The 115,343-nt window shown below is 43.0% G+C and carries 101 protein-coding genes and 1 tRNA gene (2 of these 102 cut by a window edge); 57 read left to right on the top strand and 45 right to left on the bottom strand.

Going from position 1 to position 115,343, the window contains the following annotated elements:
- The 3 genes from nrfH to Q8M62_RS10185 all read right to left on the bottom strand — a co-directional run.
- On the bottom strand, positions 1-420 hold the 5' portion of the coding sequence (nrfH, locus tag Q8M62_RS10195; RefSeq protein ID WP_304902094.1) for a cytochrome c nitrite reductase small subunit. 222 nt of this gene lie to the left of the window's left edge; 420 of the gene's 642 nt are visible here — the first part of the coding sequence; the start codon lies at positions 418-420; its stop codon lies beyond the left edge, outside the window.
- Positions 421-736: 316 nt separating this feature from the next.
- Entirely contained in the window at positions 737-2,080 is a 1,344-nt protein-coding gene (locus Q8M62_RS10190; RefSeq protein ID WP_304902093.1) for a PAS domain-containing sensor histidine kinase, read from the bottom strand.
- Positions 2,070-3,452, bottom strand: coding sequence for a sigma-54 dependent transcriptional regulator (locus Q8M62_RS10185; RefSeq protein ID WP_304902092.1), 1,383 nt, complete (start codon positions 3,450-3,452; stop codon positions 2,070-2,072). Before Q8M62_RS10185 ends, Q8M62_RS10190 begins: the two co-directional genes overlap by 11 nt.
- Positions 3,453-3,634: 182 nt before the next feature.
- Between Q8M62_RS10185 and Q8M62_RS10180 the strand changes: the two genes are divergently transcribed.
- A complete protein-coding gene (locus tag Q8M62_RS10180; RefSeq protein WP_304902091.1) occupies positions 3,635-4,060 on the top strand; it encodes a peptidylprolyl isomerase in 426 nt (141 codons plus the stop codon).
- Between the two features lie 162 nt (positions 4,061-4,222).
- Here Q8M62_RS10180 and purB read toward each other — a convergent pair whose 3' ends face one another.
- The gene (gene purB / locus Q8M62_RS10175) at positions 4,223-5,566 is read right to left on the bottom strand and encodes an adenylosuccinate lyase (RefSeq protein WP_304902090.1); all 1,344 of its coding nucleotides are present in this window, start codon (positions 5,564-5,566) and stop codon (positions 4,223-4,225) included.
- 223 nt (positions 5,567-5,789) lie between these two features.
- Between purB and Q8M62_RS10170 the strand changes: the two genes are divergently transcribed.
- Positions 5,790-6,893, top strand: a complete 1,104-nt coding sequence (locus Q8M62_RS10170) for a ferredoxin--NADP reductase (RefSeq protein ID WP_304902089.1) — start codon at positions 5,790-5,792, stop codon at positions 6,891-6,893.
- Positions 6,894-6,906: 13 nt separating this feature from the next.
- Positions 6,907-7,395, top strand: a complete 489-nt coding sequence (locus Q8M62_RS10165) for a hypothetical protein (RefSeq protein WP_304902088.1) — start codon at positions 6,907-6,909, stop codon at positions 7,393-7,395.
- 77 nt (positions 7,396-7,472) lie between these two features.
- On the opposite strand, the gene Q8M62_RS10160 is transcribed toward Q8M62_RS10165, so the two are convergent.
- The 7 genes from Q8M62_RS10160 to polX all read right to left on the bottom strand — a co-directional run bounded on the left by Q8M62_RS10160 (position 7,473) and on the right by polX (position 14,069).
- Positions 7,473-8,399, bottom strand: a complete 927-nt coding sequence (locus Q8M62_RS10160) for a DUF4097 family beta strand repeat-containing protein (protein ID WP_304902087.1) — start codon at positions 8,397-8,399, stop codon at positions 7,473-7,475.
- Between the two features lie 10 nt (positions 8,400-8,409).
- On the bottom strand, positions 8,410-9,237 hold the full coding sequence (locus Q8M62_RS10155; RefSeq protein ID WP_304902086.1) for a hypothetical protein: 828 nt from the start codon (positions 9,235-9,237) through the stop codon (positions 8,410-8,412).
- 56 nt (positions 9,238-9,293) lie between these two features.
- On the bottom strand, positions 9,294-10,337 hold the full coding sequence (locus Q8M62_RS10150; protein ID WP_304902085.1) for an outer membrane beta-barrel protein: 1,044 nt from the start codon (positions 10,335-10,337) through the stop codon (positions 9,294-9,296).
- A 35-nt stretch (positions 10,338-10,372) separates the two neighbouring features.
- Positions 10,373-11,185 carry a hypothetical protein gene (locus tag Q8M62_RS10145; protein WP_304902084.1) on the bottom strand — a complete coding sequence of 271 codons (813 nt, stop codon included), beginning with the start codon at positions 11,183-11,185 and terminating at the stop codon, positions 10,373-10,375.
- Positions 11,178-11,747: an RNA polymerase sigma factor gene (locus Q8M62_RS10140; protein WP_304902083.1), complete on the bottom strand. Its 570-nt coding sequence runs from the start codon at positions 11,745-11,747 to the stop codon at positions 11,178-11,180. The genes Q8M62_RS10145 and Q8M62_RS10140 overlap by 8 nt, the downstream gene beginning before the upstream one ends.
- A 147-nt stretch (positions 11,748-11,894) precedes the next feature.
- On the bottom strand, positions 11,895-12,182 hold the full coding sequence (locus Q8M62_RS10135; RefSeq protein WP_304902082.1) for a hypothetical protein: 288 nt from the start codon (positions 12,180-12,182) through the stop codon (positions 11,895-11,897).
- 183 nt (positions 12,183-12,365) lie between these two features.
- Positions 12,366-14,069 carry a DNA polymerase/3'-5' exonuclease PolX gene (gene polX, locus Q8M62_RS10130; RefSeq protein WP_304902081.1) on the bottom strand — a complete coding sequence of 568 codons (1,704 nt, stop codon included), beginning with the start codon at positions 14,067-14,069 and terminating at the stop codon, positions 12,366-12,368.
- A gap of 206 nt (positions 14,070-14,275) precedes the next feature.
- Here polX and Q8M62_RS10125 point away from each other — a divergent pair, with 206 nt between their 5' ends.
- From Q8M62_RS10125 to Q8M62_RS10110, 4 genes are read left to right on the top strand one after another with little or no spacing between them, the layout of a single operon-like run.
- Entirely contained in the window at positions 14,276-14,674 is a 399-nt protein-coding gene (locus Q8M62_RS10125; RefSeq protein WP_304902080.1) for an EVE domain-containing protein, read from the top strand.
- On the top strand, positions 14,671-16,287 hold the full coding sequence (locus tag Q8M62_RS10120; protein ID WP_304902079.1) for a transcriptional regulator: 1,617 nt from the start codon (positions 14,671-14,673) through the stop codon (positions 16,285-16,287). The genes Q8M62_RS10125 and Q8M62_RS10120 overlap by 4 nt, the downstream gene beginning before the upstream one ends.
- Positions 16,288-16,321: 34 nt before the next feature.
- Positions 16,322-16,870, top strand: a complete 549-nt coding sequence (gene pyrR, locus Q8M62_RS10115; protein WP_304902078.1) for a bifunctional pyr operon transcriptional regulator/uracil phosphoribosyltransferase PyrR — start codon at positions 16,322-16,324, stop codon at positions 16,868-16,870.
- Positions 16,871-16,872: 2 nt separating this feature from the next.
- A complete protein-coding gene (locus Q8M62_RS10110; RefSeq protein ID WP_092728845.1) occupies positions 16,873-17,799 on the top strand; it encodes an aspartate carbamoyltransferase catalytic subunit in 927 nt (308 codons plus the stop codon).
- Positions 17,800-17,892: 93 nt separating this feature from the next.
- Here the strand turns inward: Q8M62_RS10110 and Q8M62_RS10105 are convergent, their stop codons facing one another.
- Positions 17,893-18,498 carry a hypothetical protein gene (locus Q8M62_RS10105; RefSeq protein ID WP_304902077.1) on the bottom strand — a complete coding sequence of 202 codons (606 nt, stop codon included), beginning with the start codon at positions 18,496-18,498 and terminating at the stop codon, positions 17,893-17,895.
- A gap of 173 nt (positions 18,499-18,671) precedes the next feature.
- Between Q8M62_RS10105 and Q8M62_RS10100 the strand changes: the two genes are divergently transcribed.
- The 4 genes from Q8M62_RS10100 (at position 18,672) to Q8M62_RS10085 (ending at position 23,273) form a co-directional block, all read left to right on the top strand.
- Positions 18,672-19,388, top strand: coding sequence for an ABC transporter ATP-binding protein (locus Q8M62_RS10100; RefSeq protein WP_304902076.1), 717 nt, complete (start codon positions 18,672-18,674; stop codon positions 19,386-19,388).
- The gene (locus Q8M62_RS10095) at positions 19,381-21,018 is read left to right on the top strand and encodes a putative ABC exporter domain-containing protein (RefSeq protein ID WP_304902075.1); all 1,638 of its coding nucleotides are present in this window, start codon (positions 19,381-19,383) and stop codon (positions 21,016-21,018) included. Before Q8M62_RS10100 ends, Q8M62_RS10095 begins: the two co-directional genes overlap by 8 nt.
- Before the next feature lie 224 nt (positions 21,019-21,242).
- Complete coding sequence (locus tag Q8M62_RS10090) at positions 21,243-22,610, top strand: pyridoxal-phosphate dependent enzyme (protein ID WP_304902074.1); 1,368 nt, start codon at positions 21,243-21,245, stop codon at positions 22,608-22,610.
- Positions 22,611-22,619: 9 nt separating this feature from the next.
- Positions 22,620-23,273, top strand: a complete 654-nt coding sequence (locus Q8M62_RS10085; protein WP_304902073.1) for a hypothetical protein — start codon at positions 22,620-22,622, stop codon at positions 23,271-23,273.
- Between the two features lie 230 nt (positions 23,274-23,503).
- Here Q8M62_RS10085 and Q8M62_RS10080 read toward each other — a convergent pair whose 3' ends face one another.
- Positions 23,504-23,791, bottom strand: a complete 288-nt coding sequence (locus Q8M62_RS10080; protein ID WP_304902072.1) for a hypothetical protein — start codon at positions 23,789-23,791, stop codon at positions 23,504-23,506.
- A 648-nt stretch (positions 23,792-24,439) separates the two neighbouring features.
- Complete coding sequence (locus tag Q8M62_RS10075) at positions 24,440-25,168, bottom strand: lysophospholipid acyltransferase family protein (RefSeq protein ID WP_370690577.1); 729 nt, start codon at positions 25,166-25,168, stop codon at positions 24,440-24,442.
- A gap of 380 nt (positions 25,169-25,548) precedes the next feature.
- Between Q8M62_RS10075 and rpsA the strand changes: the two genes are divergently transcribed.
- Positions 25,549-27,321, top strand: a complete 1,773-nt coding sequence (gene rpsA, locus Q8M62_RS10070; RefSeq protein WP_304902071.1) for a 30S ribosomal protein S1 — start codon at positions 25,549-25,551, stop codon at positions 27,319-27,321.
- Positions 27,322-27,613: 292 nt separating this feature from the next.
- On the opposite strand, the gene Q8M62_RS10065 is transcribed toward rpsA, so the two are convergent.
- Positions 27,614-27,684 (bottom strand) — tRNA-Cys (locus tag Q8M62_RS10065).
- Positions 27,685-28,049: 365 nt separating this feature from the next.
- Here Q8M62_RS10065 and Q8M62_RS10060 point away from each other — a divergent pair.
- The 21 genes from Q8M62_RS10060 (at position 28,050) to Q8M62_RS09960 (ending at position 55,160) form a co-directional block, all read left to right on the top strand.
- The gene (locus Q8M62_RS10060) at positions 28,050-29,315 is read left to right on the top strand and encodes a c-type cytochrome (protein WP_304902070.1); all 1,266 of its coding nucleotides are present in this window, start codon (positions 28,050-28,052) and stop codon (positions 29,313-29,315) included.
- Between the two features lie 39 nt (positions 29,316-29,354).
- The gene (locus Q8M62_RS10055; RefSeq protein WP_304902069.1) at positions 29,355-32,435 is read left to right on the top strand and encodes a TAT-variant-translocated molybdopterin oxidoreductase; all 3,081 of its coding nucleotides are present in this window, start codon (positions 29,355-29,357) and stop codon (positions 32,433-32,435) included.
- 17 nt (positions 32,436-32,452) lie between these two features.
- Entirely contained in the window at positions 32,453-33,817 is a 1,365-nt protein-coding gene (gene nrfD / locus Q8M62_RS10050; protein ID WP_304902068.1) for an NrfD/PsrC family molybdoenzyme membrane anchor subunit, read from the top strand.
- Positions 33,818-33,819: 2 nt separating this feature from the next.
- The gene (locus Q8M62_RS10045) at positions 33,820-34,350 is read left to right on the top strand and encodes a DUF3341 domain-containing protein (RefSeq protein WP_304902067.1); all 531 of its coding nucleotides are present in this window, start codon (positions 33,820-33,822) and stop codon (positions 34,348-34,350) included.
- Positions 34,351-34,363: 13 nt separating this feature from the next.
- A complete protein-coding gene (locus tag Q8M62_RS10040; protein ID WP_304902066.1) occupies positions 34,364-35,056 on the top strand; it encodes a cytochrome c in 693 nt (230 codons plus the stop codon).
- Positions 35,057-35,058: 2 nt separating this feature from the next.
- Positions 35,059-36,354 carry a quinol:cytochrome C oxidoreductase gene (locus Q8M62_RS10035; protein ID WP_304902065.1) on the top strand — a complete coding sequence of 432 codons (1,296 nt, stop codon included), beginning with the start codon at positions 35,059-35,061 and terminating at the stop codon, positions 36,352-36,354.
- A 24-nt stretch (positions 36,355-36,378) separates the two neighbouring features.
- Entirely contained in the window at positions 36,379-37,416 is a 1,038-nt protein-coding gene (locus Q8M62_RS10030; RefSeq protein WP_304902064.1) for a cytochrome c oxidase subunit II, read from the top strand.
- A gap of 11 nt (positions 37,417-37,427) precedes the next feature.
- Positions 37,428-39,308 (top strand): cbb3-type cytochrome c oxidase subunit I, encoded by a 1,881-nt coding sequence (locus Q8M62_RS10025; protein ID WP_304902063.1) that lies wholly within the window; start codon positions 37,428-37,430, stop codon positions 39,306-39,308.
- Positions 39,292-40,368 carry a heme A synthase gene (locus Q8M62_RS10020; RefSeq protein WP_304902062.1) on the top strand — a complete coding sequence of 359 codons (1,077 nt, stop codon included), beginning with the start codon at positions 39,292-39,294 and terminating at the stop codon, positions 40,366-40,368. Before Q8M62_RS10025 ends, Q8M62_RS10020 begins: the two co-directional genes overlap by 17 nt.
- Before the next feature lies 1 nt (position 40,369).
- Entirely contained in the window at positions 40,370-41,275 is a 906-nt protein-coding gene (gene cyoE / locus Q8M62_RS10015) for a heme o synthase (RefSeq protein ID WP_304902061.1), read from the top strand.
- A gap of 3 nt (positions 41,276-41,278) precedes the next feature.
- Positions 41,279-41,860: a cytochrome c oxidase subunit 3 gene (locus Q8M62_RS10010; RefSeq protein ID WP_304902060.1), complete on the top strand. Its 582-nt coding sequence runs from the start codon at positions 41,279-41,281 to the stop codon at positions 41,858-41,860.
- 28 nt (positions 41,861-41,888) lie between these two features.
- On the top strand, positions 41,889-42,665 hold the full coding sequence (locus tag Q8M62_RS10005) for a cytochrome c oxidase subunit 3 (protein ID WP_304902059.1): 777 nt from the start codon (positions 41,889-41,891) through the stop codon (positions 42,663-42,665).
- A gap of 21 nt (positions 42,666-42,686) precedes the next feature.
- Complete coding sequence (locus Q8M62_RS10000; protein WP_304902058.1) at positions 42,687-43,016, top strand: cytochrome C oxidase subunit IV family protein; 330 nt, start codon at positions 42,687-42,689, stop codon at positions 43,014-43,016.
- A 379-nt stretch (positions 43,017-43,395) separates the two neighbouring features.
- The gene (locus Q8M62_RS09995; protein ID WP_304902057.1) at positions 43,396-44,064 is read left to right on the top strand and encodes an SCO family protein; all 669 of its coding nucleotides are present in this window, start codon (positions 43,396-43,398) and stop codon (positions 44,062-44,064) included.
- Positions 44,051-44,605 carry a DUF420 domain-containing protein gene (locus tag Q8M62_RS09990; protein WP_304902056.1) on the top strand — a complete coding sequence of 185 codons (555 nt, stop codon included), beginning with the start codon at positions 44,051-44,053 and terminating at the stop codon, positions 44,603-44,605. Before Q8M62_RS09995 ends, Q8M62_RS09990 begins: the two co-directional genes overlap by 14 nt.
- A gap of 37 nt (positions 44,606-44,642) precedes the next feature.
- Entirely contained in the window at positions 44,643-44,888 is a 246-nt protein-coding gene (locus Q8M62_RS09985) for a hypothetical protein (RefSeq protein ID WP_304902055.1), read from the top strand.
- Positions 44,889-44,942: 54 nt separating this feature from the next.
- Complete coding sequence (locus Q8M62_RS09980) at positions 44,943-48,647, top strand: ATP-binding protein (protein WP_304902054.1); 3,705 nt, start codon at positions 44,943-44,945, stop codon at positions 48,645-48,647.
- 45 nt (positions 48,648-48,692) lie between these two features.
- On the top strand, positions 48,693-52,157 hold the full coding sequence (locus Q8M62_RS09975) for a hypothetical protein (protein WP_304902053.1): 3,465 nt from the start codon (positions 48,693-48,695) through the stop codon (positions 52,155-52,157).
- Between the two features lie 63 nt (positions 52,158-52,220).
- The gene (locus Q8M62_RS09970) at positions 52,221-52,925 is read left to right on the top strand and encodes an SDR family oxidoreductase (protein ID WP_304902052.1); all 705 of its coding nucleotides are present in this window, start codon (positions 52,221-52,223) and stop codon (positions 52,923-52,925) included.
- 3 nt (positions 52,926-52,928) lie between these two features.
- Entirely contained in the window at positions 52,929-54,911 is a 1,983-nt protein-coding gene (gene ispG / locus Q8M62_RS09965; protein ID WP_304902051.1) for a (E)-4-hydroxy-3-methylbut-2-enyl-diphosphate synthase, read from the top strand.
- 54 nt (positions 54,912-54,965) lie between these two features.
- The gene (locus tag Q8M62_RS09960) at positions 54,966-55,160 is read left to right on the top strand and encodes a DUF6728 family protein (RefSeq protein WP_304902050.1); all 195 of its coding nucleotides are present in this window, start codon (positions 54,966-54,968) and stop codon (positions 55,158-55,160) included.
- Positions 55,161-55,207: 47 nt separating this feature from the next.
- Here Q8M62_RS09960 and Q8M62_RS09955 read toward each other — a convergent pair whose 3' ends face one another.
- Positions 55,208-56,098 (bottom strand): sterol desaturase family protein, encoded by an 891-nt coding sequence (locus Q8M62_RS09955; RefSeq protein WP_304902049.1) that lies wholly within the window; start codon positions 56,096-56,098, stop codon positions 55,208-55,210.
- A 113-nt stretch (positions 56,099-56,211) separates the two neighbouring features.
- Between Q8M62_RS09955 and Q8M62_RS09950 the strand changes: the two genes are divergently transcribed.
- The 3 genes from Q8M62_RS09950 (at position 56,212) to Q8M62_RS09940 (ending at position 60,632) form a co-directional block, all read left to right on the top strand.
- Positions 56,212-57,288: an amidohydrolase family protein gene (locus Q8M62_RS09950; protein WP_304902048.1), complete on the top strand. Its 1,077-nt coding sequence runs from the start codon at positions 56,212-56,214 to the stop codon at positions 57,286-57,288.
- A gap of 99 nt (positions 57,289-57,387) precedes the next feature.
- The gene (gene ppsA, locus Q8M62_RS09945) at positions 57,388-59,763 is read left to right on the top strand and encodes a phosphoenolpyruvate synthase (protein WP_304902047.1); all 2,376 of its coding nucleotides are present in this window, start codon (positions 57,388-57,390) and stop codon (positions 59,761-59,763) included.
- Positions 59,764-59,873: 110 nt separating this feature from the next.
- A complete protein-coding gene (locus Q8M62_RS09940; RefSeq protein WP_304902046.1) occupies positions 59,874-60,632 on the top strand; it encodes a glucose 1-dehydrogenase in 759 nt (252 codons plus the stop codon).
- A 215-nt stretch (positions 60,633-60,847) separates the two neighbouring features.
- On the opposite strand, the gene Q8M62_RS09935 is transcribed toward Q8M62_RS09940, so the two are convergent.
- Both Q8M62_RS09935 and Q8M62_RS09930 read right to left on the bottom strand, forming a co-directional pair.
- The gene (locus Q8M62_RS09935) at positions 60,848-61,474 is read right to left on the bottom strand and encodes a hypothetical protein (RefSeq protein ID WP_304902045.1); all 627 of its coding nucleotides are present in this window, start codon (positions 61,472-61,474) and stop codon (positions 60,848-60,850) included.
- Positions 61,475-61,521: 47 nt separating this feature from the next.
- Entirely contained in the window at positions 61,522-62,781 is a 1,260-nt protein-coding gene (locus Q8M62_RS09930) for an LVIVD repeat-containing protein (RefSeq protein WP_304902044.1), read from the bottom strand.
- A 197-nt stretch (positions 62,782-62,978) separates the two neighbouring features.
- Here Q8M62_RS09930 and Q8M62_RS09925 point away from each other — a divergent pair, with 197 nt between their 5' ends.
- From Q8M62_RS09925 to Q8M62_RS09900, 6 genes are all read left to right on the top strand, one after another.
- Positions 62,979-63,326: an MmcQ/YjbR family DNA-binding protein gene (locus Q8M62_RS09925; protein ID WP_304902043.1), complete on the top strand. Its 348-nt coding sequence runs from the start codon at positions 62,979-62,981 to the stop codon at positions 63,324-63,326.
- 416 nt (positions 63,327-63,742) lie between these two features.
- Entirely contained in the window at positions 63,743-64,702 is a 960-nt protein-coding gene (locus Q8M62_RS09920) for an ABC transporter ATP-binding protein (protein ID WP_304902042.1), read from the top strand.
- Positions 64,703-65,608: 906 nt separating this feature from the next.
- Positions 65,609-66,034 (top strand): lipocalin family protein, encoded by a 426-nt coding sequence (locus Q8M62_RS09915; RefSeq protein WP_304902041.1) that lies wholly within the window; start codon positions 65,609-65,611, stop codon positions 66,032-66,034.
- A gap of 63 nt (positions 66,035-66,097) precedes the next feature.
- Entirely contained in the window at positions 66,098-66,727 is a 630-nt protein-coding gene (locus Q8M62_RS09910; RefSeq protein WP_305668081.1) for a solute carrier family 23 protein, read from the top strand.
- 4 nt (positions 66,728-66,731) lie between these two features.
- The gene (locus Q8M62_RS09905) at positions 66,732-67,259 is read left to right on the top strand and encodes a TlpA disulfide reductase family protein (RefSeq protein WP_305668080.1); all 528 of its coding nucleotides are present in this window, start codon (positions 66,732-66,734) and stop codon (positions 67,257-67,259) included.
- Complete coding sequence (locus Q8M62_RS09900) at positions 67,243-69,411, top strand: peptidase domain-containing ABC transporter (RefSeq protein WP_304902039.1); 2,169 nt, start codon at positions 67,243-67,245, stop codon at positions 69,409-69,411. The genes Q8M62_RS09905 and Q8M62_RS09900 overlap by 17 nt, the downstream gene beginning before the upstream one ends.
- A gap of 178 nt (positions 69,412-69,589) precedes the next feature.
- Here Q8M62_RS09900 and Q8M62_RS09895 read toward each other — a convergent pair whose 3' ends face one another.
- From Q8M62_RS09895 to Q8M62_RS09880, 4 genes are all read right to left on the bottom strand, one after another.
- Positions 69,590-70,117: a peptidylprolyl isomerase gene (locus Q8M62_RS09895; protein ID WP_304902038.1), complete on the bottom strand. Its 528-nt coding sequence runs from the start codon at positions 70,115-70,117 to the stop codon at positions 69,590-69,592.
- Positions 70,118-70,127: 10 nt separating this feature from the next.
- Positions 70,128-70,859, bottom strand: coding sequence for a bifunctional 2-polyprenyl-6-hydroxyphenol methylase/3-demethylubiquinol 3-O-methyltransferase UbiG (locus Q8M62_RS09890; RefSeq protein WP_304902037.1), 732 nt, complete (start codon positions 70,857-70,859; stop codon positions 70,128-70,130).
- Positions 70,846-73,260, bottom strand: coding sequence for a YfhO family protein (locus tag Q8M62_RS09885; RefSeq protein ID WP_304902036.1), 2,415 nt, complete (start codon positions 73,258-73,260; stop codon positions 70,846-70,848). The genes Q8M62_RS09890 and Q8M62_RS09885 overlap by 14 nt, the downstream gene beginning before the upstream one ends.
- Before the next feature lie 178 nt (positions 73,261-73,438).
- Positions 73,439-73,741, bottom strand: coding sequence for a hypothetical protein (locus Q8M62_RS09880; protein WP_304902035.1), 303 nt, complete (start codon positions 73,739-73,741; stop codon positions 73,439-73,441).
- Between the two features lie 221 nt (positions 73,742-73,962).
- Between Q8M62_RS09880 and ffh the strand changes: the two genes are divergently transcribed.
- Complete coding sequence (gene ffh / locus Q8M62_RS09875) at positions 73,963-75,303, top strand: signal recognition particle protein (protein WP_304902034.1); 1,341 nt, start codon at positions 73,963-73,965, stop codon at positions 75,301-75,303.
- A 436-nt stretch (positions 75,304-75,739) separates the two neighbouring features.
- Here the strand turns inward: ffh and Q8M62_RS09870 are convergent, their stop codons facing one another.
- The 3 genes from Q8M62_RS09870 to Q8M62_RS09860 all read right to left on the bottom strand — a co-directional run bounded on the left by Q8M62_RS09870 (position 75,740) and on the right by Q8M62_RS09860 (position 78,190).
- Entirely contained in the window at positions 75,740-76,216 is a 477-nt protein-coding gene (locus Q8M62_RS09870) for a nucleoside deaminase (protein ID WP_304902033.1), read from the bottom strand.
- Between the two features lie 148 nt (positions 76,217-76,364).
- Positions 76,365-77,108, bottom strand: a complete 744-nt coding sequence (locus tag Q8M62_RS09865) for a LytTR family DNA-binding domain-containing protein (RefSeq protein ID WP_304902032.1) — start codon at positions 77,106-77,108, stop codon at positions 76,365-76,367.
- On the bottom strand, positions 77,105-78,190 hold the full coding sequence (locus Q8M62_RS09860; RefSeq protein WP_304902031.1) for a sensor histidine kinase: 1,086 nt from the start codon (positions 78,188-78,190) through the stop codon (positions 77,105-77,107). Before Q8M62_RS09860 ends, Q8M62_RS09865 begins: the two co-directional genes overlap by 4 nt.
- Positions 78,191-78,448: 258 nt before the next feature.
- Between Q8M62_RS09860 and Q8M62_RS09855 the strand changes: the two genes are divergently transcribed.
- Positions 78,449-80,968, top strand: a complete 2,520-nt coding sequence (locus Q8M62_RS09855) for an outer membrane beta-barrel family protein (RefSeq protein ID WP_304902030.1) — start codon at positions 78,449-78,451, stop codon at positions 80,966-80,968.
- Between the two features lie 253 nt (positions 80,969-81,221).
- On the opposite strand, the gene Q8M62_RS09850 is transcribed toward Q8M62_RS09855, so the two are convergent.
- From Q8M62_RS09850 to Q8M62_RS09840, 3 genes are all read right to left on the bottom strand, one after another.
- The gene (locus Q8M62_RS09850) at positions 81,222-82,202 is read right to left on the bottom strand and encodes a pyruvate dehydrogenase complex E1 component subunit beta (RefSeq protein WP_092733631.1); all 981 of its coding nucleotides are present in this window, start codon (positions 82,200-82,202) and stop codon (positions 81,222-81,224) included.
- An 85-nt stretch (positions 82,203-82,287) separates the two neighbouring features.
- The gene (locus Q8M62_RS09845; RefSeq protein ID WP_304902029.1) at positions 82,288-83,658 is read right to left on the bottom strand and encodes an NAD-dependent succinate-semialdehyde dehydrogenase; all 1,371 of its coding nucleotides are present in this window, start codon (positions 83,656-83,658) and stop codon (positions 82,288-82,290) included.
- Complete coding sequence (locus tag Q8M62_RS09840) at positions 83,655-84,050, bottom strand: rhodanese-like domain-containing protein (RefSeq protein WP_304902028.1); 396 nt, start codon at positions 84,048-84,050, stop codon at positions 83,655-83,657. The genes Q8M62_RS09845 and Q8M62_RS09840 overlap by 4 nt, the downstream gene beginning before the upstream one ends.
- A gap of 69 nt (positions 84,051-84,119) precedes the next feature.
- Here Q8M62_RS09840 and Q8M62_RS09835 point away from each other — a divergent pair, with 69 nt between their 5' ends.
- The 3 genes from Q8M62_RS09835 to Q8M62_RS09825 all read left to right on the top strand — a co-directional run bounded on the left by Q8M62_RS09835 (position 84,120) and on the right by Q8M62_RS09825 (position 87,708).
- Positions 84,120-84,626, top strand: a complete 507-nt coding sequence (locus Q8M62_RS09835; RefSeq protein WP_304902027.1) for a metallophosphoesterase — start codon at positions 84,120-84,122, stop codon at positions 84,624-84,626.
- A 237-nt stretch (positions 84,627-84,863) separates the two neighbouring features.
- Positions 84,864-85,964, top strand: coding sequence for a Gfo/Idh/MocA family protein (locus tag Q8M62_RS09830; RefSeq protein ID WP_304902026.1), 1,101 nt, complete (start codon positions 84,864-84,866; stop codon positions 85,962-85,964).
- Positions 85,965-85,971: 7 nt separating this feature from the next.
- Complete coding sequence (locus Q8M62_RS09825) at positions 85,972-87,708, top strand: family 43 glycosylhydrolase (protein ID WP_304902025.1); 1,737 nt, start codon at positions 85,972-85,974, stop codon at positions 87,706-87,708.
- A 14-nt stretch (positions 87,709-87,722) separates the two neighbouring features.
- Here the strand turns inward: Q8M62_RS09825 and Q8M62_RS09820 are convergent, their stop codons facing one another.
- Entirely contained in the window at positions 87,723-87,947 is a 225-nt protein-coding gene (locus Q8M62_RS09820) for a DUF3820 family protein (protein WP_304902024.1), read from the bottom strand.
- A 225-nt stretch (positions 87,948-88,172) separates the two neighbouring features.
- Here Q8M62_RS09820 and Q8M62_RS09815 point away from each other — a divergent pair, with 225 nt between their 5' ends.
- The gene (locus tag Q8M62_RS09815; protein WP_304902118.1) at positions 88,173-89,201 is read left to right on the top strand and encodes an LLM class flavin-dependent oxidoreductase; all 1,029 of its coding nucleotides are present in this window, start codon (positions 88,173-88,175) and stop codon (positions 89,199-89,201) included.
- Between the two features lie 54 nt (positions 89,202-89,255).
- On the opposite strand, the gene Q8M62_RS09810 is transcribed toward Q8M62_RS09815, so the two are convergent.
- From Q8M62_RS09810 to Q8M62_RS09795, 4 genes are all read right to left on the bottom strand, one after another.
- Positions 89,256-89,678, bottom strand: a complete 423-nt coding sequence (locus Q8M62_RS09810) for a rhodanese-like domain-containing protein (protein ID WP_304902023.1) — start codon at positions 89,676-89,678, stop codon at positions 89,256-89,258.
- A gap of 157 nt (positions 89,679-89,835) precedes the next feature.
- Entirely contained in the window at positions 89,836-91,074 is a 1,239-nt protein-coding gene (locus Q8M62_RS09805; RefSeq protein WP_304902022.1) for a glutamate-5-semialdehyde dehydrogenase, read from the bottom strand.
- On the bottom strand, positions 91,067-92,167 hold the full coding sequence (gene proB, locus Q8M62_RS09800) for a glutamate 5-kinase (protein ID WP_304902021.1): 1,101 nt from the start codon (positions 92,165-92,167) through the stop codon (positions 91,067-91,069). The genes Q8M62_RS09805 and proB overlap by 8 nt, the downstream gene beginning before the upstream one ends.
- 180 nt (positions 92,168-92,347) lie before the next feature.
- On the bottom strand, positions 92,348-93,220 hold the full coding sequence (locus tag Q8M62_RS09795) for a geranylgeranylglycerol-phosphate geranylgeranyltransferase (RefSeq protein WP_304902020.1): 873 nt from the start codon (positions 93,218-93,220) through the stop codon (positions 92,348-92,350).
- A gap of 143 nt (positions 93,221-93,363) precedes the next feature.
- Here Q8M62_RS09795 and Q8M62_RS09790 point away from each other — a divergent pair, with 143 nt between their 5' ends.
- Entirely contained in the window at positions 93,364-94,734 is a 1,371-nt protein-coding gene (locus Q8M62_RS09790; protein WP_304902019.1) for a Gfo/Idh/MocA family protein, read from the top strand.
- A 353-nt stretch (positions 94,735-95,087) separates the two neighbouring features.
- On the opposite strand, the gene Q8M62_RS09785 is transcribed toward Q8M62_RS09790, so the two are convergent.
- The 8 genes from Q8M62_RS09785 to sucD all read right to left on the bottom strand — a co-directional run bounded on the left by Q8M62_RS09785 (position 95,088) and on the right by sucD (position 103,576).
- Entirely contained in the window at positions 95,088-95,702 is a 615-nt protein-coding gene (locus tag Q8M62_RS09785; protein WP_304902018.1) for a DUF4230 domain-containing protein, read from the bottom strand.
- A 234-nt stretch (positions 95,703-95,936) separates the two neighbouring features.
- Positions 95,937-96,188: a type II toxin-antitoxin system VapC family toxin gene (locus Q8M62_RS09780; RefSeq protein WP_304902017.1), complete on the bottom strand. Its 252-nt coding sequence runs from the start codon at positions 96,186-96,188 to the stop codon at positions 95,937-95,939.
- On the bottom strand, positions 96,188-96,403 hold the full coding sequence (locus Q8M62_RS09775) for a DUF2281 domain-containing protein (RefSeq protein WP_304902016.1): 216 nt from the start codon (positions 96,401-96,403) through the stop codon (positions 96,188-96,190). The genes Q8M62_RS09780 and Q8M62_RS09775 overlap by 1 nt, the downstream gene beginning before the upstream one ends.
- A 52-nt stretch (positions 96,404-96,455) precedes the next feature.
- Complete coding sequence (locus Q8M62_RS09770) at positions 96,456-97,406, bottom strand: carbon-nitrogen hydrolase family protein (protein ID WP_304902015.1); 951 nt, start codon at positions 97,404-97,406, stop codon at positions 96,456-96,458.
- Positions 97,407-97,581: 175 nt separating this feature from the next.
- Positions 97,582-98,442 carry an ROK family protein gene (locus Q8M62_RS09765; RefSeq protein WP_304902014.1) on the bottom strand — a complete coding sequence of 287 codons (861 nt, stop codon included), beginning with the start codon at positions 98,440-98,442 and terminating at the stop codon, positions 97,582-97,584.
- A gap of 101 nt (positions 98,443-98,543) precedes the next feature.
- Positions 98,544-100,871, bottom strand: coding sequence for a glucosamine-6-phosphate isomerase (locus Q8M62_RS09760; RefSeq protein WP_304902013.1), 2,328 nt, complete (start codon positions 100,869-100,871; stop codon positions 98,544-98,546).
- Between the two features lie 244 nt (positions 100,872-101,115).
- The gene (locus Q8M62_RS09755; RefSeq protein WP_370690576.1) at positions 101,116-102,564 is read right to left on the bottom strand and encodes a DUF294 nucleotidyltransferase-like domain-containing protein; all 1,449 of its coding nucleotides are present in this window, start codon (positions 102,562-102,564) and stop codon (positions 101,116-101,118) included.
- 130 nt (positions 102,565-102,694) lie between these two features.
- Positions 102,695-103,576, bottom strand: coding sequence for a succinate--CoA ligase subunit alpha (gene sucD / locus Q8M62_RS09750; RefSeq protein ID WP_304902012.1), 882 nt, complete (start codon positions 103,574-103,576; stop codon positions 102,695-102,697).
- A gap of 334 nt (positions 103,577-103,910) precedes the next feature.
- Between sucD and Q8M62_RS09745 the strand changes: the two genes are divergently transcribed.
- Genes Q8M62_RS09745 through Q8M62_RS09725 form a run of 5 tightly spaced genes read left to right on the top strand, consistent with a single transcriptional unit; the run spans position 103,911 to position 111,029 of the window.
- The gene (locus Q8M62_RS09745; RefSeq protein ID WP_304902011.1) at positions 103,911-107,369 is read left to right on the top strand and encodes an ATP-binding protein; all 3,459 of its coding nucleotides are present in this window, start codon (positions 103,911-103,913) and stop codon (positions 107,367-107,369) included.
- Positions 107,370-107,418: 49 nt separating this feature from the next.
- Complete coding sequence (locus Q8M62_RS09740) at positions 107,419-108,594, top strand: ATP-binding protein (RefSeq protein ID WP_304902010.1); 1,176 nt, start codon at positions 107,419-107,421, stop codon at positions 108,592-108,594.
- Positions 108,595-108,597: 3 nt separating this feature from the next.
- Positions 108,598-109,230, top strand: a complete 633-nt coding sequence (locus Q8M62_RS09735) for an ATP-binding cassette domain-containing protein (protein ID WP_304902009.1) — start codon at positions 108,598-108,600, stop codon at positions 109,228-109,230.
- On the top strand, positions 109,227-110,564 hold the full coding sequence (locus tag Q8M62_RS09730) for an FtsX-like permease family protein (protein WP_304902008.1): 1,338 nt from the start codon (positions 109,227-109,229) through the stop codon (positions 110,562-110,564). The genes Q8M62_RS09735 and Q8M62_RS09730 overlap by 4 nt, the downstream gene beginning before the upstream one ends.
- 27 nt (positions 110,565-110,591) lie before the next feature.
- Positions 110,592-111,029 (top strand): hypothetical protein, encoded by a 438-nt coding sequence (locus Q8M62_RS09725; protein WP_304902007.1) that lies wholly within the window; start codon positions 110,592-110,594, stop codon positions 111,027-111,029.
- A 36-nt stretch (positions 111,030-111,065) separates the two neighbouring features.
- Here Q8M62_RS09725 and Q8M62_RS09720 read toward each other — a convergent pair whose 3' ends face one another.
- The gene (locus tag Q8M62_RS09720) at positions 111,066-111,887 is read right to left on the bottom strand and encodes an aminotransferase class IV (protein WP_304902006.1); all 822 of its coding nucleotides are present in this window, start codon (positions 111,885-111,887) and stop codon (positions 111,066-111,068) included.
- A gap of 125 nt (positions 111,888-112,012) precedes the next feature.
- On the opposite strand from Q8M62_RS09720, the gene Q8M62_RS09715 reads away from it, so the two are divergent.
- Entirely contained in the window at positions 112,013-112,438 is a 426-nt protein-coding gene (locus Q8M62_RS09715) for a hypothetical protein (protein ID WP_304902005.1), read from the top strand.
- Here the strand turns inward: Q8M62_RS09715 and Q8M62_RS09710 are convergent.
- Genes Q8M62_RS09710 through Q8M62_RS09700 form a run of 3 tightly spaced genes read right to left on the bottom strand, consistent with a single transcriptional unit; the run spans position 112,432 to position 114,046 of the window.
- Complete coding sequence (locus tag Q8M62_RS09710; RefSeq protein WP_092733698.1) at positions 112,432-112,881, bottom strand: cytochrome c; 450 nt, start codon at positions 112,879-112,881, stop codon at positions 112,432-112,434. The two genes, Q8M62_RS09715 and Q8M62_RS09710, sit on opposite strands and share 7 nt — an antisense overlap.
- Entirely contained in the window at positions 112,878-113,507 is a 630-nt protein-coding gene (locus Q8M62_RS09705) for an SCO family protein (protein ID WP_304902004.1), read from the bottom strand. The genes Q8M62_RS09710 and Q8M62_RS09705 overlap by 4 nt, the downstream gene beginning before the upstream one ends.
- Positions 113,504-114,046, bottom strand: a complete 543-nt coding sequence (locus Q8M62_RS09700) for a CopD family protein (protein ID WP_304902003.1) — start codon at positions 114,044-114,046, stop codon at positions 113,504-113,506. The genes Q8M62_RS09705 and Q8M62_RS09700 overlap by 4 nt, the downstream gene beginning before the upstream one ends.
- 54 nt (positions 114,047-114,100) lie before the next feature.
- Here Q8M62_RS09700 and Q8M62_RS09695 point away from each other — a divergent pair, with 54 nt between their 5' ends.
- Together Q8M62_RS09695 and meaB are read left to right on the top strand one after the other, a co-directional pair.
- Positions 114,101-114,505 carry a hypothetical protein gene (locus Q8M62_RS09695; RefSeq protein ID WP_304902002.1) on the top strand — a complete coding sequence of 135 codons (405 nt, stop codon included), beginning with the start codon at positions 114,101-114,103 and terminating at the stop codon, positions 114,503-114,505.
- On the top strand, positions 114,502-115,343 hold the 5' portion of the coding sequence (meaB, locus tag Q8M62_RS09690) for a methylmalonyl Co-A mutase-associated GTPase MeaB (RefSeq protein ID WP_304902001.1). The gene runs 148 nt beyond the window's last position; only the first 842 of its 990 coding nucleotides appear in the window; the start codon lies at positions 114,502-114,504; the stop codon falls past the right edge of the window. The genes Q8M62_RS09695 and meaB overlap by 4 nt, the downstream gene beginning before the upstream one ends.

Here is a 115,343-nt window from a genome sequence, read left to right as displayed (position 1 = left end):
AACTTGATCTTGATGACATCGGATGCAGTTGTTTTGAATGACTTCGATAGAGGGAGTTCTGGCCTGTATGACTTCAGGTTCACCACGCATGGTGAAGACTGAGGCGTGGTAAAGTCCGTCTTTAGCTTTGAAAAAATACTTATTGGCAATGTTGTTATGTGGGACATGGCAATCATTGCAATGGGCTACTTCCCGATGGGAGCTGTGAGTCCAAGTGATGTATTGAGGAGCCATGATATGACAGTTTACGCAGGCTTGGGGATCGTCAGAGAGATAGGAGGTAGCATTACTGAGCCTTAGCAGAAAAAAGCCCAAACCGAAAATTGATGCAACCAAGAAGATGGCAGCAGGTCTCCATTTCCTCGGTGGGATCAGACTTTTTTCGAATAAGAAGCGCTTAAGTTTAGCCGGTAAAGACACAGTAGAAAAATTTTTGTTGACCAAAACTACGAATTGAAGATCTTTCAATTCATGATCAAAATCAGGTTTTAAAAAAAAGATTTTTTTATCCCTTTTTATTCGGAATTGGAATTATGCGATTATCCATAATCCAGCCATTATGCTAAAAGTGAACTTGAAAAGTAGCGGATACTCTTCGGCAGACAACTAATCACACTCGTCCTCAGTGGCGGAGTCCTCAGCTCTTATTATCAGACTCCAATCTCATTCAGGTCTTTTTTATTCCACCTAACCGGACATTTACTGTAAAATACTTCCTGTGACCTACCCTCTGATTTTACCCATTAAAAATCAATTTAAAAGTCGTCCCTTCTCCCAAGGTAGAGCGAACTTGGATATTACCTTTATGACGGCGCATGATCTGCTTGGAGAGACTGAGGCCGATTCCCGAACCTTTCTTTTTGGTGGTGAAAAAAGGGATGAAGATTTTACCCAAAGCTTCTTCCTCGATGCCTTTTCCCGTGTCGCTGACCTCCAAAATGATCTTTCCTGCTTCATCAATGAAGGCACTTAGTTTGATCACTTTTTCCTCGGAATCTTCCACCGCCTGAATGGCATTTTGCAGCAGGTTGATCATCACCTGCTCAATCTGCATCTGATCGCCAAAAAGGATCAACTCCTTCGGATTCAGCTCCTTTATGAATTTTATTTCCTTCGAATCCAGCTGATTTTGCAGCAATACTTCCAGCTGATCAAACAATCTGGAGATTCCGATACTGCCGAATTTTGGTGGGGGGATATGTGCCAAACTACGGAAATCCGACACAAAGCTGATCAGTCCTTCGCTTCGCTTTTCGATCGTGGTGATGCCCAGGAGGCAGTCTTCCATATCGGTTGGATTAAGGGGTTCATTGTGATCCATTTTGTGTTCGATTTCCCCTTTCAGCGTACCTGCCAAGGAAGAAATCGGCGCAATGGAATTCATAATCTCATGCGTGAGTACCTTTACGAGGTTTTGCCAAGCTTCCATTTCTTTCTCTTCGAGTTCGGATTGGATGTTTTGAAGGGAAACCAATTTGAAGCGCTCGCCACGCATCAGGAGCTCGATTACATAAACCGAGAGCTGCATAATCCCGTCAGGATGGGCGATTTTGATCAGCTCGGAACCTCCGGTGCGGAGGTTTTGGATAGCGAGATGAAGTTCCTTGTTGATGCTTTCGATCTCACCGATGTTTTTGAGGTCGTCCACATTCAAGATTCGCTTGGCTGCGACGTTGAGGATCTGGATTTCTCCATTTTCCCCGAACGTGATCAAGCCAATACTCAGGTGCTTGAATACCGATCGAAAGTACTGGTAATTCGCTTCTTTTTCCGCCTGATCTTCTTTCAGCTTCGCCAAAATGGCATTGAACTCGATGTGCAGATCATCTGTCTCCGTCCCGTCAAATTTCACAGGATAGAGTTGGGAATACTTATCCTGCTTGATGTTATCGAGGAAAAGACGAACTTTTTTGAAGGAACTTTCGGAATAGCGAACGAGGAAAATAATCTGAAAAACCACCAAAATCAGAAATAGAGAAATCATAAAGACTCCCCAACCGTCAATCATGGCGTACGCAAGCAAAAACAACGAAGCTGCGACCAGAGCGATCCGGCCCAGCAACCCAACTCTATAATCCATATTTTTCTAATCTTCTGTAAAGCGAAGCTCGGGTGAGTCCGAGTTCTTTTGCCGCTTTGGAGATGTTTCCGCCGTTTTTGTCAATTGCCCGTTGGATGGTGCTGCGCTCCATGTCGTCCAGATTGAGTGTCACTGCGGTTGGGGCTTTTTCGGAGGCGGGCTTAGCCGAAAGGAAAAAGAAATCCCGTGAATCCAGCTCATCTCCTTCGGCCATGATGATCGCCCGCTCGATGGCATGCTGAAGTTCACGGATATTGCCCGGCCACTGATACCGTTGCAAAAGTTCCATGGCGGCAGGTCGGAATCCGGTGAAATTCTTTCGGTATTTCTGGGAGTAGCTTTTGAGGAAGTGATTGGCCAAAGTCGGGATGTCGTCCTGTCGTTCGCGAAGCGGTGGAAGGAATATCTCCACCGTGTTGATCCGATAGAGCAAATCCTGACGAAACGTGTTTTCCATCACCATTTCATGCACATGCATATTGGTGGCGCAAATCAGGCGAATGTCAACTGGAATGGCTTTATTGGTACCGATGCGGGTCACTTCTCTTCGCTGAAGCACAGTGAGGAGTTTGGACTGAAGTGGCATGGAAAGGTTTCCGATTTCATCGAGGAAAAGGGTGCCCTTGTCAGCGATCTCAAATCTGCCGGCCCGGTCGTCTTTGGCATCGGTAAAGGCACCTCTTTTGTGACCGAATAGTTCGGATTCAAAAAGTGTCTCGGTGATCGCTCCCATATCTACGCCGACGAAAATCTCGTCTTTGCGCAGTGATCGGTCATGAATCGCTCTGGCAATGAGTTCTTTTCCGGTTCCGTTTTCTCCCAAAATCAAGACATTAGCATCCGTCTGAGCGACTTTGTCAATGATTGAAAAAATATTCTTCATCGAGGCACTTGCGCCGATGATATCTGCGTAAGGTTTTTTGAGATCCGTTTGAAGTTGCTTTTGCTTTTTTTGAAGCTTATCTACCTCATCATAGCTTTCCTTGAGTTTGATGGCTGAGGAAAGTGTAGCGATTAGTTTTTCATTTTGCCAAGGCTTCAGGATAAAGTCGGTCGCTCCTTCTTTGAGCGCCTGCACAGCCATCTCCACGTCTCCGAAGGCAGTGATCAAAATCACGACCGCCTTGGGATCAATCTCTTTGATCTGTTTTAGCCAGTAGAAACCCTCCTTGCCCGAAGTGGTGTCTTCCCGGAAGTTCATATCCAAAAGGATGACATCGTAGCTGTTGTTGTTGATCAAAAAGGGAATCCTTCGGGGATCTTTTTCGATCATGACTTCTTTGGCGTGCTTTTTCAGGAGCATTTTTGCTGCAAAAAGCAAGTCTTCGTTGTCGTCAATGATTAGAATCTTTCCTAAGTTTTGGGCTTCCATGATTGATTGTTTGGTTCTGTTAGGGGGAAAATGGTGCCAAGTACAAATTAGGCGAATAGAGGGCTTTTTTCCTTAAAAAATGTCCGAAAATGTACAGAAATATACTGTTTTCGGACACAAGTGTTCGATTGGGCGGACAATTTGATTTTCATTATCTTTGTCAATCACAAAAACAAAAGAATATGCAAGCTAAAAAAGGGGATGCCGTGACCGTCCACTACACCGGAAGACTGGAGGATGGAAGTGTTTTTGATTCATCGGTTTCCCGTCAACCGCTTGGCTTCACGCTGGGCGATGGAAACATGATTAAGGGTTTTGACGCTGCCGTGTATGGCATGGTCATAGGCGATAAGAAAACTGTAACGATCCCTGCTGCTGAGGCCTATGGTGAGCGTCGTGCAGATATGATGATAGATGTGCCGCTAAGCCAAGTTCCGCCAAATATTCAGCCTGAAATCGGTCTTCAGTTGACACTACAAGGTGGTGGTGGACAGCCGATGCAGGTGACTGTAGTGGATATGACAGATGAAAAAATCGTCCTCGATGCCAATCACGACCTGGCTGGTAAGGACCTGATTTTTGACATTGAGTTGGTGACGATTAACTGATTAATAAAATCCGCGGAGATCTGCGACTTTTTCCGCGTCAATCTGCGGGAAATTTATAAAAACTATCTAAAAAAAACCGATAGAGAACCTTCTATCGGTTTTTTTGTAAAAGTATCTGGATTATTTCCCGCTGATTATCGCAGATTTTTTTCCTGTTAAATCTCAGATTCCGGTATAATTAAAAGGCGTAATCGCCTTCAATTCTTCTTTGATTTCATCCGAAATCGACAAACCATCCACAAATTCTGAGATCGATGCCTGGGTGATTTTGGAATTGGTGCGGGTCAGGTCGCGAAGTGCTTCATAAGGTTTTGGGAAACCTTCTCTGCGCAGAATGGTCTGAATCGCCTCGGCTACCACAGCCCAGTTTTCCTCCAGGTCTGCGTTAATTGCTGCACGGTTCAATTCGAGTTTACCCAATCCTTTCTGCAGGGACTCAAAGGAAATCAGCATGTGGGCCAAAGGGACTCCAATCACACGAAGCACAGTGCTGTCAGTTAAGTCGCGCTGTAATCTGGAGATAGGGAGTTTGGCTGCTAAATGCTCCAATAGGGCATTGGCAATACCCAAGTTTCCTTCTGCATTTTCGAAGTCGATTGGATTTACCTTGTGTGGCATGGCGGAAGAGCCCACCTCTCCGGCCTTGATTTTTTGCTTGAAATAATTCATCGCCACATACTGCCAAATGTCTTTGGAAAGGTCAAGCAGAATGGTGTTGATCCGCTTCAAACCGTCAAAAGTGGCCGCAATATTATCGTAATGCTCGATCTGTGTCGTTGGATAGCTGCGTTCCAGCCCGAGGTAATTTTCCACGAAGTGAAAAGCGAATTCATTCCAATCCATATCAGGATAGGCCACCTGATGCGCGTTCATATTCCCTGTTGCACCGCCGAATTTGGCAGAATAAGGAACTTGCTCGAGTAGTTCGATCTGTTTTTTCAAGCGGACGACAAAGACGTTGATTTCTTTGCCCAATCGGGTAGGAGAGGCTGGTTGGCCGTGAGTTTTGGCCAGCATGGGGATCACGCTCCATTCTTCGGCGAGATCTGTCAGTCTTTCGATAATCTCTCCCAAAAATGGCATAATCACCTCTTGAAGGCCATTTTTTAGCATTAGGGGAGTAGCTGTATTGTTAATGTCCTGAGAAGTCAAGCCAAAGTGAATGAACTCCTTGAATTCTTCAAGACCCAGCTGATCGAACTTTTCCTTTAAAAAGTATTCAACCGCCTTCACGTCATGATTGGTCGTGCGTTCGGTAATCTTAATCCATTCGGCATCTTCGAGGCTGAACTGTTTGACGATTGCGCGAAGTTTAGGAAATAAGCCGTGATCAAAATCTGCAAGTTGAGGCAAAGGCAACTGACAGAGGGCAATGTAATATTCGACTTCGACATGTACCCGATACTTAATCAGGGCAAATTCAGAGAAAAAAGCTCGAAGTGGTTCGGTTTTGCCAGCGTAGCGACCATCTACCGAGGATACGGCTGTCAGGGCAGATAATTCCATTTTTTTAGAGTTTGCTTCGAATAGATGATTCAGGTCCGATTTTCGGAGGTCGCAATTTAGGTTTTTAGTGCCAAAATCAGGTCGGAGAAAAGATTATTATCACTCAGAGCCAAACTTACTTTTCCGATTTGGGGTTTTGATGGGGAATTTCTCAGGGAAGTGCGCAATAAAACCGACTTGGGGCTTAATTTTGCAGCCAAATTAACGATCAGATCAATTCCAGATGTTCAATTTATTTAAGAAAAAGAAAGAAGAGCCAAAGGCAAATGCCTATTTGCCATTGAAAGTGCGGGAGGTAGTAAGGGAAACAGAAGATACGGTTACCCTATATTTTGAGCAACCAGAGCCTATATTGGATTATAAGCCGGGTCAGTTTCTGACTTTGGTGATGGAGTTCAACGGGAAAGAGGAGCGCAGATCGTATAGTCTCTGCACCTCACCATTTGTCGACCCTTTTCCAGGAATCTCCGTGAAACGGGTAGCCGGCGGACTTTTTTCCAATTTCCTCAATGAAAAGATCTTCCCTGGCAAGACGATTAATGTCCTTAAGCCACTTGGGCATTTCACTACGGATTTTCACTCCAAAAACAGAAGACATTTCTTCCTGATCGCCGGAGGCAGTGGGATTACCCCGATCATGGGAATTCTAAAAACAGCCTTGGTCAATGAGCCGAATTCCATCATCACACTGATCTACTGCAGCCGGAATGAGGAGCAGATTATTTTCAAAAATCAGCTGAGCTTACTCGAAAAGGCCAATCCGGACCGACTGAAAGTAATTCACAATCTCAGTCAGCCCTCCGAAAGCTGGACAGGACTGAGCGGAAGACTTTCTTCCGAATTGCTACGGGAGCTTTTTCTGAGAGCTGAATACGAGCAACGTTATGAGGAGGTATATTTCATGTGCGGTCCTGACGGGATCATGGACATCGCTCAGGATGTGCTGAATGAGTTGGAAATAGACAAAGAGAGAATTCACCGGGAAAGTTTCTTTTCTGCTGCAGCTCATCAGGCACATGAGGAAGCACTCAAAGGCATCAATGTCGGGGTTCTTTCAAGAGACGTGACGATTGTGCTGGAAGGGGATGAGCATCTGGTTACTGTCAAGCCGGGTAAAACGGTGTTGGAATCCGGACTGAGTTCAGGTCTGAATATGCCTTACAGCTGTCAAAGTGGGCTTTGTACAGCTTGCCGAGGAAAGCTGTTGAGCGGGCAAGTGAAGATGGATGAGGATGCGGGCTTGAGCGAAAAGGAAATCGCTGCAGGTTATGTGCTATGCTGTGTGTCAAGACCTTTGACAGATGACATCAAAATCACCATCGAATAAATAAAACGCAATTTTGGATAACCAGGAAATAGGAATCATCTACAGAAAAGCAGAGCAGCTTACCTTATTTATTTTATTGGCGTCACTGCCGCTTTTTGCTTTTGTCTACCTGTATTATAATTCAGGAAATCTTTCCTGGAACTTGCCTCAGTTGCCGGGTTTTGTAAACGGACTGTGGATTGGTTTGAGCATTGGACTATTGATCATTCAATATGTGAATTTCCATAAAAAATTAAAGCTTGGGATTTTGCAGGATGAATTAATTGAAAAAGTAAAAATCTACTGCAAGGCTACTAAACAGCGCTATTTGTTTCTCTTCGTGGTTTCCATAGTGGCCTCTTTAGGATTGCTTTTTTATAAAAACCCGGTGTATGTCGTAATATTTGCCGTTACACTGGTATTCTTTTCCCTTGGCAAACCCAGTCCTGACCGGATGGCCCGCCTGATGAAACTGAAAAAAGAAGACCGGGAACTTGTCAGAGAAGCTTCCCGGCCTCGATGAATTTGAAATTCAAGATTTGAAATTCAAGATTTGAAATTGGAATCAATCTCAAATCTCAAATTTCAAATCTCAAATTTTCAATTTACAATGGTGATGTTTCCGGAGGTGATATTTCCCCTAACCCATGATCCTGAACCGTTGTCAAGTTCAAGCGTTTTGCCGGTGTTGACTCCGCCGACTTTCAGATTTCCCGAGGAGGCTTTGAGTGAGAAGTTAAAGTCCTTGAGGTTGGAAGGAGTCTGAATGTTGAAATTTCCTGAGCTACCACTTAAGCGTGTATTTTCACCCAATCCAGCATTGGTTGCCTTGATATTTCCTGAAGTAAATTTGATAGCCCCAAGTTTGCCTATATTGTTGAGCTTGGCATTACCGGAGGTTAAACCTATGTTGATTTCACCACCTACTTGATTTGCTTCCAGCGAACCGCTGGTGGATTCATAAGCCAAGTCTCCCTTGATTCCATTGAAATTGGCATTTCCAGAGGTGATTCCGGCAGTAACATTTCCATCTACATTACTCACATTTAAATTACCTGAGGTTGCTCTGATGGAAAGATTTCCCTGAAGGTTTTTGGCAGTGAGGTTTCCCGAAGAAACTCTCAGTGAAGTGTTTTCATTTTTGACATTCTCCACGCTGATGTTACCAGAGCTACCCTTTAAGTCAAGTGCAATTGCCTGTGGTCCGGAGATTTTGATATATCCCTTATTTTTGGAGTTCCAGTTGTAGTTGCTTTGTTTTTTGGTATGCGTGATTTTTAATACATCGCCCACAGTTACAAAGATGATGTCTTGGTTACTGTCATTCGATTCCAAATAAGCTTCTACATTGACTTGAGATCCGGAACCGCCTACATAGGAGACAGTAAGCCAACCGCTATCTACCTCAATTTTATTGATACCGGGATAGGATTTTTTGGTGTCTACGATGACGTTTTGGGCAAAAGTGGCTGTAGTGACCAACAGCAGGACTAGTGCCAGGGAGAGTTTGGTGAAATTGCTTTTCATGATTTGTGGATTAGTTTACGTCGAAGATTATTCCAAAGCTCATCGCCTTGAGTTCAGGTCCTTTTCCGGCTTGGAAGAGGTTATTGAGGTCTTTATTGAAAAACAGGGTAAAGTCACCGACACCGATTTCGGATCTTAGACCGTACCTGAAGTTTTCAAAATACATGTTGGACTTTTCGTATTGCTTATTCTTTTCTCCATCGGCATCTTCATAGACGAATTTTCCTCTGCCACCAAGTCTCATTCCGGCATATCCACCTACACCGAACCTAAAATTCCCGTCATTTGTGCGGACAGATGGCATCAAGGTCATATTGACAAAAGATGCGGATATTTTGGATTTGGCGCCTGTGCCGATCGGAAGTCCTGTGTCATCACGAAAATCCCGGAATTCCAGTCCTTCAGGAGTTTTATGTGCGATAATATCCCGGTCTTCAAATTTGAAGTTGTACCAGCTCACTCCCAGAGAGGATTTCAAATGGAAGTTTTTGCTGGGCTTCCAGGTTCCTGTGGAATTCAACCCCACATACCAGCTTCCCCAAGGCTTCACCGCTGGTGCACCTTGATTGGATGGCCAGATGTTGATGCCGACTTCAGATTCCAGGAAATTGTATGAAAACTTGGAAGACTTTGGGGGGCTTTGATAATTGGAATAGTCAATGTTCTCGATGTCCCATTCATAGGTTTTGGTCCCGTCGGAGAACTTGGTGACTTGCCAGGATTTACCAAATAGTGTGTAGACTTTGGTCTTTTCGCCCTGCATGGCTGTTTTTTCCTGTGCGAAAATTGGGAATGTAAGAAATAGCAGTAAAAGGGTGGTAATGTATCGTGAATTCATTGCGGGGCTGGTTTAGAATCAGTTGAAAAAGGGGAGATTTCTCTCCCCAAGAAGTTTTAGAATACAATTCCGAAGGTAATTGGATTCAGTGAAGGGCCTTTTCCAGCTTGGAAAAGCTCATTGAGATCGTAGGTGGTGAAGAAATTAACTCTTCCGATTCCCAGCTCGCCGCGGATACCATAGCGTAGGTTTTCCAGATAAAGGCCTGTGGCTTCTTTGTCTTTACGGCGGCCTGACCCATTGATTTCTTCATATACAAACTTGGATTGTCCTCCTAGCCTGTATCCGACGTAAGGCCCTGCAGCGATTCGCATTCCTTTATGTCCTTTGTCGTTCATTTTTCCAAAATCCAATTCCAGCATAGTCATGGCAGTGAGGTAAGAGGAGGAAAGTTTGCTTTTGAATCCATTTACATCAGTTCGCTGAAGAAAATCAATGGCTTCCTCTCCTCGCACTGCCTGGAAATCCCGGTTTTCAAATTTGAAATTGTAGAATTGAAATCCGATTCCGAAGTCCCAATGGAACCCCTTAGAGATTCGCTGTGCGGCCATCCAGTTAAGTCCTACCATCCAGCTTCCCCAGCCTTTGACGGCATATGGTTTATCAGAAGTGGGGAAAGAACCATTTTCCAGCACATTATTTACGCCCAAATCCAAATTGAAATAGGATCTGAATGGAGGGTCTGAGTGTTTTTTGGTTCCGGTTTCCACCTTCACACGGGTATTGTCGCCTGATTCATCCACATAAACCCGCATTCCTCCAACTTTGACTTCGGTACTTCCTCCATTTTCATGGACTTTGACGACTTCTTTTACAGATCCGTCACGCTTCTTGATCTCAACGATGGTGAGTTCTCCTGTTTCCTTATTTTCTTCCAGATCCAGCTCGCTGATGATCTGATTGATGTTCATGAGTTTGAGTTTTTCAAAGTCTTCTTTGGACTCGACGATGATCACTACTTTTCCGGATTTTCCGAATTCGACTACGACGCTGTCTTTCTGGATTCCGGATTCGGTGAGGACAGGATAATCTTTCAGGCTGGATGCAAAAGCGACCTGAACCAGTGCCATAAGGCAAAACAAAAGCAGGTATTTTTTCATAATAATTTCAATTAAAAGAGGTGAGTTGGTTTAGTTTACCTTTTTTCCTCCGCTTGATTTTTTCTTGATGTCAGCGAAGCAAAGAGGTTGTCTTTTTTGTCTTGGAGGCTGATTAATCCTTCATCAACTTTGCCCAGTAATTCTTCCACCTGGCCTACAGTCTTGCCAAGTTCGGTAATCAGATTTTTTTCCTGAGGCTCGCCTTTTTTGACTCCGTTGGAGTAAATGCTCACCCGATAGAGTGGTTCTTCATCTGCCGGAGCGGTAGTTTGAGCGACCATTTTTTCGATTTCAGGAGTTTTCAATTTGGGTAAGTCTACCTGGATCTCCTCGGTCTTGAGCTCAGGGGTAGCTACCGAAATTGGTTTGGAAACAGGCTCAGATTCAAGCTGAGCAATCAGATTTTTTGGAGCCTGAGTCAAAGCCGGAGAAGTAGTTGGTTTAGTTTTCTGAGTGGTACTTGGCTTTGTTTCAGGTTTGGTTTGAGCGGTTTCAGTTTTGAAGTCAGGATTTTCTGTCGTCTTGTCTAGCTCTACTGATTCAATGATTTCACTTGAATTCAAAGGAACTTCAATGCTTGTTTCGGTTTGATTTTTCTGTGGCAGTTCGGTCTTTTCTGCCACAAAGGTTTCCGGTGAGACTTTGCCGTCTGTGGGCCAAAACGAGTATCCGGCCACGAGTAAGGCAGTGACTGATGCAGCGATCGCCCACCAAATCCCGAATGTAGGTTTGGATTCTTTGGGAAGCTGGCTTTCGAGCCTTTCCCAGGCGAGTGCACTTGGTTTTTCCCGATGTCCGTCCAGCTTTTCCCTGAAATGCTGATCGAATTGTTCGTTTGTCTTAGCCATGGTTAGTCTTTGTTTTGGGTTGCAGACTGGCAATTTTTTCTTTGAGCGCTGTTCGGGCTCGGTTGAGCTGAGATTTGGATGTGCTTTCGGTGATTCCGAGCATATCCGCAATTTCCTGATGGGCGAAGCCTTCGATCGCATACAGATTGAACACCGTACGATATCCGACAGGCAGACTTTGAACCAGTTCCATCAATTCGGCTGCCTCAAGTTGAGTCAGTTCGTAGTGTTGGTTGCTGTATTCCAATTCCGGTTCCAGATTGACTTCCATCATCAGATGACGATTGCTTCTCAAGGTCATGAGCGCCTGAGTGACGACGATTCGCTTCATCCATCCTTCAAAACTCCCCTTTGCCTGAAACTGTGGCAGCTTTTCGAAGATTTTCATAAAACTCTCAATCATCACATCCTCGGCATGTTCGCGATCTTTGAGGTATCGCATGCAGATGGCCAGAAATTTCCCTGAATAGGAATCATACAAGTGACGCTGGGCTGACCGATCACCCTTGAGGCATCCCTTAATAAGTCCTTCTTCAGTAGAAAAATTGGGTCTGTTAAACATTCCGGTTGGCTTTCGAATAGGTAGATGCAAGGGGGTAAAAAATGGTTGCGTTCAGTTGTGAAAAAAAGTTAACTATTTTCAAACATAAAATAAAAAGCCTGATAATCAAGTGATTTCAGGCTCCATTAATAGTTCCATTCTTTTTTTTCAAAGTGAAAAAATGAAAAAGAGCAGAGCCACACCTAAGATGAGAATCATCATTTGTGCCTTTTCTTTGTTCTCTTTGGACAGTTTTCGCTTTTTCAGGACCAAAATCGCCAAACCCAAGCCGGCAAACTGTAAGAGTAAGCTTACACCATTGAGTGGTCCCATGGGTGCTTGAACATAATTCCAGTTGGAATTCAGGATAGAAAGTGCGCCCAACACAATTCCCGTGATTCCGAAAAGGAAGGAACGTTGCAAGAGGACAGGTTCGGGAAGGTCAGACCATTTCATTTTTAAAGTATCAAGTATTTAGATTTTAGTATCAAGACAACGAGAAGCAAAAGCCGAGAGGCAAGAAGCAAGAGGACCGATGCCGGGTGTCGGATGACCGATGTAGTCCCGTTCGTGTACAGCTAACCAATAACTAATAACCACTTGCCTTTTAGCTATCTACAAACTGCCACTACCAACTGCCTACCTCAACCCAGCCTTTCGGCCCGCAAAGTACGCAGCAATTTCTTCCCCGCTGAGGGCATTGAGCGTCATTTCTTTGGTAAGGCCTCCTTTTCTTCCAATCAAAACCCCATATTTCATATCCGCATAGCCGTCCATTTCATGGGCATCGGGGTTGATGGCCAGTTTTACCCCCTGATCCATGGCGTAGCGTACCCATCTCCAGTCAAGATCAAGTCTCCAGGGATTTGCGTTGATTTCAATCACCACCTGATGAGCTGCGCAGGCATCGATGATCGCTCGGTGGTCAATGGGGTAGCCTTCTCTTCGCAGCAAAAGTCTGCCGGTCGGATGGCCAAGTATCGTAGTGTAGGGATTGGATATTGCTCTTAGCAATCGCTCTGTGGCTCTTTTTACATCCATATTCAAAATGGAATGGATAGAAGCCACCACAAAATCGAAGCTGGCCAATACATCCACAGGGTAGTCCAAACTGCCGTCTCCCAAAATGTCACTTTCGATCCCTTTGAAAATTTTAAACGGGGCCAACTCTTTGTTTAGCTCATCTATTTCGGCCTGTTGTTTTATTACCTTTTCGATGTCCAATCCTCCTGCGTAGCTCGCTGTCCGGCTATGATCAGAGATTCCGAGGTATTCAAAGCCCAAAGACTTGCAGTACTCGGCCATTTGCCGAAGGCTATGCTTACCATCACTGTAGGTGGAGTGGTTGTGAAGGATTCCTTTTAGGTCAGCATCCTGAAGCAGTTCGGGAAGCTTGTTTTCTTTTGCCAGTTCGATTTCTCCAAAACCTTCCCGCATTTCTGTTGGGATAAACTGAAGACCGTTTTTGGTAAAAAATTCTTCTTCACTGCTGAAGTCATTCTTTTTCAGTTTTTCGGATACAGTTTCAGTGTCATCGACCAAACCGGTCAAATGATGTTTGGAAGCAGAAAGCGCCATCTTTTTCCACAAAAAATCAGCGGCTGTACACAGATGAACCGTCACCTTGAGATCAAGATCTTTTAATTTTCCCCTCAAGGTTTTGGGCCCTGATTCGGCTGGCACCCATTCAATTTCATCAAAAGATTTCAGCCCGGATTTAGCAGTTTCAAGCTGATCAGATCCAACCAGAATTTCCGCTTTGGAGATGATCTCCAGTTTTCTTGCAAAATCCCCAACTACTGCCAACTGCACCTTCGGAAGCAAGTTTTTCAGTGCTGATTCCAGTTTGGCAATTGCCTCTTCGATATCGGCATAGAGCCATTTTCCCGAATTGGAGGCTTTGAACTCCAGGTTTTGGATGATGGTATCCTGCGTTTTTTCTCCAAACCCTTTGATTAGTGCCACTTTTCCGCTTTGGCAGGCTTCCATGAGTTCGTGAGTGGAGGTGATGCCCAACTCTTCCCAGAGGGTCTTGACTTTCTTTGGTCCCAATCCTTTGATTTGAAGGATTTCAAGAATTCCTGTTGGAGTTTTTTCTAAAAGTGAATCTAAAGCCGGAAAAGTTTCTGACACTTTTAGCTGCTGGATCGCTTCGATGATGCTTTTTCCGATTCCGTTAATTTGAGCAAGTGCAGCATCGTTGAGGCTCATAATATCCTGATCTCCACGTTCGAGCGATGTCAGGGCGCTTTGATAGCTACGGATCTTAAAAGGGTTTTCGTCGTGAAGCTCCATCAGCTGAATACTCAGCTTTAGTTTCTTTAAAATAGTTTTATGATCCAAAACAGTTAGTTTTTCGTGTCAGTAATCAGACAAATGTCTTTAATTATTGTTTCAATTTAAAGAACGAACGTCTAACTTATGTCGGAAGATTACTAGCAGACAGTATTCAGCCTGAGTGTTCTGGTGGAAATGATCCATGTACAACGAATGACGAATTACGACTAACTATTTACCACTAACAAATAACCATTAACACTTAACCCACTATGAACTACTGGATGGTCAAAACGGAACCCAGCTCTTATTCTTGGGAGGATTTTGTGAAAAAAGGAGAAGACATTTGGGATGGTGTGCGAAATTATCAAGCCCGAAATTTCCTTAAAGAAATGCAGCAGGGCGACCCGGTTCTTTTTTATCACAGTGGAAAGGACAAAGCGGTAGTTGGGATTGCAGAAGTATCAGCGGAGGCATTTCCGGATCCAAAAGAGGAGACGTGGGTGGCCGTAAGCCTAAAGGCAAAACAAGCACTCAAGAATCCCGTGACCTTGGAAACCATCAAAGCTGAAGACGGGCTGACTGAAATGTTGATGTTACGTCAATCCAGACTTTCGGTCATGTCTGTGACTAAAGAAGAATTCAACTTGATTCTGACTCTGAGCAAATGAAAACCTTTCTCACTCTCTTGTTTTTTTTAAGTCTAGGCGCTGCACTTCAGGCTCAGGTGAAATTTGTTTCCAGATTTGAAGTGCCCACAGAGCCCTATGATCCTATTTTTGAAATGATGCGCTTGCCCGATGGACTGGTCTCTTTTAGGACATTTCAAGCACGCAGTTTTACAAGCCCAAAAGTTTTTCAATTTTTTGTTTCAGATTTTGATCTAAATACCCGGGGATTGGTTGAGCTCAACCTCCGGCCAGGTTTTGATATGATTGGCTACGACACGGATGGTTCCAATCTTTTTGTGTTGATGTCAAAAGGGTTCAATACCAACGCTGACAAGTACATTCTGCAAGTTAATCTGGTGACCAATCAAGGCTTTGAATATGCCGCTGATAACCTGCTCAACATAGAATTGGTGGAGTTTTTGGTTCAAAATCGCAAAGCTGTTTTTATGGGTAATGCCGAAGGAAGGCCAGCGCTTCAGATTTTTGATTTGGACGATAAAAGTATCCATACTGTGCAGGGAGTCTATGGAAACAATACGCAAGTGCTTCAAATCCGGAAAATGCCTGAATTGGAATCCCTAGAAGTTGTGGTGAGCAGACGGGGACAATATAAAAACAGGGAGACTTCTATTTTAACTTTTGATATGTTGGGGAATCTCGTCCGGGAAGTAAAGGTGGACCAGTTTGGCGAGCCGGGTCAGGAGATTCTTGAGGGTTTGCTCTTGGCGGATCAAAACTATCAACAGGTAATGATAGGGGCTTTTGGTCTGGAGGGGCGAAGCGGATACCAAGGGGCTTATATTATGGAAATCAATGAATTCGGAGAGTATGGTTTCAAACTCTACACGTTGGAAGACTTTCCGAATTTTTTCAATTACCTGCCGGAAAAGCAGAAAAATAAACGAGATCAAGCAGTTCAGAAGGACCTCGGGAGATCCAAAGTTCCGCTGATAAAAAACACATTTTCAATTCGGGATGTGAGGGAAACCAACGACGCGTATTACCTGTATTTTGATCAGATTAATATCATAAGCGCCAGAGGGGGGCGTCCAGGAGGATTCTCTCCAACAAATTCCTATCGCTATGACCGAATCAATCGCATGGGATATGTGCCGTATTATATGGACCCATTTATTGCGCCGGGGATGCCACTTCAAGCCTACACCTTTTCAAACGAGTACCAATATGAGTCTGCGCATATCATAAAAATATCTAAGGAAGGTCAAGTCCTTTGGGATAATGCCGCGACCTTTAATGGATTTACTACAGATTATCCTGAGCCATTTGGAGAAATAGCCATCGTAGACGATGATGTATATCATCTCTATGCCGTGGATGACGTGATCAAGGCCAGTTTTTTCAGAAATGGGGAGAAGATTTTTGAACAGATGAGTTTTCCACTGGAGCCCGCAGATCCAAACGATCGAATCAAAAACACTGATTTTACCACACTTCGCCTAGTGCACTGGTATGATCGGTATTTCATCCTGACTGGACAGCAATCGATTCGATTTTTAAATTCCAGTGGCAGAGAAGAAACTCGCGAGGTCTTTTTTATAAATAAAATTCTGGTGAATGGTGATTTGTACCAGCCAGTGGAAGTTCGGGAGTAGTTTTATTTTCTATATTTACGCCCAAATCCAACCTATGCAAAAGCGGCTTGTACTCGATCAGCAGCAGATTGCCATCACTCTGAAGCGATTTTGCTACCAACTTATAGAAAATCATGACGATTTTGAGAATACCGTGATCCTGGGGCTTCAGCCACGTGGCACTTTACTTTTAGACAAAATCGTAGCGCTTTTAAAAGAGATATCAGGGATTGAAGTCCCCTCAGGATATTTGGATGCCACTTTTCATCGGGATGATTTTCGAAGAAGAGATTTCCCCCTCAAAGCCAATGAAACAAAAATTGACTTTCTGGTTGAAGGAAAAAAAGTAATCCTCATCGATGATGTACTCTACCAAGGGAGGTCTGTTCGGGCAGCGATGGATGCGATGATCGCATTTGGGCGACCACAGAAAGTCGAATTGATGGTATTGGTAGACCGAAGACTGACACGGGATTATCCTATTATGCCTGACTACTTTGGTGTAAAAGTAAATACGCTGGACAGTCAATACGTCGTGGTGGAATGGAAAGAGCAGGGTCACCCGGCAGATGCAATTTGGATCACAGAGAAAGTTAAAAATTAACCATGTCGCAACTTAGCACCAAACACCTGCTTGGAATCAAAGACATCACCGAGGCCGATATTCGCCTGATTCTCGAGACAGCAGCCAATTTTAAGGAAGTGATCAATCGGCCGATCAAGAAAGTTCCTTCCCTTCGCGACATTACCATTGCCAATATTTTTTTTGAAAACTCCACCCGCACCCGACTCTCCTTTGAACTTGCCGAAAAGCGCCTCAGTGCCGATGTGGTCAACTTCTCCTCCTCAAACAGTTCAGTAAAAAAAGGGGAAACCCTGGTCGATACGGTCAATAATATCCTTGCGATGAAAGTGGACATGGTAGTCATGCGTCACGCGAGTCCGGGGGCGCCACATTTTTTGGCCAGAAATATCAAAGCAAACATCGTCAACGCCGGTGACGGTACACATGAGCATCCCACTCAGGCACTTTTGGATGCCTTTTCCATGCAGGAAAAACTTGGAGATCTTGCAGGAAAGAAAGTCGCCATCATCGGTGATATACTTCATTCCAGAGTTGCCCTTTCCAATATATTTTGTCTTCAAAAGTTGGGGGCTGAGGTGATGGTTTGCGGACCGATTACACTTTTACCAAAGTACATTGCCAGCTTGGGAGTGAAAGTGGAGTTGGATGTGAAAAAGGCACTGGAATGGTGCGATGTAGCCAATGTGCTCAGAATCCAGCTGGAGCGGCAGCAGATCAAATATTTCCCAAGCTTAAGAGAATACTCCCTTTATTACGGGATTAATAAAAAGATGCTTCAGGCGCTGAATAAGGAAATTGTAATTATGCACCCCGGGCCGATCAACCGTGGCGTGGAACTGAGTTCGGATGCGGCAGATTCCGAGCATTCCATCATTCTCAATCAGGTAGAAAATGGAGTGGCCGTACGAATGGCTGTTCTCTATCTTTTGGCTGGAATCAAGGGGTAGATCATAAGTGGTTACAAATAAAAAAATGGCGGTAAAATCATCTTTACCACCATTTTTTTTGATCTCAAATTTTAAATCCCGAATCTCAAACTTTTATTTCCCCCACTTTCCTCCTCCGACAAAAAAGCCGAGGGTAAATCCAAAGTATTCGTTGACAGCTTCTCCGATCACTTGACCGCTCACATTTTGAAGATCACTGGTAGGTACAAAATTGTATTCAGCACCAATTCGGAATTTACCTAATTCTATACCTGCTCTTAGCATCGGTGCCCAGGCAAAGGAGGCTTCCAAATTACCAACATCACCATCTCCAAAGTCAGAATCATCTATTTTGACACTACTCAAGGCATAGTACCCAAATCCTCCACCGATATAAGGTGCGACACGACTGTTCCCATTATTGAAGTAGTAGTTTAGAGTACCTGCCATCGAGGCATTCGCTGAAACCTCTCCATTATAATCCTGAGGAATGGAATAGTAAGTCACATCTTTTGCCAAAGCAGCTACTCCCAATCTTAATCCAAAGGCGAGATTGTCACTTAATAAAATCTGAGGCTCCATGTTTACCAAAGCTCCGATCCCTCCTCCTTTAGGCATTGCCGCGCCAAAGTCCATCTGATAGCGAAAACCTCCTGCTCGCTGAGCATTCACTGCGTGAATTGAGAGCATAATCATGACTACTGCGAAAAGTTTTTTCATATTTTTTCGTTTTGAAATTTCAATTTTATAAAAAAGATTCAAATCAGCATAACAGGCAGGCTTAGCTATTGTTATTTCCTTTGAAACTTCATTGATGGATTAAATTCTGCATTGCTCCACCCATGTCTGGCACAACCGAGCTATTTTGCGGAATATCAACAAAATTATTTAAGATGCTCACTGTTTCCAATTTGATCAAAAAATACGGCAAGCAAAATGCAGTCGATGACATTTCCTTTCACCTTGATGGAGGGGAGGTGGTCGGCCTTCTTGGTCCGAACGGGGCAGGAAAAAGTACGACCATAAAATGTATTGTGGGATTGCTTCGCAAAACGTCCGGGGAAATCACTATTGGAGGGCATGATCATTTGAGTGTCGAGGCCAAGCGCTTTTTTAGCTACATCCCTGAGACACCTTATGTCTACGATTTACTGACGGTGAAAGAGCACATGCAGTTTATTGCCCAAGCCTACGGAGTGAAAGACTGGCAGGGTAAGGCAGGAGAACTGATGGAAATGTTTGAATTGGATGATAAGGCCAATAAATTAGGTCGCGATCTTTCTAAGGGCATGCGCCAAAAAGTATCGATTTGTTGTGCACTGTTGCCTGATCCGCAATTACTGTTTTTTGATGAGCCGATGATCGGTCTGGACCCTAAAGCGATTAAAAACACCAAAGAGGTTTTTAAAAATCTGAAAGAAGCCGGAAAAACTATTTTGGTGAGCACGCACTTGATCGACAGTGTGGAGACGATCGCCGATCGGATTATGATCCTGAAAGACGGTAGCATCATCGGAAATGACACCATCGCCAATCTCAAGCAGCAAGCTGCGCAAAGTGAAATTTCATCCTTGGAGGATCTGTTTTTAGAAATGACCAAAGATGCATGAAATAAAGATTTTGCTGAGAAAGGATCTGTATATCCTTGTCAACAATCTAAAACTGATTTTGCGAAACCCTTTCCGGTTATTACCCTATGCCGGATTCCTAGCCTATTTTGTTTTTATCTACAGCCAAAGATCAAAGGAAAGAAGGTCGGAGGACTTGGGTGATATTCAAAATTTGGATCTCAACGGGATGCCACAAGCCGATTTTGGTGTTCAAAATGTAATCGGTGGAATTACCATTCTGGCTTTGGGTTTTTTGGTGTTTCAGCTTTTTCGAGCGACCAAAAATAATGTCAGCTTTTTCAAAATGGCAGATGTGAATTTGCTGTTCACCGCACCTGTTAAACCCGAAAACCTGCTTTTGTACTATATGGCGAGGTCGATTTTGCCTTCCTTAGGCGGGGCTTTGCTGTTTATTGTATACGGTGCCAGTCAGATGGCGAGCCAATTCGAATTGAACCTGGGAAATGCGATCTTTCTTGTTTTGGGATTTGCGCTATTCTTTTTCATGATTTTCCCTATCCGGTTTTTGATTTACACCCTTCATACCAAATATGGCGTGATGGAATATATCCGAGGCGGAATCATTGGTTTGGGATTGGCCCTTACCTTGATGATCCTGATTCCCGGCCTGATGGCGGAGAAATTCTGGCAGGGCATGTTTTCATGGATTGCTTCTCCATGGTTTAGTTTATTTCCACTGGTAGGTTGGAGCAGGGGAATTATGAGTTATGTATCTCATGGGAATGTTCTACTTTCCGTTTCCTTCATTGGATTGTATGGTTTGACCTATTTTACCGTGGTCAAGTTAGTGATTCGATATGCAGGATATTACTATGAGGATGTGCTGGAGGCGACCAAAACCAACGAAGACAAGCTGGACAAAGTCCGGGGTAAGCAGGAAGTGGATGAGGGAACGTACAGCCTAAATGCAAAAAAACAGTTGGCTTTGCCGGATTTTGGGGCTGGAGCCAAGGCGTTTTACTGGAGAAATTATGTGCACAGTAGCAGGCAAGACTTTCATCCTTTGTTTGGAATTTATTCATTGAGTTTGGCAGGAATCGGGATTGTATTTGCCGGCTTATCCAATTTTGACTGGTTTTCACACAAAGTGCTTTATTTCTACCTGCTTTTCATTCTCTTTTTCTACTTCATGGCAGGCATAGGCAGAGCCAATTTCGGGGATCTGAAAAAGCCGTTTTTTATTTTGGTGCCTGCCAGTTGGTCAGCCAAGTTTTGGAATATGATCAAGTTGGATATCGTACAGATTCTACTCTTTGCAGGCGTTTTAATCATTCCTTCCGTTTTATTGGCACATGTTAGTTTAGGCTTGATTCCTTTATTTTTGGTGGGGATAGTTGTGTTCTACCTCATTGGTTTTGCGATCAATCTTATTCCACAGATTGCGCTGGATGAGGGTTGGGATCGCAAGCTTATCAAACCCTTTATGATTGGTGGGATTTTCCTGTTTGGGGTGATTCCGGCCGTGATACTGAGTGTGTTGGTTTTTATCATCACCAAGCAGTTTGTGTGGATGTTACTTACCTGTGTGATTGGAATGTCATTTGTCGCGGCGATATTGCTTCATGTCACTTTGGATGTATTGAAGCGTTTGGAGTTTAAGGAAATGTGAAAAAAGTGTTCAGTGAGCAGTCTCAGTAGGCAGTTTTTCGATAAATCAAGCGCTTAGGAGCAAAAAATTAGGCCCAAAGTTTAATGTTAAATCAGTATTTAGCCATAGTCTTCGGAGTCAATAAGAATGGTTTTTTCACAAAATATTATTTGGTTAAAAAATCTTCAATTGGCTGAGTGCAGAAAAATTCCTGTAATTTTGGCTCATCCAAATGTAACAGCACTATGATCTATAACTCCATTATCGATACGATCGGAAATACCCCGATGGTCCGCCTAAATAAACTTGCCAAAGACATCAAAGGCGAAGTCTTGGTCAAAGTGGAATACTTCAATCCGGGCAATTCTATGAAGGACCGAATGGCGATCAAAATGGTGGAGGATGCCGAAAAAGCAGGGATTTTGAAGCGAGGTGGAACCTTGATCGAAGGCACAAGTGGAAATACCGGAATGGGACTTGCTTTGGCTGCAATTGCCAAAGGGTACAAGTGCATTTTTACCATGGCGGATAAGCAGTCAAAGGAAAAAATCGACATTTTGAGAGCAGTGGGAGCGGAAGTGGTAGTTTGCCCAACAAACGTCTCCCCCGATGATCCAAGATCCTATTATTCTGTAGCCAGAAAATTGAATGCGGATATCCCCAATTCTTTTTACCCCAATCAATACGATAATCTCTCCAACACAGCGGCTCATTATGAGACTACCGGGCCGGAAATCTGGAATGACACGGATGGCAAAATCACGCATTATGCAGCCGGTGTAGGTACCGGTGGATCGATGTGTGGCACAGCCAAATTCCTGAAAGAGCAAAATCCAAACGTCGTTACAGTAGGAATCGACACCTATGGCTCTGTTTTCAAGAAATATAAGGAAACCGGAATTTTTGACGAGAAGGAAGTGTACCCTTACCTGACCGAAGGAATCGGAGAGGATATCTTGCCAAAAAATGTGGATTTCAGCTTGATTGATCACTTTATCAAAGTGACGGACAAAGACGCAGCGGTGATGACTCGTCGCTTAGCACGTGAAGAAGGACTTTTTGTAGGCTGGTCTTGTGGATCAGCAGTGCACGGCGCATTGGAGTGGGCTAAAGAAAATCTGAAAGAAGGCGATCAAATGGTGATTATTTTACCGGATCACGGAACGCGATACCTGGGCAAAGTTTACAATGACGAGTGGATGCGGAACCATGGTTTTCTGGAGGATAAGACCTATTCCACTGCCCGCGATATTATCTCTCAGCGAAATGGAAGTTATGCTATCCTTGCTGTGAAAAAGACCGATTCAGTCAAAGAAGCAATTGCTTTGATGAATGGAAAAAGTATCTCTCAAATCCCTGTGATGGAAAATGGAGAAGTCGTAGGAAGCTTGACAGACAATAAGTTGCTGTCTAAAATCATCGATAATCCGGGTTTGAAAGATGGGAAAGTGGCAGATGTGATGGAGGGCTCAATGAAGTTTGTCGCATTGGATTCTACACTTGATGTGCTTTCTTCCATGGTGGAAAAAGAAAAAGCGGTCCTGGTACGAGATACCTTGGATAATATCCATATCATCACCAAGCATGATATCTTGGAGGCGTTTACGAAGTAATTCAACAGCATGACCGAAGGACAGATCGAGAAACTTTTTCAGCAGTATCCTGAATTCAATATCCAAGAGAGTATTAGAAAGGGCTGGGAATTTTTTAAAACTCAGCCCTTGAATTCTGTTGCTTTCTCGTTGTTGATATTCACTATTCAGGGATTATCCACTTTCTATCTGGATAATTACAGCCTTCTCATTAGTATCTTAATTTCACCTTCACTTACTGCGGGCTACTTTTTGGTTGCCAATCGGATCAGCCGAGGGGTGGAAGTGGAGTTTTCCAGTTATTTTGAAGGGTTCTCCTATTGGGGGATTGTAATTGTTACTTCATTGATTTCAGGAATTTTGATCTTTTTTGGGATTTTGGCATTGGTGCTACCCGGTATTTATCTGGCAGTAGCCTTTATGTTTGGGATTCCCTTTGCTTTGTTTTCAGGAAGGGATTTTTGGTTTTCGCTTGAGCTGAGCCGAAGGCTGATTACAATGAATTGGTGGAAATTTTTCGGATTTGTGCTTGTACTGGTAGGTATCAATATTGTGGGAATTATCGTTTTTTTCGTTGGGCTATTGATTACGATACCGGTAAGTTATTATGCGATTTATGCTGTTTTTGAGGAGCTTACGGCGGATGCTTTAGCAGAACCGAAAGGAATTCCTGAGGTTGAGTAAAGTGGTTTTGACAAGTATTGGCAGTTTTTTGATTCTCTTATGTCAAGAGCAGGAGATTTGACTTGTTTAAAAAGGAACTCATTGTAAAAAAAGCACATTCCCATTTTTCGGTGAGCAAAACTTGATTTTTGAATATGGAAAAACTGGAGTAGCTAGTTTATTTGATTCAGCTAATTCAAAAAAAATCCCCCACCAAAGCTGGTAAGGGATTGATTTACTAAAATTAGCCGTCAAATCAATTCTATGGAAATGACCGCATGAATCGGTACAAAGAGCCCAGATTTCAGGATGACATGTCTGTCTGTGACTGCTATTACCGAGCATTCAACTTCAAAGATTTCATCATGATCATCTTTGAAAGTGATTTTTGATGTCTGATGATCCAGATAATGAAGTAGGATTGCCCTTTTCAACAAGAATTCCCTTTCGGTTTTTGAGTTTTTATCAAGCAACACATCATTTATGGCAAAGTTTGAAACATTAAAACTTGCCATATCATTTACAGATATAGTTTTCATAATTGAGTTTTTTAAAATGGATTTTTTAAACTGCCTTTTTGAACAGGCTTGAGTTGGGAAATCCTAAATCCTCAGATTATGATATAGTACTGAAAGGTCTTTGAAAGATGATTTGTGTGAAAAAAATAAAGCCAATCTCGCCCAACGATTGATTTGAGGGCAAAAGCAATCAGAAAGACTATGGATAAAATATCCTGATAATTTTCTATCCTGATCGTGAAATTCCTCAGAGGCTATTTGACGCTGAGTGAGACCAAAATCATTAAAATCATGTTTTGATTCGAGTACTTCAGCTTTTAGGGGAATTGTAGAAGGAGACGCCTCAGCTTTTTGATTGCCGAAGTATGCCAGAAAGAATAAGCAAAAGACGAGGGTAATTCCTTTACCGAAAAATACTGCTTTCAAAATCTTCTTTTTTTTTCAAATGTAACGAAATAATGAGCATTAAAAATTCATTTTACCGAGCTTAAATTTCTGTATTTACTTCAATCTGCCAAATTAACTCTCTGCCTTCCTCCTTATCTTTGGGTCAAGGGATTAAATTAGTCGAAATACTGAGAACCTATTTTCCGTCCTTTTGCGATTAGATGGCAGTTGGATCAGTGGTTTTTTGGCCACAACTTTTGATTCAGTACTTTTTCTTTCAGCTTATTCATGAGCCAAAATCATGGCTTCCAGGCGGTTCCGGCATTTTAATGAAAACTCATTGACTGCTGTTTGGGAAGTAAGCGGGGGTTGGATGGGTGCTGAAAAATAGACACTGACTTTACCCGGACTGAGCAAAAGTGAGCCCCGCTTCATGATTCGATTCGCTCCGATTACTGCCATGGGCAAGATTGGAATACCTGTTTCGATAGACAGCCGAAATGCTCCTTTTTGAAATGGGAGAAATGTTTCATCTGTATCATTTCTGGTACCTTCGGGGGCAACGACTATAGAACTTCCTTGATTGAGGAATTTGACGAGCTTTTCCAGGCTGATCCTTCTGGATTCGGAGTCGCTCCGATCTACCCACACAGCCAACTTTCCGATGACTTGACCGAAAACGGGGATTTTGGATAGTTCTTTTTTTCCAATGGCTCTCACTTCCTGGGGAATCACCATAGGAATAACAGGAGCATCGACAAAAGACCGATGATTGAAAATATAGATATAGGGTTTACTTCTGTCGATATGTTCCAGACCATGTATCTCGTATCGAACCCCTGAGAGAAAAGACCAAGTCCCTGCCCAAAGGCGGATGAAAAAGAAGGAGATTTTGTCTCCCTTTTGGCTTATCAATAGCGGAATCAGAACGAAAAGACCTAAAACCAGCATTAATATCACAAAAAGGATCGCTGAATAGGCTGTATAAATCCACTGGAAGAATTTGATCATCCGGAATATTCGTTAAATTTGAGTTCGAAAATTATCCTTTAACTCTTTGCTTGCAAAGCCTCGGAGCAATCCGGGGCTTTTATTTTTGTTTAAATATTGGGAATTTTCATACAGAAAAACGCAGATTGGCTCCTAGATAATCGCTGATTTTTAAATGCTCATTCGAAACTTTTCTTTAAAAACTTCTCTAAACGGAGTTGAAATTACCTTCAAATCATGCTGAATTTTCCATCATCTTGGCTGGAAATAGAAGAAAATCAGTACTTTTGCAATCCGTTCGGGTGAGCGGGGCGGTTTGTAAGTTCAAAGCGCTGATTTCTAACCACAAAACTTCAGTCAGACGACTCTAAGACTGAGGCTAATCAGAGTCAAATTTCACTATGTCTAGTACAAAAGAATTTAATTGGGAAGCCTTCGATACCAAAGGTTTCGGAGAAGGTTACACCAAAGAGCAAAGAGCTCAGATGGAAGCTATGTACACCGGTACTTTGAGCGAAATCACTGAAAAAGAAGTGATCAAAGGTGTCGTAGTAGGAGTAAATGACAAAGATGTAATCATCAACATCGGTTTCAAATCTGACGGACTGGTTCCGCTTTCTGAATTCCGTGACGTAGCCGGCATCAAGCCAGGTGACGAAGTTGAAGTATTCATCGAGGAGCAGGAAAACGCTTTGGGTCAGTTGATCCTTTCCCGTAAGAAAGCAAAGATTGTTCGTGCTTGGCAGGACATCGAAGGTGCGTTGGAAAATGACAGCGTAATCGAAGGTCTTGTAAAGAGAAGAACCAAAGGTGGTTTGATCGTAGATATCTACGGTGTAGAAGCATTCTTGCCGGGTTCTCAGATCGATGTGAAGCCTATCAGAGATTTCGATATCTATGTAGGTAAGAAAATGGAAGTAAAAGTGGTGAAGATCAACCACGCAAATGATAACGTAGTAGTTTCTCATAAGATCCTCATCGAGAAGGATTTGGAGAAGCAAAAAGCGGAAATACTCAACAACCTGGAAAAAGGTCAGGTATTGGAAGGTGTGATCAAGAACATGACCAACTTCGGTGTATTCATCGATTTGGGTGGTGTAGATGGTCTACTTCACATTACAGATATTTCTTGGGGTCGTATCAACCACCCAGAAGAAGTATTGCAGCTTGATCAGAAGGTTCAGATTGTTGTTCTTGACTTTGATGACGACAAGAGAAGAATTTCTTTGGGTATGAAGCAGTTGACTTCTCATCCTTGGGATTCGTTGGCATCCAGCCTTGAAATCGGTTCAAGAGTACAAGGTAAGATTGTAAACGTAGCGGACTACGGTGCATTCCTTGAGCTTGCTCCTGGTGTTGAAGGTTTGATTCACGTTTCGGAAATGAGCTGGTCTCAGCACTTGAGAAACCCAGCTGACTTCGTGAAAGTAGGAGACGAAATCGAAGCAGTAGTTTTGACTTTGGACAAGGACGACAGAAAGATGTCTTTGGGTATCAAACAACTTACCGAAGATCCATGGACTAAGCAGGACATGAGTACTAAGTATGCGGTGGGTTCCAAGCACAAAGGTGTCGTAAGAAACTTAACCAACTTTGGTCTTTTCCTTGAATTGGAAGAGGGAATCGACGGTTTGGTTCACGTATCTGACCTTTCTTGGACTAAGAAAATCAAGCATCCATCTGAATTTGTAAAAGTTGGTGATGAGCTTGACGTAGCAGTTCTTGAGCTTGACGTTGACAACAGAAGATTGGCGCTTGGTCATAAGCAGTTGGAAGAAAACCCTTGGGATACCTTCGAAACTGTATTCCCTGTAGGTTCAGTGCATAAGTGTACTGTCAACTCCAAGAATGACAAAGGAGCTGTTCTTGAGCTCCCATACGGATTGGAAGGATTTGCTACTGTGAAGAACTTGGAGAAAGAAGACGGTTCTCAGGTTGAGATCGGCGAATCTTTGGATTTCAAAGTGACTGAATTCTCTAAAGACGACAAGCGAATTGTGCTTTCTCACACTGCTACTTTCAAGGAAGAAGCTAAAGCTCCTAAGAAAGCTGCTGCACCTACCGGAAAGAAGAAAGAAGAATCAGTAGAGATGCCTGCTCAGGCTGAGAAATCAACTTTGGGTGATATCGGCGCGCTGGCTGAATTGAAAGAGAAAATGGAAGGAAAGAAGTAAGACTTAAGACGTTAGACTTAATACTTTAGAATTGAAAACGCCGGCTGAAAAGTCGGCGTTTTTTTTTTGAATATTTTTTACAAAAAAATAAATCCTCAAGGAAGTATGGGATTCAGTTAGAGGTGAAAAACAAATTTTCAAATAAGCTTAAAAAGGCACTCGAGGCGCCACAGGTGCTCAGGATCCGGAGTTGAGAGAGAAACTGTTTGCCGACAAATTCTCAATTGTGCAGGATATTTTACAATGCCAATAAAAAATAAAAGCATCCGTTTGGACGGATGCTTTTGAAATGAGGTCGAGAGCGGATTCGAACCGCTGTACGAGGTTTTGCAGACCTCTGCCTAGCCACTCGGCCACTCGACCATTAGTTTTCGGATGGCAAATGTAAGATTATTATTTACTTCATCAAACAATGATTTTTCAAATATTGGTTCATACAAATATTTGTTTTTTAGGGAAACCAAGGGATTTATACATTTTCAATGGGGTAAAACCTGATTATCAAGGCAGTACGTTTTTTGATCGAAAATTCCATTATTTATATCAATTCTAAATAATATTAAGCCTAAGAATGAAATTATAATCAATTGAAAGTCAATTAAATAAATATTAAAAAATAGCTATTTGAATCATTTTAAGGTATCCGAATTCTTGTTTGAATAATTAGCGTCGGGTAGTACCTTTGCAGGGGTTAAAGAGAACCTTAAAACTATTTAATTAGCTAGTATATGTTATCTAAACGCTCGTTAGTAGGAATTCGATTGAGTTTCCAGACACTGGCAGTGCTGTTTTTCATGCTGATCGGAGCCTCGGCTTATGCGGCGGATCCTGCCGTAATAGACAGTGATGAAGCCATTGCGGTAGGCAAGACTGTGTTCAACGCTAACTGTAAGACTTGTCATAAGTTGGATCAAAAATACATTGGTCCGGCATTGAGAGGCGCAACAGACAGAAATAGTGCTGAATGGGTTAAGAGATGGATTAAGAACTCAGGAGAGGTTATTGCTTCCGGTGATTCTTACGCGGTAGCCTTGTACAAAGAGTATAACAACTCCATAATGCCTGCATACACTTTCTTGAGTGATGCTGAGTTAGATGGCTTGTTATCCTACATTGAGTACGGGGACAAGGTTGATCCTGCAGCTGCAGCAGCGGCCGTTGCCGGAGGAGCAGATGGCTCGACCGGTGCTGGAGGAGGAATTCCAAGTGAATACTTGACTGTGATTTTGGGAGTATTGGTTTTGGTACTGATTCTTATTTTGGTGGTTCTGGGATTGATTATTTCAGTATTGACAAAATATATCAATAAGCAAGATCTTCCTGAGGATGAAAAAGAGTTCGTGTCCCAGAAATTTGAATTCGCTAAAGTTTTTAAAAGTGACGGATTCATAATTGTAGTTACAGCGCTGGTAATTGCCTTGGTGGCTAAAACAGCGATCGATGGCCTATATTCAGTAGGTGTACAGCAAGGCTATGCACCGGCCCAGCCGATTGCATTCTCGCATGCGCTACATGCCGGTCAATATGAAGTTGCCTGTCAATATTGCCATACCGGTGTAGAAATCGGAAAATCGGCAAACATTCCTTCAGCAAACATCTGTATGAACTGCCATACTCATATCCAAAATGTAGGTGGTAAAGAAGGGATTTCCCCTGAAATCGCAAAAATCTACGCAGCAGTAGACAATAACCAACCAATCGAATGGGTTCGGGTGCACAATCTTCCGGACTTGGCTTACTTCAATCACGCGCAGCACGTAGCAGTGGGTGGTATCGAATGCCAAACATGTCATGGTCCTATTCAGGAAATGGAAGTGGTTGGTCAGCATAGCTCTTTGACTATGGGCTGGTGTATCGATTGCCACAGACAGACTGAAGTTGCAACTCAAGGTAATGCCTACTATGATAAGTTAGTTCAACTTCACTCTGATTCTAAAGATGCTTTGAAAGTCAAAGACATCGGTGGCCTAGAGTGTGCCAAGTGCCACTATTAATTCCTTATCCTATTTGCTAATTCATTCCTAGAAATAAAAATGAAGGAAAACAAAAAAACCTACTGGAAAGGGCTCGAGCAACTCAGCAACGATCCGGAGTTTGTAAAGCATGCCGACAAGGAGTTTGCAGAACTCCCAACCATACTAAATGAGGACGGCAGTGCCTCCCGAAGAGATTTTCTCAAAGTAATGGGTTTCAGTTTAGCTGCAGCTTCTTTGGCTGCATGCGAGGCTCCAATCAGAAAGGCAATCCCTTATGTAAATAAGCCGATTGATATCAACCCTTCCATTCCTAATTATTACGCATCAACATTCGCTTCAGGCGGTGACTATGCTGCTGTAGTGGTGAAAACAAGAGAAGGCCGTCCGATCAAAATTGACGGAAATGAGCTTTCTCCAATTAATAAAGGAAAAGTCAATGCCATCGTCGAAGCTTCTGTGCTTTCGCTATACGATAAGCAAAGACTCGCCAATCCTATGATCGGTGGAGCTGTGGCTGAGTGGGCTGCACTTGATACAGAGGTCAAAAGCAAGTTAGCTTCTGCCGGAACTGTCAAGATTGTAGCAAACACCATCCTTTCTCCATCCACGGAAAAAGCGCTTCAGGAATTCGGTGCAGCCTTTGGTGGAGCCGAATTGATCATGTATGATCCGATTTCAAACTTTGGCATTTCAAAAGCTGCAGAAACATTCTATGGCGCTGCTGTTATCCCTTCTTACCATTTCGACAAAGCAAAGACAATTGTCTCCTTTGGCGCGGATTTCTTGGGAACTTGGATTTCGCCGATTGAATTTGCCGGAGCTTACGCAAAAACAAGAAAAATCAGCAAAGAGAAGCCTGAAATGTCCAGGCATTATCAGTTTGAGTCCAATTTGTCCATGACAGGTGCCAATGCTGATTACAGAACTCCAATCAAAGCTTCACAAAGCGGGTTGGCTGTATTGGCATTATATAACGCTATCGCAAGCAAGTCAGGTGCGGCTACCGTTTCTGCTCCCAAAGTAGAAATTGCAAATCTTGACAAAGCTGCTGCTGATCTTTTAGCTTCAAATGGAGCTTCACTTGTCGTTTCTGGATCAAACGATCCAAATGTTCAAATAGTAATCAACGCAATCAATGAATTGCTTGGAAATAACGGTGCAACGGTAGATTTCGCAAATCCTGTTTTCTTCAGAAGAGGAAATGACGAGCGGATGAATCAATTCGTTGGCGAATTAAAAGGCGGACAAGTTGGTGGAGTAATTTTCTACAACTGTAATCCGGTGTATGACCATGCCCGTGGAGCGGAAATCGCTGAAGGTATTGCCAAAGCAAAAGTGAGTATCTCCACAAATGGAACGCTTGATGAGACTTCATCACTTGTTCAAATTGTTGCTCCTGATCATCACTTCTTGGAATCTTGGAATGATTTTCAGCCAAAGCAAGGTCAATTCTCAGTGTCCCAACCAACCATTTCCCCACTTTTTAATACCAGACAAGCTCAGGAATCCTTCTTGATTTGGGCAGGTTCTACGACCAATTACTACGATTACCTTCAGGCAAACTGGAACGCTACTTTGTTTCCTCTTGCGGGTAAGGGTGCGTCTTTCCAGGAATTTTGGGATCAGGCTCTGTTCAACGGAGTTGTATCTGTAGAAACTACTCCAAAAAGTGTATCCGCAATTGGAGATGCCTCTGCGGCAGCCTCAGCTGTTGCACAGACATACAAAGCAGATAATTCCGGTGCCGAATTAGTTATCTATTCTAAAGTAGGTTTAGGAAGCGGTGCTTTTGCCAATAATCCTTGGCTTCAGGAAATGCCTGATCCAATCACAAAGGCAACATGGGATAATTACTTGACTGTATCTCAGAAATGGGCAACGGACAAAGGTGTAACCATGTATGAAGAAAATACTCAAAAAGCTTCCATCACTGTCAACGGAAAATCCCTAATCGTTCCGATTTTGGTTCAGCCGGGTCAGGCAAATGGTACTTTTGGTTTGGCAATAGGCTACGGAAGAACCAAAGCGGGCCGGGTTGCTGATGGAGTCGGGGTTAATGCTTACGATTTGCTGGATGCTTCTAAAGGCTTTGTAAATTTTGACATTACCACTGGCGTTGAGGTAGCTGTAACCGGAGATTCTTATAAAATTGCCCGTACACAGACTCACCAAACTTTCATGGGACGTGAAAACGTCATTCAGGAATCAGTTCTGTCTGCTTATCAGGCAGATGCTTCGGCCGGTCGATATAGACCGAAGATTTATAAGGATGGAGAATTTGTAAAGCCATCTAAATTATCCCTTTGGAAGGGCCATCAATATAGCCAGCACCATTGGGGGCTTGCCATCGACATGAACTCCTGTATTGGTTGCGGTGCATGTACTGTGGCTTGCCAGGTTGAAAACAACGTAGCGGTAGTAGGAAAGCAGGAAGTTCTCAACAGAAGAGAAATGGCTTGGATCCGAATTGACCGTTATTATTCATCTGATGCTTCTGCTGAAGATTTGAAAGGGATGGAAATCGCCGCTGAAAATCCTGAGGTGACTTTCCAGCCGATGATGTGCCAGCAGTGTAACAACGCACCTTGCGAGACGGTCTGTCCTGTAGCGGCTACTACTCACTCTTCTGAAGGTCTGAATCAAATGACTTACAACAGATGTATCGGTACAAGATATTGTGCCAACAACTGTCCGTATAAAGTGCGTCGATTCAACTGGTTCAAATATCATGACAACAAAGACTTCGCAGGAGTGAACATTGCTCAGAACGATGATTTGGGTAAAATGGTATTGAATCCTGATGTCACTGTCCGAGTACGTGGTGTAATGGAAAAATGCTCCATGTGCGTGCAGCGAATTCAGGCCGGTAAACTTACTGCAAAGCGCGAGAAGCGAACCATTCAGGATGGAGAAATCAACATGGCCTGTGCTGTAGCATGCCCTACTGATGCATTGGTGTTCGGAGATATGAATGATCCAAGCAGCAAAGTTTCCAAGCTTTTAAAGATTGAAGAGAATACTTCAGCCTTGAAGGAAGTGGGTGAAGAGCGAGCTTACCATGTGTTGGAAGAGATCAACGTTAGCCCTAACGTTTGGTATTTTACCAAGATCAGAAATAAAGAGAAAAACGAAGCGTAATCATAATTTTATAAACTATGCAGGTTACTTCATCCGTACGCCAACCGTTAGTTACCGGAGGTAAAACCTACCATGATGTGACACATGATGTGTCACGCCAGGTAGAGGGAAAGCCTTCCATGCTTTGGTTTTTGGCTTTCCTTACAGCAGCCGGAGTTTTGGCACTTGGATCAATTGCCCTCATTGCCACGCTCTGGGAAGGGATTGGAATGTGGGGTCTTAATAAAACTGTAGGCTGGGCTTGGGATATCACCAATTTCGTGTGGTGGGTCGGTATTGGTCACGCCGGTACTTTGATTTCAGCGGTATTGTTGCTTTTCAGACAAAAATGGAGAACATCCATCAACCGCGCGGCGGAAGCGATGACGATTTTCGCCGTAATCTGTGCCGCGATGTTCCCAGTGATACACATGGGCCGTCCTTGGTTAGGCGCCTATTGGGCACTCCCGCTTCCAAACACTTTCGGTTCACTTTGGGTAAACTTTAATTCACCACTCCTGTGGGACGTGTTTGCGATTTCTACTTACTTCTCGGTATCTCTTGTTTTCTGGTATATCGGTTTGATTCCTGATTTTGCTACCATTCGAGATAGAGCTACCGGACTTAGAAAAACCATTTATGGGGCACTTTCATTTGGTTGGGATGGCGCTGCGAAGACTTGGATGCGTTATGAATCTGTTTCATTAATTCTAGCAGGATTGGCCACACCACTTGTACTTTCTGTACACACGATTGTATCCTTTGACTTTGCCACTTCGGTGATTCCAGGCTGGCACACCACGATCTTCCCTCCATACTTTGTTGCCGGAGCTATTTTCTCAGGTTTTGCAATGGTATTGACGTTGATGATTGTCACGAGAAAGGTTTTCAAGTTGGAAGATTACATCACAATTGGACACATTGAATTGATGAATATCGTGATCATCATCACCGGATCCATTGTAGGTATCGCATATATCACTGAATTCTTCATCGCTTGGTATTCCGGCGTAGAGGCCGAACAATATGCGTTCATCAACCGTGCTACCGGACCTTACTGGTGGGCTTATTGGTCAATGATGACTTGTAATGTGATTTCCCCTCAGCTTTTCTGGATCAAAAAAATCAGAACATCCATTGTAGCCACGTTCATTCTGTCGATCGTAGTTAATATCGGAATGTGGTTTGAGCGATTCGTGATTATTGTAACCTCCCTTCATCGAGATTACCTTCCTTCTTCATGGGCGATGTTTTACCCAACATGGGCTGATGTGGGAGTTTACCTCTTTACATTTGGCTTGTTTTTTACCTTGTTCTTCCTTTTTGCGAAGTTCTTCCCGGTAATCAACATGGCGGAAGTAAAGGCTGTATTGAAATCTTCATCTGAAAAAGTGGAAAAATAATCATGGAAAGAGACACACATTTTATTTTGGGAGTGTACGAGGATGAGGACGTATTGCTCCATGCAGTAGAAAAAGTCAGAAGTAATGGAGTTAAAATCCATGAAGTATATACTCCATACCCAATTCATGGGCTTGAGGATGTACTTGGCTACAAAAGAAGCCGCCTTCCAATAGCCGCCTTCCTTTTTGGAATGTTAGGGACCACATTGGCGATGACGATGCAATTCTACATGATGAGCTTCGATTGGCCGATGATTATTGGAGGTAAAGATTACGCTGCATTCCCTGATTTTATTCCCGTCGGATTTGAGATGACAGTTCTTTTGGCTGCTTTCGGTATGGTGGGAGTCTTTATGATCAGTTCTAATTTGAAGCCCTGGGCTCAGCCTAGAATATTTGATATTAGATCTACTGATGATAAGCACATTATGGCTATCGATATTGCCAATAACAGTGCAATGGATTTGGAAAGGATTAAAGAAATCTTGAAATCATCCGGCGCTACTGAGATTAATAATAAAAGTTTTGAATAGAAAATCCGGATATATGAAAATTGCAAATGCATTAATTTTCGGAGGTTCTGCACTGGTTATTTCACTATTGGGCGGATGTAAAGCCGGTGGTGAAAACCCGGGGCTTGAATATGCACCTCAGATGTATCATTCCATTGCTTACGAACCTTTGTCTCAGATTAAAGATGAGTCTCAAGGTGGCTGGCTATCTACTCGTGAAGACGGTAAGGGGGAATATTATAATTCCAATGAAAATAACCCGCACGGAATGAACATGCGTGAACCAGTGGCTAACACGGTTCCAAGAAACAAACAAGGGTATCTTCCTTATCGATTGAAGGCTTTTGAATTGGAGCAAGCAGCTTTGATTAAAAATCCGGTTAAATCTTCTGATCCAATCTTGAAAGATGGAGAAGCGCTTTACCTCCAGTATTGCAATGCTTGTCATGGCAAAGGTGGAGAGGGTGACGGAAAAGCAGGAGAAGTAATTGGTGGAGTTGCCAATCTAAAAGGCGGTGCTTACGTCAATCTCCCAGAAGGCCATATTTTCCATGTGATCACAAAAGGAAAAGGAAGAATGGGCGCTCACGGTTCTCAGATTCCTGAAGAAAGCAGATGGAAAATCGTTCACTATGTTAAACAAGTTATCCAAGGTCAAGCTACAGCAGCCGCTCCTGCAGCGGAAGTAGATTCTACCACGGTGGCACAAGTAACCCCAGCTAACTAATCATGGCTCATCACGGCGAACAACATTATAATTTGGAGCAGCGATTTGATTTCACTGCAGCTACGAAGAAGTCCATCATGACCGTTTTGGTCATTGGTGCAGTCATCTTGGGCCTTGGTATTGTCCTAGCTATGACCGGTGGAGGTCATGATGAGGCAGGCGAAGCCGGAGGACATGCGTTTCACTGGTACGAACGTTTGTATGCCAACCTTTGGATTAACAATGTGTATTTTACCGGTATTGCAATAGTAGGAGTATTCTTCTTTGCCATTCAATATGCTGCCCAGGCAGGTTGGTCCACACCGCTTTTGAGAGTAATGCTATCCTTTGGATATTGGCTCCCTTTTGCAGGTATATTAATGGTGGCTACTTTCTTCCTTGCAAATCATGACCTGTTTCACTGGACTCATTCCTATCTTTTCGATAAGAATGACCCGCAGTATGACAGCATCATCGATGGAAAGGGAGCATTCTTTTTCTGGCCGATGGCAAAAGGAACATTCCCAATCTTCTTTATTGTGAGAATGGTTCTTTTCTTTGGACTATGGGTATTTTTCTTTAAAAAGTTTCAACAGATAAGTGATCAAGAAGATCAATTGGGAGGTAATTCCTATTGGTTTAAGATGAGAAGCTGGTCAGCTTTCTTCTTAATTTTCTTTGCAGTTTCATCCTCTATCTCTGCATGGGATTGGGTAATGTCCATTGACACGCACTGGTTCTCGACTTTATTTGGATGGTATGTATTTGCTTCATGGTTCGTTGCAGGACTTTGTGCAATTACGCTGTTGACCATATTTCTTAAAGGAAAAGGTTATTTGGAAATGGTCAATCAAAATCATATCCATGACATGGGTAAGTTTATATTCGGTTTCTCAATCTTCTGGACTTACCTCTGGTTTTCTCAGTTTTTGTTGATCTATTATGCCAACATACCTGAAGAATCAGTTTACTTTATTGAGAGATTGACGAGTGACGTGTATGGACCGTTCATTTTCGTAAACATCGGTCTAAACTTCTTCCTTCCCTTCCTTGTTCTTATGACTAGAGATGCGAAAAGACATGGAGTGTTTCTTAAGTTGGTTTGTAGTATCCTTTTGGTTGGTCACTGGATAGATTTCTTCCTGATGGTTCAGCCGGGTACTTTGGGACATAATGGAGGTATCGGGCTAATGGAGGTTGGAATGTTCCTTGTCTATGGTTCAGGGGTGGCGTTGGTAGTGTTAGGAGGCCTGGCTAAGAAAAACCTGATTGCTAAAAATCATCCAATGCTTGAAGAAAGCTATCATCATCACATTTAATTAATTATCCGAAAAAACTAAAATATGTACGGATTTCTGATTGGAGTAGGGGTTTTATTGTTATTGTCCATAATCTGGATGGTTTACAGAATTCAGACCTTGGTTTCTGTTGTAAAGGGTTCTGATAAGAAGATTGCATCAGGAAGTAATAAAGTCAATGCGATTTTATTTGTATTATTTCTTGTGGGTACCACCATTTTGATGTTTTGGTACTCTATTAAGGAGTTTAAAAATTATCAACTTCCAGTAGCTTCAGAGCATGGAGTTGTTACCGATCAATTGTTTTGGATAACCATGGCAGTTACCGGAATTGTATTCCTGATCACACACGTTTTGCTCTTTGTCTTCCCATACAAATACCAGTACAAGGAAGATCGAAAAGCAACTTTCTACCCTGATAACAATAAGCTTGAAATCATTTGGACTATTGTACCCGGTGTGGTTTTAGCTGGTTTGGTCATTTCAGGTTGGATGGCTTGGTCAGATATCACTGCTCCTGCGCCTGAAAAAGCTCATGTAGTAGAAATTATGGGTTACCAGTTTGCTTGGGAGATAAGATATCCAGGTCAGGATAATGTATTGGGAGATTATGATTATCGATTGATCACTGCTTCAAACTCGCACGGAGTTGATTTCACAGACAAAAATTCAATTGATGATTTTCCTTCTTCTAAAGTTGTAATTCCTAAAGGTGAGCCTGTGCTTTTCAAAATTAGAGCACGTGATGTACTTCATTCCGTTTTTGCTCCTCACATGAGATTGAAAATGGATGCTGTACCGGGCATGCCAACTCGTTTTTGGTTTGTTCCTACAAAGACAACTGAAGAAATGAGGGCTGAATTAAATGATCCTGAATTTGAATATGAAATTGCCTGTACGGAAGTATGTGGTCGTGGACATTTCTCCATGAGAAAGGTGATAGAAGTGGTAGAGCCAGAGGCTTACCAAAAGTGGTTGGTAGAACAGAAAACTTTCATTCAGCAGAATCCTGCCTTGGCGGAGAATCTAAATGCTGAAACGAAAGAACTTGCGGAGATTCAAATTAGTAAAAGCAAAAAATAAAATTATAGGTTATGGCTACAGCAACTGTTGCACATCATGACGAGGCAGCTCACGAACACCACGAGCATCATGATAATTTTATAACAAAATATATTTTCACCCAAGATCATAAAATGATCGGTAAGCAGTTCCTGATTACCGGTATGTTTTGGGCGATCATCGGTGGATTTCTTTCGATTCTTTTCAGGTTACAGTTAGGTTTCCCTGAAATGAGTATGGAATTTCTTCGCCCTCTTTTGGGTGGTTGGATTGATGAATCAGGTGCATTGGATCCCAATTTTTACCTTGCTTTGGTTACCATGCATGGTACCATCATGGTATTCTTTGTATTGACTGCAGGTTTGAGTGGTACCTTTTCGAATTATCTGATTCCGCTTCAAATCGGTGCCCGTGACATGGCTTCCGGCTTCATGAATATGCTTTCCTACTGGTTCTTCTTCCTTTCCGGTGTGATCATGTTCATCTCCCTGTTTATCAAAACTGGTCCTGCCGGTGGAGGATGGGTGGTTTATCCGCCGCTTTCCGCTTTAGAACAAGCTATTCCCGGCTCAGGATTGGGTATGACTTTGTGGTTGATTGCAATGACATTTTTCATTGCATCCTCACTTCTTGGAGGAATCAACTACATTACTACAGTAATTAACCTGAGAACGAAAGGAATGTCTTTCTCAAGACTTCCGCTCACAATTTGGGCCTTCTTCCTAACGGCTGTCATTGGTCTTCTTTCTTTCCCTGTTTTGTTCGCTGCAGCTTTGTTGTTAGTGTTTGACAGAAGCTTTGGGACTTCCTTCTATTTGTCTGATATCTACATCGGTGGAGAAGCTTTACCAAATACTGGCGGTAGCCCAGTCCTTTACCAGCACTTATTCTGGTTTCTAGGTCACCCTGAAGTATATATTGTATTGCTTCCAGCTTTGGGTATTACCTCTGAGGTAATTGCCACCAATTCCAGAAAGCCAATCTTTGGATACAAAGCGATGATTATTTCCATGTTGGGAATTACGATTCTTTCATTCATTGTGTGGGCTCACCACATGTTTGTGTCTGGTATGAATCCTTTCTTGGGTTCGATCTTCATGTTCTTGACTTTGATCATTGCGGTACCTTCAGCTGTAAAAGTATTTAATTACCTGACCACACTCTGGAGAGGTAATCTGATCTTTACACCGGCAATGTTATTTTCCATCGGCTTGGTATCGTTCTTTATCTCCGGTGGATTGACAGGTATTTTCCTTGGCAACTCAGCGATTGATATTCAATTGCATGATACATACTTTGTGGTAGCTCACTTTCACTTAGTAATGGGATCTGCATCGTTCTTCGGTTTGATGGCTGGTGTATATCATTGGTTCCCTAAGATGTTTGGAAGAATGATGGATGCAAAGTTGGGATACATTCACTTCTGGCTGACATTCACTGGGGTGTATCTTGTCTTTTTCCCAATGCACTACATCGGTATAGCTGGTTTCCCTAGAAGATATTATTCTTGGACGAACTTCAACTTCGCAGACATGTACACTGATCTCAATATGTTTGTATCGGTTGCAGCAATTATCACGTTTGCAGCACAATTTATCTTCATATTCAATTTCTTCTACAGCATGTATAGAGGTAGAAAAGCTACTTTGAATCCTTGGAGATCTAACACATTGGAGTGGACAACTCCGCTTTATCCAGGACATGGTAACTGGCCAGGAGAAATTCCAACAGTATATCGTTGGCCTTATGATTACTCAAAGCCTGGTGCTGCTGAGGATTTTATCCCGCAAACTGTTCCTCTTTCTGCAACTCCGGAGTCCAATCTTCCTCATGAGCAGGAATTGGTCGCACTCGAAATGGAGATCATGAAAGATGAATCGGAGGTTCTGGTAGCTAATGAATCCAAGCACTAAAAAAGCAATAGACAGCTTTAGGAGCGTTTCTACGTTCACGGTTATCGCTGTTTATTTTCTGATACTGGTTGGAGGGATAGTTCGAAGTACAGGCTCTGGAATGGGTTGTCCCGATTGGCCAAAATGTTTTGGGAGTGTGATTCCGCCTACAAGCGTGGATCAGCTCCCAAAAAATTATCAAGAAATTTATCTTGATCAACGAATTGCTAAAAACGAACGGTTTGTAGCGACACTTGAAAAACTCGGATTTAAAAATGCAGCTAATAAAATCGCAAATGATAAATCCATTCTAATTGAAGAAGAGTTCAATGCCACCAAAACGTGGATCGAGTATCTTAATCGATTATTGGGTGTTGTCATAGGACTAATGATTCTTCTGACGGTTTGGAAGTCTTTCCAGCTTTGGAGAATTGACAGGTGGATACCGATTTATGCTGTGGTTTCGCTGGTTCTAGTGCTGTTTACAGGTTGGATAGGTTCGATTGTCGTCTCAACCAATTTGTTGACTTGGATGATTACCTTTCACATGCTGCTTGCCTTGGCTTTGGTAGCTGTGCTTCTTTACATCAGACACCGATCTGAACGATTACAAAGCAAAGGTGGTGTTTTCATGGATGTGCCTTCCAAGGTTCAATGGGTTTTGATTATCGGTACGGTATTGATGCTATTTCAGGTAGTACTTGGAACACAGGTCAGAGAACAAATTGATCAAATTTCTTCATCACTTGGAGATATGCTAAGAGGGGAGTGGGTCGATAGAGTTGGACTTAAATTCCTGATTCATCGCTCCTTTTCACTTGTCCTACTTGGAATTCACATCTTGTATTTCTTTTGGGCATTTCGATATACTGTAAGAAATTCAAAAGTAAACCTCTGGTCACAAGTGCTGATGCTGGTTTTGCTGTTAGAAATTGGTTCCGGTATGGGAATGGCTTATTTCGGAATTCCGGCTTTTCTTCAGCCAATTCACTTATTACTCGGGTCTTTACTATTGGGGATTCAATTTACTTTGATACTTCAATTAAGAGACCATATTCAATTTAAGCTAAACACTAATTGAAATGGGGACAGTTAATGCAGCTGACCAATCTATAGTTTCTTTGATTCTTTACAGGATTAAAGCTTATTCTGATCTTATTAAGCTGAGGCTATCAGCCTTAGTGACTTTCTCGGCTGTTTTCGGGTATATACTTGGCGATAGAGGAGTTAGTTTTGGTTGGACGGGCTTTGTAGGCCTTGCCTTGGGGGGATTTCTGATTTCCGGAGCCTCTGGAGCTGCCAACGAAATTATGGAGCGGGATCTGGACAAGTTAATGAAGCGAACTCAAAATCGTCCGCTTCCACTTCAGATTATTTCACTTCAGGAAGCTTATTGGTTTACTTCCCTAGTTGCTATTCTTGGAATTTCTCTCCTTTGGATCTTTACTAATCCATTGACTACCTGGCTTGGAATACTAAGTATGGTGTTGTATGTATTTGTATACACACCTTTGAAAAGAGTGGGTCCTATTGCTGTTTTTGTTGGAGCGATACCTGGTGCTATGCCTCCTTTATTGGGTTGGACAGCAGCGACCGGATCCATTTCCTATGAAGCGCTTATCATTTTCGGGATCCAGTTTATATGGCAGTTTCCCCATTTCTGGGCGATCGCCTGGGTAAGTGATGAGGATTACAAACGAGCAGGTTTTAAACTTCTCCCGAGTGGGGGAGGTCAGGATTTGAACACTGCCATCCAAATCATGATCTATACGCTATTTCTACTTCCATTGGGATTACTGCCAAGTTATTTTGGGCTTACAGGTTTGAATTCAGGTATTGTCGCAACTGTTTGTGGTGTCCTGTTTTTAGCTCAGACATTCAATTTGATGAGAGATTGCTCCAGAAAGTCTGCTTTGAAAATTATGTTTGGTTCATTTCTTTATTTACCTATAGTGCAGATCGCTTACCTTCTCGATAAAATGCCTTAATCCATGGAAAAAGAACTGAAATATGTAGATATGGTCGAGCAGCCCATTTCCATGCACCCAAAGAAATTTGCGCTTTGGTTGTTTATGGTATCGGTTGTAATGGTCTTTGCGGGATTGACGAGTGCCTATATCGTAAGACAGGCTGAAGGAAATTGGTTGGAATATGATCTTCCGGAAATTTTCTGGATTACGTCTGGCATTGCACTTTTAAGCAGTTTTACCCTTCATTGGGCGTATTTCTCTGCTAAAAAAGACAATTTTTTGAATCTTAAAATTGGAATGGGTTTAACCGTCCTTCTTGGAATAGCATTTCTGATAGGTCAGTGGTATAGTTGGGTTGCAATGGTAGATCGCGAAGTGTTCTTTGTTGGCAATCCATCCGGCTCATTTTTATATGTTTTTACGGGTCTTCATGCTGCACACCTGATCAGCGGTGTGATATTTCTGATTATTGTATTAATTTCGACACTCAGATTGCAAGTGCACTCCAAGGCAATGGATGTGATGGAAATGGCCACCACATATTGGCATTTCTTAGGAGGCTTGTGGTTATATCTGTTTATGTTTTTGCTTCTTAATCATTAAATAAAAACCTGGTACAAATCAATAATTTATGTCTGCGCATTCTACTGTTATTGGAGTAAGCTCGAAAAGAGGCGTTTGGGGAGGAGGAAATGAACCCCTGAAAGCAAGCTATGGAAAACTCATGATGTGGTTTTTCCTGCTTTCCGATATTTTCACTTTTGCTGCATTTTTGATCACCTATGTTGCAACTCGAGTAACCTATCCGGCCTATGAGGGGCCTGCAACTGAGTTTGTTGGATCAAATGAATATTGGCCTGTGCCAGAGCTTGTCTTTGAGGCACTACCGTTTCTTCACGGAGTCCATGCGCCGTTGATCTTTGTGGGTATTATGACTTTCATTTTGATTGCCAGTTCTGTCACTATGGTATTGGCTGTAGAAGCAGGTCATCGGAATGATCGAAATGATGTGGTTAAATGGATGCTCTGGACCTTACTTGGAGGTATTACCTTCCTTAGCTGTCAGGCTTGGGAGTGGAATCACTTCATTCATGGAACTGAAAGTGGAACGGTTTTGACCTACATTAATTCATTGAGTCAAAATGTAACCGAAACTGTATATGGAGCCAATCTTGTTGTCAATGAATATGGTCCGGCTTCTTTTGCTCAATTATTTTTCTTTATAACAGGATTTCACGGATTTCACGTGACCATAGGAGTATTTTTGCTTTTCCTTTGTTTTTACCAAGCAGCAGTGGGTGTGTATGATAAGCGTGGACACTATGAGATGGTAGAAAAAATCGGACTTTATTGGCACTTTGTAGATCTTGTATGGGTATTCGTGTTTACGTTGTTCTATCTGATTTAAGCATTTAAAATTCTTCGAAATATGGAAATTCAAGAAAACAAATCGACACTTATAGTTGAAACCCGCGACGAGCAAAAGATTAAGAAAATCTGGAAAACAGCTTTCATTCTTCTTGCGATCACAGTGGTAGAATTTATTATGGCTTTCACTATGGATAGAGGAATCATCCTTTATTTCTTGTTTATCGCGCTGACTGTGTGGAAAGCCAAATACATCATGATGGAATTTATGCACCTCGGAGATGAGGTTAAGCCTTTGTTCTATTCAATTATTGTCCCGCTTATATTCTTGGTGTGGCTAGTGATTGCATTGGTAAAGGAAGGCTCTGACATCTTCTTGATGCGTTGGTAGAAATCCAGAAAAATATAAAAAATGGCAGGTTGGAGTGAATCACTTCAACCTGTTTTTTTGTTAAAAAATCAGCATCAAACCGGGCCTGTCTTCCTCAGCTATGGCTGCCGGCAGGTTTGGCCTTTAAAAAACAAAAAATAAACACATGAAATCGAGCCTGTCTGCTACAGGCAGGCATGACGATAACGTCACACACTGGCATGATTATCCACCATGCGAGATTCCATCTGACCTATTGAAACAAATTATAAACAGATGAAATCGAGCCTGTCTGCTACAGGCAGGCATGACCCAAAGCGTCACACACTGGGATGCCCCGAGCTATCGGGGAATTCATGCGAAGATTCCATCTGATCACTGAAAAACAAATTATAAACACATGAAAGGATTGCGAATATTACAGGGAATGGTGTTGGTCTGCATATTACTGATTCCTGTCTTGGTGTTTCTGTTTTTAAGAAGCTTTGGTACCAATTCGTATGATCTCCCTATTTTTTTTGAAAAGGGTGTGGATAATCCTTTTCTTGAATGCCCGGTCACCGATACCACCCAGCATTTTATACCTGATTTTACTTTTACCAATCAGGATGGAATTGCTGTAGGCAAGGCAGAAATGGAAGGGAAAATCACGATTGTCGATTTCTTTTTCACATCATGTCCGAGCATCTGTCCGGTCATGTCCAAAGAAATGGAACGTGTCAATGATATGTTTAGAGATGAACCCAATGTTCAAATTATGTCCATCAGTATCGACCCGGAATTTGATACTCCGACTATTTTAAAGACTTACGCCACGGAACACGGAGCGATCAGCGGAAAATGGCATTTTCTTTCAGGCCCAAAAGATGAAACTTATCAGCTAGCTCGATGTGGTTTTATAATTCCCACACTTGATGGAAATGGAGTGCCCGATGACTTTGTTCATAGCGACAAATTTATCTTAGTGGATGAATTAGGAAGAATTAGAGGCTATTACAGCGGAACAAATAGGGAAGATGTTGACTTATTGATGTTAGAAACAAAAGTCTTATTACATGCAAGCAAATAAAAGTTTAACGCTTCAGGAAGAAGCAAAAGTTAAAAATTGGATTATTGGGATATCCATTGCGATTCCCTTGGCAGTAGCAGTCTTACTGTTTATGCCTACTAAGATTACGGCTTTGGGTGACTGGGTCTATTTTCTGCCTCACCTCAATGCAGTAATCAATTCGGCGGCTTCAGTGGCACTGATAGTAGGGTTGATTTTTATCAAACAAAAAAAATACACCTATCATGGGGCAACGATGACCGTTGCGTTCATTTTGGGGGCTATATTCCTCGTCTCTTATGTAATCTATCACGGTGCAGCGGAAAGCACTAGGTTCGGAGGAGAGGGATTCATTCGTACGGTTTACTACTTCCTGTTGATTACCCACATCATTTTGGCAGCAGTAGCACTGTTCCCGATTTTATTTGCCTACTATTATGGATATACTGATCAGCGTGATAAACACCGTAAAGTGGTTAAATTTGCTTATCCGATCTGGTTGTATGTGTCAGTCACAGGTGTGATTGTTTACTTAATGATCAGTCCGTATTATGTGAATTGATCTTGAAAGGAATCAATAAATCTTAACCCTGAATACCATGAAAATTAAATTTCTGATTCTGACTATTTTCTTTTTTGGAATTCAACTGGTGAGCTTTGCACAGTGTGCGATGTGTAGAGCTTCCGTAGAAAATAACGTCTCCAACGGTGACACCAGCATTGGTGCCGGGCTGAACAGTGGCATTTTATACCTCTTTGTAATGCCATACCTTTTGGCGGCGGTGATCGGCTATTTATGGTATAAATCAGCCAAAAAGAAAAAAGCAAAACTCTCACTTAGATAAGAGATCCAAAGGCAAAGTTTGATACCAGACTTTGCTTTTTTATTTTTAGCATAAATGAGCCTCAAAACCCGAAGGCTGGTCATCTTGATCAGCGTAATTTCTCTTCTCTTCGTTCTGATTTTAAACTTTTTCGTTTTGCAGAAAAGCGAAGAGGAGAAATATTTTGAGTCCATCCAAACTAAAATTCATAAGGTAAACTCCCAGTTTGACGAGGATTTTATCCGTGTTTTGATGGATGTAAGACCTGAGGACTCCATTACTTTTGAACATGTCAGTAATCCGAATCATAGCCATCCTTTTTTCCTTTTAAACACTTCGGGAAAACTCCTTTTTTGGTCTGATTTCACTACCACCCTTGATTTCTCATCCTTAGACTTTAATCAAGAATTCCAGCTACTTGAAGATCCATTTGGAACTTTCTTTGTCAAAATCAGAAAAATCAAGCGAGCTACCACTGACTACTACCTCGTTCATGCCTTGCGACTGATTTGGCCTGGATCGATTGAAAATGATTACCTTAAAACCGGTCCGAATCCTGATTTTTTCGGAAATGATCGATTTCAACTTTTTGAAAATCCTGCAGACGGAACTTTTCAGGTAAGTTCAATTACAGGAAAGCCAATTTTTGGAATAAGTTTTCAAGTAGGTTATGAACCGGTGGGTAGAGTTTCCAATACACCCCTGCTGATTTTTATCTGCTCCATATTTTTGCTCTACTTTATTTTAAGCTTTGACTTTTTAAGAAAAAAATGGAAAAACGGCTACCCTTGGCAGACGATAGGCTATGGTTTTTTGATCTTGTTTACCATTAGAATTTCCATGCTTTTGCTTGATTTTCCGGGTGAATTCTTTGAAACCTCACTGTTTGATCCGGCGAATTATGCTTCTTCCTGGTTGAATCCAAGTTTAGGGGATTTGTTTTTCAATACCCTTTGTCTCGGATTTATATTGGGTTTGATCATTTTTCAATTTGCCTCTAAGAAGGCCTTTCAACAGGTGGTAATCTTAAAAAATGACAAGAAATTTCGACTGGCTTTGATTTTTTCTCTGCTTATGAGTACAGTTTTTTTTAGCCTAATGTGGTTTCTTCCCAGGGATTTGATCTTCAATTCTCAATGGGTATTGGACATCCGGTCTATTCCAACATTTGACCTATTCAAAGGCTTGAGCATTTTGATTTTGTTTTTGTGGGGATCAGTGTATGTGTTACTGTCGTTAAACTTATTCAGCTTATTGCTTAGTGTCAAAAAAGAGAAGCAGATTTATTACCGATACTTGAGCGTATTTGGTTTTCCGCTTCTTCTTGTTGCGGGGTATTACAGTTTTTGGTTAGGAGTCGCGGGGTTGATTCATTTGTTTTTCCTTTTTAGCATCATTCGTTTTGAACTTTATCAAAATGTCTTCAGGTTGGGACTGGATACATTCTTGACATTCTTCTACGCTTGCTTAGTCACCGCAGGGATAATCGGAGTCAGTACTTTTCAATCAGAAAGGGAGCGACTTATACTTTCCAAAACAAGATTTGCAAATCAAAACCTGATTGAAAACGATGTAATGACGGAATTTTTCCTTGGAGATATTTTTTCCAGGGTGAAAAGTGACCTTTTCATCCTTAACAGGATGGCTGACCCATTACTTTCCAAAGATCCTATAGAAACTAAAATCCGAAAGATTTATCTGGATAATTACTTCGATCAATTTGAAGTTGTCATCCGTATTTTCTCGGCTTCAGGACAGCAAATTCAAGGGCCTCCGGAAGGACAGGACCTGAAGTCATTGCGTCAGCAATATGTCAAAAGTGACTTTGCTACAGGTGTCCGTGATCTTTATTTTATCCGTGGAAAAGAAACTACTGCCAGTAATAAATTCGTGGCATTCATTCCGGTGTTGCGAGAAGATAATTTGCAGGGAACCCTTTATCTGGAGTTAAATCAGTTGCGGATACAGCCGGGTAGTGTCTATCCCAAACTCTTGTTGGATCGAAAATATGCCGAAAAGCTAGATCCCTTAAATTATGATTATGCAGTTTTGAGAGACAAAGAATTGCTCCGCAGTTCCGGTACTTTCAATTATAATCAAACTGATTTCCTGAATATTCTGGATCGTAACCAGATCTTTCAAAGTGGGATTCTAGTTCAGGGTTTTCATCATTTCGGACTGAAAAATGGAGAAGAGGTCATTATTCTCTCTTCCCCCACGATTTCTATTTCCCAGTTTTTTGGAAATATTTCCCTCTTTTTTGTGGCGTTTGTGTTTTTGACGTTTCTGGCTATTTTACTCAATACCCTTTTCAAAGGATATCGAAACTTCGAGTTCAATTATTCCACCAAGCTCCAGCTATACCTCAATTTTGCCTTCTTTTTTCCCATCATTATTATTTCCATAATTACGATAGGCCTCTTGGGAGGAAGCTATAAGGACGACCTCAACAGGCAATACATCGAAAAGGCGAGATTGATCCGAAGTAATCTTGGTGTATTCTTCAACAACCAAAACCCCGCAAGTGTCGACCGGGATCTACTCAATGAGGAAATCAATACCCTGGCAAATACCATTGCAAGTGATATTCATCTCTACACACCGAATGGTTACCTTGAGTCGTCCAACAGATCGAATATTTTTGATAAAAAAATTCTGGGTCCCTGGATCAATCCTTTAGCGATGTCAGGGATTATGGAAAAAAATCAAATCCAACTCCTGGCAGATGAAAAAATCGGCAAGCTAAAGTATCAGACCGTCTATCTGGCGGTACCCTCCCAGATCGATCAGTCCAATATCGGCATTTTGGCAGTGCCCTTCTTCGAGTCCGAGACCGAGCTCAATTCTTTGATTTCCGTCGTATTGAGTAATATCTTCAATGCTTTCGTAGTTATTTTTATTCTCTTTTTGATTGTTTCATCCTTTGTTTCAAAAAATCTGACTCTTCCGTTTAAGTTGCTCACCCAAAAACTCAAAGCGACCAATCTTGAAAATAACGAGCCGATGTATTGGGGCTCAAAGGATGAAATCGGACTGTTGGTCAATGAATACAATAACATGCTTTTCAAATTGGAAGCCAGTAAAAAAGTACTCGCTTCCACGGAAAAGGAGTCCGCTTGGCGGGAAATGGCCAAGCAGGTAGCGCATGAAATCAAAAACCCGCTCACTCCGATGAAATTGACTTTGCAGCATTTGCTTCGGTTGGATCAAGAAGGAAAGCTCGATGATCAGCAAAAACTTCGAAAATCACTGGAGACCTTGATTCACCAAGTGGATGCGCTCAGTGGGATAGCTTCTTCTTTTTCGACTTTTGCTAAAATGCCATTGCCAAAAAATGAGCTGATGAACTTCAAGACTGTTTTGATGCAGGTCTTGGAATTGTTTAAAAATGACAAGCGTGTGAAGATTGATTTTTTGGATGATTCTTACACTGAGGAAATCATCATCATGGGAGATGATAAGCTTTTTGGTCGGGTGATTGCCAATCTTATCATCAATGGGATTCAAGCAATGGAACAGGGGAAATTTCCTCACATCAAAATCTGGCTTTGGATGACAGAACAGTCGGTTTTTCTGGAGATCGCTGACAATGGTAAAGGGATTCCTCAGGAACTGAAGGATAAAATTTTCATCCCCAATTTCAGCACTAAATCTACGGGTTCGGGACTTGGATTGGCTATCGCCAAAAGTGGGGTGGAGACAGCAGGTGGAAAGATTTGGTTTGAAACCGAGGTGGGAAAAGGGACAACCTTCTACCTTACATTTCCTTTGGTCGAATAGTTTTGGCTTTTTAGTACATTGAAAGAAAAAGGGCCGAATGAACTGATGCGTGTTTGGATAGCTTCCTTGGTTTTGTTTTTTGGGTTGAGTTGGACTGTTCAAGCTCAGGAAAAATGTCGCTGGTTTCCTGCCGATAATTTTGAAAAGCCCGCCGTATTGGACTCCCTTTCTGCGATTGAAGCAAGCATTCTTGTCAATGATAAAAACGGGAATTCGTATCCTTTTCGCTATAATCTTTCAGATCGCACCCTTCAAGTCACTTTTGACCCAAGTTCGAAGCCTGACTCCATTCGGGTTTGCTATCGGACATTGACCATCAGACTGGATCGGACTTTTGCAAAACGAACCTTGGCTGAGGATTATGACTCTACGGCAATTTTTAAGGATAATCGAGTACAGACTGTTCCTGGCTTTGACATACGAGAGGAACTTTTTCCAAGTACAAATTTGTACAAAACCGGAAGTCTGACACGAGGAGTTTCGTTTGGTAATACGCAGAATGTTTTTGTGAATTCTGCGTTGAACCTTCAATTGGAAGGAGATATTGGGGAAAATCTTAAAATCCGTGCCAGCATCACCGATCAAAATGTTCCTTTCCAGCCGGAGGGGAATACCCAGCAAATTCAGGATTTTGACAACGTGCTGATCGAGCTGTATAATGATGATTTCAGTCTGGCGGCAGGTGATGTAGTCCTGCAGCAGCGGCAATCTGAATTTCTCCGATACTACAAAAATGTGCAGGGCCTTCAGTTTACCTCCAAATACAAACTGAAAAAAGGCTGGGAGGCAAGTTCTCAGGGTTTTGCTTCAGTGGCTAAAGGAAAGTTTGCTTCCATCCAATTGCCCATTCTTGAAGGGGTGCTTGGGCCGTATCGTGTAAGCGGCCCAAACAATGAGCGCTTCGTCATCATTATGGCAAATTCCGAGCGGGTATTTCTGGATGGCCGGCAGCTTCAGCGGGGTTTCAATGCGGACTATGTGATAGATTATAACCAAGCCGAAATCACCTTTACACCCAAAGTCCTCATTACCCAATATTCCCGCGTTCGAGTCGATTTTGAATTTGCGGAGCGAAATTATTCCCGATCCATTCTTGGGGCTAATCATCTTCAGACCAATGGAAAAGTAGATTTTTATCTCAATTATTATCAGGAAAAAGACAATCGAAACCGACCGCTTTTCACGGAGTTTACCCAAGCGGAACAAGCACTTTTGGCCGCTGTTGGGGATAATATTGAAAATGCGGTAATTCCAAGAATCGACTCAGTCGCCTTTGATCCTACCCGGATATTATATGAAAAGGTAACCGAGGTGGATGTTTTTGGGAATTCGGTGATTTACTACCGCTACTCGACCAATCCTGAGTTGGCCAATTTTGCTTTGGCGTTTTCTTTGGTTGGTGCAAATCAGGGGGATTACAGAAGAACTTCGCAACTTTCCAACGGGACGGTCTTTGAATATGTCCCTAGGGTGAGCGGTCAGCCTCAGGGAGATTATTCCATATTGACACAACTTCCCGCTCCTGACAGCAAACGGATGACCACTGCCGGAAGCAGAGTTAAGTTGGGGGAATTTGAAAAGGTGTATACAGAAGTGGCGCTTTCGTCCACCGATAAAAATCTCTTTTCAACTACTGATGATGGGAACAATCAAGGCTTGGGATGGAAAATAGGCCTTCAGTCAGAAAACCGTGAATTGAGTCTTCTCAAAGGGTATCGATTCAGGGGCTTGACTGAGTTTGAGTATAATTCGACCAACTTCCAGTTTATTGACCGCTTCAGATACATTGAATTTGATCGGGATTGGGGGCTTTCACCTGAAATTTTGAAAAACCCGGCTGCCGAACGTTTTTTCCTGACTCAGGTCGGTTTGGAGAAGGACTCCAAAAACGCCTTCAACTACAAGCTTTACCTCAGAAATCGGGAAAATGTACTCAGCGGTTCCCAGCACACTGCAAACTGGAATACTGAAATCGGAAAACGGCTACTGTTGCGCCAGGAGTTTTTCAGCCTGAAAAGTGATCAGGATTCCCTGACTTCGGATTGGACTCGCTATCTGGGAAATGTGAGCTTCCAATCCAAAATTCTGGTTCCGGGATATCAGTTTTCTCTGGATCGTAATGCATTCAAAAATACCGAGACTGACTCTGTGTTGAGTACAGCAATGAACTTCAAGGAACATTTGCTCTACCTGCGCAGTAATGACACCCTGAGCTATTCATTTTTGGTAGATGCGGCCTGGAGAGAGGATAAAGCTCCGGTAGGAGGAAGGCTGGTGGATGATACACGGGGATTTACCTCCAATTTCACCTTTCGTAAGCAGTGGACCCAGCATAATCTATCCAGTACCTTTACCTATCGGGAATTGGAATTTTTACAGCGGGATTTACCCTCTGAATTGACCGTCATGGGAAAAGTAGATTATTCCGGAAGTTTGGGGAAAAATCTCATCCGAAATGAAGTCAGCTATGCCATCGGAAATGGTCGGGAGCTTCAACGTGAATTTGTCTACCTGCCCGCACCAAATGGAGACGGCACGCATACTTGGCGGGATGACAACGGTGACGGAATTCAGCAATTGAATGAATTTTACATTGCAATCAATCCTGAAGAGAAGCAGTACATCAAAATCTTCGTCCCCACAGATACCTACGTCCAGGCTTACACGAGCTTGCTCAATTACCGCATTCAGGCACGTTTTCCCGAGACATGGAAAGAGGCAGGGGGAGTACGGGCCTTTCTGCACAGATTTTCAAACACCTCCAGCCTAAGTGTGGAGAAAAAAGTGACTTCGGATGACTTTGGAGACCGGATCAATCCATTCATCGGTTCGATAGATCGGGATCAGATTCTTTCACTCCGGCAGATCATTCGGACAAGTTTCTTTTTCAACCGGGCATCAGCCAAATATGGTTTTGACCTTTCGCTCTTTGATTCTCAACTGAAACAATTGCTCTCCGGAGGTTTTGAGGATCAGATTCAGCAAGACTGGAAGCTCAATACCCGATACAATTTCAATTCAGTGCTGACGCTGAGAGTTCTGGGAAGCACAGGGAACAGAACCTCTGCTTCTGACTTTCTGGAAAACCGAAATTACACCATCCTTCAGTCGACCCTAGGACCGGAATTGGCTTGGCAGCCAAGTCCTTTTTTCAGAACCACGGGTTCTTATTCTTTCACAGGGAAAGAAAACACCCAAAACATGGAGTATGAGGAAAAAGCCTCAACCCATCAAGTGGGACTCGATATGCGCTATGCGAAAGCGATTAAGACGACCTTATCGGGCAATCTTCGCTTGATCCAAATCAACTACAACGGGGAAGTCAATTCTCCGGTGGGCTACGAAATGCTCCAAGCTTTGACAACTGGCACCAATTTGACTTGGTCACTCAACTGGCTTCAGAAAATCGGCGAAGGTCTTCAACTCAATTTGGTCTATGAAGGAAGGAATTCCCAAGGGCTTGCGCGGACTGTGCATGTGGGGAGAATGCAAGTCTCCGCACTGTTTTGATAAATTAATGTAACTTTGCCAGCTCTAGATAGTTGTCATACTAACTATTAAAACACGAACAAAATGAGCAAAAGTATCCTCGTCACAGGAGGCACCAAAGGTATCGGCAGAGCAATTATTGAACGCTTCGCGAAGGAGGGATTCGATATTTATACCTGTGCCCGGAATGAGAAAGAGTTGGTGTCACTGAAAGCTCATTTGGAGGAAAATTTCCCGGGAATTAAGGTTTTGGCTCTTCCGGCTGACCTTTCTAAAAAAGAGGAAGTTGCAGTTTTTTCGACGGCGGTGAAAGCAATCGGTTTGCCTGATGTACTGGTCAATAATACTGGTATTTTTCTGCCGGGAGCACTCCATAATGAACCGGAGGGGAATTTTGAGTTCATGATGCATACCAATCTATTTTCTGCCTATTACCTTACCCGGGCTTTTGTCAATGAAATGATTGAGCGAAGGTCCGGTCATATTTTCAGTATGGGCTCGATCGCGGGATTGACTGCCTATCCCAACGGAGGAACTTATGCCGTCACCAAATGGGCAATGCTTGGTATGACCAAATGTCTGCGCGAAGAACTAAAACCTCATCAAATTAAAGTAACTTCCATTCTTCCCGGCGCTACTTACACAGCGAGTTGGGAAGGAGTGGATTTGCCGATCGATCGGTTTATTCGTGCCGAAGATGTGGCAGAGAGCGTATGGGGCGCATATAACCTTTCCCCTCAAACTGTTGTTGAAGAAATAATAATCCGCCCCCAACTAGGAGATCTATAAGCTATGGAGTCATTGATCAAATCCCTCGATTCCCTGTATTGCGACAGCTTGACGCAGTATTCCCGAAGGAAAACCATCCCCGTCCGAGTCGGTGACATCACCATCGGTGGTGATAATCATATTGTAGTGCAATCCATGACCACGATTGACACCATGGATACCATGGGATCTGTGGAGCAGTCCATTCGTATGATCGAGTCAGGGTGCGAATTGGTGCGCATCACTGCTCCTAGTATCAAGGAGGCGGAAAATTTGAGAAATATTAAGGCCGAGCTTCGCAAAAGAGGCTATCAGACACCACTTGTAGCAGATATTCATTTTACCCCCAATGCTGCTGAGTTGGCAGCAAGGATTGTGGAGAAAGTCCGGATCAATCCGGGGAACTACGCCGACAAAAAGAAATTTGAAGTCATTGATTATACTGATGCGAGCTATGCGGAAGAGTTGGATCGAATAAGGGATCGCTTTTTGCCGTTGGTGAAAATCTGTAAAGAAAACGGTACAGCAATGCGGATTGGCACTAACCATGGTTCGCTTTCTGATCGAATCATGAGTCGCTATGGGGACACTCCATTGGGAATGGTGGAATCAGCCTTGGAATTTTTAAGAATATGTGAGAATGAAAATTACCATGACATCGTCATTTCGATGAAGTCATCCAATACGCAGGTGATGGTGCAAGCCTACCGGCTTTTGGTGCAAAAGTTAAATGATGGTGGATTCAAACCGTATCCGCTGCACTTGGGTGTGACAGAAGCTGGTGAGGCCGAAGATGGAAGAATCAAATCAGCGGTGGGAATTGGGACCTTGCTTGAAGATGGCTTGGGAGATACGGTTCGCGTGTCGCTTACCGAAGATCCTGAATTCGAAGCCCCCGTAGCCAAAGCTTTGATTGATCGCTATGCATTTAGATCAAGGCATGCTCCAATCGCCGAAATCCGAAATTATCCAATCACTCCCTTTGAATACAACAAACGGCATGTAGCCGAGGTCTATAACTTCGGAGGGCATAATGTGCCCCGCGTCATTTCCGATATTTCGAGAATCGAAAAAGTTACCGATCGGGAAATGAAAACTGTGGGCCATTTCTATTTGCCGGAACTTGACAAGTGGAAAATGAACGATCAGGGATCTGATTTTGTCTATACGGGGTTGAATCCTATTCCATTTATGTTGCCAAACGGAATGAAGGAAATCCAAAACCTGTCAGTTTGGGAAAAGTCAATTGATCCGGTTAATAAATTCCCGCTATTCAGACTTGAGGAATACAAATCAGCGGAAAGATTCCATTCGGAATTGAATTTTCTGGAGATATCAGACGAGGAAATTGAGACCGCTATTGCTGTTTTGACTGGAAGGAAAGATACAGTTCTAATCCTGAAAACTGCTAATACGCACTCCATGCCTGCGTTGCGAAGGGCCTTTGTGAGTCTGTTGGAGGCCAATTCTGAAATCCCGGTGGTACTTAAAGTAGCCTACCCCGATCAGTCAGCTGACGCTACTACACTGTATGCTGCTACGGACGTGGGAGGTTTGCTGATCGATGGATTAGGCGATGGAATTATGATTTCACTGGAAAAAGAAGCCGAACATACCCGTCAGGAGGTCTTGGATCAGATCAAATTGCACAACTCCGTGAGTTTTGGTGTGCTTCAGGCAGCCCGAACCCGCATGTCTAAAACTGAATATATTTCCTGTCCCTCCTGTGGTAGAACACTCTTTGATCTGCAGGAAACCACGGCTATGATCCGCAAGCGGACTGACCACCTGAAAGGGGTGAAAATCGGTATCATGGGATGCATTGTCAATGGACCCGGTGAAATGGCCGATGCAGACTATGGCTATGTAGGTTCGGGAAAAGGCAAAATCACACTCTATAAGGGAAAGGAAGTCATGAAGAAGTCGGTCCCCTCAGAAAAAGCCGTCGACGAACTGATTAACATCATCAAGGAAGATGGCATGTGGAATGAACCGGAGGTGATTTAAAAAAAAATAAACTTATCCCTTACTCAATCTGTTAATCCTTCAAAGTCAGAAATCATGTCAGAAAACAGCAAAGTCAAAGAATTCTTCAAGTTGGGTGAGGTGGGCAACTATTTTCTGAATGTTTTCAAAAAGCCTGATCCGAACAAAACGACAAACTTCAACTTAAGGATGATGCATGGAATCAACAAAATTTCCATCATTGTTTTCCTTTTCGCTGTCATTGTTTGGACGATCAAGAGATTTATCTAATTGAAAATCTCCTTTCCAACACATAAAGTTCAAGGCTGATTTTTTAATCAGCTTTTATTTTTTCCAAAAATTCTATGAAAGGGCTCTATGGTTTGCCCTACAAAATCCTCAGGAAAATGCTCTACATCCGGTAGACCGACCGGGAGATTTTCATCATCAGAAGGCCAGTAGTTTGTCCGGAAAATAAAATCCCAAATGCTGAGCGTTATCCCATAATTGAATCCATTTGGATGCGATTCAGGTAGATTTCGTGCATGGTGCCAAAGGTGCATCTGTGGTCCGTTCAGGATGTATTTGAAAGGGCCCAAAGGGATTTTCAGGTTAGCATGTCCGATTTGTCCAGTGACCAAAGTGAACATATGCACTATGAAAAAGTCAGTAATTCCTACTCCGATCATAGCCAAAGGCAGATATTCTAAGGTTCGATAGATTACATTTTCCATCCAATGGTACCGCAGAAGCGCAGCAAAGCCCATTTCCCTCGTGCTATGGTGAACTTTGTGAAATTCCCACATCCAGCCTACATGATGGTACATTCGGTGGATGTTCCACTGCATGAAGTCTCTTACGACAAAAATGAGGATAATTTTGGCCCAGAATGGCCAAGATTCGATATTAATAGCCACCAAATTGGTGATGCCGAAAAGGCCGAGGAAATCATTGAAAAGTTCGACTGCCACCATAGACAGGGCATTGTAGGCGATCAAGGCAAATAGGAAGTAGTTCCAAAACAGGTAAAACAAATCCATCCAAAAATCCTGTCTGATGGCAGGCTGATCTTTTCTCCAGGGGAAAAGCACTTCCAAAATCCAAATCAGCAACGAAGCACCGACTAGCCAGTAGAAGTAATTGTGCCATCCCGGATTTATAATTTCATTATAAAGGTAATTGGCATAGCCATAGTAGCCATCCACAATTGCCTTGAAGTATTTTTCCATTAGTCAAATATCGAAAATCATAATCTAAACCACTTCTTAAACCAGCTTGTTTGCGATTACATTTTTTGGAGGACTTTTATTTTCTAACTTATCTATACTAAATAAATCCACCTATGATCGACCTGATGTTTTCCTTGATGCTTGTTGCATTGATTTCGCTTTCATCTGATTCTGATGAAAATTATTATTCGATGAATGAATTTCAAAAGGTCAGAAAAATCGATACTCACACGCATCACAATTCAGAAAGCACGGCTTTAATGGAAGCTGGCATCGAGGCTAATTTTTATCTTCTGACTGTCAATGTTGATGTTCCGAGTTATCCTCCATTGCCGGAACAGATTAGGCTTTCACTTTTGCAAAAGTCGAAAAATCCAAAGCATATCGACTTCCTTTCCACCATTTCCCTTGAAAATTGGAAAGATCCCAATTGGGCTGAAAAGGAAATTGAGCGGATTAAAAAGACCTTTGCCCAAGGTGCAATCGGGATCAAAATCTGGAAGAATATCGGAATGACCTATAAAGACGAAAATGGAGAATTCATTATGGCGGATCATCCCCGCTTAGAACCTATTTTCCGATTTGTCCAAGATCAGGACAAGACACTGATGGCACATTTGGGCGAACCCAAAAATTGCTGGCTTCCGCTGGATGAAATGACTGTCAACAATGATCGCAATTACTTTAGAGATCATCCCGAATACCATATGTACTTGCATCCTGAATACCCAAGCTATGAGCAACAGGTGGAGGCGAGGGATAATTTACTGGCAAAATTTCCCGAAATCCGATTCGTAGGAGCTCATTTGGGAAGCCTGGAGTGGGACATCGACGAGCTCGCAAAGCGGTTGGATCGATTTCCAAACATGGCAGTAGATATGGCTGCAAGAATTGGTCACCTTCAGTTTCAAAGTCAAAAAGACCTGCAAAAAGTCAGAAACTTCATAATCAAATACCAAGACAGGCTGATCTATGGGACCGATTTGGGGATTTCGGGAGATCCTGATCCCAATCGGGTTAAAGCGAATGCCAAAGCGACATGGGAAGCCGACTGGAAATACTTTGTCACAGCTCAAACCATGGAAAACAGCGTGGTAAGCGGAGTCTTTCAAGGCCTGAAACTCCCCAAAGAAGTGGTGGATAAAATTTACTTTCACAATGCGGTGAAATGGTTTAGACCTGATGTATGAGGTTTTTAGTAAGTGTGACTTTTATCAACTTTTAGCATAGGATTGCTCATATTTTTTTGGCCGGATTGCCCGTAAGTTCATCTTCCTAAATAACTGAAGATGAAAGATCTAATAATTCCTTTTGAGCGTCTAAAAATTGTGGATGTCGCCCGAGTAGGAGGAAAGAATGCCTCCTTAGGTGAAATGTTTCAAGAACTCCATCCGCTCGGGATCGAAATTCCCGACGGTTTTGCCGTCACAGCAGATGCTTATCGACTTTTTATTCAGGAAAATGAATTGGAAGATTTTATCAGACTCGAGTTATCCAAGTTGGATCAGCGTGATTTTTCCAACTTAAGGGAGGTGTCATCCAGGATAAAGGAGAGGATGCTTAAAGGTGCAATTCCTGAGGTATTGGCTGACCAAGTTCATTCTGCCTATCAAAAACTTTGTGAAAAAGCGGGAAGAGAATTGGATGTGGCAGTTCGCAGCAGCGCCACAGCGGAGGACCTACCAGGCGCGAGTTTTGCCGGACAGCACGACTCTTTTCTCAATATCCGAGGAAATGAAAAGCTTGTCTCAACGGTTCGTTCCTGCTTTGCTTCCCTCTACAATGGGCGTGCGATTAAGTACCGCTTTGACAAGGGCTACGACAAACATGTCATAGCGCTCTCCGTTGGCGTTCAGCTGATGGTAAGGGCAGATTTAGCCAGTAGTGGTGTCTGTTTTTCAATCGATCCCGAATCCGGCTTTTCCGATGCCGTGTTAATCACGGGCTGTTGGGGATTGGGAGAAAATATTGTTCAAGGAGCAGTCATACCTGATGAGTTTTTGGTTTTTAAACCTTCCCTGGCAAAAGGTAAAAGGGCAGTAATTTCGAAGAAAGCTGGCTCAAAGACCAAGACGATGGTGTATTCAGAACAAGGTGGTGTGCTCAACTTGGATACTGATCCTGATAAACAAAGAAAGTTCGTTCTCAATGATGAAGAAATTGAAACTCTAGGTCGCTGGTCAGTAGCAATTGAAAATCATTATGGTATGCCTATGGACATCGAGTGGGCTAAAGATGGTGTTACCGGAGGGCTGTTCATCGTACAGGCTAGACCAGAAACAGTCCATTCTGAAAAAGACCCCTTTATTCTCAAGGAATATTCACTTACCCAAAAGGGGAAACTTCTGACTTCAGGATATGCAATAGGCAGTGGGATTACTTCGGGAAAAATAAAGATTTTGCATTCCCCAGCTGAAGCTCATCTCTTGAAGGAAGGTGAGATATTACTTACAGAAATCACCAATCCGGATTGGGATCCGATTATGAAAAAGGCAGCAGCCATCCTAACAACGAAAGGTGGAAGGACCAGTCATGCGGCTATCGTAGCCCGGGAAGTTGGCGCTTTGGCAATAGTGGGAGCGGAGGGTGCGCTGGATGTCCTGAAAACCGGTGATCTGGTAACAATTGACAATGCCTCTGGCAAAATAGGGAAAGTCTATGAAGGAAAACTCCAATGGACTTCAATCAATCACAATTTCAGAGGGCTGGAGCTTCCCAAGACTAAGCCCATGTTCATTCTCGCTGACCCAGATAAAGCATTTGATCTTTCATTTTTTCCCAATCAGGGCGTTGGCTTGATGCGGATGGAATTTGTGATCAGTAAAAGCATCCGAATACATCCCATGGCACTAGTGCATTTCGATCAGTTGGAAAATGAACTGGAAAGAGGAGAAATAGAAAGTCTTTGCCAGGATTATTCAGACAAAAAGGCATATTTCGTGGATAAACTTTCGCAGGCAGTGGCAACCGTCACCGCCGCCTTTTATCCTAAAGAAGTGATCTTGAGGATGAGCGACTTCAAGTCCAATGAATATGCAAACTTGATCGGAGGAAGTCAGTTTGAAGAGACTGAAGAAAATCCCATGTTGGGTTTTAGAGGAGCTTCGAGGTATTATCATGAGCGATATCGGGAAGGATTTGCCTTGGAGTGTGAAGCGGTACGACGGGTTCGGGAAGATATGGGTTTGGTAAACCTGAAGCTGATGATTCCATTTTGCAGGACCCCTGAGGAAGGGAAAAAAGTCATCTCCTTGATGGAAGAGATGGGACTGAAGCAAGGGGAAAATGGTCTTGAAATCTATGTGATGGCCGAGATTCCATCCAATGTCATTCAGGCCGATCAATTTGCGAGCATTTTTGACGGATTTTCCATTGGGTCAAATGACCTCACTCAACTTACCCTCGGTGTAGATCGGGACTCAGAGGTTTTAGGGGAGATTTTTGATGAAAATAACACTTCTGTTAAATGGATGATCTCTGAAGTAATTCGAGTAGCTCGTGCTAAGGGTAAGAAAATCGGTCTTTGCGGTCAGGCTCCAAGTGATAATCCACAGTTTGCCAAATTCCTTATCGCCCAGGGAATAGACAGTATTTCATTTAATGCTGATGCCCTGCTGAAAGGAATTGAAAATATGATCCAAGCAGAACGAGCGATAAAAAATTAAATAAATAAAATCGATTCTGCCTGTCGGTAGACAGACCTTTTTGTGGTGGACAGATTTGGGTTAGACTACCTGCATGCAGATGTGGCAATTAAAAAACAAACTAAAAACAGATGAAAAAACTGGAAGGTAAAATCGTTATTGTAACAGGCGCAGCCTCAGGAATGGGTAAATCTATCGCTGAACTATTTGCAAAAGAAGGGGCAAAAGTAGTTGCTGCTGATTTGATGGCCGCCGATGTCGAACCAGTTGCTGAGTCAATTCGCGCAGCAGGTGGACATGCCATTGGATTGAAATGCGATGTGTCAGATCGGGAGCAGGTCAAGCGCTTGATCCATGCCGCTACCATTGAATTTGGTGCTATTGATATTCTGGTTAACAATGCTGGAATTATGGATGATTTTACTCCTTTGGAAAGCGTTAGTGACGGACTGTGGGAGAAGGTCATGGCAGTCAATGTGAATGGTCCTTTTTATGCCAGTAGATTGGCAATTGCAGAAATGCTAAAACAAGGAAAAGGAGTGATCATCAACATTGCTTCCATAGGAGGGATAAACGGGGGAAGGGCAGGTTTGGCCTACACCACCTCCAAACATGCGCTCATAGGAATGAGTAGGAACATTGCCTTCATGTATGCCAAAAAAGGAATCCGCTGCAATGTGATCGCGCCCGGTGGAGTCAATACTAATATTATGAAAGATGCAAATCCGCACCCTGAAGGTGCTGCACTTTGTAGCAGTGGCGCCGGTTCAATGCCCCGTATGGGTGAGCCTGATGAAATTGCCAATGTGGCTTTATTTTTAGCCTCTGAAGATTCCTCTTTTGTCAATGGAGAAGTGCTGACAGTGGATGGTGGTTGGACTGCATATTAAAAATGAGGGAGATCACGATAGCACTTTCTTGATAAATTCGAGCCTTTTTGCTTGAGGAAGTCAGGCTCCTATTCATTGCACCCTTGGGATGATTATTCTGCAGTTGCCTGTGGTAGACAGGTGTGAGATTATTCGTGACCATAAAAAATCAAATTATAATCCTAGGAAGAGGATGTATGATTCAATGACCCGGAATCTTCTGAAAATTTTACCCTTCAAAAAATAAAACCCATTCTTGCCACCAAGCTGTGAAATAAATAGGTGGTTTCTGTAATGGAACTGTAGCCGGGTGGAAGCTTCGAATTGGTAAATGGCCTAGGGGTTGGGTTGAAATCAAAATTCCCCATAAAATAGCCCAGCTCCTGTCTTTTGTAAGCAATACTCATGGTAAGCGCAGTTTTTTTACCCCTAGTGGAGGGTAATTTTACGCCGATGGAAGGACTGAGCAATAGTCCACCTTGGTGCCAGCTCTCATGCCATTCCGTTTTTTCCTTTTTTTCAAGCAAAGCAAACCCTCCTCCAAGATCAAATCCTCCGATGAGTTGAGGCCTGTTTTCTTTGCCCAGAAATCCCCTCCAACCCAATGCGACGGGAAAAACCGTAAGCGTTTCGTATTGGTCAAGGCCTACTGAAAGTCCCAAAACCTGATTTTTGGAAATTTGAGCACCGTGAAAGGTTATCAATGAAAAATCAACTCGGTTTTTGTTTTTCCCACTCCAGTTTTCAATAGGATTTCCTATTAAAGCTCCCAGCTCAGTTTGATTGAAGTAGGGTCTATTTTGGCCAAAAGCTGGAAGGAAAGCGAAAATCCAGAAGCCTAAAATCAGTAGTCTTGTAGTCATTTTATCACTTTAGAATTTTGGCCCAAAATAGTGGAGTACATGAGTTCCTACTGTACGTTTACCGGATTTTTCACGTTGATGCAGCTTAATTTCTTGAGCTTGGAAGGTGTGCTGTAGTCAAACTGACAAACGCCATCAGGTCCGATCACAATCAGGGACTTTGGACCAGGAATGATGTCTACAGATTTCATTGATTGCAGAAACTCCAGCTGGTTTTGATCAATCCCCATTACGTTGGCGACATTGAAGCTTTTCAAGCCATGCTTTCCTTCGGCCACGTAGAGAAAATCGCCTGCCAAAGCCAAACCGTGGGGATTGAGCATCGGATACGCCTTTACTAATTTGGGTTGGCGTAGATTGGCAATATCCACTACCTGAAGTTCATTGACACCGTTGAAACAATTTCTTCCATTCCTGAGTGTGACAAATGCAAACTTTTCATTGACAACCACTGGATCACAGGCTCTGACATGCTCAAAAACCGACATTTTTTGTGGATTGGAGGGAGTCTTGGCATCGTAGATATGCATGCCTGAGTTGGATCCGATAAAGAGATTTTCCTGAAAAGGAAAAATGGTTTCTATTCCCCAGCCAAGCTCGATGTTGCGGAGATGCCTGGGCTTGGCAGGATCTTTTACATCAAAAACCCGCAGACTGTAATCATCCACTGCGTACAAATGTCCGCTCATCAGTGTGAATCTCGCCATGGATCCGCCCTGACCATAACTTTGCGCGGCACCTGAAAAATTGGATGCAAAACTTGCCCGGGAATCGTTCAGAAAAAACCCTCTTCCCATAAATCCATGATCCGATTCACTGGTTAGGACGGTATCTTTGAAAGTAAGAATAACTCCGGTGTTCGATGTGGTGTATAGGTGATTGAAGACATCCTTCACCCGTTCCACCAGTTTGATAGATCGGATATTGCTGATATCAAACACCAGTAAATCGACGTAATTGTCAGCATAAAGCATGTTGTTGTTGACAGCGAGATCCACATTGCCTTTGATGGGAATGAAATTCAGGTTTACGGGCGAAGCCGGATTGGTATTGTCTAATATGTGAATGCCCTCCTGCGGCTCGTTGATCAGCAGGTAATTTCCGTAGAGGTAGATTTTTCCCGGATTCTCCAGTTCATGTGCGGGTTCTATGGTAATCGTTCTGGCCCGAACATCACTCATCTGAAGGTAAACAGGCATCATTGCCCGATACGTGTAGGTAGTAGTGACTTGGTCTTGGCAGGAAGAGAAAGAAATGGCCGAAATCAAAATTAGGATTGAGGCGAAGACTGAGTTCAAATTTTTCATAAAGGCAGAATTTGGATTGGGAAAAATCGAATTACCTGTAATACGTTGATCAATCGGGATTTGCTACACTAACCTCATAAGAAATATTGGATTTCTATTTTTTAAAGTATAAAAGATCGCTCATGCGTCCTCCCTCGGTCATTTAGTTGGGCGTTTTTTTTTAATTTCATTGTTCAATTTCAGACCTACACTTCCGAATGACCTTGGAATATTTCCGCAACCATTGCCTTTCACTTCCCGCAGTGACTGAAGACACGCCTTTTGATCCTACCACACTTTGCTTTAGAGTGGGAGGTAAGATCTTTGCGATTATGGATATGGAGGTTTTTGAATATGTAAATCTAAAATGTGACCCCGAGCGTGCTGTTGAATTGCGGGAGCGGTATGTAGGGATTACCCCGGGGTATCACATGAACAAAAAACTTTGGAATTCGGTCAGCGTGCGAGGAAATGTTCCGGATCCATTGGTTTTGGAACTTGCCAATCACAGTTATGAATTGATCCGGGATTCTTTGCCTAAGAAGGTTAAAGAGAGTTTGCAGTAATCAGTGGGCAGTCGCAAATTATCAGTATGTTGTAAGTGGTGAAAAGTAAGTGGTAAAAAGTAGGATTCGCGATTTAAGAAGTACGTGACAATTGGGTCAGTTTATGGGATTGGCTATGGCTAATTTTTGAAATAAGAGTTTATTGGTGAGGTGATACATGTGACCCTATTTAACTTTACAACCTTCCAACTTTATAACCTTTCAATCTTAATCTTGAAATACGAGATACGAAGTACGGGGTTATGGGTGAGTTGAGGCATTCGACTTTGGTAAACTTTACCGCCTTGCAACTTTACAATCTTCCAACAATTACAAATTTTTCAATTTTTCAATCTTCCAATTTTTCAATCGGTCAATAATTGTCGAATATCGATCATCGAATCTCAAATTCCGAACCCCAAATTTCAAATCCGAAAATGACCTTCTTCTCCATCCGCAAGGTTTCCAAATCCTACGATTTGCACCCTGCCCTGCAAGAGTTTTCACTGGAATTGGCCAAAGGGCAATTTATTGCCATTGTGGGAGAAAGCGGATCAGGAAAAAGTACCTTACTGCGAATCATGGCAGGCTTGGAAACTCAAAGTTCGGGTGAAGTTTGGCTTAGAGATCAACAAATCCAAAATCCAGCCCAAAAGCTGGTTCCCGGATATGATGAAATCAAACTAATCCATCAGGATTATCATCTGAATGCCAATTCCACTGTGGAGGAAAATATTTTTCGTCCGCTGCTCAACTATGACCGGGAATATGCCCGTAATCGGGTGGATCGCCTGTTGTTTGACTTGGGACTTGAAGGGCTTAAGTATAGGCATCCGCGTCAGCTGAGTGGTGGTCAGCAACAGAAAGTCGCCATAGCGGCGGCGATTGCCGTGGAACCGGATGTTCTTTTACTCGATGAGCCATTTAGTAGTTTGGATGCGATTCAGAAGCATAAACTGATCGCAGAACTCAAAGAGTTGTTTTTGGAGATGAAGACAACTGTGGTTTTTGTGACCCATGATCTGGACGATGCCCTCCGGCTTACGGACAATCTGATCATACTCCAAAAAGGGAAAGTGGTACAAAATGGAGGGTCTCAGGAGCTCTGTGAGCATCCTAAGACGCGCTACGTGGCACGGCTTTTTTCCACAATCAATCTGATCCCGGACCGGTTCAATTCCTACCTCCGGCCTTCGGACGTGAGGTTGCGTACTAAAGGTGAATTAATGGGGCATGTGATTGATCAGCGGTATTTGGTTCATTACAATTCCCTTTCGATTCGCTTAAAAAACGGAGGACAAGTCTGGGAAGTCGATGACCCGTTTCGGAAGTATAAAATTGGAGATCGCGTGTATCTGCATTTTGATGAGGAGAAGGTGCTGATGTTGAAGTCGTAGCGTTGGAAAGTGGTAATGTTAGAAGGTTGTAAAGTTGATTTTGTTAATTAATATTGGGAATTAAAAATGTGAATTAGATAATTAGTAGATCTGTTTTTCTTGATTCAATATTTAGGATTTAGCAGTTGAAGTTATATTTTTCTCCCGAAGAAAAAGACGCTGATTCTCGCTGATTTTTTGGATTCCGAAGGTTTCCCACACAAAAAGTCACAGACCTGCCAGTAGGTAGGTTTTCATGGATTTGATATCAAAGTCACATTTAGAAAAAAAAGACCGTCTAGATTTGAGCAGACGCTCAAAGATTGAAAACCTATTTGCGTTTAAAAAATTGGACAGGTTTTTTTGTGAATAAATTTTTTAACGACCGAAGGGCTATTCTTTGAAAATTGAACATTGATCATTGCCTATTGAAAATTGAGCATTGATTATTGCTAATTTATTCGTTGTATTTTTCAAAGAATTTAAAAAAAGTTGAAATTAAGTGATATTCAATTAAATATTTTGTTAGTTTCAATTCAAACGAATAATATAATGATTCGGGGGGGGGGGTATGAACGAAAATCGAAAGATTCTTCTGAAATTTCAACTTAAAAAAATGCAATTTTAGGTAATTTGCAAATATCTAATGTTCAGCGATTTGTAAGTATCAAAATCAATTCCTAAAATCAACCATTCATTTAATTATTTTCAACTCAAAACAATTAACAAATGACCAGATGGAAAATCTGGTGGGGGCTGGGTACTGTGAAGACATGAGCATGATCCTATTTGGGGGCGGTTTTCAGGGTTCAGATGAACTTTGGCTTGCTACATATGATATTTATGTAAGGCTATGCGAAACTGACCAGTAAAATCGATTTTTCATTATCTGCAGGATTCTATCCTGCAGATTAAAGTTTAAAAATTATGAATATTATATTTATATTATTATTAATGATTTTTCAATCATCTGATAATCCTATTGAGGGTAACTGGAAATTAGCGGAATACAGTGGTTTTCTAACGATTTTATCATCATCTAATTTTAATAATTTGTCCGAAGAACAGAAAACTAGGGCCTACGAATCCTTCCAGTTTGCATTAGATAATACGTTTTATAATTTCAAGAAGGATTCTGTTTTTTTTACTGATGCTGGTGGAGATTTTATTGTAAAAGAAAAGAAAGGAAAATTTTTGGTAAATTCCGATACCTTAGTGATTATTGAATCAGGCAAGTTTAAGGTGCATAAATTTTTTATTTCTTCGCTTAATAATAATGAATTGAAAATGAAAATTATTCATAAGGATGGCGTTGTTGGAGTTACTGAAATGAAATTTCAAAAAGTAGATTAGATTATATAATTAAAAAATTTTAGAAAGGAGTGAACTTTTTAATTTCATAATACCTTTATTGATATGGAAGGAATAAATTTAAGGACACTTATTTTAATTTATATAATATTTTATTTTTCACTAACCTTTTACTTTGATCATAAGATTTTAACAGATCTAATTTATTTTGAATTTTATTCTGATAAGTTTTCAGAATCTCGAATTTTTGAATTATTAGATTTTAGAAAAAAGTGGCTTTGGATTACTTATCCCATTAAATTTCTTTTTCAACTGATAGCAATTCAGATCCCTGCCATGTTAATCTACTTAGGGTTTTATTTAGGTAATTATGAAATAAAGTACAAAAAAATTTTTGAGGTAGTGCTTATTTCTGAATTTATTTTCTTTATTCCCTTAATAATTAAGATTACTTGGTTTTCATTTCATCCCGTGTCTATGGATGCGATTCGTTTGTATGCCCCGTTATCTCTATTTAGTATCTTTGATTCAAGTATTCTTAAGGAATGGTTGTATTATCCTTTTAAAGTATTGAATCTTTTTGAGGTAGCCTATTGGGTTTTACTTGCTTTTTTACTTGCTAAGTATTTGAATAAGTCAATCGATTCAATGCTTAAAATAGTCTTAGGTTATTACGTTAGTTTTCTTTTTTGCTGGATTGTATTTGTTATGTTTATTACTCTTGGGAACAGTTAATTCTATGCGGATTAAATTTATTTTCCCGATTTTACTTCTTGGTTTGTTATCCTTTGGAGCTTGGTTAGGCTTTTCTAAATATACTGCTAAAAGGAATCAACTAGTGTTACTTGAAACTCTACCTTCGATTCTAGTATCCTCGCTGGAAGGTCACTCCGTTGATTTGAAAGAGCATATAGGTACTACCCTGGTTCTCATCTATTTTAATTCCACCTGTCCGATTTGTCAATCTGAAGCGGAATTGATTAGACGAGAATTTTCTGAAGAGAAGAATTCAAATTTTATCTGGATTTCTTCGGAATCTGTAGCAGACGTAAAAGATTTTAGGGAAAGGTATGATTTTGTGAACCTTTCCAATCATACCTTTTTATCCGATACACTTTTCAGGCTGGCAGGGGAGTTTAAGCTTACTACGGTACCCGCAACTTTGGTCTATGATTCCAAAGGCGTGTTGGTTGATTTTTTTAAAGGTGCTGTTTCTATGACTGATTTGAAAGCCGCCGTAATTAAAACTCATGAAAGCTCCCGATAAAGTACCTGTGGTATTGCAGCAAGCCAGTTCTGACTGTGGGGTGGCTTGTCTGTCCTCCGTTATCAATTTTTTCGGAGGATATCAGTCATTGGAGCAACTCAGAGTTCAAAGTGGAACTGCCATTCAGGGCACTACGGTATTGGGATTGATCGAATCTGCCAAAGCTGCCGGTATGGACACGGATGCCTTTCGTGTAGATGCATTTACAAGATTAGATTTTTTAGATGGACCAGCGATCCTTCATGTAGTGCTGGAAGAAAAATTCAGTCACTACATTGTCTGTTATGGTCTGGTACCGGAAGGATACGTAGTGATGGATCCTGCGATCGGAGAACGAACACTGACCGGACCTGAACTGGACCGGATATGGAAAAGCAAGTCAATGATCTTGGCTAAGCCGAATTCAGAATTTCAGCTAAAGACTGATTATCTTACAAATAAGAAAAAATGGATCTTGGATTTGGTCAAGCCGGATCTTCCCATTTTGTTGATTTCCGGCTTCTTGGGCTTAGTTGTCACCATTTTGGGACTTTCGGTTGCTGTTTTTTCTCAGAAACTGATCGATGAGCTTCTTCCTAAGGAGCAATGGGATAAGTTGGCTTTAGGCTTAGTCCTTTTGGCTATCCTATTAATTGGTAGAAGTATATTGGGATATCTCAGATCCACTGTGCTGATCAGACAAAGCAAGGAACTAAACCTGCGTTTGATCTCACGATTTTTTGAGCAGTTGCTCTATTTGCCCAAGCGATTTTTCGATTCGCGCAAGGTTGGTGACATTACTTCCCGAATGAATGATTCCCGCAGAATCCAGCGAGCCGTCTCGGTGCTGACTACGGAGTTGATGGTGGATTCATTTGTTGTGATAGTCACTTTGGTTTGCATATTCATTTATTCTTGGCAGGCTGGAGCATTGGTTTCAGCCTTTTTGCCGATTTATTTTTTTTTGATTTACCGATACAATTTTCCGATCAAGCGTGGACAGCAATCCTTGATGGTGCAGTATGCGGGATCTGAGTCCACGTTTATTGATACACTCACCGGCATCGGAGCAATCAAGGGAGGGGGTCGGGAGGCTGATTTTTTAGAAAAGAATCGTTCGATGTATGGTGTTTTTCAAGAGGAAGCATATCGACTGGGGCAAGTGAGCAATTCGCTGGGTTTAGTTGCTCAGATGACTGGAGCGGTGTTCTTGGTGGCTGTATTGGGTACTTGTTGCTATTTGGTGGCAATAGCTGAGATGGAATTGGGAGTTTTGGTAGCGATCAGTGGAATGCTGGGAATGTTGGTGCCTGCTGTAAACAAGCTCGCTTTGGTCAATCTGCAATACCAAGAAGCACAAATTGCTCTGGATCGGCTTTATGAGTTTGTTCAAGCTGAACAGGAAATACAACAAGCGAACAATCCAATCCCTGAAGTATTAGATACAGTCCGGCTTGCGCAAATCAGTTTTCGAATTCCCGGGAGAAAGCAGCTGCTGAAAGATGTTTCGTTTGAATTGAAACGTGGAAAACTTACGGTGCTGCTTGGGGAATCAGGAGGGGGGAAGAGTACACTGCTACAGTTGTTAGTGGGCTTCTACCCTGCGGAAGCAGGAAAAATTGAAATCAATGAACAGTTTAATCTTAATTCCCTTTCACAAGCTGAATGGAGAAAAACGGTCGGCTATGTCCCTCAGGAGATCAAGATATTCAATGGTACTTTGATTTCTAACCTGACGCTGGATGGTGATCCTCAAAAATTCCAGGAAGCAATCCTATTCTGTAATGAAATGGGTCTATCTTCATTCTTTGAGGCTTTGCCACAAGGCTATCTTACTTTGGTGGGTGAAGAAGGGATCAATCTTTCGGGAGGTCAGAAGCAGGTGATTGGCCTGACACGAGCTTTGCTCAAGCAACCCAAACTTTTACTTTTGGATGAGTTTACCGGAGCAATGGATCGAACAACCGAGCAAAAGATGTTGGATTTGATCTTGAAAATCAAAGTATCCATACCGGTCTTGGTCGTCACGCATCGGGTTAAGCCCGCCTTACTTGCGGATGAAGTTTTGATTTTAGAAAATGGGTCCTTAGTAGATTTTGGCAGCCCTGCTGATCTGCTTACACGAGAAAATTTACTTTCGGATAGCATGCGGGATTTGGTAGGAGTGATATGATCAATTATCAAATTCATTTCTCGAGTAGGTCCAATCCACTCCCCGCACCCCATTGCTTAATCATTTAATTGTCTATCCTCCGAGGTTCACAAAGTTCAAGCTCCACCGCCAACAAAAGGACATTGTACTTTTTTCAGCTTTCTCACTTCAGCTTTCTGACTTCTTGCCTACTGATCACTCACTCCTCGTGTTCCCCGTGCTCGCCATGCACATGGCCATGAGCAAGTTCTTCTTTTGTGGCTTCCCGCACTTCCAGGATATTTCCTTCGAAATGTAGTTCAAATCCCACCAAAGGATGGTTGAAATCCAGCAAAAGATTTTCACCCAGATCTTTCAGCACTTTTGCCTGCATGCTGTAGCCGTTTTCATCCATTAAGGGAAGAAACTCACCTTCTTTTAGCATCTCAGGTGAGAATCCACGCTCTCCGGAAAACTGCTCTTTGGGCAGTGTGATCAGTAATTCCTCGTCAGGTTCTCCGTAGGCTTCTTCTACCGTCAGGACGAAAGCAAAATTCTCTCCCTCAGCTTTTCCACTGAGCAGTTCCTCGAATTTCTCAGGAAGCCCACTTTGCCCATAGATAAAATAAAACGGGTCTTCATCGTCCCGGATTTCCACGCTGAATGGAGCAGATTCGATGTCGTCCTCGTTTTTACTGACTTTGAGTTCGTAGGTCAGGCCTACCACTACATTTTCCTGGATGTTCATTGGTTGGGGGTTATTTGGTTAGGCCATATTTCAGGCGAATGAGCAGTCGTTCTTTCAATACAACCCACTTGCTGAGTGGAGTAGAGGTTTTTAGCGGTTTTGCTGCGCGAAAGACAAAGTACTGGTAGTCTTTCTCGGCAAAGAAAAGCGAATAAGTTTCCATCTTTTCAAGGTAAAAACCTGCATTGGTGATGCTTTTGATCAAATCCCCTGAGTCCAAAGGCTGATCGATCACCTGTAGTTTTTCGGGTTCATTCTCGATCATCCATTGCAAATAACGGGGCGATGGTATGTGAATAAAAATTACCGATTCCTGATGCGCATGTTTGCTAATATTCTGGAAAAGGCGAAAATGCTGATCCACCGGAATATGCTCCAACACATCCGGAAAGACGAAGAAATCAAAGGTCTCACCCTTTTTGTCAAAGTCCGACATGTCCGAAACCTCGAAGCCCAGATTGGTCTGTTGTTTCCAGAGAACTTTGGCTTTTTCAATACTTTCCGGAGAAATATCCACCGCCAAAACTTCCCCATTCGTGACCTGCGTAGCCAGCAAATGAGAGACAGTTCCGATTCCGCAGCCCACCTCAAGGATGCGGTGATTTGACTTCAGTCCGGCAGCTTTCACTTTGTCCAAAATGCTCAGGTGACGGGAATTGATTCCGGTTTTCTGTTGCTTCTCGGCAAACTGATCGTAAAAACTAACGACTTTATCTTTCTGATCCGGCTTAGGCTCTTGCATGGTTTTCTTTATATGTGAAGAAGATTCCGCCAATCAAAGTCAGGACAATCAGGTATTGGAAAATCACCATCGGAGTTTTGGTCGCGTAAAAGCTGGTTGGGGCAAAAGTAAAAACAACCTCATGCGCTCCCGCGGGGATTTCCAAGCCTCGGAGCAGGTAATTTACACGGAGTATTTGAGCCTCCTTGCCATCAATTGTTGCGATCCAGCCCTTTGGATAATGGATTTCTGAAAATACTGCCAAGCCTCCTTTATTCATAGAAGCTTGGTATTTCAGTTCATTCGGAGCGTTGGAAGTAAGTGAGATTTGACCGGATCCTGCGCTGATTTGTCCAAATTCAGTTGTATTGAGGGTTGCTTGGGATTTTGTGTCTATTTTTCCCAAAGCCTCAATGTCTTCCTGATTTGAAGTCACGGAAACAATTTCAAAGGGTATCCAGGCCGCACCGTTTGCCTCCGGATTTTTGAAGACCGCATTAGCTTCTGTCCCCGCAATGAGGTATTTGGTGTTCAGCATATTCATGATATCTGATCCTTCCCAGTCAAAATTTCCCTCCTGAGCTTTTTTGATGAAGGCCTCCAATTCAGGCTGGAGTTGATTTTCTACTAAATCTTGGTAGCGACGAAGCTTTGCTCCATGGTATCCTCCCAGGCTGTTGAACCGATAGCTTGTTCGGGCGCCTTGGGTCAGTCCTTCGGTCAAGGGAAGCACGCGGAAATATTCCTGATCCTGGGCAAGGGACTTTTCTGCGGGAGTCTCGGCAAAAAACTGTCGGGAAGGATTGCCCTGAAATGAATCTGCATTGAGATAGCGGCGGTTGATCGTCCAGACATCAATAGTGATCAAGGCGATTAATCCCATTCCTAAAATCAAGTCGGAAATTTTGCCTTTCAGGTAGAAATAAATCAAGCCCATTGCGGCGACTATAAATGCCAAACTTTTCCAGGCTGAAGCAGAAAGCATGGACTTTCGGTCGGTTTTCAGCGCTGAAGCAAGCCAATCCGGATAATTTACATCTGCTGCACCTTCAAATCTGAAGAAAGCTCCGGAAGCGACCGCCAATATCAAGACTAAACCTCCAACGATTCCACCCGAAATCAACAGGGGCTTGAGTTCCTTTTTTTGTACCAGCCTCTCCAGTGAAATCATTCCCAAAATCGGAATTGCAAACAACGTCATTCCCAATGCCATGGATACGGCACGAAACTTATTATACCCCGGCAAAATATCGAAAAGCAGGTAGTTGAACCACGCGAGGTTTTTGCCCCAACTCAGCATCAGGGAGAGGACTATAATCACCCCGAAGGTAATCAGGCTTTCTTTAGGCGCTGCCCAGATTCCCAATACCGCCAAAAAAACCAGAATCACACTTCCGTAAATCGGTCCACCAGTGAAAGGCTGATCGCCCCAATACGTAGGTGCGCCCTGGATAAATCCGTTGATCTGGGCAGGATCCATTCCTTGGGAGCGGAGGACTTTTTCGGATGCGGAGTCTTTGGGGAGTGGAGTACTGCTGCCTCCTCCATAAAAGTCTGGAATCAGCAAAGTCAGGGTTTCCAACTTTCCATTGGACCAGCCAAAGGCATAATCTTTGTCCAAACCGGAGGATTTTGCTTCTAGGGTTGAATTTCCCCGTGTTGAATAGGGGCTATATTCCAATGCTGTTGCCAGCCTCCCGATATTTCCGCCAACTGCCAAAACTGCTCCCAAAACCAGAAAACCAATGGTTTTGGAGAGGCCGGGAATTCCTTCTTTTTTCCAGTCAAAAACCATCCGGACTACCACATAAATCACAGAAATGATCAGCGTGTAGTAGGTGATCTGAAGGTGATTGAATTTGAGTTGGAGCAAAAGTCCCAAGGCTAGAAGTGCTGCGCCAAGGATTCGTTTCCGCTCAAAAGCGAGATGAATGCCCGCTAAAATCAGGGGAATCAAACAGACTGCCCAGATTTTGGCATTATGTCCGGCTTCGAGAGAAAGTAAATTATATGTATTAAAAGAGAAAGCAATTGCACCGCCGATGGCGAAAACCGGTCTGACTCCAAAGCTTAAAAGTAAAATGTACATTCCCAGCATCCCGAAAAACAAGCCATTGATCGGGTGGGGAAGTCCAAGAGTCAGGACTGAAATCACAGCATTGGTGATATCACCCGGGAACTCCAAACTGATGAAATAGGAAGGCATCCCACCAAACATGCTGTTGGTCCACAGTGCCTGTTCTCCGGTAGATTCACGATGATCCAAGACTGCTTTTGCCGAACCCTCCCACTGAAGGATATCTCCCTGAAAGATGATTTTCCCGTCAAAAACCATCGGAGAGAAATACAGGACTACAATGAGGTAGAAAAGGACGATGCCCAGCAGGTGGGGAAGCAGGTCTTTCTGAAAATTAAGTTGCATCAATAGGGATGATTTGCTAAGCTCCAAAATTAAGCCTGCAAATTAGGGATTTAATGGGAAAGAGCGAGAGGATATGATTTTTGGTAATCTCTCTCTCACAGATGACACAGCTATGCACAGATTTTTTTGAACCTCATTGGTTCAAGTCTTCAGACTTGGATCAAGTATAATACAGTCTTCAGACTGCTTTTACTTTGAATTTTTTACCACAGAGAAAAAGAGAGAAATTGTTTTTGGTATATCTTAAGCTTGTTTTGAACTTCAATCCTAATTTCACTTTTGGGGTTTTTTTGAGAGCGCAGAGAAAAGCTAAAGCTTTTTCATGATTAAAAACGAACTGCTCTTCATTGATATAAACTTCAAAATAAGTAGAATCCTCTTGCAGAGACCACCAGCTCCCAATCACCGCTTTTGAGGAAATTCTCTTAGAGCATCCCCAAAATATCATAAGAATTAGAACTAAAGATATTCTCTGTGCCATAATTCGACTGTTTAACTCAAAGTACTAGTTTTTGATGGCGAGGGATTCAGACTGCGTCAAATAATAATAGGTAATTTAATGAAGCAGTCCGAAGACTGCATAACTGTGGGTCCAAGACTGAAGTCTTGAACCAATCTGCTTTTCTGGTTTACCTTTTAGACATTCACCTTCCCAAAAACCCTTAAATTCATTACTTTTGCTCCAAATAGAAGCAGAGCCGAATGTTTGATAATTTAAGTTTAAAGCTTGACCGGGCTTTCAAAACGCTGAAAGGGACGGGTAAAATCACTGAAATCAACGTCGCATCCACCGTAAAGGAAATCAGAAGAGCCCTGATCGATGCCGACGTTAACTATAAAGTAGCCAAAGAAGTCACAGATACGATCCGAACCGAAGCCTTGGGCCGGGACGTTTTGATTTCCGTTTCTCCGGGCCAGCTTCTGGTCAAAATCACCCAAGAGGAGCTTACCAAGCTGATGGGTGGATCCAAAGTGGACATCAAGCTGAGCGGAGATCCTGCCGTGATTTTGATTGCCGGTCTTCAGGGTTCGGGCAAGACGACCTTCACCGGGAAACTTGGGAGCTTGTTGAAAAGACAGGGAAGACAAGTTCTCTTAGTGGCTTGCGATATCTACCGACCTGCTGCAATTGATCAGCTGAAAGTATTGGGTGAGCAGATTGGAGTGGAGGTATATGCCGAGCCTGAAAATAAAAATGCGCTTCAGATCGCTACCAATGCAATTGCATATGCAAAGAAAACCGGCAAAAAGACAGTAGTCGTCGATACCGCGGGTCGTTTGGCAGTGGATGATCAGATGATGAAGGAAATTGAAGAGCTGAAAAAAGCACTCAATCCTTCTGAGACACTTTTTGTAGTCGATTCGATGACCGGTCAGGATGCGGTGAATACTGCTAAGACTTTTGATGAGCGATTGAATTTTGACGGAGTTGTGCTTACCAAACTCGATGGCGATACCCGAGGTGGTGCGGCGATTTCGATTCGTCACGTGGTGAACAAGCCGATCAAGTTTATCTCCACAGGGGAGAAAATGGAAAATCTGGATGTCTTCCATCCGGATCGTATGGCTCAGCGAATCCTCGGAATGGGTGACGTGATCTCCTTGGTTGAGCGTGCTCAGCAGTCCTTTGACGAAGACGAAGCCAAGCGTATCAATGCTAAAATCCGTCAGAACAACTTTAATTTTGACGATTTCCTTTCGCAGCTAGAGCAGGTGAAAAAGATGGGAAATATCAAAGACCTGATGGGAATGATCCCGGGAATGGGCAAAGCCATGAAAGGTTTGGATATCGATGATGATAGTTTCAAACCGATCGAAGCGATCATCCGAAGCATGACACCCAAAGAGCGTCAGCAGCCGGACATCATCGATGGGCGAAGAAGAAAGCGAATTGCCGATGGTTCGGGAAGAACTATCGTGGAGGTTAACAACCTCATGAAGCAGTTTGACGACATGCGCAAGCTGATGAAACAGATGAATAAAATGGGCGGAGCGAAGCAGGCGATGAGCCGAATGATGCCTCCAGGTGGAGGGAGAAGGTAAGGGGATTTCGAATTTCGTATAGTCGATTTCGGATTTAAACAACCCGATCAAAATGGTCGGGTTTTTTTATTACAAGAGATCGACGCCATTTCAAAAGAATTAAAAAATTCCAACTAAGTTTTCTAGGGAATTGGTGTGGCTTTGAAATTCTGTGATACGTATTTTACTTCCATTCGTTCTCGTTCCATCGGAACGCCTGGTCGGTAGAAATAAGTTTGAGGTTATGGAATTCGTTCCGTAGGAACGTTTGGTGTAAAACATACAAGTTACAAGCACATGTCACCATACGTTCCTGGAACGCGGGCTAGGTCATCGGTTTGTAAGTTGCCAACCAGATGTCCCGCTGGGACATGGATATCTTGATTTCTATTGTCTAAAGTCTTGTGTCTAAAGTCTTGCATCTAGGGTCTAAGATTTAAGGTCTTGCTTCTAATCTCTAATAAAGCGTCTTATCCCCTTTTTCTTTCCAAAGCTCAAATGCCTTCAGACTCTCCTCACGAAGTAGTGAGTTCATGGGGATTTTGCGATCCGCAGGTTTTACCTCGATTTCCTGATAGATAAAGTCATCATCAAATCCGGCCTCGGCCGCGTCATTTTTGGTGCAGGCATAAAAAACTTTCGAAGGTCTCGCCCAAAAGATTGCGCCGAGACACATAGGACAAGGTTCGCAGGAAGTGTAGACTTCACAGCCGTCCAACTGAAAATTATCCAGGTTTTTGCAGGCATCACGGATGGCTACCACTTCGGCATGGGCGGTAGGATCTTTGGTTTTCAGGACCATGTTTGACCCTTGACCGACGATTTTTCCATCTTTAACAATGATGCATCCAAATGGCCCGCCATTTCCGGCAAGCATTCCTTTTTTCGCCAAGTCAATGGCTTGGAGCATGAAGTTTTTTTGGGAATCGGTCATGGGGTAAAGATAGTGATCAGTTTTGAGTGGTCAGTGTTTTGGTAAGTAGTAAAGAGTGAGTAGTAAGTTGTTAGTCGGATTTACCTCTTACTACTAACTACTTACTTTTTACAAAACTGAAAACTGAGACTGCCAACTGATCACTGACTCAACTCATCCACTTACTCAGAAACTCAAGGAATTGGTCTTTGTAATTGTCCCCTACTGCGATTTGATGATCTCCGGTTTGGATGACATTCTTGGATACTGAGTCAATGTGATCCAAGGCCACAATAAAAGAACGGTGTACACGCATAAACTTTTCCGAAGGAAGTAATTCCTCCATATTTTTCATACTGGTCAATGAAAGTAGCGGGTTGGGCTTGGACTTCAGGTGCACTTTGACATAATCCTTGTAGGCTTCTACATGGGTGATATCTTTGAGCATCACTTTGACGAGTTGGTATTCAACTTTCAAAAAAATGAAATCCTGCTGGGCAACGGGCTCGGCAATTTTAGCCACAGGAGCCTGCTGAATCCGATCAAAATACTGGTAAGCTTTGGTAGCCGCTGCCAGAAATTCCTCGTAGCTGTAAGGTTTGAGCAGGTAGTCCAGCGCTTCTACTTTATAGCCTTCGATGGCAAACTGATTGTAGGCAGTGCAGAAAATAATGCGGGTTTTTTCAGAGTTCTTTTTTCCATCAAGGATTCGGGCAAGCTCCATTCCCGAGAGATCCGGCATTTGGATATCCATGAAAATGAGTTGAACCTCATTTTGATTGATAAAGCCCAACGCTTCAATAGCGTTGGAAAACTTTCCTTCCAGCTGCAAGAAGGCTGTTTGGCCAATGAATTTGCTCAATAACTCCAGAGCCAAGGGTTCATCGTCTATGGCGACACATTTTATAGTCATGCGAGATTGATTGTCAGGTTTACCCAATACTCCATTTTGGAATCATCTTTTCCAAACTTCAACCGGTGTTTATCCGGATAGATCAGGCTTAGACGTCGTTGGGTATTTGCCAGTCCGATTCCGTTTTCATGGGCTTCCGGACTATCCGGATTTACAGGGAAAATGTGGTTTCTGGTTTCGAAAAACACAGTATCTCCCATTACTTCCAGTTTGATCAGAATTTCACTTTCATGCTGTGAACTGACTCCGTGCTTGAAGCAATTTTCCAGAAATGGCAAAATTAACATCGGTGCAATGATCAAATCATGTTTGGGAATTTCGATTTCGACTTTAAGCTTGACTTTTTCAGTCATCCTCATTTTCATCAACTCGATGTAATCTTCAATAAACTTTACCTCTTTGCTCAGAAGGGTTTCATTCTTCTGATTTTCATAGAGAACGTAGCGCATCATTCTGGAAAGCTTCAGGAGGGCTTCCTGCGCCTTTTTCACATCCAGATTGGTGAGTGCATAGATATTATTAAGTGTATTGAAGAAGAAGTGAGGATTAATTTGAGCCTTGAGGTAGGAAAGCTCGGTATTGATCCGCTGCCTGTCGAGTTCTCTTCTGAGTGTTTCATCTTTTTGCCACTTCTGTACCAAAGCCAAGGAAGTACTCAATCCGATAGAGACCAGATAAAGCGACATCTGGAATACATCCCCAGGGAGCCATCGTTTTCTGTTCGGATCGAAGGGCTTGTCAGGACTGAATACAACGTGCATTTTCTCAGAGTAAAGCGTAAACTGTTCAAAGTAGATAATCAGTCCATAAAAAAACACGCCGCCTAGAATCACGATCAAGAGGAAGAGGTAGTTTTTTCCCTGAAGGAGGATTTTGGGTACTGTAAAGGATGCGTTGGTATAGAAAACTGATATCAGCAGGACAACAAGAAACACCTGTTTCCACCAGAATTGGATAGGCAATTGGATTTCTCCCATCCGCCAGGAGAGCGGAGAGAGCAATAATAATACAATACACAGCATTAACCAGCCGAGGATGTGTACTAAAACCGAGAGCCTTTTTTTAGGGGTGAATGATAGCATATGGTTGATTTTCAGTATCCAAACTAAAACAAATTACTTCTATCCCTCAAACACAATCTACCAAAACTGCGATTTGACCCATGGAAAGCCCTATTGAGCGGATAAAGCCTTAAATCGTGAATTTATCGAAGTTCGTCTTGGAATTGCTGGTATTTGTCGATGAAGAGTTCCTGCTGGTCTATTACATTTTTTAGGACAAAACATTGCCCTCAACTTTGGGGTATCAATAGGCAGAAGTCCCTTTTGGAAAACAACACTATGAAGAAATTACTCAATTTAATTATCGCAATTACATTTTTCGGAACCTCTGTTTCTTTTGCACAGCAGGCTGGAGAAAGAAAAGAGCCTGCACGAATCATTGGTGTAGCAAAAAATCTCAAGACAGGTGAGTCAATTGGTTATGCTACTGCAGCGCTTTACAAATCTGGCACTGACCTCAGTACTTCCGGAGCTGTGGCTGACGGAGAAGGAGTTTTCTTCATCACAGGTTTTTCTGTGGGTACCTATGAACTTCAAGTTAGTTTCTTGGGATATGAGACCGTGAAGCGCACCATCAATATAAATTCTGCCGATACTGATATCAACCTCGGCGAAATCGGTATGACGGACGAAGGCCTAGCCTTGCAGGAAGTAACTGTACAGGGTCAGCGTGATTTGATCGAAGAGCGAGTAGACAGAACAATTTACAAAGCTGAAAATGACAAAACCACCGCAGGTGGTGATGCCACGGACGTGTTGAGAAGAGTACCCATGCTTTCTGTCGATCTGGACGGAAACGTGTCCATGAGAGGAAGTTCCAATATTCTGGTGTTGATTGACAATAGACCTTCCGCCATCGCAGCTTCATCCATCGCAGATGCCTTGAGACAAATTCCTGCTGACGAAATTAAAGCAGTAGAAGTGATCACTTCTCCATCCGCAAGATTTGATGCAGAGGGTACTTCAGGAGTTATCAATATCATCACTAAAAAGAACAACCTTCAGGGAGTAACCTTGAATGTTAACTCCGGATTTGGCTTGAGGGGTTCTAACCTTGGTCTTCAGGGTAGCGCAAGAAAAGGGAAATTGGGTTTTAGCCTGGGTGGTTTTGGACGTGCAGGCTATAACTTGCTGGGAAGATTTGAAAACGAGCAAATCATCACCAATCCGGATAACACCATCTCCAGAGTCATTCAGTCTGCGGATACGGAAAGGAGAGATATTTTCGGAAGATATAATTTTGGAGTTGACTACGATATCAATCAGTATAATTTCATCACCGGTGCAATCAATTTTGGATTGAGAAATTCAAATAATGAGCAAACCAACTTCTTGACAGAAAATTTCAGAAACAATGTTCTGATGAGCAATCGACTGAGAAGTACCGATACAAAGGACCTGAGCAATTCGGTGGACGTGAGTCTAAACTACACCAGATCATTTGAGAAAAAAGGAAGAGAACTGAGTTTGTTGACGCTTTACAGCAGAAACAACCGTGAAAATTCTTTCATCAACACCCTATTCACAGAAGATTTCAGCACGATCGATTCCAGGTTGAAAAACGATAACCCAAGCAGAAACGAAGAGTTTACTGTTCAGTTGGATTATGTCACTCCTTTGGATGAAAAAGGAAATCAAATTCTGGAATACGGAGCAAAAAATATCCTGAGAAAGGCGTATTCGGATTTTGCCTATTTCGAAGCAGAAGGTGCTACAGGAGAATTTGTAGTGGATCCGAACCCTTCCAGAAACAACGACTTCAGTTACGATCAAAATGTAACAGCGGGTTATGTGTCTTATACCTTCGCTTTCTTGGAGAATTACACATTGAAGCCAGGCGTCAGATATGAATACACCACGATAAATGCCGACTTCAGAACTGAATTTCAGGCAGATATTCCAGCTTATGGAACATGGGTACCGAGCTTAAATGCTTCCCGAAGATTGAAAAATGGAAACATGATCAAAGCCGCATACAACAGAAGAATTCAGAGACCTTCCTTGAGATTTTTGAATCCTAACATTGAGGCATCCAATCCACTGCAAATTTCGCAGGGTAATCCTGAACTTGATCCGGAATTCACGGACAACTATGAGTTGGGATACAGCACATTCATAAAGGGTACGACGCTGAATTTCACCACCTTCTACCGAAATACAACCGGATCCATACAGGCTATAAGAAATGTGCAGGAAGGTGGAATAATATCTACCACCTATGATAACATCGGTCAGGAACAAACTGTAGGAGCGAACATTTTCGCCAATGTGAATATCAACAATAAATTCTCCTTAAATGGTGGGTTTGACATGTACTATGCCATGTTGGATAATGGACTTACAGATCCACAGTTTGCCGCAAGTAATGAAGGTTTTGTGGTCAGTGGACGAATCTTCGGTAACTACACCCTGCCTAAGAGCTGGCAAGTACAATTGTTCTCTTTCGCAAGAGGCCGACAGGTACAGCTTCAGGGAACTTCAGGTGGATTTGCAGTTTATGGGTTGAGCATGAACAAGCAGTTTGCTGAGAAAAAAGGAAGCATTGGATTTGGAGTTGAAAACTTCCTGGCGAAAGAATTTGTCGTAAGAAATGAAATTGTGACCCCAACAATCATTCAAAACAGCTTAAACGCCACCAGAAACATGAATTTCAAAGTGAACTTCAGCTACAGAATAGGGAAACTTTCCATGGATCAGCGTCCTAAAAGAAGAAGATCAATCAACAATGATGACTTGAAAGATGGCGGAGGAGATGGCGGACAAGAACAGGGTGCTGCAGCCCCTGTGCGAAACAGATAAATGATTAAAAAACCCTTATTTATAAAATCAGGGTTTTTTAATCATTCAGCAAGCTTGGATTAGAAATAAGAACAAAGACTTTATTAGATAGATTGGGTAACAGAAAACCCGGACTCATAGGTTCGGGCTTTTTTATTATGAAGAATAAACCAACTTAAAACTTCTAATTCTAATCTCCATTAGATAGAATTAGGTGGAATAAAAAAAACCCGACTCAAAATTGAATCGGGCTTTTTTTGTTTTTAAGGGTGTATTAAGACTTATAGGTTACTTTTTTAATTGCATCAATGGTACGCTTCACATTTGGAAGCGTCGCCTCAATATAGCTTGGGCTATAGCTCAAAGGAATGTCCATTGAATTTACCCGGATCACCGGAGCGTCAAGGTAATCAAAAGCATAGCGCTGAAAATGATAAGTCAGTTCTGATGAAATTGCCGCAAGCGGATTAGCTTCTTCGACGATTACTACCCGATTGGTCTTTTTTACAGACTCAAGGCAAGTTGCATAATCGATTGGTCGCACTGTTCTCAGATCAATGACTTCACATTCTACTCCTTCTTTTGCCATTTCTTCAGCAGCTTCCAAGGCTACTTTCATCATTTTTCCAAAGGAAATCAAGGTTACATCTTTTCCTTTGCGTTTGATGTCAGCCACCCCGATCGGAAGCAGATATTCGCCCTCAGGCACTTCTCCCTTGTCAGAATACATGACCTCAGATTCCATGAAAATGACTGGATCCGGATCACGGATAGCTGCTTTCATCAGTCCTTTGGCATCATATGGATTAGAAGGGACGATTACTTTCAAGCCAGGGGTATTGGCAAACCAATTTTCGAAGTTGGAAGAGTGTGTAGCTCCTAATTGTCCTGCATTTCCGGTTGGTCCCCTGAAGACAATCGGAACGGAGTAAGCTCCTCCTGACATCGCGTACATTTTGGCAGCAGAGTTGATGATCTGATCGATCGCTACCAGAGAGAAATTGAAGGTCATGAATTCAATGATCGGTTTCAGTCCGTTCATCGCAGCACCTACACCCAGTCCTGCAAATCCCAATTCAGCAATTGGAGTATCCACGACCCGCTCGGGACCGAATTCATCCAGCATTCCTTGAGATACTTTGTAGGCCCCGTTGTACTCGGCTACTTCCTCACCCATCAAAAAAACGGTTTTGTCCCGTCTCATTTCCTCGGACATCGCTTCTCTCAAAGCTTCCCGAAATTGTATTTCTCTCATCTGTAATGATAAAATTTTGGCTCGTAAAAATAGAAAGGAATCGGGCAAAAGCAAAGGTTGTCCATACCTTTATCCCATAAGGTTTCTAACCCAGATAAACGGTTTTGGAATTGACGAACTCCAAAATCCCCTGACGCCCCAGTTCCCGTCCAAATCCTGATTTCTTAATTCCTCCAAAAGGAAGCGCAGGTTGGGATGCCACCATTGAATTGAGAAAAACGGCTCCACTTTCAATTTCGGAAGCAAGTTGTTCACCTCTTTTCAGGTCGCTTGTCCAGATGGATGCCCCAAGCCCAAACGCTGTGTCATTAGCTATTCTGATCGCCTCAGTGGTGTTTTTGACTTTAAAGAAGCTTGCAACAGGCCCAAAAAGCTCCTCGGAATATGCCGGAGAATTTGCTGGAATGTCTGCGAGTATCGTCGGGCTAAATTCGGCACTTCCTGCTTTGGGTTTTTGGCCTCCAAAAAGGATTTTTGCGCCTTTTTCCACGGATTGCTGTACTTGTTCATACAACTCAGAAGCCAGATCGGGTCTTGCCATGCAGGCAAAATCTGAGGATTCGTCCATGGGGTTTCCCACTTTCAAAATGCTCAATCTTTCCTGAAATAATTTCAAAAATTCATCATAAGCCGACTCTTCAATGATAAATCGCTTGGCGGAAATGCAACTTTGCCCAAAATTAACCATCCGAGCTTGGACTGCAATTTCGGCAGCTTTTGGAATATCAGCATCTGCCAACACTATAAAAGGATCGCTGCCTCCAAGTTCCAATAGTGATTTTTTTATATTTTTTCCGGCAGTGGAGGCAACTGCAGCCCCGGCTTTTTCGCTTCCGGTGAGGGATACTGCCTTGATGCGATCATCTTCCAGAAGTGTCAAAGTGGCTTTGGAATCAATCAATAGGCTTTGGAAAACACCTTTTGGGAAGCTCGCTTCGCGAAAAACAGACTCGATCGCTATGGCACATTGCGGCACATTGGAAGCATGCTTGAGGATTCCCACATTTCCAGCCATCAAGGTCGGCGCAGCAAAACGGAAAACTTGCCAAAACGGGAAATTCCACGGCATCACTGCCAGGATTGTTCCCAAGGGTTGATGCATGATTTTGGCCTTCTTTCCATCAGGAAGGTTGATTTTTTCAGCTGAAAGGAATTCCTCCGCATTATCGGCGTAGTAATCACAAGCCAAGGCGCATTTTTCGATTTCTGACCTAGACTCCCGAAGGATTTTGCCCATTTCCAAAGTGATAATACGGGCGTATTCTTCTTTGTTTTTTCGCAGAATTTCCCCTGCTCTTTTCATCAGCTTTGCGCGTTCCAAAATGGACGTACTCTTCCAGTTCTCGAAAGATTTTGAAGCCAAATCAATTTTAAAATCCATTTCTTGGGATGTTAAGGATTTAAATTCCTTAGTCACCTCTCCGGTCCATGGATTAATGGATTGAATCAACTTCATTTTTCTATTGTTTTTCCGGCTTCATTCCATGCGGTGATTCCGCCTTCCAGCATGTAGACTTTTTTAAAGCCGGCTTTTCGCATCTGATCAGCAGCTTTTCGAGTTCTCGCTCCAGAGCGACAATAAAGTAGATAGGTTTTGTTTTTGTTGAGCGCTTCGATTTCCTGATTGAAGGTTTCTCCAAGGAAATTAATGTTAAATGACCCGGGTAAATGTCCTTCTGCCACTTCTTCGGGAGTTCTAACGTCAATTACTTTATTCTTCTTCTTGGAAGACATTTTCTCGAACTCCGCAATTGAAATGACATTGATCGAATCCTTTTCAACAGTTTGGGCTTGTGCTGTAATTCCCAAAATCAAGAAGGCGAATAGAAATACTAATTTGGTTTGCATAGGTATTTGTTGAATTAGTGAATAAGGTCTGCCATATTGAACAGAAAATTTACTCCATTTCGTTTCAAAATGTGTACAAAGATCGCTTTGATTTCAGACTCACACAGTTACATTGATCACAAAACTTTAACATATCTACAGGATGTGGATGAGATTTGGCATGCGGGAGACATTGGTAGCTTGGAAGTGATGGCAGCTTTGCCAAAAGGAAAGTCTGTTCGTGCAGTTTTTGGAAATATTGACGATCAGTCGATTCAAGAAACCTACCCCGAATGGCAGGAGTTTGAATTGGCAGGTGTGAAAGTGCTCATGACTCATATCGGAGGAAAACCTCCACGCTATGCAACTGGAGTGAAAAAAAGAATCAAGGAGTCGGCGGCGCAGTTATTTATTTGTGGGCATTCGCACATCTGCAAGGTGGAGTTTGATTCTACTGTCAACTGCCTGTACATGAATCCCGGTGCGATGGGAAGGCATGGATTTCATATCATGCGGACGATGTTGCTTTTTGAATTGGAGGCTGGAAAAATTCAAAACCTTCGGGTGGTAGAATTGGGGAAAAGGGGAGGGGTGTAAGGTGTTTTTCTTAATCATACCGGTGAGCTAATTTACTTTGGTTAATAGGAAGGAAGACCGGAGACCGAAGGATCTATTACTCTAGGGTAATTAGGGCATAGTTAGTGATAAAAATATTTACTTGGTAAGTATGCAGGTTTTTGAATTATTAAAGTCAAAATAACCTCACAATTCCCCGGTTTTCTGCTCATCAAAAAGTCCTAAACACAATCCTCAATTTTAGCTAAATTTCACATTATGAAGCCCCTATTTCTCCTCCTGTTCTTTTTCTTAACCATCTACCAAACAGAAGCGCAAGACCAACCGCTGAAAATCGGTGTGGCGGGCTTGAATCACGGGCATGTGGGTTGGGTTTTCACTGCAAACAAGCGATCCGATATTGAAATCGTGGGAATCGCCGAGCCCAATCGGGAATTGGCTGAGCGCTACATGAAGCAGCACGGCCTTCCGATGGATTTGGTTTTCGATACGTTGGAAGAAATGCTGGAAAAAACCAAGCCGGAAGCGGTGACAGGTTTTGGGACTACATTCGCTCACCTGGAAATCGTGCAGCACTGTGCGCCGAAAGGGATTCATGTCATGGTGGAAAAGCCCTTAGCCGTCAGTTTGGAGCATGCTTTGGAAATGAAAGCTCTTGCGGAACAGCACAACATCCACCTGATCACCAACTACGAGACTTCCTGGTATGCGACCAACGAAAAAGCGCATGAGCTTTTCCTTGCCGGGCAAATCGGCGATGCGCGTAAAATTGTGGTTCGGGATGGGCATCGTGGTCCAAAGAAAATCGGTGTCGGACCCGAGTTTCTCGAATGGCTGACTGATCCACACCTGAATGGAGCTGGGGCGCTGATGGATTTTGGATGCTACGGGGCCAACTTGAGCACTTGGTTGCTTCAGGGACAGCGCCCGATTTCGGTTACCGCGATTACCCAGCAACTCAACCCCGCCGACAACCCCAAGGTAGATGACGAGGCAACGATTATTGTCACCTATCCCAATTCGCAGACGATCATCGAAGCATCGTGGAACTGGCCAATCGGTCGGAAGGACATGGAAATCCACGGTCTTACCGGAGCAATTTTCGCTGACAACGCCAAATCACTCCGGATTAGAATGGCTCAGGGATACGATGGATTTAGGGAGGAAAAATTTGAATTGGATTCCCGAAAAGCACCTTTTGACGATCCTTTTTCGGTCCTGCAAGCCGTCGTCAGAGGCAAGCTCAAACTTTCCCCTTATGATCCCTACAGTTTGGAAAACAATATGATTGTGATGGAAATCCTTCAGGCAGCCAAAGAAAGCGCCGCAAGCGGGAAGACAGTTTTTCTTTCTAAATAACACAGCCATGCACCCAAAATACCTGCTCATTTTATGGGCTTTTTTATTCGCTTCGCCGGCTTTCTCCCAGCAGCAGACTTACTGCAATCCCATCAATCTGGACTATGGGTATACGCCCATTCCCAACTTTTCAGAATGGGGAAGACATCGAGCCACTGCCGATCCGGTGATTGTGAATTTTAAGGGTACTTATATCCTTTTTTCCACTAATCAATGGGGCTATTGGACCAGTGAAGACATGTACAATTGGGAGTTTCATTCCAGACTTTTTCTTCGACCATGGAATAAGGTTTACGATGAACTTTGCGCTCCGGCAGTTGGGATTGTCGGCGATACAGTGTTAGTGATGGGTTCGACTTATGAGAAGGATTTCACCATTTGGATGAGCACCAACCCCAAAGCAAACGAATGGAAACCCCTGGTTGAAAAGTTTGAAATCGGAGGCTGGGATCCGGATTTTTTCACCGATGATGATGGCCGGCTATACATGTACAATGGTAGCTCCAACCGTTACCCGCTGTATGGAGTCGAACTTGACCGCAAGACCTTGGCTCCAATCGGAACACGAAAGGAAATGTACCTGCTCGAACCCGACAAATACGGCTGGCAGCGCTTTGGCGAGCACATGGACAATACCTTCTTGGATCCTTTCATGGAAGGGGCCCATGTGACCAAGCACAATGGGAAATACTACCTGCAATATGGCGCACCGGGGACCGAATTCAGCGGCTATTCAGATGGAGTAGTCGTGGGTCCGACACCTTTGGGGCCTTTTACTCCGCAGTCTGATCCGCTCAGCATGAAGTTGGGAGGCTTTGCACGCGGTGCGGGCCATGGCAGTACCTTCAAAGACAATCAGGGAAAATACTGGCACATCAGTACGATCATGATCTCGGTGAAAAACACCTTTGAGCGTAGGCTTGGAATCTGGCCTGCGGGTTTTGATAAGGACGATGTGATGTGGAGCAATCTGGCTTTTGGGGATTATCCGCATTTCCTTCCCGATACGGAAAAAGCCGGGCAATTCACGGGTTGGATGCTGCTGAATTATGATAAACCCATGGCTGTGTCATCGGCCTTGGGTGGATTTTCCGCCAACAAAGCAAATGATGAGGATCTGAAAACCTACTGGAGTGCGGCTTCGGGTGATAAGGGCGAATGGATTCAGACGGATTTGGGACAAGTCAGCACGGTCAATGCGGTGCAAATCAACTATGCCGATCAGGATGTTGCCGATGACAGATTGGGAAAAAGAACGGATCAGTACCATCAATACATCCTTTATCATTCCTTGGATGGGAAAAAGTGGCAGGTATTGGTGGACAAAAGTAAAAATCTAAGGGACGTTCCCCATGAGTATGTGGAATTGAAAAATCCGGTCAAGACCCGCTACCTCAAGCTGGAAAACATTCACATGCCTACAGGCAAATTTGCTATCAGTGGATTCCGTGTTTTCGGAAATGGAGGCGGTTCAAAACCAGAAAAAGTCAAGCAGTTTATGGTTTTCCGTACGGAGAAAGACAAGCGAAGTGCTTTTATCAAGTGGTCTCCGATGCCCGATGCCTATGCTTATCATATTTCATACGGAACAGCACCCGATAAGCTTTACAACACCATCATGGTCATGGGCAACAACGAATATTGGCTGAAAACCATGGACCGCACCAAGCCTTACTATTTCACCATCGAGGCGATCAATGAAAACGGGGTAAGTGAAAAGTATGAGACGCAGCGGGTGGAGTAGGCAGGATTTTAAGTTTAGGCTTTCCCATATCGCCTTTTCAACTCAGCCAAAATCCCTTCGAGCCCGTTGAGACGGATTTCATAAAGTGTGCTTAGCCACATGCCTAGCTTCCCTTCGGGAAAGCCTTTTCGATGGAGCCAAACGAGGTATTCTTCAGGGATATCACAAAGCAACCGTCCTTTGTATTTGCCAAAAGGCATGGTTTTGGTCACCAGGTCGACCAGAATTTCTTTGTCCATAGGTTAAAAGTAGGAGGATTATTTTACTGTTGCCCCGGTCTGTGTCCTCACAGATCGGAATCTGAAAATAAACTGATTTCGCATTCATGCAGATCTCCCTAAAAATTCTAAATAGAAAGGACATCAAACCATACGGTACTCAAATTGAATGAGCCGGCAATTTGTTTTGAATTTTTTGCCGGCACATGGAGTTTACAGGGTAATCAAAAAGAAAGGAATTACTCCATGGAAATTGGAATAGACAGCTTTGCCGCTTTTCCCACAGATGGAAAAGGGACGATCCAAGGAACTGCGCAGGAAGCAATCACCGCATTGCTTGCTAGAATTAAACTGGCAGATGAAGTAGGTTTGGATGTCTTCGGCATCGGAGAGCATCATCGCAAAGAGTTTCTGGATTCGGCGACTGCCATTATTCTTGCAGCTGCCGCAGCGCAGACCAGCAGAATTAAGCTGACGAGTGCCGTTACCGTCTTGAGCGCTGCCGATCCCGTTCGGATTTTTCAGGAATTCGCTACGCTGGATTTGGTGTCAAAAGGTCGGGCGGAGTTGGTGGTGGGAAGAGGCTCTTTTACCGAGGCATTCCCGCTTTTCGGCCTTCGATTGGAAGACTACGACAAGCTTTTTGCCGAGAAACTGGGTTTGCTCCTTCAAATCAACGAAAATGAAATCGTCAATTGGTCAGGAAAATTCAGACCAGCCTTGAACAATCAGCCGATTTACCCAAGGCCGCTTCAGAAGCGGCTTCCGATTTGGTTGGGAGTGGGAGGAACTCCGGGTTCATTTGTGAGAGCTGGTTCACTTGGACTTCCGCTGATGGTTGCGGTGATCGGTGGGGAAACCCATCGTTTTCGGCCTTTGATCGACCTCTATCGGGAGGCTGGAGAAAAGGCAGGTCATCCCAAAGAGAAACTGAAAGTCGGCTTGCATTCGCTCGGTTATGTGGGCAAGTCTCATGAAGAAGCGGTTGAAACCTACTATCCTGGCTATGCTGAGACCTTTACCCGAATCGGAAAAGAACGGGGTTGGCCGCCGGTGACTCGGGGTCATTTTGAAGCACAAAATTCCCGGCGCGGTGCCTATTTAGTTGGCGAATCGGAGGAAGTAGCAGAAAAAATTCTTCGACACAGCGAGTCATTGGGCGGAATTGACCGATTCACTTTTCAGATGGATAATGCCGGATTAAGTCACGAACAGCTCAGTGAGTCTATCGAGCTGATCGGTAAGACAGTATCTCCGCTTGTGAAAAAGGCCTAAAGTCAGGACTTATCTGACAATAGAAAGATGAATTAGGATTGCCGATTTGCTGTATTATTCCTGCACGATCGGCAGTCCTGATCTAGCCCAAGCCTGAATTCCACCGCTTAAGTGGTAGACTTTTGTGAACCCTTGTTGGGTCAGCATTTCGGCAGCTTCTCTGCTTCTGGCTCCGACTGCGCAGTAAATATAAATTTCCTCATCCTTTGACAGTTTCTCGACTTGGGATTGGAAACTTGGGAGGAAATAGTCTAGTTCCAAGGCTCCTGCGATTTTGCCTTCGGCGATTTCCTCAGCTGTGCGGACGTCAACGACGATTCCGTTTGTGCTTTTCTGCTGAAATTCACTAGGATTGAGATTGGTTACAGTAGCAGTAGCCGATTGTGATGAGGAGGCCGCTTCTGTGTTTTCTCTTTTTGATTCACAGGAAGAAAATGCCATAATGCCAGCGGAGAGTAGAAGTAGGGCCTTTTGCATTGATTTGTTTTTGCGCAAAATAGGGAGAATTAAAGGATAAGAAATGTGAGTTTTGGCACCTTGGGTCTTTTTATTTCCAATTTTTGGCTTGGCCAGACGACAGAAATCAGTAAAATTTGTCCTGAGTTCAGAACAAGTAGACTCTAAGAAGATCAAACTACCTAATCTGTCCATTTCCCCGCACCACCCATTTGTAGCTAGTGAGTTCTCGGAGCGCCATCGGTCCGCGAGCATGGAGCTTTTGGGTGCTGATGCCGATTTCGGCACCCAGACCAAACTGATTTCCGTCGGTAAAAGCTGTAGAAGCATTGGCATAAACCGCCGCCGCATCGACTTCCAGTAGAAATCGCTCGATATGTTCCGGCGTTTCAGAAATGATCGCTTCGGAATGTTTGGAAGAATAGGCAGCGATATGGTCTAATGCCTCATCAAGATTTTTCACCGTCTTGATTGACATATTCAGACTGAGAAACTCAGTTCCAAAGTGGCTTTCATCTGCTTTTTGGATCAATTCATGCCGCTGGAGATGGGCAAAAGCCTTGTCATCTGCAAAGATTTTTACATTGTCCAGCATCAGTGGATGTACCAATTCACCCAATTCGTCCAACAGCTCCTCGTGGATGATCAGACAGTCCAGTGAATTGCAGACGCTCGGACGTCGGGTTTTGGCATTGTGAATGATCTTTTTGGCTTTTGCCAGATCAGCAGACTCATCGACAAAAGTATGGACAATTCCAGCGCCTGTTTCAATCACCGGTACTTTGGCATTTTCTCGCACAAAATTGATCAGGCCCTGCGAACCTCGAGGAATGATCACATCCACAAAACCAACCGCTTCCAGCAGCGCTTTGGTAGCTGCTCGATCCGGAGGTAGAAGTTGGAAAGCCGAGACGGGCAACCCCTGCTTTTCCAAAGCTCGATGAATCAGACTCAAAATGGCGCGGTTTGAAAAGTCCGCATCCGAACCCCCTTTTAAGACCAATCCATTGCCGGACTTCAAGGCTAAGGTAAATACATCGAACGTTACATTGGGTCGTGCTTCGTAGATAATGCCAATTACCCCGAGCGGTACTGTCATTTTCCGTAACTGCAGTCCATTTTCGAGTTTTTTCTCTTCCAATACATGATGAAGCGGACTTGGCAATTCCACCACTTGTCTGATTTCAGCCGCAATTCCTTTGATTCTGGCTTCGGTCAACAAAAGTCTGTCGTACATCGGATTGGTAATTTCCATCCGCTCGAGGTCTTTTTTGTTTTCCATCAGGAGAAAAAGTGTCTCACGCTCTGCAAAGGTCGCCAAGTCTTCCAAAACCGAGTTGACCAAAGAATCGCTGATTCCGGTCAGTCGACGGCTGCTCTTTTGGACTTGTTCAAAAAGGGTGGAAAATTCATTCATGGTCGAAAAGATAGAGGTAATCGTAATGAATCAGTGGTTTTTGGTTTTTTTCCCCCATCCGTTCCAATGCAGGTTTGGATGCATATTCCGCTCGCCCCAAACCGATTTTGATTCCATTTTCATCACGGATGAGCAAGATATCTCCTTTGGTGAATTCTCCCTCGATTTTTGTAATACCAACAGGTAGGAGACTACGGATTACTGAGGAGTTCAGGGAATTTTTCGCGCCCTCGTTGATGGTGATTTCGCCTTTGTAATATTGCGCCCCATGTGCCAGCCATTTTTTGGGTGCATGTTTCACTTTTTGAGGTTCAAACCAGGTGCAGCGGAGGGATTTTGTAGTGAATTCATCCAAAACTCCATCCCGTTTTCCATTGGCAATAATGACCTGAATCCCCAAATCGGCGGACTTTTTGGCCATGGTGTATTTTGTCAACATTCCTCCGCGCCCAAAGGATGACTTGGTAGCTGAAATGTAATTTGACACTTCAGGCATGGAAAAAGCAACTTTTTCCACTAGAATGGACTCAGGATCCGAAGGATTTCCCGTGAAAATCCCGTCCACGTTGGTCAAAAGCATCAGGGTGTCGGCATTGATCATGGCAGCCGTTAGGCTGGCCAATTCATCATTGTCTGTAAACATCAGCTCGGTGATGGTCACTGTATCATTTTCATTGATGATGGGCAAAATCCCCTGCTGAAGCAGCGCTTCGATGCAGTTTTTCATGTTAAGAAAATGCTTTCTGTCGCGGAAATCCTCTTTGGTGACGAGAATCTGAGCGATGTGCTGATTTAGATTGCCAAAAAACTGTTGGTATTGATTGATCAGGCGAATTTGTCCGGTGGAGGCCCAGATCTGTTTTTTGAAAACCGGATTTAGCTTTTCCGGAAGTGGAATAGACTGTCGTCCAAATGCCACAGCGCCTGAACTTACCAGCACGACTTTTTTGCCAGCGGATATCAGCCCTTGGATCTGATTCACCAAATGCTTCATTCTGTCCAAGTCAGGTAGCCCATTGGACTGAGTGAGGACATTCGAACCGATTTTTATTACCAATACCTTGCTTTCCAGCATTTGTTGAGAATTTTGCATGAAATTAGGGAAGAAGTTAGGGAATTGCTAATGCAAGCGGGGAGATGGGAGACAGAAGACGGAAGTTTAATATCCATTTGGGATCCGTCTTCATCATTCGATATTCGACGTTCGAAATTCGATATTATTTTCCCTAAAATGAATAATGAATGTCGAATGCTAAACGCTGAATGATGAAGATTACAAAAACCCCATACTCAGGGTACCCACCAGCATCAGGATTTTGGAAATAATACTAAGTTGCTTGAAGTGGTCCTTGCGGTCGGCCAGATAGATTTTTCGCATAAACCACATAAATACAATCCCCAAAACACCGAAATAAACAAACAGAACAGGGTTGTTGATTTTGAAGGTAACTATCAAAATGGAGCAGACAAACGCAAAGGCAATCAAGAAAATTACCTGTTTAGTTCTGCGAAAGCCAATCACAATGGGAAGTGTACGACAGCCATGTTTCCGATCGCCGGGTCGGTCTTCGATATCTTTGATAATCTCACGGATCAGGTTTAGGAAAAATGCAAAGATTGCATAGGTCAATACCAGTAATTCTGATTTTTGGTAAAAATAAGCTACCAAATAAATGGAAAGACCTGTGAGAAAAGCCACGGTTAAATTCCCTATAAAAGGCTCTCTTTTTAGTCTGTTGCTGTAAAGCCAGAGAAGAAATGCAGCAATAAAATTGACAACCGCAATTCTTGGTGAGACCAGATAGCCAAGCCCGATGGCGCTGAAATTGAGAATGGTGTGGAGGAAAATAACCATTCGGCGTTTGATACTTTTTCCTACTACTACCTCATGAGGGCGATTGACATAGTCTATTTTGACATCATAATAGTCATTGATCATGTAGCCGGCGGCGGTGATCATAACCGTGGAAAGCACAAGCAGATATAATCGGAAATCTTGTAATACAGGAAGCCCTACAGGAGTTGTTTCCACCAAAAAATAAGCAGTCATCAACTGAGCGAAAGCTACCATCAGCAGGTTGACCGGTCTGCTGATACGGAAAAGTCCACTGATTGAAATACTTCGCTCCATACTTTTGGTATTCATGGTTTAAAATTAGAGTAATTCAATTCTCCTTTTCTCCTTAATTCCATTAATACTGAATAAAAATCGATTCCGTAATTTTCAATGTGCCGTTTTTAAGTTTTCCCTAACTTCCAAATCATAAAACCGAATCAACCCAAAGAACCATGAATAAAACAGAAAATCAATCCAGGAGGGATTTTATTGCCAAGTCAGGGGCTGCGCTTGCAGGCTCGTTTTTTATCCATCCCGTCGCTGAGGCATTGAGTATGTTTGACCGCCCCGGACAAAAAATGAAACTTGCCATGGTCGGGACCGGAGTAAGAGGCTTGGCCATGTGGGGGAGAGATGTGATCCGCAGCTATAAGGATCAGGTGGAATTTGTCGGGCTCTCGGACAAAAACGAGGGCCGACTGAAATATGGACAGACCTATATGAGTTTGGATTGTCCGCTGTTCCTGAATACTGATGAAATGCTCCAAAAAACCAAACCCGATGTGCTCATCGTGACAACTATGGATAGTACTCATCATGAGTTCATCGTCAAAGGACTGATGGCCGGGATGAATGTGATCTCCGAAAAACCGATGACTACCGACGAGGTGAAGATCAAAGCGATCCTCGATGCAGAGCGTAAATCAGGGAATAAACTCATCGTCACCTTCAATTACCGCTATTCTCCGCATCGCCAAAAACTCTATGAATTGCTTCGGGCAGGAGAGATCGGTACGATCACCTCTGTTGATTTTCACTGGTATTTGGATACATCCCATGGTGCTGATTATTTCCGTAGGTGGCATGGGAAGCGAGAATTTGGGGGTACGCTCTTGGTACACAAATCGACGCACCACTTTGATCTGCTCAATTGGTGGTTGGATTCTGACCCTGAGGAGGTTCATGCATTTGGTGAGCTGGAGTTTTATGGGAAAAATGGCCCCTTCCGCTCTACAACTTGCCGGGGCTGTCCCCATGCTTCCAAGTGTGATTTTCACTGGGACATCACCAAGAGTGAGCACCTGACCAAGCTCTATGTAGACAATGAAAAGTATGACGGCTATCATCGGGATGGCTGTGTGTTCCGAGAGGAAATCGACATCTACGACAAGATGGCGGTGCAGATCAAGTACAAAAACAAGGTGCAAGTCAGCTATTCCCTGACCACTTACTCACCCTATGAAGGCTACCGGATTGCTTTCAACGGGACTAAAGGCCGCATGGAAGCCTGGATCAAGGAAAGCCAACCCTGGGACGAAAAAAACGAGGATGAAATTGTGCTGGTGAAAAACTTTGGGGAGCGCTACACCATCACGGTGCCTCAGGGCGGTGGAGGACATGGAGGAGGGGATACCAGACTCAAGGATAAGCTATTCCTGGACACCAAGGCTGCCGATCCTTGGAGGCAATCAGCGGGAAGCAGAGACGGGGCAATGTCCTGTCTGGTCGGAATTGCGGCCCGAAAATCCATTGAACAGGGTAAATCGATCAAAGTTCAGGACTTAACGGATATTCCGCTGCAAGCAAGCGGGAGAGGAGCCTGATAATTTCGGATTTCGGATTGTTGATTTCGGATTTATTGTCCCGCGGAGGAAGCTTCGTGGGATTTTTTTTTCTAGGGTTTTAACAAATCTAATATCGCTAATTCCCAAAGATTCCTTTCTTATCAAATGTCGAAATGATCTTCCGTCTCTGGTCTTCCAAATTTAAATTTCGAATATCGAATGATGAATATCGAATGTTGAAGAAATCCCCCAACATCGGTCATCGATTACCCTACACCTGTAATGAGCCTAGTCTAAGTATCGGTCTACCTCTTCCGTCTCCGGTCTTCCATCTTTAAATTTCGAATATCGAATGATGAATTTCGAATGTTGAAGAAATCCCCCACATCGGTCTACCTTTTTATCAACTCCAGCTGCTCCTGGTTTTCGATGATTTTTTCCTCATACATCAGTGTCCATCCCATGGATTTGGTCAGGACAAAGAGGTTGGTCAATTCCACCATCAGCCTTTCCCGTGAGTTTTCCATCAGATCTGATTTTTCAATTTGGGTTCTGATTTGGGCCGTAACGGAGTTTTTGATTTTGTTGTAATCCTTAGCCTCGAAGGAATTAAAATAATCCTGCGTCACATCGTAGTACTCGATGTCAGGATAGATGTTAAGAACAGGTTCGGGGATTTTTTTCAGAATGAGGGTTTTCTTGGACTCATCGATTTCCACTTCGAGCTGTCTGAGGTCATATTCCACGGTAGCTTTGGCATTGACAATCACCAAGGCCTTTTTATTGGAGGTCAGGAGATTCAGAAAGAGATTTTGGGAATTTTTGAACGTAAATACCTTGGAATAATAACCCTCCGTGACGATCAGTTTGCCGACTTGCTGAACCTGTTTTTGGATCAGTTCAGAGCTGGCACGCAGCTCCTCCCGCTCTTGTTTGCCTTGGTAGAAAAACCAAAATCCTGCAAATAAGATCAGGGCAATTAGAAAACCGAATCCAAATTTGTTCATAATTCAATTCAATTAAGACGTAAACTTATAGAATAAACAAAGGCTTTTCACTGTAAAACTTATAGGTGATTGATCGTTTGTCAACAAAAGAAAGTAATCACCAAAAAAGCTTCACCTTATTGTAAAGGTTAAAGTTTGCATCTTTTGTTATGAGTGTGAGCTCTTCAAAAATGGCTTGTGAAATAATTATTCGATCAAACTGGTCTTTATGAAATTCATCAAGCCTTGAAAGTTCTAAAAAATATGCTCAAAATCAAGTGGAAGAATCTCAAAACCATTCTTAAGGATTTCAGATTTTAGTTCATCAAGTCCTGTATCAAGTTTCAGTTTTCCCAAACCAAGTTTTATCGCAATTTCCCAGATAGATGCAATACTTATAAAACTGGTATTGTTTTGATTTTGAATTGCAGTTTTAGCAGAAGAGGAAAGATTTTGGCTTCCTTCAAGAAACCATAAAAAAGTATGTGTATCGAGCAACAAATTCATTATATGTATTCTTTGAAATCATCAAGAGGTTCATCAAAATCATCTGATAAGTGAATTTTACCTTTTAGGCCTCCAAACTTTGGGGTTGGCTTTTGGAGATTATCCCCCTTTTTCTTCCGGTTTTTTTCTACCAGATTTTCGATGAATTTCTTTGCCTCCTCCTTCAATTCCGAGGGAAGTGTTTCCAATTTAGTATATAGTGAGAGTGAAGTCATATTGAAGTCTTTAAACGAAAATACTAAATTTTGAGATCTAGTTCGAATTCTTTTACTCAACCCTTACGCTACTTTGCCGCTCCCGGTTCACCCTAAGTTCCAATACATCCGGCCGTGAATAATGCCCGACGGGATCAAAGTTCTGTCGTTCTTCCAATACCCGGTTGAAGTCCAGCGTATGGTATAGAATCCCTTCCTCATATGCCACAGGTTCTAAAATCCATTTTCCGTCCGGTCCTGCGATGCAGCTGCCGCCATTTCCGAGTGTTTCTGGGCAGTTTTCCAAAATCACCTCCAGATGAGGCGTATTGGTTGGGAAGTCATTCTTTCGCATCAGACTTGATACGGAGATCACATAGGATCTACCCTCCTGAGCGATCATTCGGGTGATGTTTTCAGTGTTCCTTACCGCTCCGGGCCACACTGCGATGTGGAGATTTTCTCCCAATCCGTAAAGGGCTGTTCTGGCAAGTGGCATCCAGTTTTCCCAGCAGTTCAATCCCCCGACAGTAAACTCTTTGAGTGGATGAACCTGAAGTCCGTGTCCATCTCCGGGCGACCAGGTTAGTCGCTCGTCATAAGTGGGCTGGAGTTTACGGTGGACGGAGCAGATTTCGCCCTGCTGATTGATGTACACCAAGGAACAAAACAAACTGTGTCCGCCACGGTCAATGGGTCGCTCGATGATTCCCAGATAGACTGCAATCTGATGCGCTGCGGCTAATTTTTGGACTTCATTTAGGTCGCCTGCTTCGATCTGTACTGCATTTCGGACATAGTGGGCGTGGATTTCCTTCTGGATTTTATTATCCCAAGCTGTTGCATTGGTAATGGGAAGCCACCATGGATAGCCGGGGACTAGACCTTCACCAAATACAATGAGCTCAGCACCATTTTCCGCAGCTTCTTTAATTGATTTTTTGACCTTTTCCAAGGTGGCGGCTTTATCGAGCCAAATGGGAGCGATTTGGGCAAGGGCGACTTTGAGGGTGGAATTGGGCATGAGATTTTATTTACAGGCTGAAAATAAGAATTGGTCTCACAGATGACACGGATTACCACAGATATTTTGTGGCTTTTCAATGGGGATAAATTTGTTTTCCATTTTTACTACAAAATGAAAAAAAGCGGTCTCCCGAGAAACCGCCTTTTTGACTTATTAAACCAACTTTTATCTTTTATGCTGTAACCATATCCTCTTCCACGTCTACCAGTGCTACAGCACCGTGAATCGCAGTCTCGTCAAGTTCAGAGATCAGAATTTTCAGATTTCCCAATACCGATGGATAGGCAAAAGTTTCCAAGGTTTTCAGAAGAGATTTTTTGAACAAAGGATACGTTTTCCTGATCGAACCACCCAAAACGATGGCTTCCGGTGCCAGGGAATACATGATCATCTTAAACAATTCGCCTAAATGCTGACCAAATTCATCAAATGCCTGTAAGGCTATGGGATCACCGGCCAAGGCTAGTTTAGCCAAAGCTTTTGGTTTGCTGTGGTAGAAGTTTTGGAAAAATTTCCCGGAACAATAGTACTCATAGTTGTAGTCTAGATAGGGTGCACTGCACCATTCTCCAGCCGCAGAGAAGAGTCCGGAATAAAGGTGTCCATTGATGACAATTCCCCCGCCGGTGCCGGTTCCCAAAGTGATGCCCACCAGGTTTTTGAAAGGTTTCCCCACTCCATATTTGTGGACACCTATCGCAAAGCAGTTTGCGTCATTGTTGACAAAGACAGGCTTCAAAAAACGCGTAGTCAGGAATTTTTTCAATTCCACATGTTGGAAAGAAGGAATGTTTGCTAAGCCTAAAACAATACCCTCCTGTGTATCCACCAATCCCGGTATCCCTATTCCTATCCCCACGAAATCGTAGTGAAGATAGGTCTCAATAAATGAGGCAATGGTTTCAAGAATAAATTCTTTACTCTCTAAAGCAGGTGTGGGAATGGAGCGAATGTCTTCCAGATGTCCTTTGATCAGGATGCCGCCTTTGATGCCGGTGCCGCCGATATCTAATCCTAAAATGGCTTTTTCCATTCGCTTTGGGCTATTGTTTGGTTGATAAATAGGTTTAAGGCAGAAAGCCGCCGGAAAATTCCCGGCTGCTTTCAAAATTAGGTTTGAGACCTGAGACTGACTTATAGCATTCCTTCAATGGATTTTTCCAGTTCTCTGGCAGTGGCCAAAAACTCATCCACATTCATATCTCTGAAAAAGATCAGACCGTGACTGGCTCTTACTTTTGCCCGCTCATGCAGGTAGAAGTAGTTTTTGCCCAACAGTAACTGGATGTCATTCAATTGTCCCACCCAGGTACGCTTGGCTACTGTGCTAAACTTGCCATTGTGCGAGTAACTGGGGAAAGAGGCGTTGACTTGACTCAGGTAGCAATTGGAGAAGGAATCCTCCATCACCGACATGTCCCCAAGAGAAACGGGCACAATCACATTGGCCTCGTGCGGCTCAAATTTGAACCAGACGTTTCTGTATCCCAGGATTCTCAGGTTACTGGTATCGTGCTCTTCTCCCCATTTTTTGACTGCTTCGGCCGTTGCCTGAAGTACTTTGTAATGTGTGTCGGGTCCTGAACCTTCAGGATCGAGCGTTAAACTAATCTTGGTAGGTTTAATTTTTCGAAACATTTCCACGATCGGTTCTACATCGCGGGTTTTGTCGGGTTGTTCGGTGAAGATATCACCTGTATAAAAGCCGAGTCGGAGATGGTGGACATTTTTTACCTGAACACCAAAATGAGCCCATACCAATTCTTCTTCAAACTCCCGGATCATTCCTTTGAGCTTTTGGATTTTCGATGGGTTTTTCTCCCCGTCGTAGGAATTTCTAAGTATGCTGATCACCTCGTTAATAGTCTCTCGAAGCTGGCTTTTGTTTTTCACTCCGTAGACGATGACAATCGCTCTCACCACCCTGTGGCAAAGGCCACGTTTACGGGCATCAGGATTTTCTGAAGCAACGTTAGTCAGGAAGTGGTAGACGTCTTTGTCAGTCTTCAGGCTGTAGCCCACATCAAAAAAGTCTTCAAAATTGACCATCTGGATTTTCCCTTCGTCCAAAAGTTTTTTGGTATGCTGAAGCGTATCAATCACAAACGTATTGGTCACTGCTGTAAAACCCGATGTGAGCACCGAAAAATGCGCCTCGTTGGTAGGTTCGCTCAGTTGATTGGTGATATGCGGAAGAATGCCGAGGGAAATGTCATCATGGTGAGGTCCGGTGTGAAGAAGAATTTCATTGCTTTCCTGTTCCAGCCCTTTGGCAAGTTTGGCTTCAGCACTTCGCATGACTTGATTGACCGTGTCTTCTGATAGCCCCGGAATAAGTCTTGTGTATTTATCGGCTTTCAAATCCTCAATTTTGATTCGGTGACCGTATTTATTCAATTTTTTGCAAAGCTCGATGACTGCCCGTTCGGTTTTTTCAAAAGTCCATTCACCCTTTTGAAAGTAAGCGTCCATAGAGTCGGTGAGCTTTACGGCCGCACCTTTGGTAAGATAAAAGCGGCCATTTTTCAGCTTTTGGAGGACTGTGGCAGGGTAGACATTGTTTAATTTGGTCTCCAAAGAATCTCTGACGATTCCTGCTTTTGCCTCACCTGCTGCGATGATTATCCCAACCGCCTCAGGATTGTATACAATGGTGTCCAATCCGATGGTGATCACCAACCTGTTTGACGAAACCTCAATTCCCCCCAAGTCACCTGCCGCCACAGCTTGTGTCTCAAAGTTGGTGTCCGTCAATCGGGTCACGGAGAAGAGATGAGAACCGCGGGTGTTGAATGCAATATGACCGTCAGGTCCTATACCTCCCAAGAAAAAGCCGATGCCGCCTTTGTCCCGGATTCGCTGCTCATATTCTCCACACCACTGATCGATCATGTAGATGGATTGCTGCTGCAGCTTTTCCAACTCATTAATTGGGTCGCGAAATCTCAGCGAAAGGTCCACTTTCAGATCGGGAAAAACTTCCTTGAAATGAAGTCCGTTTGCCAATGGGATCTCATCGGAATTGATCAGGATTGCCTTTTCTTTCGAAAGCCCAAAGCCGTTGATATAGAATTTGTTGACGTAGTCGTAGAAGCTATTGTGCTGTTTGGAGGAGATGGGATAGAATTCATCAATCTGCACGAAGGTCAAATCTTTCAAGACCGGCTTTTTGATGTTCCCAAGTCCGTATTTTTCACGGACATCCTTCCCTTTTTTACTGTCCCAGTTTTCAAGTAAGAATTGAGTCCACTTGATAAAAAACTCTGGGGTTTTTCCGGTTGGTAAACTGATCACACCTTCAGGATTTGCAGCTGCCCATTCCAAAAAACGGCAGGCGGTAAGTAAGCCTAGCTTTGGAAAATTGTCTACTGTCAGGTAAGGAATCAGGGTCGAGATTTTTTCTACTCCGGATTCGGCCAAAAAAGCCTTTTCTACTTCGGAGAGGGGATACTTACTTAGCATACTGATGGGTCAGTTTAGTGGGTGTAAGGTTTAATGTTTTGAATCTTGTTGGGTTCCAAATTTTCTGTCGCAGTCAAAGGATTCTTTGCCAAATTAAAATTTGACAAGGAATATTTCACCAAATTTTTCACAGATTTTAATGATCTGAACAGCAATTTATTCTATGATTCAAAATTAAAAAACTTTGATGAATAAAAAACAACTTTTATAAAAAATTTATAAAAGTATTTCTTGAAGCGAGAAATTATAGACTACGGGTGAAGGATAACTTGATTCTGGCCTGGAATTCTTCGATAACTTTAAAAATCTCAATGAGTGTTACTTGCTGTACTTTTGTAAGCGCTTTGATCTTTAAGAAGTTTTTTGGTTTTCGGTTCTGGTCCAAAATTGAAAGCGTTTGATTTTCCAGTCTTAAGCTCATCAGATAATCGAATGCATGGCTGAGTTCCAATGCCTCTTTTGCAGAAAACACTCCTTTTTCCTTTAATCCATCGATTCTCTTCGTTGTATTGGTGTCAAAAATCCGATGCTTCAATGCATACACCCGTGCCAGATCCACGATAGGTCGCATGATTTGCTTGAGATTGAGTTGCTTTTCACCATCGATTTCTTCAGCTTTAATTTTCCTGAAAAATGTCAGAGGAGGTTCATATTGGAGTGCATTGTGACCCAGATTGATAAAAAACCGTTCGGGGGCTTTCTCCAGGAGATTTCCCATGTATTCCTTTAATTCCTCCAAAAGTGGAAACGCTCCATAGATAGCCCGGCAGTCAAAAAATGTAGCGTAATTCATGGCAGTCTCCTGCGAGGCATCTGAAATCCATGCATCATAATTTCGCTTCCAATGAGAGAGCGAATGCGTCCATTTGGGGTTCATGGCCATGAGGTCTCCCTCGCAAAAGACGATCCCTATTTGATCCAGTGCAGTGGAAACCCGAGTGGCAAAATCCAGAAAATAGGCACGTACTTCTTCCCGATGTTCATTGGCCTTGTCCTCATATATGATCGCGTTGTCTTGGTCAGTTTTCAAAGTGAGCTCCCCACGGCCTTCGCTTCCGAGCACAATAAAGACAAACTTGGCTGGGGCAGGTCCGATTACTTTAATCACCCGCTCAATGACTCGTTGGGTGATGGTGTCAGCTACCGTGGTAATGATCTGATTGATCAGCCCAGCTTTCATCCCCCGTGTATTGAGAAGATGAATGATCTCAGGCATTCGGGCCCATTTTTCACGGAGTTCGGGGATCTGTCTGGCCTCTTTGACAGACTGGATAAACATGAACGGTCCCTGGCTTTGCTCAGTAAGGATTTTAGTCCTGCTGATCCAACCTATAAATTCATCCCCTTCCCGCACCAGGAGATACCTGGATTTTGTCTGAAACATCAGGATCAAGGCTTCAACCAGACTTGCGTCAGGATGAATGCTAACCATGTCGTATTCCATAATCTGTGAAACTGGAATATCAGAAGGAAGCTGCGCAGCCAATAATCGATCCCGAAGCGTAATGTCTGTGATGTAGCCGACAATCTCTTGAGGGGAATTGCCTATAAAAAGGCAACTCACTTTTTCACTTGCCATCAACGCTGCACATTCATAAACTGGGTCACTATGCTGCGCCATTCTCAAATGTCGGGGGTGTAGATCTCGGACATTTTTGGAATAGAACTGGTCTGAAATAAAGGATCCATTCATGTGCATGGACTGAAAATACAAAAAGTGAATAGCTTTTCAGCTGAGAAAAAACAAAGCCGCCCCGAATTTTTCAATCCGAGGCGGTTTCTGATTTTATTTTTCGAATTTAAAAACTCGCTTTATCTTTTTTTTAAACGTTAACGCCCAAAACCTTTGCCATCACGGCTCCAATTTCTGCAGGCGACTCCGCTACATGGATTCCGTTTTCTCGCATGATTCTGATTTTAGCAGCAGCGGTATCATCCGCTCCTCCGATGATTGCACCGGCGTGCCCCATTCTGCGACCCGGAGGTGCTGTCTGTCCGGCAATAAATCCTACAACCGGCTTTTTGTTGCCATTTTCCCGAATCCACTTTGCAGCTTCTGCTTCATAGTTTCCGCCAATCTCCCCAATCATGACAATCGCGTCAGTCTCAGGATCATTCATCAGCATTTCTACAGCTTGTTTGGTGGAAGTTCCAATGATTGGGTCACCGCCGATACCAATAGCCGTGGATACGCCAAGACCAGCTTTTGCCACTTGATCTGCCGCTTCATAGGTCAGGGTTCCTGATTTGGAAACGATGCCTATACGGCCAGCTTTGAAGACGAAGCCAGGCATAATACCCACTTTCGCCTCGCCCGGAGTGATCACCCCAGGGCAGTTTGGCCCGATCAATACACAACCCCTTTGTTTGATGTAAGGCTTTGCAACCATCATATCTGCCACAGGAATTCCTTCCGTGATGGTGATGATTACTTTGATACCAGCATCGGCTGCTTCCATAATTGCATCTGCAGCAAATGCAGGGGGTACAAAAATAATGGAAACATCAGCACCTGTCTTTTGAACTGCCTCTTCTACTGAATTGAAAACAGGTCTTTCCAAATGAACCGATCCACCTTTGCCGGGAGTCACACCACCGACTACGTTGGTTCCGTATTCGATCATTTGCTGTGCGTGGAAAGAGCCCTCAGACCCAGTGAATCCCTGTACGATCACTTTGGAATTTTTATTGACTAGTACACTCATGCTTCGATTTTTTAAGTTTGGCACAAAATTAAGAGAAACCATCCGCCGACAAAAGAAAAGCGAAACAATCTCCACGTAATTTGGTGACCGGAATCTTTTCATATGATTATAATTTGTTTTTTAAATGCCATATGGAATGCCCAAAATAATTACTCCCCTGTGTGAGAATCTTTTCTCATGGGCATTTCATGTGTTTATAATTTGTATTTTAATGGCCACATGCCCGCCTGTCGACGGACAGGGAATCTTCGCATGACAGATAATCATTCCTCTGTGTGACACCGTAGAGTCATGCCTGTCTGCTCAGGCAGGCTTGATTTCCTATTTTCGTTTCATGCTTTTGCGCCATCTACCAGCCGTACTTTTGACTGTAAGTCTTTTCCTAGTCCAAGGGTTTCTTGCTGCGCAAAATTTCAAATTCAACACACAACCCCGAGGAGTCAGGCTCAATGTCCAGAATGTTCTACAGGTTGAACAGGATACGCTTGGGCGAATGTGGTTTTCGACTGGGCGGGGAGTGGTTTATTCCGATGGGATCGAGACTTACGAATTGCCGGATACACTGACCAGGAGGTTTGTCTATAAAATTGGGCTGTTGAAGGATGAGGATGGGATTTTATGGATTTACAATGCCAGTGGAGTTCCAACAGTGTTGGAAAGGAAACCTAACGCATGGTCGGAATTCCAATTTTCCGATAGTCTAAAATCTTATTTTTCTTCCAAAATCCATTTTTTCAGCATCGGAAAAAGCACTGAAAAATTATTTTTCCTCGAAACCGGAAGAGATTTGGTGGTCTGGAAGAACGGAGAGCGAATCGAAAGGAAATTATGTAGAGACATTTCTGCTACCGGGCACTTATTAGCTGTGTCTGAAGTGGCAGATAAGATTTTACTGATTTTTAAAAATGGAACATTTGAGCTTAAGAACGGCGAATTATTTCCATACCAGTTTCGAGGGGTTCCTCTTCCATCCTCTCCGGTTTTAATCAAGAAATCTCCTAGCGGGACGTATTATTTTTTGGGTAAAGATTATTTGGCAAGTGGGCCCGCTGCTGAATTTCCAACTGAAATAATTGATCAGGACTTTTCAACCATCAATTTCGTTGAGGAGGACTATTTTTCATTGGTTTTTTCGGGAGAAAACGTTTTCTACCACTATAATTCCCACCTCAAAAAGTATAATCCTACAAGAAAAAGACCGGTTTTGATTGATTTGTCCAGTCTTTTTCGAGCGGTCTATATTCAAACTGCTTTTATCGACAGGGAAGGCTTACTTTGGGTAGGAACAAGTCGGGGTATTGGAGTAAATAATTCTCAGGTTTTTCAAAACTATGGAATTGACATGGATGCCTTCCTTGCAGAGGAGTTTACGGCAAGTATAGAAAGTAGACCGGGAGAATTTCTATTTGGCTTCAACAATGGAGTCCAAAAGATGAGCAGGTTCGATGTGGAGACACTTTATCAGGGGAAAGATGGCCCGCAGACTCCCAATGAAAGAATTATAAATTTCTCGAAAGACAAAAATGGAGTGATTTGGGCATCGGCCAATTTCAAAGGTTTGGGTAAAATTGTGCCGAATTATAAGCGAGTGAGTTTTTTACCAATACCTGAGGGACTTAATGTTTCTTCCGTACAGGCCGTTGGAGATAGTTTGTTGATCACATCTCCCAAGCGTGTTTTTATTTCATCCATCACGGCCGATAATTCGGAGTTCTTTAAGAAAGAACTGACTTCTGAGATTTTGAAATTGCTTGGAGATGTTGCGCCGCATTTTCGAAAATCAGGTAAGCTTTCTAACGGGAAATTGGTGGTCCTCCGAGCAAGTAGATTAGAAAATCAGTACCCGATAATCGAAACCCCACGCTATTTCCTAGCTGAAGGATATGATTTTCTGGAAATGGAAGATGGAAGCATACTCTTGGGAACCGAATTTGGTCTAAAAATCTACAGAGAGGGATATGTAGGCTTTTTTATTTATGCGGGGAGGTCAATCACCAGGCCTATTTACACCCTGATGAAAGATAAGGATGGCAAAATTTGGGCAGGGACTGACAATGGAGTCTTTGTTTTCGGAGAGGATAAGATTATCCAGTATGATGAATCCAATGGGCTAATAGGAAATGAAGTCAACAGGGGCGCACTGATTGAGGCGGCTTCGGGAAGAGTTTTGATCGGAACTATGAAAGGACTTTCAATTTATTTTCCTGAAGAAACATTTTTTGCCTATGGGGCACCTAAAGCATTTGTGAAATCCATGAAACTTGGAAATAGGGAGATTTTAAGCTCAGAAGAATTTAAAGTGCCTTATGACCAAAACTCCCTGGAGGTAGAATTTATCGCGCCGGGATTCAATGAATCCAAGGAACTTTGGGTTCATCATCGACTGATAAGAGGTGATGAAGAGACCCCTTGGGAAATAGTAAAAGACCCCCGGTCCAATCAACTGTTCTTCTCCAATCTCCCTTCGGGAAGCTACAGACTGGAGTTTAAAACCTCCTACAATGGACTTGAGTTTTCCGACACCTTCAGGTCTAAAGAATTTGAGATTTTAAGTCCATTTTACCTTCGGCCCTGGTTTATAGTATTTACTGTGTTGTTATTGGTAGCCTTGGGGATCCTGATTAACACATTTTTCAAACAGCTCCAGAACCTCGGGATACTTCAATCGGCTGTAGAAAGGGAAAACAAAAGCAAAGTCATCGCCGAGCAACAGTTTAAAAATGTGTGGAACAGCTCTCAAGATGGGATGATACTCACCCTTGAGAATGAACGAATCCTGACAGTTAATCCGGCTTTTGCAAGAATGATGCGCAGTGATATCAAAAAATTGGAAAACCAACCTCTAGCTGTTCTTTTCAATTCCAAAACTTCACAGAACTTTTATTTGGACACCCTTCTCAATCGTGCAAGAAATTCTCCCGGGCAGGGCGTTTCTGTTGAAGCGGAGCTAGATTGGAAGTCAGGACATTTGGAGATGGAGGTGTTTTCTGTAATGTTGGATCAGGATAAAGAAGGGAAAAGTCTGGTGCTTTCGGTTTTCAAAGATATCTCTGCTCAAAAGAATGTTCAAAACAAACTTAAGGATGCAAAGGAAAAGGCCGAACAAGCCAATAGGTTTAAGTCAAGTCTGCTGTCTAATATCAGCCACGAGATCAGAACCCCTCTTAATGGGATCATAGGGGGGGCGGAGCATATCATCATGACCAAAAAAGAAGATTTGGAGTTGGTTTCCCAACTGGATATCATCTTACAAAGCGGCGAAAGATTACTGGGAACAATTAACTCGCTGTTGGACTTGGCCAAAATGGAGGCAAACAAATTCCCGATTGAATATGTGGAAACTGATGTGAAAAACTTTGTTGAAACTGTGATGAAACCCCTTCAGGCAGCTGCAGATCGAAAAGGACTCCACTTTGCTTTTAGATTCCTTTCTCCCGCTTTCCATGCAAAAATTGACCGGCGATTTATGGAGATGATCTTGAATAATATTGTCAGTAATTCAATCAAATACACCGAAAAAGGGCTGATCACAGTGATATGCGAGAAGAAGGACAAACAACTTATATTGGAAGTCACCGATACAGGAGTTGGGATGTCAGAAAATTTCCAGAGCAAAATGTTTGATCCTTTTGAGCAGGAAAGTAAAGGTCATGATCGCCTTTTTGAGGGTACTGGACTTGGCTTGAGTATCACAAAAAATCTGGTGCAGTTACTCGACGGAAAGATTGATATTCAAAGCATAAAAAATTCAGGAACCAGAGTCATCGTCGAAATCCCATTGCCCGAAGCGTAATTTTTGTAATTTCAAAAACCCAATACCACCTTTTATTCCAGAATCCACCATGTTTACATTGAAAATCCTCATAGTCGAAGACGATTCAGTTTCGGCACTTCTACTGCAGCGAGCACTAGAAAAAAACGCACACGAAATCATCGGAATTGCCGATACCGGAGAAAAGGCCCTTGAAATTTTGGAGGAAAGTTTGGCCGATATCGTGATGATGGATATCAATCTGGCAGGGGAACTCGATGGCATTAAAACGACCGAAATTATCAATGAAAAATATGATATTCCGGTAGTGTACCTCAGTGCAAGCTCCGATGCGGAAACACTAAACAAGGTAGTCGGCACCAACCCAAGTGCCTATGTGATCAAGCCGTTTAATATTCGGGAATTGAACATGGTGATTGAACTGGCCATCTTCAAAGACCGAAAGGAAAAGGAGCTTCAAAATCTTAACAATGAACTTGAAGAAAAAGTAAAGCAGCGGACCTTCGAGCTCTATGAGGCCAATAAGGAACTTACCAGAGCACTTGAAAAAGAGCGGGAGATCAATGAGCTGAAATCCAGAATTGTCCTGAATGTGTCGCACGGCTTTAAAACACCGCTAACCTCGATTCTCAGTTCTGCACAGCTATTGCAGATTTATGCTGAAAAAGATCACCCTTTTAAGCAAAAAATCACAAAGCACGCATTTAAGATCGAGCATTCGGTCAGAGCATTAAATAACCTTTTGACCAGTGTACTCTTCTTTGGAAAAGCCGATGAAAACAAATTGGAGTTTAAACCCAAAAAGATTTTTTCAGGGGCTTTTATAAAGGAGCTTTTGGACACGGTCAAAGCAGGGATCGATAATGATGTGAAAATCAAATCAGATATCGGGGAAATGCCAAAAACCATCACCTCTGATCCGGAACTACTTTATCAGGTTTTTGAAAATCTCCTATCCAATGCTGTGAAGTATTCCAAAGATGGTAAGGAGGTCGAATTTAAGATTGCATACAGCGATAAAAAACTTCAGGCGATCGTTTCGGATAAGGGGATTGGAATTCCCAAGTCGGAGCAAGGTAAACTTTTTGAACGCTTTTTCCGTGCCGGAAATGTGGGGATTATTGAAGGTTCTGGACTGGGGCTTTCGATAGTGAAAAAATGCCTGGACGTCTTGCAGGGAGAGATTACTTTTGAAAGTGAAGTAAACAAAGGAACCACTTTCCAGATCACAATACCCGTGAAATAAAGTATGTTATTGAAAGCAAATTCCTTACAGTATGCCCATCCGGGCCAAGATTTAATTTCATTTCCTGAAATCAGGGTGGATTCAGGAGAAGCACTCCTGGTCCTCGGAAAATCCGGAAGTGGGAAGACCACGCTTCTCAACCTGTTAGCCGGACTTCTAAATCCCAAGGGCGGAGACGTGATCCTTGATGGCGTTAAACTTTCAGCGCTCTCAGATCAAAAGCTGGATTTGTTTCGTGGAAAAAACATTGGCATTGTCTTTCAAAAGCCACATTTGATCGCTGCCTTAAATGTCCGTCAGAATCTTGAATTGGCGCATTTTTTCAGTAAAAAAAAGGGGCAGGATATTATCCAATTACTTACCGAGTTGGGAATAAGTGACAAGGCAAACACTTCTGTTTTGACCTTGAGTGAAGGAGAGGCGCAGCGTGTATCCATTGCAAGGGCTTTGGTTACCAATCCAAAGTTGATTTTGGCTGATGAACCTACCTCCAGTCTCGATGATGAAAATACCGAGAAAGTCATCCGGCTGCTGAAAGCACAAGCTCAGAAAATCGGAGCGGCACTCATTATCGTTACACATGATCAGCGGGTGAAAAATCATATTCCTCATTTTATCGAAGTCTTAGCCTCATGAATCTATTTAAGATCAGCTGGAAATATCTGACGTTTCGGCCGCTTTCTACAGGATTGAATGTCTTTCTCCTTGCCTTGGGCTTGGCGATCATTACGGTGTTGCTGTTGATTCAGGACCAGTTTGAGAAAAAGATGAATCAGGATGCGGCAGGAATCGATTTGGTAGTTGGTGCAAAAGGGAGTCCGCTGCAATTGATTCTTTCCTCAGTATACCATATCGATTTTCCCACGGGAAATATCAAAATGGAAGAAGCACAGCGACTCTCCCGAAATCGGCTGGTGAAAAAAATCATTCCAATGGCGCTCGGTGATAATTTTCAGGGATTCAGAATCGTGGGAACCAATCACGATTATCTCGAACTCTATGGTGTTGATTTTGCCGATGGAAAGCCTTGGGAAGTGCCTTTTGAAGTAGTGATCGGTTCTGAAATTGCTACAAAATTAAAGTTGAAACTCGGGGATGAATTCACCTCAAGCCATGGGATCAGTGAAGGAAGTCATGACCACGATGAACATAATTTCGTGGTTTCAGGAATCCTTGCGCCGCGAGGAAATGTGGTGGACCGTTTGATTTTGACCAGTATTGAATCGGTTTGGTATACTCATGATGAAGAGCCTGTGGCCGTTGAACCGGAAAGCAGCCCTTTGGCAGAAGCAAGTGATAAAGAAGCTCATGAAGATCATGATCATGACTCTGAAGGACATGATGCCACCGAAAATCATGATTCAGATGAACACGCGAAATTTCATGCGGCGGTATCCAAAACCGGCTTTCCCATTTCTGATCAGGATCGTGAAGTGACCACACTGTTGCTTCAATATCGTAACCCCATCGCGGCAGTTCAATTGCCGCGAATGATAAATTCCGGAACTTCCATGCAAGCAGCGTCTCCTTCATTTGAGATGTCGAGGTTATTTGAATTATTGGGTGTGGGCATCAGTCTTCTGCAAGGTTTGGCGGTAGTATTGATAGTGATCGCTGGGCTTGGGATTTTTATTGCGCTTTATAATTCGCTGAAAGAGCGGAAGTATGACTTGGCAATTCTGAGAGCGATTGGGGCCTCGCGAACGCAATTGCTTGCTTTGATTTTTTTGGAAGGATTGATGCTGACTTTCCTGGGCGCAGTTTTGGGCATTGCTTTGGGCCATTCATTCCTTTGGTTGCTGGTCAGCCAAAGCGATCAAAATGTGGTTGCTGCACTTCAGCCATGGATTTTCTTGAAACAAGAACTTTGGATCATAGCTTATGCGTTAGGAGTAGGTGTGCTGGCATCCATCATTCCTGCTTGGTCAGCTTATCAAACAAGCATTGCAAAGCAGCTTACAAAGGTGTAATTAGCAGAAATAATAGAAATTGGAATTATGAAAAAGTCGAGTTTTATTCTGGCGGCAGTCCTGTTTTTTAGTTTCGCGTCGGCAGAAGCTAATGCTCAGGGGGTTTGGAAGAGTCTAGCGGCTGTTACTTACAAAATCAGCGAAGATAAATTCGGTGAATTGTATGTTCCGGTTTTCTCGGACGAAATCAAGAAACTGGAAGGAAAAGAAGTGGAGGCAGATGGTTACATTATTCCTTTTGAGGGGATGTTTAAGCCAGAGCATATCATCTTATCTAGTCTTCCCTTGGCTGAGTGTTTCTTTTGCGGTTCAGGAGGTCCTGAGACAGTCATGGAAGTGATGATGTCCAGTCCAATCAAATACACCTCCAAGCGGGTCAAAGTGCGTGGTAAGCTTACCCTAAACGCAAGTGATCCCGAAAAGCTGATGTATATCCTCAAGGATGCCAGATTGATAATGGATTAAAAAGTAAAAGCTCCCATGAGGAGCTTTTTTTTTGGTTTAGGCCACTGTTTCTCTTTCCAATTCTCTGAATTTTTCCAGAATATCCAGCGTTACCGGGCCGGGTCTCCCGGAGCCTATTTTTCGCTCATCCAGCTGAGTTACCGGCAAAAGAATCTTAGTCGTGCTTGTGATGAAGGCCTCATCAGCTTCCCAAACTTCCTCGAGAGAGATTGGTCTGATAACCACATTTTTCGCGATGCCCAATATTTGTTTTCTTGTGATTCCCAAGAGGATGTGCTGGTCCGGCGTGTGGAGTACCCCATTTTTCACAATGAAAAAATTACTTCGCGAGCTTTCACTTACCCAACCGTTCCAGTGGTAAAGTACGTCCTCAGCACCAAGCCTCTTCCAATTGACGCTATGCCATACCGGAAGCGTATAATTGGTAGTTTTGATGTCGGCAATTGCCCTCACATATTCTAGGCTGAGTAATTTTATTCCATTTTGATACTTTTCTTCAGAAGGCAGCGAAAGTGATTCTGCAAAGATAAAGAGCTTGCCTTCGGCAGGGGAAAAATGATTTTCCGAAACTCCTCCGCTCAAAACCATCCGCAAACCCCCATTTGTCAGATCATTTTTTTCGATCAAAACCGAAATGATTTCTCGTAGCTGCTCACGACTGTAGGGCAAAGGAAGGAAGGTTTTTTCGGCAGAAGTAATAAATCTGTCCAGGTAATGCTCCAGGAAAAGTGGGGATTGATTGACCGTGCGGAAGAAATCAAATATTCCATACCCACGTATTAATCCCAAATCCATCGGATGGATTGTGGCAGATTCGGTCGGGATGATCTTCCCGTCAGCAAAGCAAAATGGTTTCATCTTCAGTTCTATTAGCGCCTAAAATTAACATCAAAAATACTAATTATGTTAAGACCTCATTTTGAGCCAAATCTTTAATTATTACAAGATTAAATTGTACCTTGGAACATCAAAAGATCATTTTAATGAAATTAGCGCGTATTTGTTTGGTTTTTAGTCTGGTAGCCGTAGTGCAGTCCTGCGGGCCCAACCAAAAAGAATTGAATGCCGTCAGAAGATCTGAGGTCATCGCAGTCCATGATGAGGTGATGCCAAAGATGGGACAGCTCAAATCTTTTGAGAAAAAAGCATTGCAAAAAGCCGGAGAATTGGCGGCAATGGATCCGGTAAATCCCGAAAAGGTTCAGCAAATGAAAGATTTGGCCGTCGAGTTGGACCATGCCTACGAGGAGATGTTTGTTTGGATGCGGCAATATGAAACTGAAGATGGAGCGCGTACACCGGAGGAGGTGAAGTCCTATCTGGAAGCTCAGATGAAATCTGTGAGTGAAGTCAACCGACTGATGAAGGCTGCGCTTACCAAAGCCGACTCACTTTTAAAGGATCAATAGTTTTCAGGGGCGTTTTTCAAATATTTTTCCACATCTGAGGAAACAATCACCCCTTCGTTCATTCCCCAGATATTATACAAGTAGGTGCTTATCTGCGCAATTTCCAAAGGTTTTAGATTTGGGTTTGCAGGCATTGCCTGATTGTATTTTTCACCATTTACCATGATTTCACCTTTTTGACCATGGCGGATGATCCAGACTGTTCGGTGTACACTCGCTTTGAAATAGTCAGCATCCCGAAGAGGTGGAATTAGTTTTCCAAGACCTTTTCCATCGGCTTGATGGCAGTTCCCGCAGTAGTTTTCATAGAGTTTTTTGCCGGGAATAGCGAATTTCATCACTTCCGGATCACTGATTTGAGCCAAAGTATTGGTCTCGTCACTCGATTTGGGGGCACATGAAAAAGCCAGGAAAATGATTGCAAGGCCTGCAAGTTTTTTCATTGCTTGAGCAATTTTGGAATGTCAGAGATCAGTCGGTCTACCTGATCTGATTTGGTTCCATCGTACACGCCCCGAATCCGACCTTTTCCATCAATCAAAAGGAAGGCTCCGCTGTGAAGGAATCCTCCAGGTTCCTGCTGATCTGCCATGGCTGTCGTGAGGTAGCTGGTTTGACCGATTTCGTAGATCTTTTCCTGTTCTCCTGTCAGGAAATTCCAGGTAGAAGCATCCTCTACACCCAGCTTCTCGGCATAATCTTTCAAAACTGCTTGTGTGTCGTGTATCGGGTCAATGGAATGGCTGAGAATCAAAAAGTTCGGTTGATCCTTATATTTCTCATACACTCTGAGCATCTCCTTTTTCATAATCGGGCAAATCGTAGGGCAGGAGGTGAAAAAGAAATCTGCCACATAGATTTTATCTTCTACATCCTTATTGGAGATGGTATCGCCCACTTGGTTGACAAAAGCAAAGGCCGCAATTCTATGATAAACGGTGTCCTGATTATCATCCGCGTAGCGCTCACCCAGAATCGGAAGCTCAGCCGAGGCAGTTTTCTCGGAAGCCGGCTGACAGGAGAATCCTAAAGTCACAAGTAATCCAAGCAGTATATAGGTTCTGTTCATTTTTCTTTTTTGAGTCTATATTTTTTGTAAAGCCGTATTCCTAGCATCAGCGTCAGGGACAATCCGATCAAACCCAAAATACCCCAAACCATGCTAATTGTGCTCTTAAGGACAATCAGGAATACTATGGCAAAAAGCAAAATTGTAGAAGCTTCGTTCCAAATCCGGAGTTGGGTAGACGTCCATCTTGCTTTCCCGCTTTGAAGTTCCCTGAACAGCACATGACAAAAACCATGGTAGATGTAAAGCAAAACCACAAAGCCCAATTTGGCATGCATGAATCCCAGCTCCAGGTAGCCCCATCGATACATCAAAACCCAAGTTCCAAAAATCAAGGTCAGGATTGCAGACGGCCAAGTTATAATATACCAAAGCCTGCTTGCCATGAGATCAAGCTGGGGTTTTAGGATGTTTCGTTCCAGTTCAGGTTTTTGAAGGGCCTCAGTTTGGTAGATAAATAAGCGGACGATATAGAAAAGCCCTGCAAACCAAGTGACTACGAAAATGATATGAAGCGCCTTGACGTACTCGAAAGTCATTGTCAGAATTTTGGGCTAAATTAAGGTCTAAACCCCGTAAACCCGCCAAAGTTTTTGAAAAGGAATAAACTGATTTTCTATTTGATCGGAGCAGTGGTACTGATTATCCTGTTTCAGATCGTAAGTTCCAGCCTCTCACAGCCTGGATTGCAGCAATTCGAAGGAAAATATGAAGAAATCGGATTCTACCGAAATGAAAATAATACCGGGCCGGTACTCCGGATTTATGCAATTCGGGTTTTGGATTCAGATTTAGCCTGGATGAAGGATTTTTCCGACGCTCAGCCCCATACAAAATATGGCAAAACCCTGGTTTTCTTTTTCTCAGATCAGCTCAATGAAAAAGTCAAACTTTCCCCACAGGAGCCTTACTTTTCTCAGGAATTTCGAGAATTTCTATTGGCAGAATACGAAAAGACACCCATGGGCGAAAGCCGCTTTCAATATTCCAGCCAATGAAGAAGAGACTTGAATTAACGGATTTTCATGAGGGAATTCTTTCCGGCAACCGGGTGATTCTAAGTCAGGCGATCACCTTGGTGGAAAGTACACTCGATTCTGACCAGGAATTAGCATCCGAACTCGTTCAATCCCTGATTTCTCATTCAGGAAAGTCGATCCGGATCGGGATTACGGGTGTGCCCGGAGTCGGGAAAAGCACCTTTATTGAAGCGTTTGGAAAGATGCTTCTGGATCTGGGCAAAAAAGTGGCTGTACTTGCCATTGACCCGAGTAGTCAGCTGACCAAAGGCAGTATTTTGGGTGACAAAACCCGGATGGAAATTCTGGCAGCTGACAAGCGCGCCTTCATCAGACCCAGCCCATCCGGCACTACATTGGGCGGGGTCAGCGGTAAGACCCGCGAAGCGATGTTGCTCTGTGAGGCTGCCGGCTTTGATGTGATCCTGGTGGAGACGGTAGGAGTGGGGCAAAGCGAAACTGCGGTGAAAAATATGGTGGATTTTTTTCTGCTTCTCATGTTGGCGGGGGCAGGAGATGAGCTTCAAGGGATCAAAAAAGGCATCATGGAAATGGCAGATGCACTGCTCATTCATAAAGCGGATGGAGAGAATATCGAACCTGCAAAAAAAGCAAAAGTCAACTATCAAAACGCCTTACACTTGCTTCCCAATGCTGAAAAAAACTGGAATCCCAAAGTTCTACTTGCATCCTCAACCACAGGATTAGGGCTGGAAAAGGCCTGGGAATTAATTTCCCAATACAAGGATGCAATGACAGAAAATGGGTTTTGGGAGACCAACAGAGCCACACAGCGGATTAATTGGTTGGATGATCA

It is taken from the genome of Algoriphagus sp. (genome assembly GCF_030694375.1).
Taxonomy (GTDB): domain Bacteria; phylum Bacteroidota; class Bacteroidia; order Cytophagales; family Cyclobacteriaceae; genus Algoriphagus.
This window is presented reverse-complemented; position numbering and strand designations above follow the sequence as displayed.

What these genes read in the sequence shown, in the direction of transcription:
- Q8M62_RS10190 (WP_304902093.1), bottom strand. Translation starts at nt 2,080, where the DNA reads ATGGATTATAGAGTTGGGTTGCTGGGCCGGATCGCTCTGGTCGCAGCT.
- Q8M62_RS10185 (WP_304902092.1), bottom strand. Translation starts at nt 3,452, where the DNA reads ATGGAAGCCCAAAACTTAGGAAAGATTCTAATCATTGACGACAACGAA.
- Q8M62_RS10180 (WP_304902091.1), top strand. Translation starts at nt 3,635, where the DNA reads ATGCAAGCTAAAAAAGGGGATGCCGTGACCGTCCACTACACCGGAAGA.
- purB (WP_304902090.1), bottom strand. Translation starts at nt 5,566, where the DNA reads ATGGAATTATCTGCCCTGACAGCCGTATCCTCGGTAGATGGTCGCTAC.
- Q8M62_RS10170 (WP_304902089.1), top strand. Translation starts at nt 5,790, where the DNA reads ATGTTCAATTTATTTAAGAAAAAGAAAGAAGAGCCAAAGGCAAATGCC.
- Q8M62_RS10160 (WP_304902087.1), bottom strand. Translation starts at nt 8,399, where the DNA reads ATGAAAAGCAATTTCACCAAACTCTCCCTGGCACTAGTCCTGCTGTTG.
- Q8M62_RS10155 (WP_304902086.1), bottom strand. Translation starts at nt 9,237, where the DNA reads ATGAATTCACGATACATTACCACCCTTTTACTGCTATTTCTTACATTC.
- Q8M62_RS10150 (WP_304902085.1), bottom strand. Translation starts at nt 10,337, where the DNA reads ATGAAAAAATACCTGCTTTTGTTTTGCCTTATGGCACTGGTTCAGGTC.
- Q8M62_RS10145 (WP_304902084.1), bottom strand. Translation starts at nt 11,185, where the DNA reads ATGGCTAAGACAAACGAACAATTCGATCAGCATTTCAGGGAAAAGCTG.
- Q8M62_RS10140 (WP_304902083.1), bottom strand. Translation starts at nt 11,747, where the DNA reads ATGTTTAACAGACCCAATTTTTCTACTGAAGAAGGACTTATTAAGGGA.
- Q8M62_RS10135 (WP_304902082.1), bottom strand. Translation starts at nt 12,182, where the DNA reads ATGAAATGGTCTGACCTTCCCGAACCTGTCCTCTTGCAACGTTCCTTC.
- Q8M62_RS10125 (WP_304902080.1), top strand. Translation starts at nt 14,276, where the DNA reads ATGAACTACTGGATGGTCAAAACGGAACCCAGCTCTTATTCTTGGGAG.
- Q8M62_RS10120 (WP_304902079.1), top strand. Translation starts at nt 14,671, where the DNA reads ATGAAAACCTTTCTCACTCTCTTGTTTTTTTTAAGTCTAGGCGCTGCA.
- pyrR (WP_304902078.1), top strand. Translation starts at nt 16,322, where the DNA reads ATGCAAAAGCGGCTTGTACTCGATCAGCAGCAGATTGCCATCACTCTG.
- Q8M62_RS10110 (WP_092728845.1), top strand. Translation starts at nt 16,873, where the DNA reads ATGTCGCAACTTAGCACCAAACACCTGCTTGGAATCAAAGACATCACC.
- Q8M62_RS10105 (WP_304902077.1), bottom strand. Translation starts at nt 18,498, where the DNA reads ATGAAAAAACTTTTCGCAGTAGTCATGATTATGCTCTCAATTCACGCA.
- Q8M62_RS10100 (WP_304902076.1), top strand. Translation starts at nt 18,672, where the DNA reads ATGCTCACTGTTTCCAATTTGATCAAAAAATACGGCAAGCAAAATGCA.
- Q8M62_RS10095 (WP_304902075.1), top strand. Translation starts at nt 19,381, where the DNA reads ATGCATGAAATAAAGATTTTGCTGAGAAAGGATCTGTATATCCTTGTC.
- Q8M62_RS10090 (WP_304902074.1), top strand. Translation starts at nt 21,243, where the DNA reads ATGATCTATAACTCCATTATCGATACGATCGGAAATACCCCGATGGTC.
- Q8M62_RS10085 (WP_304902073.1), top strand. Translation starts at nt 22,620, where the DNA reads ATGACCGAAGGACAGATCGAGAAACTTTTTCAGCAGTATCCTGAATTC.
- Q8M62_RS10080 (WP_304902072.1), bottom strand. Translation starts at nt 23,791, where the DNA reads ATGAAAACTATATCTGTAAATGATATGGCAAGTTTTAATGTTTCAAAC.
- Q8M62_RS10075 (WP_370690577.1), bottom strand. Translation starts at nt 25,168, where the DNA reads ATGATCAAATTCTTCCAGTGGATTTATACAGCCTATTCAGCGATCCTT.
- rpsA (WP_304902071.1), top strand. Translation starts at nt 25,549, where the DNA reads ATGTCTAGTACAAAAGAATTTAATTGGGAAGCCTTCGATACCAAAGGT.
- Q8M62_RS10060 (WP_304902070.1), top strand. Translation starts at nt 28,050, where the DNA reads ATGTTATCTAAACGCTCGTTAGTAGGAATTCGATTGAGTTTCCAGACA.
- Q8M62_RS10055 (WP_304902069.1), top strand. Translation starts at nt 29,355, where the DNA reads ATGAAGGAAAACAAAAAAACCTACTGGAAAGGGCTCGAGCAACTCAGC.
- nrfD (WP_304902068.1), top strand. Translation starts at nt 32,453, where the DNA reads ATGCAGGTTACTTCATCCGTACGCCAACCGTTAGTTACCGGAGGTAAA.
- Q8M62_RS10045 (WP_304902067.1), top strand. Translation starts at nt 33,820, where the DNA reads ATGGAAAGAGACACACATTTTATTTTGGGAGTGTACGAGGATGAGGAC.
- Q8M62_RS10040 (WP_304902066.1), top strand. Translation starts at nt 34,364, where the DNA reads ATGAAAATTGCAAATGCATTAATTTTCGGAGGTTCTGCACTGGTTATT.
- Q8M62_RS10035 (WP_304902065.1), top strand. Translation starts at nt 35,059, where the DNA reads ATGGCTCATCACGGCGAACAACATTATAATTTGGAGCAGCGATTTGAT.
- Q8M62_RS10030 (WP_304902064.1), top strand. Translation starts at nt 36,379, where the DNA reads ATGTACGGATTTCTGATTGGAGTAGGGGTTTTATTGTTATTGTCCATA.
- Q8M62_RS10025 (WP_304902063.1), top strand. Translation starts at nt 37,428, where the DNA reads ATGGCTACAGCAACTGTTGCACATCATGACGAGGCAGCTCACGAACAC.
- Q8M62_RS10020 (WP_304902062.1), top strand. Translation starts at nt 39,292, where the DNA reads ATGAATCCAAGCACTAAAAAAGCAATAGACAGCTTTAGGAGCGTTTCT.
- cyoE (WP_304902061.1), top strand. Translation starts at nt 40,370, where the DNA reads ATGGGGACAGTTAATGCAGCTGACCAATCTATAGTTTCTTTGATTCTT.
- Q8M62_RS10010 (WP_304902060.1), top strand. Translation starts at nt 41,279, where the DNA reads ATGGAAAAAGAACTGAAATATGTAGATATGGTCGAGCAGCCCATTTCC.
- Q8M62_RS10005 (WP_304902059.1), top strand. Translation starts at nt 41,889, where the DNA reads ATGTCTGCGCATTCTACTGTTATTGGAGTAAGCTCGAAAAGAGGCGTT.
- Q8M62_RS10000 (WP_304902058.1), top strand. Translation starts at nt 42,687, where the DNA reads ATGGAAATTCAAGAAAACAAATCGACACTTATAGTTGAAACCCGCGAC.
- Q8M62_RS09995 (WP_304902057.1), top strand. Translation starts at nt 43,396, where the DNA reads ATGAAAGGATTGCGAATATTACAGGGAATGGTGTTGGTCTGCATATTA.
- Q8M62_RS09990 (WP_304902056.1), top strand. Translation starts at nt 44,051, where the DNA reads ATGCAAGCAAATAAAAGTTTAACGCTTCAGGAAGAAGCAAAAGTTAAA.
- Q8M62_RS09985 (WP_304902055.1), top strand. Translation starts at nt 44,643, where the DNA reads ATGAAAATTAAATTTCTGATTCTGACTATTTTCTTTTTTGGAATTCAA.
- Q8M62_RS09980 (WP_304902054.1), top strand. Translation starts at nt 44,943, where the DNA reads ATGAGCCTCAAAACCCGAAGGCTGGTCATCTTGATCAGCGTAATTTCT.
- Q8M62_RS09975 (WP_304902053.1), top strand. Translation starts at nt 48,693, where the DNA reads ATGCGTGTTTGGATAGCTTCCTTGGTTTTGTTTTTTGGGTTGAGTTGG.
- Q8M62_RS09970 (WP_304902052.1), top strand. Translation starts at nt 52,221, where the DNA reads ATGAGCAAAAGTATCCTCGTCACAGGAGGCACCAAAGGTATCGGCAGA.
- ispG (WP_304902051.1), top strand. Translation starts at nt 52,929, where the DNA reads ATGGAGTCATTGATCAAATCCCTCGATTCCCTGTATTGCGACAGCTTG.
- Q8M62_RS09960 (WP_304902050.1), top strand. Translation starts at nt 54,966, where the DNA reads ATGTCAGAAAACAGCAAAGTCAAAGAATTCTTCAAGTTGGGTGAGGTG.
- Q8M62_RS09955 (WP_304902049.1), bottom strand. Translation starts at nt 56,098, where the DNA reads ATGGAAAAATACTTCAAGGCAATTGTGGATGGCTACTATGGCTATGCC.
- Q8M62_RS09950 (WP_304902048.1), top strand. Translation starts at nt 56,212, where the DNA reads ATGATCGACCTGATGTTTTCCTTGATGCTTGTTGCATTGATTTCGCTT.
- ppsA (WP_304902047.1), top strand. Translation starts at nt 57,388, where the DNA reads ATGAAAGATCTAATAATTCCTTTTGAGCGTCTAAAAATTGTGGATGTC.
- Q8M62_RS09940 (WP_304902046.1), top strand. Translation starts at nt 59,874, where the DNA reads ATGAAAAAACTGGAAGGTAAAATCGTTATTGTAACAGGCGCAGCCTCA.
- Q8M62_RS09935 (WP_304902045.1), bottom strand. Translation starts at nt 61,474, where the DNA reads ATGACTACAAGACTACTGATTTTAGGCTTCTGGATTTTCGCTTTCCTT.
- Q8M62_RS09930 (WP_304902044.1), bottom strand. Translation starts at nt 62,781, where the DNA reads ATGAAAAATTTGAACTCAGTCTTCGCCTCAATCCTAATTTTGATTTCG.
- Q8M62_RS09925 (WP_304902043.1), top strand. Translation starts at nt 62,979, where the DNA reads ATGACCTTGGAATATTTCCGCAACCATTGCCTTTCACTTCCCGCAGTG.
- Q8M62_RS09920 (WP_304902042.1), top strand. Translation starts at nt 63,743, where the DNA reads ATGACCTTCTTCTCCATCCGCAAGGTTTCCAAATCCTACGATTTGCAC.
- Q8M62_RS09915 (WP_304902041.1), top strand. Translation starts at nt 65,609, where the DNA reads ATGAATATTATATTTATATTATTATTAATGATTTTTCAATCATCTGAT.
- Q8M62_RS09910 (WP_305668081.1), top strand. Translation starts at nt 66,098, where the DNA reads ATGGAAGGAATAAATTTAAGGACACTTATTTTAATTTATATAATATTT.
- Q8M62_RS09905 (WP_305668080.1), top strand. Translation starts at nt 66,732, where the DNA reads ATGCGGATTAAATTTATTTTCCCGATTTTACTTCTTGGTTTGTTATCC.
- Q8M62_RS09900 (WP_304902039.1), top strand. Translation starts at nt 67,243, where the DNA reads ATGAAAGCTCCCGATAAAGTACCTGTGGTATTGCAGCAAGCCAGTTCT.
- Q8M62_RS09895 (WP_304902038.1), bottom strand. Translation starts at nt 70,117, where the DNA reads ATGAACATCCAGGAAAATGTAGTGGTAGGCCTGACCTACGAACTCAAA.
- Q8M62_RS09890 (WP_304902037.1), bottom strand. Translation starts at nt 70,859, where the DNA reads ATGCAAGAGCCTAAGCCGGATCAGAAAGATAAAGTCGTTAGTTTTTAC.
- Q8M62_RS09885 (WP_304902036.1), bottom strand. Translation starts at nt 73,260, where the DNA reads ATGCAACTTAATTTTCAGAAAGACCTGCTTCCCCACCTGCTGGGCATC.
- Q8M62_RS09880 (WP_304902035.1), bottom strand. Translation starts at nt 73,741, where the DNA reads ATGGCACAGAGAATATCTTTAGTTCTAATTCTTATGATATTTTGGGGA.
- ffh (WP_304902034.1), top strand. Translation starts at nt 73,963, where the DNA reads ATGTTTGATAATTTAAGTTTAAAGCTTGACCGGGCTTTCAAAACGCTG.
- Q8M62_RS09870 (WP_304902033.1), bottom strand. Translation starts at nt 76,216, where the DNA reads ATGACCGATTCCCAAAAAAACTTCATGCTCCAAGCCATTGACTTGGCG.
- Q8M62_RS09865 (WP_304902032.1), bottom strand. Translation starts at nt 77,108, where the DNA reads ATGACTATAAAATGTGTCGCCATAGACGATGAACCCTTGGCTCTGGAG.
- Q8M62_RS09860 (WP_304902031.1), bottom strand. Translation starts at nt 78,190, where the DNA reads ATGCTATCATTCACCCCTAAAAAAAGGCTCTCGGTTTTAGTACACATC.
- Q8M62_RS09855 (WP_304902030.1), top strand. Translation starts at nt 78,449, where the DNA reads ATGAAGAAATTACTCAATTTAATTATCGCAATTACATTTTTCGGAACC.
- Q8M62_RS09850 (WP_092733631.1), bottom strand. Translation starts at nt 82,202, where the DNA reads ATGAGAGAAATACAATTTCGGGAAGCTTTGAGAGAAGCGATGTCCGAG.
- Q8M62_RS09845 (WP_304902029.1), bottom strand. Translation starts at nt 83,658, where the DNA reads ATGAAGTTGATTCAATCCATTAATCCATGGACCGGAGAGGTGACTAAG.
- Q8M62_RS09840 (WP_304902028.1), bottom strand. Translation starts at nt 84,050, where the DNA reads ATGCAAACCAAATTAGTATTTCTATTCGCCTTCTTGATTTTGGGAATT.
- Q8M62_RS09835 (WP_304902027.1), top strand. Translation starts at nt 84,120, where the DNA reads ATGTGTACAAAGATCGCTTTGATTTCAGACTCACACAGTTACATTGAT.
- Q8M62_RS09830 (WP_304902026.1), top strand. Translation starts at nt 84,864, where the DNA reads ATGAAGCCCCTATTTCTCCTCCTGTTCTTTTTCTTAACCATCTACCAA.
- Q8M62_RS09825 (WP_304902025.1), top strand. Translation starts at nt 85,972, where the DNA reads ATGCACCCAAAATACCTGCTCATTTTATGGGCTTTTTTATTCGCTTCG.
- Q8M62_RS09820 (WP_304902024.1), bottom strand. Translation starts at nt 87,947, where the DNA reads ATGGACAAAGAAATTCTGGTCGACCTGGTGACCAAAACCATGCCTTTT.
- Q8M62_RS09815 (WP_304902118.1), top strand. Translation starts at nt 88,173, where the DNA reads ATGGAAATTGGAATAGACAGCTTTGCCGCTTTTCCCACAGATGGAAAA.
- Q8M62_RS09810 (WP_304902023.1), bottom strand. Translation starts at nt 89,678, where the DNA reads ATGCAAAAGGCCCTACTTCTACTCTCCGCTGGCATTATGGCATTTTCT.
- Q8M62_RS09805 (WP_304902022.1), bottom strand. Translation starts at nt 91,074, where the DNA reads ATGAATGAATTTTCCACCCTTTTTGAACAAGTCCAAAAGAGCAGCCGT.
- proB (WP_304902021.1), bottom strand. Translation starts at nt 92,167, where the DNA reads ATGCAAAATTCTCAACAAATGCTGGAAAGCAAGGTATTGGTAATAAAA.
- Q8M62_RS09795 (WP_304902020.1), bottom strand. Translation starts at nt 93,220, where the DNA reads ATGAATACCAAAAGTATGGAGCGAAGTATTTCAATCAGTGGACTTTTC.
- Q8M62_RS09790 (WP_304902019.1), top strand. Translation starts at nt 93,364, where the DNA reads ATGAATAAAACAGAAAATCAATCCAGGAGGGATTTTATTGCCAAGTCA.
- Q8M62_RS09785 (WP_304902018.1), bottom strand. Translation starts at nt 95,702, where the DNA reads ATGAACAAATTTGGATTCGGTTTTCTAATTGCCCTGATCTTATTTGCA.
- Q8M62_RS09780 (WP_304902017.1), bottom strand. Translation starts at nt 96,188, where the DNA reads ATGAATTTGTTGCTCGATACACATACTTTTTTATGGTTTCTTGAAGGA.
- Q8M62_RS09775 (WP_304902016.1), bottom strand. Translation starts at nt 96,403, where the DNA reads ATGACTTCACTCTCACTATATACTAAATTGGAAACACTTCCCTCGGAA.
- Q8M62_RS09770 (WP_304902015.1), bottom strand. Translation starts at nt 97,406, where the DNA reads ATGCCCAATTCCACCCTCAAAGTCGCCCTTGCCCAAATCGCTCCCATT.
- Q8M62_RS09765 (WP_304902014.1), bottom strand. Translation starts at nt 98,442, where the DNA reads ATGGAAAAAGCCATTTTAGGATTAGATATCGGCGGCACCGGCATCAAA.
- Q8M62_RS09760 (WP_304902013.1), bottom strand. Translation starts at nt 100,871, where the DNA reads ATGCTAAGTAAGTATCCCCTCTCCGAAGTAGAAAAGGCTTTTTTGGCC.
- Q8M62_RS09755 (WP_370690576.1), bottom strand. Translation starts at nt 102,564, where the DNA reads ATGAATGGATCCTTTATTTCAGACCAGTTCTATTCCAAAAATGTCCGA.
- sucD (WP_304902012.1), bottom strand. Translation starts at nt 103,576, where the DNA reads ATGAGTGTACTAGTCAATAAAAATTCCAAAGTGATCGTACAGGGATTC.
- Q8M62_RS09745 (WP_304902011.1), top strand. Translation starts at nt 103,911, where the DNA reads ATGCTTTTGCGCCATCTACCAGCCGTACTTTTGACTGTAAGTCTTTTC.
- Q8M62_RS09740 (WP_304902010.1), top strand. Translation starts at nt 107,419, where the DNA reads ATGTTTACATTGAAAATCCTCATAGTCGAAGACGATTCAGTTTCGGCA.
- Q8M62_RS09735 (WP_304902009.1), top strand. Translation starts at nt 108,598, where the DNA reads ATGTTATTGAAAGCAAATTCCTTACAGTATGCCCATCCGGGCCAAGAT.
- Q8M62_RS09730 (WP_304902008.1), top strand. Translation starts at nt 109,227, where the DNA reads ATGAATCTATTTAAGATCAGCTGGAAATATCTGACGTTTCGGCCGCTT.
- Q8M62_RS09725 (WP_304902007.1), top strand. Translation starts at nt 110,592, where the DNA reads ATGAAAAAGTCGAGTTTTATTCTGGCGGCAGTCCTGTTTTTTAGTTTC.
- Q8M62_RS09720 (WP_304902006.1), bottom strand. Translation starts at nt 111,887, where the DNA reads ATGAAACCATTTTGCTTTGCTGACGGGAAGATCATCCCGACCGAATCT.
- Q8M62_RS09715 (WP_304902005.1), top strand. Translation starts at nt 112,013, where the DNA reads ATGAAATTAGCGCGTATTTGTTTGGTTTTTAGTCTGGTAGCCGTAGTG.
- Q8M62_RS09710 (WP_092733698.1), bottom strand. Translation starts at nt 112,881, where the DNA reads ATGAAAAAACTTGCAGGCCTTGCAATCATTTTCCTGGCTTTTTCATGT.
- Q8M62_RS09705 (WP_304902004.1), bottom strand. Translation starts at nt 113,507, where the DNA reads ATGAACAGAACCTATATACTGCTTGGATTACTTGTGACTTTAGGATTC.
- Q8M62_RS09700 (WP_304902003.1), bottom strand. Translation starts at nt 114,046, where the DNA reads ATGACTTTCGAGTACGTCAAGGCGCTTCATATCATTTTCGTAGTCACT.